At 58.9% G+C, this 98841-nt stretch carries 92 protein-coding genes and 2 tRNA genes; 65 read left to right on the top strand and 29 right to left on the bottom strand.

The features are described 5' to 3' along the window. Window positions 1–53: 53 nt before the first annotated feature. The 3 genes from RRB22_03870 to RRB22_03860 form a co-directional block, all read right to left on the bottom strand. Window positions 54–536, bottom strand: a complete 483-nt coding sequence (locus RRB22_03870) for a DUF494 family protein (GenBank protein ID MDT8383530.1) — start codon at window positions 534–536, stop codon at window positions 54–56. 68 nt (window positions 537–604) lie between these two features. Continuing rightward, on the bottom strand, window positions 605–1762 hold the full coding sequence (dprA, locus tag RRB22_03865; GenBank protein MDT8383529.1) for a DNA-processing protein DprA: 1158 nt from the start codon (window positions 1760–1762) through the stop codon (window positions 605–607). Between the two features lie 41 nt (window positions 1763–1803). After that, entirely contained in the window at window positions 1804–2874 is a 1071-nt protein-coding gene (locus tag RRB22_03860) for a LysM peptidoglycan-binding domain-containing protein (protein ID MDT8383528.1), read from the bottom strand. Between the two features lie 234 nt (window positions 2875–3108). On the opposite strand from RRB22_03860, the gene def reads away from it, so the two are divergent. The 8 genes from def to RRB22_03820 all read left to right on the top strand — a co-directional run bounded on the left by def (window position 3109) and on the right by RRB22_03820 (window position 13286). Further along, window positions 3109–3612 (top strand): peptide deformylase, encoded by a 504-nt coding sequence (gene def / locus RRB22_03855; protein MDT8383527.1) that lies wholly within the window; start codon window positions 3109–3111, stop codon window positions 3610–3612. Between the two features lie 75 nt (window positions 3613–3687). Next, window positions 3688–4626: a methionyl-tRNA formyltransferase gene (fmt, locus tag RRB22_03850; protein MDT8383526.1), complete on the top strand. Its 939-nt coding sequence runs from the start codon at window positions 3688–3690 to the stop codon at window positions 4624–4626. A gap of 83 nt (window positions 4627–4709) precedes the next feature. Next, on the top strand, window positions 4710–6023 hold the full coding sequence (gene rsmB, locus RRB22_03845; protein MDT8383525.1) for a 16S rRNA (cytosine(967)-C(5))-methyltransferase RsmB: 1314 nt from the start codon (window positions 4710–4712) through the stop codon (window positions 6021–6023). Further along, entirely contained in the window at window positions 6002–6616 is a 615-nt protein-coding gene (locus RRB22_03840; GenBank protein MDT8383524.1) for a DUF4390 domain-containing protein, read from the top strand. The genes rsmB and RRB22_03840 overlap by 22 nt, the downstream gene beginning before the upstream one ends. 27 nt (window positions 6617–6643) lie before the next feature. Continuing rightward, entirely contained in the window at window positions 6644–8863 is a 2220-nt protein-coding gene (locus RRB22_03835) for an ATP-binding protein (protein MDT8383523.1), read from the top strand. Between the two features lie 28 nt (window positions 8864–8891). Further along, on the top strand, window positions 8892–10259 hold the full coding sequence (locus RRB22_03830; GenBank protein MDT8383522.1) for a sigma-54 dependent transcriptional regulator: 1368 nt from the start codon (window positions 8892–8894) through the stop codon (window positions 10257–10259). 154 nt (window positions 10260–10413) lie between these two features. Continuing rightward, on the top strand, window positions 10414–11787 hold the full coding sequence (gene trkA, locus RRB22_03825) for a Trk system potassium transporter TrkA (GenBank protein MDT8383521.1): 1374 nt from the start codon (window positions 10414–10416) through the stop codon (window positions 11785–11787). Window positions 11788–11834: 47 nt separating this feature from the next. Further along, a complete protein-coding gene (locus RRB22_03820; GenBank protein ID MDT8383520.1) occupies window positions 11835–13286 on the top strand; it encodes a TrkH family potassium uptake protein in 1452 nt (483 codons plus the stop codon). Between the two features lie 22 nt (window positions 13287–13308). On the opposite strand, the gene RRB22_03815 is transcribed toward RRB22_03820, so the two are convergent. The 3 genes from RRB22_03815 to RRB22_03805 form a co-directional block, all read right to left on the bottom strand. Beyond that, window positions 13309–13623, bottom strand: coding sequence for a DUF3301 domain-containing protein (locus RRB22_03815; protein ID MDT8383519.1), 315 nt, complete (start codon window positions 13621–13623; stop codon window positions 13309–13311). A 156-nt stretch (window positions 13624–13779) separates the two neighbouring features. Then, window positions 13780–13983 carry a SlyX family protein gene (locus tag RRB22_03810; protein ID MDT8383518.1) on the bottom strand — a complete coding sequence of 68 codons (204 nt, stop codon included), beginning with the start codon at window positions 13981–13983 and terminating at the stop codon, window positions 13780–13782. A 47-nt stretch (window positions 13984–14030) separates the two neighbouring features. Next, the gene (locus RRB22_03805; protein MDT8383517.1) at window positions 14031–14984 is read right to left on the bottom strand and encodes a LysR substrate-binding domain-containing protein; all 954 of its coding nucleotides are present in this window, start codon (window positions 14982–14984) and stop codon (window positions 14031–14033) included. Window positions 14985–15258: 274 nt separating this feature from the next. On the opposite strand from RRB22_03805, the gene RRB22_03800 reads away from it, so the two are divergent. Beyond that, the gene (locus RRB22_03800) at window positions 15259–16122 is read left to right on the top strand and encodes a tetratricopeptide repeat protein (protein MDT8383516.1); all 864 of its coding nucleotides are present in this window, start codon (window positions 15259–15261) and stop codon (window positions 16120–16122) included. Window positions 16123–16274: 152 nt separating this feature from the next. On the opposite strand, the gene RRB22_03795 is transcribed toward RRB22_03800, so the two are convergent. Together RRB22_03795 and RRB22_03790 are read right to left on the bottom strand one after the other, a co-directional pair. Continuing rightward, window positions 16275–17129, bottom strand: a complete 855-nt coding sequence (locus RRB22_03795; GenBank protein ID MDT8383515.1) for an HDOD domain-containing protein — start codon at window positions 17127–17129, stop codon at window positions 16275–16277. Between the two features lie 47 nt (window positions 17130–17176). After that, window positions 17177–17605 (bottom strand): PilZ domain-containing protein, encoded by a 429-nt coding sequence (locus RRB22_03790; protein MDT8383514.1) that lies wholly within the window; start codon window positions 17603–17605, stop codon window positions 17177–17179. A 300-nt stretch (window positions 17606–17905) separates the two neighbouring features. Between RRB22_03790 and RRB22_03785 the strand changes: the two genes are divergently transcribed. Beyond that, the gene (locus RRB22_03785; protein ID MDT8383513.1) at window positions 17906–18979 is read left to right on the top strand and encodes a polysaccharide deacetylase family protein; all 1074 of its coding nucleotides are present in this window, start codon (window positions 17906–17908) and stop codon (window positions 18977–18979) included. Between the two features lie 34 nt (window positions 18980–19013). Here RRB22_03785 and RRB22_03780 read toward each other — a convergent pair whose 3' ends face one another. After that, window positions 19014–20033: a glucosaminidase domain-containing protein gene (locus RRB22_03780; protein MDT8383512.1), complete on the bottom strand. Its 1020-nt coding sequence runs from the start codon at window positions 20031–20033 to the stop codon at window positions 19014–19016. 419 nt (window positions 20034–20452) lie between these two features. On the opposite strand from RRB22_03780, the gene RRB22_03775 reads away from it, so the two are divergent. From RRB22_03775 to RRB22_03755, 5 genes are all read left to right on the top strand, one after another. Then, window positions 20453–21361 carry a YiiX/YebB-like N1pC/P60 family cysteine hydrolase gene (locus tag RRB22_03775; GenBank protein ID MDT8383511.1) on the top strand — a complete coding sequence of 303 codons (909 nt, stop codon included), beginning with the start codon at window positions 20453–20455 and terminating at the stop codon, window positions 21359–21361. Next, window positions 21361–23799 carry an acyl-CoA dehydrogenase gene (locus RRB22_03770; protein ID MDT8383510.1) on the top strand — a complete coding sequence of 813 codons (2439 nt, stop codon included), beginning with the start codon at window positions 21361–21363 and terminating at the stop codon, window positions 23797–23799. Before RRB22_03775 ends, RRB22_03770 begins: the two co-directional genes overlap by 1 nt. Before the next feature lie 91 nt (window positions 23800–23890). Then, window positions 23891–25219 (top strand): acetyl-CoA C-acetyltransferase, encoded by a 1329-nt coding sequence (locus tag RRB22_03765; protein MDT8383509.1) that lies wholly within the window; start codon window positions 23891–23893, stop codon window positions 25217–25219. A gap of 23 nt (window positions 25220–25242) precedes the next feature. Next, complete coding sequence (locus RRB22_03760) at window positions 25243–27297, top strand: 3-hydroxyacyl-CoA dehydrogenase NAD-binding domain-containing protein (GenBank protein ID MDT8383508.1); 2055 nt, start codon at window positions 25243–25245, stop codon at window positions 27295–27297. 78 nt (window positions 27298–27375) lie between these two features. Further along, a complete protein-coding gene (locus tag RRB22_03755; protein MDT8383507.1) occupies window positions 27376–29172 on the top strand; it encodes a long-chain fatty acid--CoA ligase in 1797 nt (598 codons plus the stop codon). Between the two features lie 34 nt (window positions 29173–29206). Here the strand turns inward: RRB22_03755 and RRB22_03750 are convergent, their stop codons facing one another. Then, a complete protein-coding gene (locus tag RRB22_03750) occupies window positions 29207–30433 on the bottom strand; it encodes an HDOD domain-containing protein (GenBank protein ID MDT8383506.1) in 1227 nt (408 codons plus the stop codon). 214 nt (window positions 30434–30647) lie between these two features. On the opposite strand from RRB22_03750, the gene RRB22_03745 reads away from it, so the two are divergent. From RRB22_03745 to RRB22_03725, 5 genes are all read left to right on the top strand, one after another. Continuing rightward, window positions 30648–31685 carry an NADP(H)-dependent aldo-keto reductase gene (locus tag RRB22_03745; protein ID MDT8383505.1) on the top strand — a complete coding sequence of 346 codons (1038 nt, stop codon included), beginning with the start codon at window positions 30648–30650 and terminating at the stop codon, window positions 31683–31685. A 44-nt stretch (window positions 31686–31729) separates the two neighbouring features. Next, complete coding sequence (locus RRB22_03740; GenBank protein MDT8383504.1) at window positions 31730–32386, top strand: hypothetical protein; 657 nt, start codon at window positions 31730–31732, stop codon at window positions 32384–32386. 9 nt (window positions 32387–32395) lie between these two features. Next, the gene (locus tag RRB22_03735; protein ID MDT8383503.1) at window positions 32396–35716 is read left to right on the top strand and encodes a hypothetical protein; all 3321 of its coding nucleotides are present in this window, start codon (window positions 32396–32398) and stop codon (window positions 35714–35716) included. Window positions 35717–35976: 260 nt separating this feature from the next. Continuing rightward, a complete protein-coding gene (locus tag RRB22_03730) occupies window positions 35977–37413 on the top strand; it encodes an HDOD domain-containing protein (GenBank protein MDT8383502.1) in 1437 nt (478 codons plus the stop codon). A gap of 63 nt (window positions 37414–37476) precedes the next feature. Continuing rightward, the gene (locus RRB22_03725) at window positions 37477–38571 is read left to right on the top strand and encodes a DUF484 family protein (protein MDT8383501.1); all 1095 of its coding nucleotides are present in this window, start codon (window positions 37477–37479) and stop codon (window positions 38569–38571) included. Between the two features lie 12 nt (window positions 38572–38583). Here the strand turns inward: RRB22_03725 and rhlB are convergent, their stop codons facing one another. Continuing rightward, entirely contained in the window at window positions 38584–39897 is a 1314-nt protein-coding gene (gene rhlB, locus RRB22_03720) for an ATP-dependent RNA helicase RhlB (GenBank protein ID MDT8383500.1), read from the bottom strand. A 172-nt stretch (window positions 39898–40069) separates the two neighbouring features. Here rhlB and trxA point away from each other — a divergent pair, with 172 nt between their 5' ends. The 3 genes from trxA to RRB22_03705 all read left to right on the top strand — a co-directional run bounded on the left by trxA (window position 40070) and on the right by RRB22_03705 (window position 42967). Then, window positions 40070–40396, top strand: a complete 327-nt coding sequence (trxA, locus tag RRB22_03715; protein MDT8383499.1) for a thioredoxin TrxA — start codon at window positions 40070–40072, stop codon at window positions 40394–40396. 498 nt (window positions 40397–40894) lie between these two features. Then, a complete protein-coding gene (gene rho / locus RRB22_03710; protein ID MDT8383498.1) occupies window positions 40895–42151 on the top strand; it encodes a transcription termination factor Rho in 1257 nt (418 codons plus the stop codon). Window positions 42152–42238: 87 nt separating this feature from the next. Beyond that, on the top strand, window positions 42239–42967 hold the full coding sequence (locus RRB22_03705) for an ankyrin repeat domain-containing protein (GenBank protein MDT8383497.1): 729 nt from the start codon (window positions 42239–42241) through the stop codon (window positions 42965–42967). 167 nt (window positions 42968–43134) lie between these two features. Here the strand turns inward: RRB22_03705 and RRB22_03700 are convergent, their stop codons facing one another. Together RRB22_03700 and RRB22_03695 are read right to left on the bottom strand one after the other, a co-directional pair. Continuing rightward, complete coding sequence (locus tag RRB22_03700) at window positions 43135–43827, bottom strand: cytochrome c3 family protein (GenBank protein ID MDT8383496.1); 693 nt, start codon at window positions 43825–43827, stop codon at window positions 43135–43137. Window positions 43828–43876: 49 nt separating this feature from the next. After that, window positions 43877–44446 (bottom strand): ankyrin repeat domain-containing protein, encoded by a 570-nt coding sequence (locus RRB22_03695; GenBank protein ID MDT8383495.1) that lies wholly within the window; start codon window positions 44444–44446, stop codon window positions 43877–43879. Between the two features lie 175 nt (window positions 44447–44621). On the opposite strand from RRB22_03695, the gene RRB22_03690 reads away from it, so the two are divergent. From RRB22_03690 to RRB22_03670, 5 genes are all read left to right on the top strand, one after another. Further along, window positions 44622–44996, top strand: coding sequence for a hypothetical protein (locus RRB22_03690; GenBank protein MDT8383494.1), 375 nt, complete (start codon window positions 44622–44624; stop codon window positions 44994–44996). 4 nt (window positions 44997–45000) lie between these two features. Further along, the gene (locus tag RRB22_03685) at window positions 45001–45921 is read left to right on the top strand and encodes a PfkB family carbohydrate kinase (GenBank protein MDT8383493.1); all 921 of its coding nucleotides are present in this window, start codon (window positions 45001–45003) and stop codon (window positions 45919–45921) included. Window positions 45922–46008: 87 nt separating this feature from the next. Next, window positions 46009–47106: a glycine oxidase ThiO gene (gene thiO, locus RRB22_03680; GenBank protein ID MDT8383492.1), complete on the top strand. Its 1098-nt coding sequence runs from the start codon at window positions 46009–46011 to the stop codon at window positions 47104–47106. An 84-nt stretch (window positions 47107–47190) separates the two neighbouring features. Continuing rightward, window positions 47191–47601, top strand: coding sequence for a Fur family transcriptional regulator (locus RRB22_03675; protein ID MDT8383491.1), 411 nt, complete (start codon window positions 47191–47193; stop codon window positions 47599–47601). A gap of 94 nt (window positions 47602–47695) precedes the next feature. Continuing rightward, a tRNA-Thr gene (locus RRB22_03670) sits at window positions 47696–47771 on the top strand. A gap of 102 nt (window positions 47772–47873) precedes the next feature. Here the strand turns inward: RRB22_03670 and RRB22_03665 are convergent. Both RRB22_03665 and RRB22_03660 read right to left on the bottom strand, forming a co-directional pair. After that, window positions 47874–50477 carry an Ig-like domain-containing protein gene (locus RRB22_03665; GenBank protein ID MDT8383490.1) on the bottom strand — a complete coding sequence of 868 codons (2604 nt, stop codon included), beginning with the start codon at window positions 50475–50477 and terminating at the stop codon, window positions 47874–47876. 262 nt (window positions 50478–50739) lie between these two features. Beyond that, complete coding sequence (locus tag RRB22_03660) at window positions 50740–51024, bottom strand: segregation and condensation protein A (GenBank protein MDT8383489.1); 285 nt, start codon at window positions 51022–51024, stop codon at window positions 50740–50742. A 294-nt stretch (window positions 51025–51318) separates the two neighbouring features. On the opposite strand from RRB22_03660, the gene RRB22_03655 reads away from it, so the two are divergent. The 4 genes from RRB22_03655 (at window position 51319) to RRB22_03640 (ending at window position 56309) form a co-directional block, all read left to right on the top strand. Further along, the gene (locus tag RRB22_03655; protein ID MDT8383488.1) at window positions 51319–53466 is read left to right on the top strand and encodes an FAD-dependent oxidoreductase; all 2148 of its coding nucleotides are present in this window, start codon (window positions 51319–51321) and stop codon (window positions 53464–53466) included. Continuing rightward, window positions 53466–53897 (top strand): YcgN family cysteine cluster protein, encoded by a 432-nt coding sequence (locus tag RRB22_03650; protein ID MDT8383487.1) that lies wholly within the window; start codon window positions 53466–53468, stop codon window positions 53895–53897. Before RRB22_03655 ends, RRB22_03650 begins: the two co-directional genes overlap by 1 nt. Before the next feature lie 121 nt (window positions 53898–54018). Beyond that, the gene (locus tag RRB22_03645; GenBank protein MDT8383486.1) at window positions 54019–55119 is read left to right on the top strand and encodes a DUF4931 domain-containing protein; all 1101 of its coding nucleotides are present in this window, start codon (window positions 54019–54021) and stop codon (window positions 55117–55119) included. Between the two features lie 182 nt (window positions 55120–55301). After that, complete coding sequence (locus tag RRB22_03640; protein MDT8383485.1) at window positions 55302–56309, top strand: MBL fold metallo-hydrolase; 1008 nt, start codon at window positions 55302–55304, stop codon at window positions 56307–56309. 92 nt (window positions 56310–56401) lie between these two features. On the opposite strand, the gene RRB22_03635 is transcribed toward RRB22_03640, so the two are convergent. The 4 genes from RRB22_03635 to nudE form a co-directional block, all read right to left on the bottom strand. Beyond that, window positions 56402–56989: a DNA-J related domain-containing protein gene (locus RRB22_03635; protein MDT8383484.1), complete on the bottom strand. Its 588-nt coding sequence runs from the start codon at window positions 56987–56989 to the stop codon at window positions 56402–56404. Window positions 56990–57036: 47 nt separating this feature from the next. Next, the gene (locus RRB22_03630) at window positions 57037–57717 is read right to left on the bottom strand and encodes an FKBP-type peptidyl-prolyl cis-trans isomerase (protein MDT8383483.1); all 681 of its coding nucleotides are present in this window, start codon (window positions 57715–57717) and stop codon (window positions 57037–57039) included. A 167-nt stretch (window positions 57718–57884) separates the two neighbouring features. Then, window positions 57885–58706 carry a 3'(2'),5'-bisphosphate nucleotidase CysQ gene (gene cysQ / locus RRB22_03625; protein ID MDT8383482.1) on the bottom strand — a complete coding sequence of 274 codons (822 nt, stop codon included), beginning with the start codon at window positions 58704–58706 and terminating at the stop codon, window positions 57885–57887. A 61-nt stretch (window positions 58707–58767) separates the two neighbouring features. Beyond that, window positions 58768–59352 carry an ADP compounds hydrolase NudE gene (gene nudE / locus RRB22_03620; protein MDT8383481.1) on the bottom strand — a complete coding sequence of 195 codons (585 nt, stop codon included), beginning with the start codon at window positions 59350–59352 and terminating at the stop codon, window positions 58768–58770. Window positions 59353–59720: 368 nt separating this feature from the next. Here nudE and RRB22_03615 point away from each other — a divergent pair, with 368 nt between their 5' ends. Next, window positions 59721–60116 carry an HU family DNA-binding protein gene (locus RRB22_03615; protein MDT8383480.1) on the top strand — a complete coding sequence of 132 codons (396 nt, stop codon included), beginning with the start codon at window positions 59721–59723 and terminating at the stop codon, window positions 60114–60116. Window positions 60117–60285: 169 nt separating this feature from the next. On the opposite strand, the gene tsaD is transcribed toward RRB22_03615, so the two are convergent. After that, a complete protein-coding gene (gene tsaD, locus RRB22_03610) occupies window positions 60286–61302 on the bottom strand; it encodes a tRNA (adenosine(37)-N6)-threonylcarbamoyltransferase complex transferase subunit TsaD (protein ID MDT8383479.1) in 1017 nt (338 codons plus the stop codon). A gap of 201 nt (window positions 61303–61503) precedes the next feature. Here tsaD and rpsU point away from each other — a divergent pair, with 201 nt between their 5' ends. From rpsU to RRB22_03570, 8 genes are all read left to right on the top strand, one after another. Continuing rightward, entirely contained in the window at window positions 61504–61719 is a 216-nt protein-coding gene (gene rpsU / locus RRB22_03605; GenBank protein ID MDT8383478.1) for a 30S ribosomal protein S21, read from the top strand. A 114-nt stretch (window positions 61720–61833) separates the two neighbouring features. Beyond that, the gene (locus RRB22_03600; protein ID MDT8383477.1) at window positions 61834–62289 is read left to right on the top strand and encodes a GatB/YqeY domain-containing protein; all 456 of its coding nucleotides are present in this window, start codon (window positions 61834–61836) and stop codon (window positions 62287–62289) included. Window positions 62290–62411: 122 nt separating this feature from the next. After that, window positions 62412–64175: a DNA primase gene (gene dnaG / locus RRB22_03595; GenBank protein ID MDT8383476.1), complete on the top strand. Its 1764-nt coding sequence runs from the start codon at window positions 62412–62414 to the stop codon at window positions 64173–64175. Between the two features lie 163 nt (window positions 64176–64338). Continuing rightward, window positions 64339–66255, top strand: a complete 1917-nt coding sequence (rpoD, locus tag RRB22_03590; protein ID MDT8383475.1) for an RNA polymerase sigma factor RpoD — start codon at window positions 64339–64341, stop codon at window positions 66253–66255. Window positions 66256–66361: 106 nt separating this feature from the next. Further along, a tRNA-Ile gene (locus tag RRB22_03585) sits at window positions 66362–66438 on the top strand. A gap of 353 nt (window positions 66439–66791) precedes the next feature. Beyond that, window positions 66792–67544, top strand: coding sequence for a hypothetical protein (locus RRB22_03580; protein MDT8383474.1), 753 nt, complete (start codon window positions 66792–66794; stop codon window positions 67542–67544). After that, window positions 67544–67843 (top strand): hypothetical protein, encoded by a 300-nt coding sequence (locus RRB22_03575; protein MDT8383473.1) that lies wholly within the window; start codon window positions 67544–67546, stop codon window positions 67841–67843. The genes RRB22_03580 and RRB22_03575 overlap by 1 nt, the downstream gene beginning before the upstream one ends. 16 nt (window positions 67844–67859) lie before the next feature. Continuing rightward, complete coding sequence (locus tag RRB22_03570; GenBank protein MDT8383472.1) at window positions 67860–68426, top strand: hypothetical protein; 567 nt, start codon at window positions 67860–67862, stop codon at window positions 68424–68426. A gap of 248 nt (window positions 68427–68674) precedes the next feature. Here the strand turns inward: RRB22_03570 and RRB22_03565 are convergent, their stop codons facing one another. After that, window positions 68675–69517, bottom strand: a complete 843-nt coding sequence (locus RRB22_03565; GenBank protein MDT8383471.1) for a LysR family transcriptional regulator — start codon at window positions 69515–69517, stop codon at window positions 68675–68677. A 351-nt stretch (window positions 69518–69868) separates the two neighbouring features. On the opposite strand from RRB22_03565, the gene RRB22_03560 reads away from it, so the two are divergent. The 4 genes from RRB22_03560 (at window position 69869) to RRB22_03545 (ending at window position 72951) form a co-directional block, all read left to right on the top strand. Then, entirely contained in the window at window positions 69869–70825 is a 957-nt protein-coding gene (locus RRB22_03560; GenBank protein ID MDT8383470.1) for a multicopper oxidase domain-containing protein, read from the top strand. A gap of 56 nt (window positions 70826–70881) precedes the next feature. Then, complete coding sequence (locus RRB22_03555) at window positions 70882–71538, top strand: c-type cytochrome (protein MDT8383469.1); 657 nt, start codon at window positions 70882–70884, stop codon at window positions 71536–71538. Then, window positions 71535–71900: a cytochrome c gene (locus RRB22_03550; GenBank protein MDT8383468.1), complete on the top strand. Its 366-nt coding sequence runs from the start codon at window positions 71535–71537 to the stop codon at window positions 71898–71900. Before RRB22_03555 ends, RRB22_03550 begins: the two co-directional genes overlap by 4 nt. A 148-nt stretch (window positions 71901–72048) precedes the next feature. Beyond that, on the top strand, window positions 72049–72951 hold the full coding sequence (locus RRB22_03545) for a multicopper oxidase domain-containing protein (protein MDT8383467.1): 903 nt from the start codon (window positions 72049–72051) through the stop codon (window positions 72949–72951). 111 nt (window positions 72952–73062) lie between these two features. Here the strand turns inward: RRB22_03545 and RRB22_03540 are convergent, their stop codons facing one another. Continuing rightward, window positions 73063–73395, bottom strand: coding sequence for a TusE/DsrC/DsvC family sulfur relay protein (locus RRB22_03540; protein ID MDT8383466.1), 333 nt, complete (start codon window positions 73393–73395; stop codon window positions 73063–73065). Between the two features lie 479 nt (window positions 73396–73874). Between RRB22_03540 and RRB22_03535 the strand changes: the two genes are divergently transcribed. Next, entirely contained in the window at window positions 73875–74612 is a 738-nt protein-coding gene (locus RRB22_03535) for a DsrE family protein (GenBank protein MDT8383465.1), read from the top strand. A gap of 193 nt (window positions 74613–74805) precedes the next feature. Here the strand turns inward: RRB22_03535 and RRB22_03530 are convergent, their stop codons facing one another. From RRB22_03530 to ubiD, 3 genes are all read right to left on the bottom strand, one after another. Then, complete coding sequence (locus tag RRB22_03530; protein MDT8383464.1) at window positions 74806–75678, bottom strand: hypothetical protein; 873 nt, start codon at window positions 75676–75678, stop codon at window positions 74806–74808. Between the two features lie 111 nt (window positions 75679–75789). Further along, entirely contained in the window at window positions 75790–76434 is a 645-nt protein-coding gene (locus RRB22_03525; GenBank protein MDT8383463.1) for a ParA family protein, read from the bottom strand. A 119-nt stretch (window positions 76435–76553) separates the two neighbouring features. After that, window positions 76554–78029, bottom strand: a complete 1476-nt coding sequence (gene ubiD, locus RRB22_03520; GenBank protein ID MDT8383462.1) for a 4-hydroxy-3-polyprenylbenzoate decarboxylase — start codon at window positions 78027–78029, stop codon at window positions 76554–76556. A 577-nt stretch (window positions 78030–78606) separates the two neighbouring features. On the opposite strand from ubiD, the gene RRB22_03515 reads away from it, so the two are divergent. From RRB22_03515 to RRB22_03505, 3 genes are all read left to right on the top strand, one after another. Next, window positions 78607–79197 carry a hypothetical protein gene (locus RRB22_03515; GenBank protein ID MDT8383461.1) on the top strand — a complete coding sequence of 197 codons (591 nt, stop codon included), beginning with the start codon at window positions 78607–78609 and terminating at the stop codon, window positions 79195–79197. Then, window positions 79194–79592 (top strand): carboxypeptidase-like regulatory domain-containing protein, encoded by a 399-nt coding sequence (locus RRB22_03510; GenBank protein ID MDT8383460.1) that lies wholly within the window; start codon window positions 79194–79196, stop codon window positions 79590–79592. Before RRB22_03515 ends, RRB22_03510 begins: the two co-directional genes overlap by 4 nt. Window positions 79593–79831: 239 nt before the next feature. Beyond that, window positions 79832–80386, top strand: a complete 555-nt coding sequence (locus RRB22_03505; protein MDT8383459.1) for a DedA family protein — start codon at window positions 79832–79834, stop codon at window positions 80384–80386. 222 nt (window positions 80387–80608) lie between these two features. On the opposite strand, the gene RRB22_03500 is transcribed toward RRB22_03505, so the two are convergent. Next, a complete protein-coding gene (locus RRB22_03500; GenBank protein ID MDT8383458.1) occupies window positions 80609–81544 on the bottom strand; it encodes a formate/nitrite transporter family protein in 936 nt (311 codons plus the stop codon). 459 nt (window positions 81545–82003) lie between these two features. Here RRB22_03500 and RRB22_03495 point away from each other — a divergent pair, with 459 nt between their 5' ends. From RRB22_03495 to sohB, 3 genes are all read left to right on the top strand, one after another. After that, window positions 82004–82198, top strand: a complete 195-nt coding sequence (locus RRB22_03495; protein MDT8383457.1) for a hypothetical protein — start codon at window positions 82004–82006, stop codon at window positions 82196–82198. A 310-nt stretch (window positions 82199–82508) separates the two neighbouring features. Further along, window positions 82509–82805 carry a DUF503 domain-containing protein gene (locus tag RRB22_03490; protein MDT8383456.1) on the top strand — a complete coding sequence of 99 codons (297 nt, stop codon included), beginning with the start codon at window positions 82509–82511 and terminating at the stop codon, window positions 82803–82805. A 103-nt stretch (window positions 82806–82908) separates the two neighbouring features. Next, a complete protein-coding gene (gene sohB / locus RRB22_03485) occupies window positions 82909–83910 on the top strand; it encodes a protease SohB (GenBank protein MDT8383455.1) in 1002 nt (333 codons plus the stop codon). Between the two features lie 42 nt (window positions 83911–83952). On the opposite strand, the gene RRB22_03480 is transcribed toward sohB, so the two are convergent. Both RRB22_03480 and RRB22_03475 read right to left on the bottom strand, forming a co-directional pair. Beyond that, the gene (locus RRB22_03480) at window positions 83953–84747 is read right to left on the bottom strand and encodes an RMD1 family protein (GenBank protein ID MDT8383454.1); all 795 of its coding nucleotides are present in this window, start codon (window positions 84745–84747) and stop codon (window positions 83953–83955) included. Between the two features lie 51 nt (window positions 84748–84798). Beyond that, the gene (locus RRB22_03475; protein MDT8383453.1) at window positions 84799–86262 is read right to left on the bottom strand and encodes a RimK family protein; all 1464 of its coding nucleotides are present in this window, start codon (window positions 86260–86262) and stop codon (window positions 84799–84801) included. Between the two features lie 140 nt (window positions 86263–86402). Between RRB22_03475 and RRB22_03470 the strand changes: the two genes are divergently transcribed. The 12 genes from RRB22_03470 (at window position 86403) to RRB22_03415 (ending at window position 97414) form a co-directional block, all read left to right on the top strand. After that, window positions 86403–87512, top strand: a complete 1110-nt coding sequence (locus RRB22_03470; protein ID MDT8383452.1) for a DUF2817 domain-containing protein — start codon at window positions 86403–86405, stop codon at window positions 87510–87512. Continuing rightward, window positions 87509–88648 (top strand): GNAT family N-acetyltransferase/peptidase C39 family protein, encoded by a 1140-nt coding sequence (locus tag RRB22_03465; GenBank protein ID MDT8383451.1) that lies wholly within the window; start codon window positions 87509–87511, stop codon window positions 88646–88648. The genes RRB22_03470 and RRB22_03465 overlap by 4 nt, the downstream gene beginning before the upstream one ends. A 118-nt stretch (window positions 88649–88766) precedes the next feature. Beyond that, on the top strand, window positions 88767–89387 hold the full coding sequence (locus RRB22_03460) for a methylthioribulose 1-phosphate dehydratase (GenBank protein ID MDT8383450.1): 621 nt from the start codon (window positions 88767–88769) through the stop codon (window positions 89385–89387). A 26-nt stretch (window positions 89388–89413) separates the two neighbouring features. Beyond that, a complete protein-coding gene (locus RRB22_03455) occupies window positions 89414–89974 on the top strand; it encodes an AraC family ligand binding domain-containing protein (protein ID MDT8383449.1) in 561 nt (186 codons plus the stop codon). A 26-nt stretch (window positions 89975–90000) separates the two neighbouring features. Then, window positions 90001–90690 (top strand): acireductone synthase, encoded by a 690-nt coding sequence (gene mtnC / locus RRB22_03450; protein ID MDT8383448.1) that lies wholly within the window; start codon window positions 90001–90003, stop codon window positions 90688–90690. Window positions 90691–91189: 499 nt separating this feature from the next. Beyond that, window positions 91190–91837, top strand: a complete 648-nt coding sequence (locus RRB22_03445) for a hypothetical protein (protein MDT8383447.1) — start codon at window positions 91190–91192, stop codon at window positions 91835–91837. Between the two features lie 96 nt (window positions 91838–91933). Continuing rightward, on the top strand, window positions 91934–92767 hold the full coding sequence (locus tag RRB22_03440; GenBank protein MDT8383446.1) for a hypothetical protein: 834 nt from the start codon (window positions 91934–91936) through the stop codon (window positions 92765–92767). 105 nt (window positions 92768–92872) lie between these two features. Then, window positions 92873–93514 (top strand): hypothetical protein, encoded by a 642-nt coding sequence (locus RRB22_03435; GenBank protein MDT8383445.1) that lies wholly within the window; start codon window positions 92873–92875, stop codon window positions 93512–93514. Window positions 93515–93615: 101 nt separating this feature from the next. Then, window positions 93616–93891: a hypothetical protein gene (locus tag RRB22_03430; GenBank protein ID MDT8383444.1), complete on the top strand. Its 276-nt coding sequence runs from the start codon at window positions 93616–93618 to the stop codon at window positions 93889–93891. Between the two features lie 139 nt (window positions 93892–94030). After that, on the top strand, window positions 94031–94729 hold the full coding sequence (locus RRB22_03425; protein MDT8383443.1) for a transposase: 699 nt from the start codon (window positions 94031–94033) through the stop codon (window positions 94727–94729). Between the two features lie 115 nt (window positions 94730–94844). Then, the gene (locus RRB22_03420) at window positions 94845–95534 is read left to right on the top strand and encodes a VIT family protein (protein ID MDT8383442.1); all 690 of its coding nucleotides are present in this window, start codon (window positions 94845–94847) and stop codon (window positions 95532–95534) included. 260 nt (window positions 95535–95794) lie between these two features. Beyond that, on the top strand, window positions 95795–97414 hold the full coding sequence (locus tag RRB22_03415) for a hypothetical protein (GenBank protein MDT8383441.1): 1620 nt from the start codon (window positions 95795–95797) through the stop codon (window positions 97412–97414). Window positions 97415–97483: 69 nt separating this feature from the next. Here the strand turns inward: RRB22_03415 and RRB22_03410 are convergent, their stop codons facing one another. After that, window positions 97484–97951 carry an Hsp20 family protein gene (locus RRB22_03410; GenBank protein MDT8383440.1) on the bottom strand — a complete coding sequence of 156 codons (468 nt, stop codon included), beginning with the start codon at window positions 97949–97951 and terminating at the stop codon, window positions 97484–97486. Window positions 97952–98242: 291 nt separating this feature from the next. On the opposite strand from RRB22_03410, the gene RRB22_03405 reads away from it, so the two are divergent. Beyond that, on the top strand, window positions 98243–98605 hold the full coding sequence (locus tag RRB22_03405) for a DUF2892 domain-containing protein (GenBank protein ID MDT8383439.1): 363 nt from the start codon (window positions 98243–98245) through the stop codon (window positions 98603–98605). Window positions 98606–98841: the final 236 nt, after the last annotated feature.

Raw genomic sequence — 98841 nt, 5'->3', positions numbered from 1 at the left:
GGCTCTCTTTATTACAGGCTCTCTTTATTACAGGCTCTCTTTATTACAGGCTCTCAGTGCAGGGGTTGCTGGAACTCCACCATCACCATGTTTTCCATCCAGGTGAAGGCCTCTTCCAGGCCGGGCTGATTAAACAGCACCATCAGCACTACCCACTTGACCTGATCCAGGTCAATCTCGTCGGATTCCAGCGCCATGATGCGGTCGATGACCAGCTCACGACTGGCACCGTTCAGGACACCCATCTGTTCCAGGAACATCAGAAAGCCACGGCACTCGACGTCCAGCTTTTCCTCTTCAAGGGGATTGTAGACCCGGATGGAGTGACTGGTGAGGGCGGGGCGTGCATTGAAACCGGCCTCTTGAAGGACGGCCAGGTCTTCTAGCCAGGTGAAGGCCTTGTTGATCTCGGTGCTGAGAAAGCCGGCCTCCATGAGCTGATGTTTGAGAGTTTCAGGATCCCCATTCATCGTGGCTTCATCATCCATGTAGTTCTCGAACAGATACATCAGTACGTCGAGTACGTCTTCTTTCATGGCTACCTACTATCTCGTTTGTGTGTTGTGTGACAGGACAGATCGGTTCAGATTTGTGCCTGTGCCAGCTACCCGACGCGACTGAATAAGCCACCGCTTGAGGTTACGATTCCCTGTAACTCTAGTGTCAACAGCATGGAGGAAACGGTCTCTGGCGTCAATCCGCTGCGCTCTACCAGGGTGTCTATAGATGTGGGTTCAAAACCCATATTTTCAAGTAAGGGAGGGTAAACAGGAGTGGTGTCGTTTTCGACACCAGGGTCGGCGATGGCGTTGGGGGACGCGTGGGCGGGAGAGGGCGCGATCAGGTGGAGAAGCTCATCGAGAATATCCGAAATCTGGCCGGTGAGTTTTGCGCCCTGCTGGATCAGGTAATGGCCGCCCTGGGAGAGTGGGTTGTAAATCGAGCCGGGGATGGCAAAGACCTCGCGGCCCTGCTCGGCGGCCAGGCGGGCGGTGATCAGTGAGCCGCTCTTGAGGGCGGCCTCCACCACCACGGTGCCCACGCTGAGCCCGCTGATGATGCGGTTGCGGCGGGGAAAATTGCTGGCGACGGGGGGTGTGCCTGGGGCGAATTCGCTGACGATAGCCCCCCGTTCGAGGATGTTGTGCGCCAGTTCGCGATGGCGGGCGGGATAGATACGGTCCAGCCCGGTGCCGGCAACGGCGATGGTGTGGCCGCCAGCATCCAGTGCACCCTGGTGGCAGGCGCCATCGATACCGAGTGCCAACCCGCTGGTGATGGTGAAGCCGTTATTGCTCAGGCTCTGGGCAAAGTCGTGGGCAATCTGCCGGCCGCCTGCGCTGGGGTTGCGGCTGCCGACCATGGCGAGCTGGGTCTGATTCAGCAGGTTCGGATCGCCGCGGACATAGAGCACCGGCGGCGGATCGGGAATCTCTTTCAGTAATGCGGGGTAACGTGGGTCGGTAAGGGAGAGGATGTGGCGCTCACGGCCGTCGGCCCAGGCCAGAATCTTGTCGACGGCATACCAGTCCGGTGATTGCAGATAGGCGCGCACCGCAGTAGGGAGTTTGGGCTCGGTAAGTCGGGCGCCGCGCGGGCCGAACAGCGTCGGCAGATCGGGAACCTGTTCAAGGATGCGAAGGAATCGAGTGGTGCCGATGCCGGGGGCCTGGAGCAGGGCCAGCCAGTGGCGGAGGTTGTCGCAGTGAGCGGGTTCAGGGTTCGGTAACGGTGCGTTGCCGATAAGGCGTGAATTGTGCAAACGGTGGCCCCTCCCTGGGCCAGGCGTAACAGACTGCTGGGTTAGGGATTACGCACTCCGTCATAGACCGCCATGTCGCGATCAGACTCCATTACCAGGGCATAGCTGATGCGGTCGAAGGTGCGATAGACCAGCACGATACCCGCGCGTTCGTCCGGCAGGGTTACCGTCTCGCCACGTTTTTTGCTGTTGTAGTCACGCACCTCTTTGCCCTGTTGAAAGACCGCCAGTACGTGGCCGACTTCGAGGCCGTCCTGATTGCCCTTATTCACGACCACGGTCTGAAATTGACCGATGCGGGAGACGCCATCGATGACGGAGATGATCTGTCCCTCGATGGGGGTTTCCGGCGGGCGAGGAATAAAGGCCTGGTCCAGGCCGCTGGCCTTTTTCGGCACCAGCCGATCGCCGATGATGGTTTCGCGGGTAGAGTCCTGTACCCGTAGTGTCGAAGGGTCGCCAAAATCCTCAACCTTGGCGTCGGCGACGTGCAGGGCCTCATAGCCCAGAATGTCGCCGGGTTTTGCGCCGGGGTTGCGATAGGCCTTGCCGATGCGCAGCACCACATAGGTCGAATTGGGGTCCTCGCCGGGAATCAGGCCGCGGGCGTAGATGCGGTCACCGGAGCCGGACATGATCCGGGTGTCCTTGCCGGAGATGATGTAACCCGCATTGTCGATTTCACGTTGACTCAAGACCCGGGGCTCACCCAGGAATTGTTGGATGGCATCCAGTGGAATGCTGGCGACCGGCGTGTCGACGCGGGTGGCGCGGATCTCGGGCGACATTTTTACGGTAGCCTGACCACGGCTGACGCGCAGGATGGGTTTGCCCTGGGCATCGTATTCGAGATAGACCACGTCACCGGGATAAATCAGGTGGGGATTTTTGATCTGCGGGTTGTAGCTCCAGACCTCGGGCCACTTCCAGGGGCTTTCCAGAAAGTGCGCCGAAATATCCCACAACGTATCGCCTTTGACGACCGTGTATTTGTCCGGATGATTGGCTTTTAGTTTAATGGTGTCGGCAAATACCGAACTGTTTCCCGTCATGGCGATGGCCAGAGCAAGGATGATCAAACCCAGATATTTTGGTAAAGATATCTCTTTCATCGACACGATGATCCCTCTGGTTGACGGTTTGCTCGAGTGTAGACGAATCATATGTCAGACTCCAGTGAAGCGTAATAGAATTAATAGGATAGAAGTCAATCTTCAGCCTGATTTGAAACGGCGATTATGTCTGTTTTTTAGGCATCTCCACTGACGTGCCTGGTGATACCGGATATAATATCGGCAGGTTTAATCATATCTTTTGCCCCGTGTCACAAATTTGAAAGAGATCACATGTCGATACTGAACATATTGCACTTCCCCGACCCCAGACTGCGCCAAAAGGCGGAGCTGGTCGCGGTGGTTGACGACGACGTTCGCCAGCTGGTCGATGATATGTTCGAGACCATGTACGACGCACCGGGTATCGGCCTGGCGGCGGTGCAGGTGAATGTGCTGAAACGGGTGATCACCATCGATATTTCCGAGGACAGGAGCGAGCCGCACTGTTTTATCAATCCCGAAATCGAGCAGCGTAGCGGGGCCGAGGAGATGGAGGAGGGCTGCCTGTCGGTGCCGGGGATTTACGACATGGTGTCGCGGGCGGACACGGTCACCGTGCGTTATCTGGATCGCAACGGCAAGCACACGCAGCTGGAGGCGCAGGGCCTGCTGGCGGTGTGCATACAGCATGAAATAGACCATCTCGACGGCAAACTGTTTGTGGACTACCTGTCGGAGCTAAAGCGCAAGCGTATCCGCAAAAAGATGGAGAAGCTGCGCCTGCACACCCTGTAAGCGCGTCAGCGAGCGGCCTCGCCGTTTCGCATCACGCGATGCAACTCTATGCACCAATCAAATGAAGGGATCCCCATGGCGTCTGGCCTGAAAATCATCTTTGCCGGTACGCCGGAATTTGCCGCCACGAGCCTGGCGGCCCTGCTGGACTCGGAACATGAGGTGCTGGCGGTTTATACCCAGCCGGATCGCCCCGCCGGGCGTGGCCGCAAACTCACCGCCAGTCCGGTGAAGGCGCTGGCGCAGGCGCATCAGCTGCCGGTCATGCAGCCGGTGAGCCTGCGCGACGCAGGCGTGCAGCAGGAGCTGGCCGACCGGGACGCCGATGTGCTGGTGGTGGTGGCCTACGGGCTGATACTGCCCAGGCCGGTGCTCGACGCGCCACGTCTGGGCTGCGTCAATGTGCATGCCTCCCTGCTGCCGCGCTGGCGGGGGGCGGCGCCAATCCAGCGGGCGATTCTGGCGGGGGACGAGGAGACGGGGATCACCATCATGCAGATGGACGAGGGGCTGGACACCGGCGCGATGCTGCACCGGGCCCGCTGTCCGATTGCGACCGCCGACACCGCCGAAACCCTGCACGACCGATTGGCGCAGCTGGGCGCAAAGGCCCTGCTCGACACCCTGGGTCGGCTCGCAGTGGGCGACACCGCGGCGGTGGCCCAGGACGAGGCGCGCGCCTGTTATGCCGAGAAGCTGCAAAAGTCGGAGGCACAAATCGACTGGCAGCAGTCTGCCCAACAGCTGTCGCGCACCGTGCGCGCCTTCAACCCCTGGCCGGTGGCCTTTACCCCGATGGGCGACAAAACCCTGCGCATCTGGCTGGCGCAGGCGTTGCCGGCCGATACCGACGCGATCCCCGGAACGGTGCTGGCCGAGTCGCGGGAGGGCATCGACGTGGCGACGGGGGATGGCATCCTGCGGGTGCAGCAACTGCAACTGCCCGGCGGCAAGGTGCTCAGTGCGGAGCAGTTTCTCAGCGCACACAGCATGCGGGGCAGCCGGCTCGGCTGAAGGCCCGGGGCGTGAGCGATAAAATACCGGCGGCCAGTGATGCCGTCGATCAGACCCAAGTCAGAAAACGAAACCGACCCGATATGAATGCCGCAAAACCGAACCCGCGAGCGATTGCCGCGCGCATCATCGCCCAGGTGATGGTCGATGGCCGCTCGCTGTCGCGCGCCCTGGAGGCGCTGCCGCCGGCCGCGACCGAGGACCGGGCGCTGATCCAGGAGGTGGCCTATGGCGTCCTGCGCGAGTACCACCGCCTGTCGCGGCTGGTGGCGGCCTTGCTGAAAAAACCCCTCAAGGAAAAGGATGGCGATGTGCAGGCGCTGCTGTTGCTGGGCCTGTATCAGTTGATGTCGATGCGGGTGCCGGATCATGCCGCCGTGTCAGAGACGGTGGCGGCCACCGCGGCGCTGAAAAAGCCCTGGGCGCGGGCGCTGGTGAATGGCGTGCTGAGGAGTTTTCAGCGCCAGGGTGAGGGGTTGCTGGCAGACGTCCAGCAGACAGAGGAGGGGCGGTGGTCGCATCCGCAGTGGCTGATCGATGCCCTGCGCCAGGCCTGGCCGGATGACTGGCAGGCGGTGTTGACGGCGAATAATCAGCGCCCTCCGATGAGCCTGCGGGTGAATCTGGGCGCGGCCGGAGCGGGTTCGACCGACGACTATCTGGCCGAGCTGGTGGCGCGCGGGATCGCGGCGCACGGATCGATGCTCACGCAGGGCGCCATTGTGCTCGGCGAGGCGCAGGATGTGACGCAGCTGCCGGGATTTGCAGAGGGGCGGGTCTCGGTGCAGGATGAGGCGGCCCAGCAGGCCGCCAGGCTGATGGCGCTGACGGAGGGGCAGCGGGTGCTGGACGTCTGCGCGGCACCCGGCGGCAAGACCGCGCACATGCTGGAGCTGGCCGAGGTGGAGATGGTGGCAGTGGATGTCGATGCCGAGCGCCTGACGCGCGTGCAGGAGAATCTGCGGCGGCTGGGGAAGTCGGCGCAGTGTGTGGTCGGTGATGCGCGCCAGCCGGAGGCGTGGTGGGACGGGCGGGCCTTTGACCGCATCTTGCTGGATGCGCCCTGTTCCGCCACGGGGGTGATCCGCCGTCACCCGGACATCAAGCTGCTGCGCCAGCCGGCCGACATCGACGGCCTGGTCGCCGTGCAGGCGCAGATCCTGGATGCGATCTGGCCCTTGCTGAAGCCGGGCGGTATGCTGCTGTATGCCACCTGTTCGGTGTTGCCGCAGGAGAATGCACAGCAGATCGCCGCCTTTCTTGCGCGGCAGCCCGCTGCGCGGCATAAGATGCTGACGGTGGAATGGGGGCGAGCAGTGGAATTCGGGCGACAGGTGTTGTCCGGCACAGCAGGTATGGACGGATTCTATTACGCATGTTTGGAGAAGAAATCTTAACGCCGGGCGGCATGCAGTCCCTGTGTGCAGGCCTGCGATCAAGGGCCAGATTGCTGCAATGGGCGCTGGTCGGATTGTGCCTGTCTGCGAACGCGATCGCTGCGGCGCCGGCGCATTTTGTGGTGCGCGACGCGAAAACGGTGTTGTCAGGCGAGATCTATCACCTGGAGGCAAGGCTCGAATACCAGCTTAGCGAAGTGGCGGTGGCCGCGCTGGAGAATGGTGTATCCCTGACCCTGGTACTGGATATCGAAGTGTATTCGCCAAGTCGTTATCTGTGGGACGACGTCATCGCCACTCTCGAACAACGATACGAGATTCAGTATCACGCCCTGTCCGAGCAGTATTTATTGCGCAATCTCAATAGCGGATCACAATTCATCTATTCATCGTTAGACGATGCGCTGGATGCGATGGGTAACATTAACCGCATACCCATTTTGGACGCGCATTTACTGGAGCAGAATCAGCGTTACAAGGTGAGGGTCCGGTCGCGCCTGGATCTGCCCAGCCTGCCAGTGCCGTTGCAGTTAAAGGCCTACGTATCGAGTGACTGGTGGTTAAGCAGTGGTTGGTATTCATGGGACCTGTGAATTGTGTTGAAAGGTATTTTGTAATCCATGGCTAGACTTCTGGTATGGCTGCGGCGGATGTCCACCAGCGTGGTGCCGGTAATCGTGATGGGCATTTTTATGCTCGGCTCTTTGTGGTTGCTCAGCGCGGCGATGGAAAATTCAGGCCAGTTCGGCCGCATGCACGTGGTGCTGGTGGTGGTAAATGTCATCGGCCTGGTGGTGCTGGTGGGCCTGATCGGGGTCGATGCCGTACGTCTGGTGCGTCAGTATCGCCGCGCGGCTACCGGCTCACGATTAACCGTTAGACTGGTGGCGATTTTTGTGGTGATGGCCATGGTGCCAGTGGTGATCGTGTTTTATTTTTCGCTGGGTTTTTTGCAGCGCGGTATCGATAGCTGGTTTGATGTACGCATCGAGCGCGCCATGGATGATGCGCTTGAACTGAGTCGTTCATCGCTGGATATGCGCATGCGCGACAGGCTGAACCAGACGCGCATGATGGCCGAGAGACTGCAGGGTGTGTCAGACACGATGGCATTGTTTAACCTGAACGAGCTGCGGGATGCGAGTCATGCCAGCGAGCTGATCCTGCTGACGGCGAACGGTCGGGTGATCGCCTCCTCCAGCACCAATGCCTCGATTATTCCGCAGAAACCGAATACCGCAACACTGTCCCAGGTGCGTGAGCAGGGTAACTACGTCGGTTTGGCGCCGATTGAGGGCCTGGGGCTGCATGTGCGGGTGGCGGTGCAGATTGATGCGCCCGGTATGACGGATGACCCGCGGGTATTGTTTTCGCTTTTCCCGATGGATGCGCGTGTCAGCGTGCTGGCAGACAGTGTGCAGTCCGCTTACGCGAAGTACAAGGAACTGGTGTATCTGCGCGACCCCTTAAAGCAGAGTTTCAGCTTTACCCTGGCGCTGGTGCTGCTGGTCACCCTGTTGTCGGCGGCATGGGCTGCCTTCTTCTTTGCCCGCCGCCTAGTCGCTCCCATCAGGATACTGGCGATTGGTACCCGCGCCGTGGCCTCGGGAAATTATCACAAGAAACTGCCCATTACCCGCAATGATGAGCTGGGTTCGCTGGTGCAGTCATTCGTCGACATGACGGACAAGGTCTCTGATGCCCAGCGCGATGCGGTGCGAAGCCAGCATCAGGCTGAGCGGGAACAGGCCTATCTGCGTGCGGTGCTGGGGCGTCTGTCGTCCGGCGTCATCACCCTGGACAAGAATCAGATGGTGCGGGCAGTGAATGTGGCGGCAAGCCAGGTGCTGGGAATAAACATGGATATGGCGATTGGTAAGACGTTATCCCAGCTGGAAAATGAAACCCCTGAAATCCAGGCCTTTCTAGCTGCTGTTTCAAGTTATGTTGAAAATGTGCCCGACGACTGGCGCCAGGAAGTGACGCTGATGGGTTCGTCGGGGCATAAAACCCTGACCTGTCAGGGGGCCAAGCTGCCCAGCACAAAAGGCATGCCCTCGGGTTATGTGATCGTGTTTGATGATGTGACGGCGATGATCCAGGCTCAACGGGATGCGGCCTGGGGCGAGGTGGCGCGCCGTCTGGCGCATGAAATAAAAAACCCGTTGACGCCAATCCAGTTGTCGGCGGAACGATTGCGACACAAATACCTTGCCAGGATGTCGCCGGAAGATGCAGAGGTGCTGGATCGCTCGACCCACACTATAGTGCAGCAGGTGCAGGCCATGAAGGAGATGGTGCAGGCCTTTTCCGACTATGCGCGCGCCCCCAACCTGCAGATGCAGACGATGGCCTTGTCCGTGCTGATAGGCGAGGTGCTGGATCTGTATGCCGGCGAAGAACAAAAGGTCGCGATAACATTCCAGCCCGGTGATGTCATTCCGCTGGTGGAAGTTGATGCGGGGCGTATACGTCAGCTGCTGCACAACCTCATTCGTAATGCCATCGAATCTCTGTCAGATACTGCGGACGCGAGAGTGGATCTGCAGCTAGAGAGAGTGACTATTGAGGGGGAGGACTGGGTGGTTTTATCCATCGAGGATAACGGTCCGGGTATTCCGGAAGATATGCTGGAGAAATTATTTGAGCCCTATGCGACGAGTAAACCGAAGGGCAGTGGCCTGGGCCTGGCTGTTGTGAAGCGTATTGTTGAAGAACACTCCGGTGTGCTGTATGCGGAAAATCGCGCGGATGGTGGTGCGCGACTCGTAGTTCGCCTGCCTGCCGTAAGGTCGGCTGAGGCCGCCTTGCCCTTGACCAGCGTGCAGGCCGGGCGATAATGATAGCTAACGGAAAGTGGTGTCTGCCATGAAGCCCTATGTAATGGTGGTCGATGATGAGCCGGATATCTGTGCCTCGGTAAAAGATATACTGGAAGATGAGGGTTACGCCGTTGCCGTCGCTGACAGTGGTGAGGCGGCGAGGCGTCTGGTGCGGCAGAGAGTGCCGGATCTTATCTTGCTCGATATCTGGATGCCCGGCATCGACGGCATCAGTCTGTTGAAAGAGCTAATGGAAGAGCTGGCGGTAAATGTGCCGGTGGTAATGATGTCGGGACATGGCAACGTGGAAACGGCGGTGGAGGCGACCCGCCTCGGCGCCAGGGATTTTATTGAAAAGCCATTGTCGCTGGCGAAATTATTGCACACCGTGGAGCAGGTGTTGGAGGAGGCGAAAAGTGACACGCCTCTGCGCCCAAGGCATGAGCCCGTGATGACGGTTGCGCCGGTTGGAAAAAGCGTAGAAATACAGTTATTGCGCGAGCATCTGGAAAAGCTCGCCCGCCATGATGACACGGTGTTGATACGTGGCGAGGCGGGCAGTGGCAAGGCCTTTTGCGCACGCTACATTCATGCGCGTAGCGCCCGCCATGCCGGTCCTTTTGTGGATGTCCACACCAAATTGCTGCGTGACGGGTGGTCCGCGGCATTGTTGCTGGGCCAGGAGGTCGCGGCGAATCACGGGCCGAAGATTATTCCGGGATTCCTTGATCAGGCACAGCAAGGAACCCTGTATCTGGATGACATTGCGGAACTGGATGCCGGTCTGCAGCAGAGCCTGCATGGCGCGCTGAGCACCGGACAATGGGTGCGGGTGAATGGTGACAAGGCGGTGCCGTTGAGCGTGCGCATTATTGCGGCGACACGTTATGACCTGGCACAGGAGATTCGCACCGGGCGATTTCGTGAAGACCTGTATCATCTTCTGAATATGGTGCCCGTGCATGTGCCGGCGCTACGTGATCACGTTGAGGATGTCACCGAGCTGCTGCAGTATTTTGTCAATCTGCTGGTCGACAAGGAGGGGCTGCCGTACCGGAATTTTACCGTGGCCGCACAAAATCGCTTGCGTCACTATGATTGGCCGGGCAATATCCGCGAGCTAGAGGGTTTGGTGAGGCGTCTGCTGGTGCTGGGCCCGGATGCTGATGTAGAGCTGGATGAGGTGGATGCGGCGATGGCCGAGTCAGCGCCGCTGCTCAGCAGTATGATGTTGTCGCAATTTGATCTGCCGTTGCGACAGGCGCGGGAGCAGTTTGAGAGGGCATATCTCGAATACCATTTGCAGCAGGTTGGTGGCAGTGTGGGCAAGGTGGCCAAGCTGGTTGGCATGGAACGGACCAATCTTTATCGCAAGCTGCGAGCGCTGGGTATCGATGCGCACCGAAGCAGCTGAGCCGGCACGCTTACAACATCAGTAACGCATCGGGAATAACCATCATTCATAATCTGTCAGAATCAATATTTCTAGCCAACTTCAATCATGCCTCGGCATGTGTCGCTATTTGAAGCCATCAAAATAACCGTTACATCATGACGATTGTCTATTAATGAAAATAATTATTTTAGGGGCGGGACAGGTCGGAACCTCGGTGGCGGAAGTGCTGGCGAATGAGTCCAGTGATATTACCGTGGTGGATATCGACGAGAAAAAGCTCGAGACACTGCGGGACCGGCTTGATATAGGCACCGTGGTGGGAGAGGCCGCGCATCCTGAAGTGCTGGCCCGAGCTGGCGCGGAAGATGCCGATATGATCCTGGCGGTGACCAATAGCGATGAGATCAACATGGTCGCCTGTCAGGTTGCCTACACCCTGTTTCACACCCCGACAAAAATTGCGCGCGTGCGCAGCGTGGGTTACCTGTCCCACCCCCAGCTGTTTACCCAGGATGCCTTCCCGGTGGATGTGTTGATCAGCCCTGAGCAACTGGTCACCGATTATGTGCAGCGCCTGATTGAACATCCGGGCGCACTACAGGTGCTGGATTTCGCCGGTGGCAAGGTGCAGCTGGTCGCCGTGCGCGCCTATTACGGCGGCCCACTGGTGGGTCAGGCCCTGAAGGCGCTGCGCGAGCACATGCCGGGTATTGATACCCGCGTCGCGGCCATATACCGGCGCGGACATGCCATCGCGCCGGGTGGCGATACCGTGATCGAGGCGGATGATGAGGTGTTTTTCATCGCCGCCAAACGCCACATCCGCGTGGTGATGAAAGAGCTGCGCAGGCTGGATCGTCCGGTGAAGCGGGTGATTATTGCCGGTGGGGGCAATATCGGCATGCGTCTGGCGAAGGCGCTCGAGAACAAATACCAGGTCAAGCTCATCGACCACAATCCCGAACGTTCCAAGCGCCTCTCTGAGGAGTTGGGAAAAACCATCGTGTTGCAGGGTGATGCGGCCGATGAAGAGCTGCTGCTCGATGAAAATATTGAGCACACCGATGTGTTCTGCGCGGTCACCAACGAAGATGAGGCGAATATCCTGTCGGCAATGCTGGCCAAGCGGCTCGGTGCGCAAAAGGTGATGGCGCTGATTAACCGCGCCGCCTATGTTGATCTTGTGCAAAGCGGCGTGATTGATATCGCCATTTCGCCGCAGCAGGCGACCATCGGCAGCCTGCTGGCGCACGTCAGGCGCGGCGATGTGACCGCTGTGCATTCATTGCGCCGTGGTGCGGCCGAGGCCATCGAGGCGGTCGCGCACGGTGATGCGCGCTCATCCAAGGTGGTGGGCCGCGCCATCGAGGATATAAAGCTGCCGCCGGGCACCAACATCGGCGCCATTGTGCGCGCGGATGAGGTCATTATTGCGCATCACGATACCGTGATTCAGGCGGAAGACCACATCATCCTGTTCGTGGTGGACAAGGAGCGGATCCCTGATGTTGAGCGGCTATTTCAGGTTGGGGTGACGTTTTTATGAAGCCTGCACCCTGGCTGCAACTTCGACCCGGCGGGCGCATGTAGTCAATGCAGTATCCAGTGATTCAACGCATTATTGGGCTGTTGCTGATGGTGTTTAGTTTTACCACCATGCCGCCTGTGGCCGTGGGCCTGTGGTACGGTGACGGCGCGACCTACCCCTTTATTGCCGCCTTTTTTATCACGCTCGCCGCCGGCCTGTTGATGTGGTTCCCGGTGCGCAGGATAAAAATGGAAATGCGGCTGCGTGGCGGGTTTATTGTGGTCGCGGTTTTCTGGCTGGTATTGGGAATCTCCGGCTCGATTCCGTTTATGTTGTCTGAAACCCCCCACCTGTCGCTGACGGATTCGGTATTTGAATCGTTCTCTGCCCTGACCACCACCGGTGCCACGGTCATCACCGGTATTGATCACCTGCCACACTCGATCCTGTTTTATCGCCAGCAGCTACAGTGGATGGGCGGCATGGGTATCATCGTTCTGGCGGTGGCCATCTTGCCTATGCTGGGCATCGGTGGCATGCAGCTGTACCGTGCCGAGACCCCCGGACCGATGAAGGACAACAAGCTGACGCCGCGCATCACCGAAACGGCAAAGGCCCTGTGGTATATCTATCTGGGCCTGACGGTAGCCTGCGCCCTGGCCTACTGGATGGCAGGCATGGATGTGTTTGACGCCATCGCCCACAGTTTTTCCACCATTGCCATTGGCGGCTTTTCCACCCATGACGCGAGCATCGGGTATTTTAACAGCGTGGCGATTGAACTGGTGGCGGTGGTGTTCATGTTGCTGGCAGGCATCAACTTTGCGCTGCATTTTCTGGCCTGGCGGGGGACAACCCTAAAGCCCTATTTTTATGACCAGGAGGTGCGCACCTATTTTTTCGTGCTGACGGTCAGCGCCAGCATCGCCAGCCTGTATCTCTATCAGAGCGGGACCTTTGACAGTCTGCCGGATGCCATCCATCACGGCATATTCCAGGCGGTCTCGATCGGTACCACCGCCGGATTTACCACATCGGATTATTACAACTGGCCGGGTTTTCTGCCGGTACTGTTACTGTTCACCAGTTTCATCGGTGGCTGTGCCGGCTCCACCGGCGGCGGGCTCAAGGTCATCCGGTTTCTGTTGCTGATCAAACAGGGGATGCGCGAGATCTCGCGGCTGATCCATCCCAACGCGACGATTCCGGTCAAGGTCGGTAACAAGTCCCTGTCAGAGCCGGTGGTGAATGCCGTGTGGGGATTCTTTGCCCTGTACGTGGCCTCCTTTGCGGTGATGCTGCTGCTGGTGATGATGACGGGGCTGGACCAGGTGACGGCCTTTTCGGCCGTGGCGGCCTCCATCAATAATCTCGGCCCAGGCCTGGGCGAGGTGGGCGCGCACTACGGTGACATCAACACACCGGCAAAATGGATTCTGTGTTTTGCGATGGTGCTGGGGCGGCTGGAAATTTTCACGGTGCTGGTGTTGTTGACGCCGGCGTTCTGGCGTAAGTAAATAGGCGCCGCTCGCCAGGCCGTCATTGCGGCGGCATGCGGTAGGCGTCCATCTCCACTTCGCGCACCCCCTGACCGAACATCACGATGCGGCCCTCATAGCGTTCGGCGCCATCACTGGTAAATTCAAAAAAATAGAGACGACAGAGCTGGATGCGTCCCCCCGCATTGCGGCGCAACCATTGACGCTTGCGCTCCACGCTGTCATCGAGAAACTGCACCGAGGCCTGCTGGCAGGCGCGCTTACCGGCGCTGCGGGCAAGCTCCTGGGTGCGGACCGAGTCCCACCAGTACCACAGGCCCAGGCCGAGCGATGCCAGCCAGAGGAAATCGCTCATCGCCGGCGGCAATCAATGGAGGTGTGTGGGGTCAATGTTTGCATGGTGTGTTCACCGCGGATCCTGAACACAGATCCGCATAGCGGGGTTGGGGTGAGAGGCAGTCTACCGCAGTTGTGCCGAATGTATTCAGGGGCCTATCAGGGGCCATCCGGTTTAATAGTGGGGCGGAGGCGTCTCATCGGCAGCGTCGGCGATGTGGCTGGTATTCATGTCACGTAGCTGGCGTTGCAGGTGGGCCAGCTCCGTGCGTAGCTGCTGGATCAGCCGGTGTTGCGCCAGCAGCACATCATTCATCTCCTCCATCGCCGCCTCCTGATGGGTGATGCGGATTTCCAGGTCGGTGATGCGATTTTCCATGATGGCTTTCCGTGGTCTGCTGTGGTGCGGGGGTTAGCCGACCAGGCCTATTCCGCTGAGGAATTATCGCCCTTGGTGGATTCCCAACGCAGAATACCCTCGACGGCGTCATCGCTGAGCTGGGGCGTGATCTGGGTGATGAACGAATAGACAAAGCCGCGCAGGTGTCGCCCACGGTGCACACAGATGCAGCTGGTACTCGGGCGGAACAGGTGTTCGGCCGACAGCACCGCAAGCTCTGTTTCACCGCTTTCCTCCAGTGCCGTTTCGGCGATCAGCCCCACGCCCATGCCGAGCTTGACGTATTTCTTGATGATGTCCGAATCGAGTGCGGTGAGCGCAATGTTGGTGAGCAGGCCGGCGTCGGTAAAGGCCTGGTTGATTGCATTCCGGCCGGCGACCTCGTGGTCATAGGTAATGAGGGGATACTTCGCCAGCGCTTCGAGGCTGAGCACCGGCTCCTGGGTCAGGGGGTGGTCGGGCGGCGTGATCACCGCCAGATGCCATTCGCGGTAGGGCAGCATCACCAGCTCGTTGGGCATATTGCGACTGACGGTGGTCACCGCCACGTCGGCGGTGCGGTTCAGCAGCATCTCGTGAATCTGCTGGGCATCGCCCTGGTGGATGCGCAGTTTCACATCGGGATATTTCTCGGAAAATCTGGCAATGACCTCGGGCAGGGCGTGGTAGGCCTGGGTATGGGTGGTGGCGATGGACAGGGTGCCCTTGGACTCATCGTTGAGCTGCTGGGCGACCTGACGGATATTTTCCGCCTCGGTGAGAATGCGCTCGGCCATGGCGATGATGGTCTCGCCGGCCGGGGTCACCCCGGTCAGGCGCTTACCGTGGCGTTCAAAGATCTGGGTATTGAGTTCCTCCTCCAGCAGCCGAATCTGGGTGCTGATCCCCGACTGGGCGGTGAATAGCCGTTCCGCCGCTGTAGTGACATTGAGCCCGCGCCGGGCGACTTCGCAGATATACCGTAGTTGTTGCAGCTTCACCGCAGCACCCCTTATACGATTATTAGAATAAATAGCATTCTTTATTATTTTTAATAATTAGCAAGCTGGCCTATCTTTTTACCACAAACCGCGTAAATGAGCACCTGTTTGCTGAATAGCTTGTACTGAAATATGAAAAGCAAATTAATACCGTGATCGTAATCACAAAAACAAAAGAGCCACCTTTAGCAATCAGCATAAACAGACGCAAAGACTCGCAACAGACATGAAACGAAACACACAATCATTAAACCGTCATTGCAGGAGAGCAACCATGACTTCCGCCATTCACAACACCGCCCAACATTCAGTCCGTCGTTCAGGCATTAACAGCGGCACATGCCCCAATAAACTGAATGTCTGGAAAAGCCTGTTTATTGGCCTGTCATTGGGCGCGGCGGCGATGTCGGTGCAGGCCGATGCCTATGAGGATGGCCTCATGGCCTACGCCATCGGTAATTATACCGAGGCCCAGCAGGCCTTCGCCCAGGCGGCGGATGCAGGGAATACCGGTGCCGAGCACATGTTGATGCGCCTGTTTTCAGAAAACAAGATTTATGCAAAAAATGTCGACCAGGAGACCCTGAAGTGGACGCGCAAGGCGGCAGAAAAGGGAGTAATGCAGGCACAATACGCCCTGGCCGATATCTATGCGGAAAAACAGGGTGATGCCAAGGCCGCCGTCGAGTGGTATCGCAAGGCTGCCGAACAGGGCCATGCCGAGGCCTACTACAAATTGGGCGGGCTGTATGAGCGCGGCGCCGAGGGTGTGAAGGCCGATGCGCAGGAAAGTGTGCGCCTGTATCAGATCGCCGCCTCCGAGATGGACGTGTTTGCGCAAAAGGGCAGTGCCGACGCCCAGCATGTGCTGGCCGGTATGTACCAACAGGGTCAGGGTGTGAAAAAGGACGTAGCGATGGCCCTGCGCTGGTGGGAAAAGGCCGCGCTACAGGGCCATGCGCTGGCGCAGCTGAGCCTGGGTCGTCTGTATGCCCAGGGCGAGGATGGCGTGCAGCGCGACACCCATCAGGCCACCTTCTGGCTGAATCTGGCGGCTGCCCAGGGTGAGCCGGGTGCCGTGGCCCTGCTGGATGAGATGCAGGCGGGCGAGCGTACGCGGATCGCGCTGGCGATGTGATGGCAGTCTCTTCCGAGTGAAGTCCGGGGCGAAATCGCACCACAGTTTTTAAACGACAGACTCAGGCAGGATTGAAAATGCCGCCCGTATCCCTACCCAGGGATACGGGCTTTTTCATGTGACTCAAGAATAAAGCCTGGTTTTAAAGGCCACTATTTCTCAAGGAAGAGTGCGCGGGCGCTACCAATCTGGGCCTGGGCACTGGCGATGGTGGGCTCGATGATGCTTTCGTCGAGGCCGGTGAGTTCCCAGGCAATGGCATGGATGCGTGGCGCATTACTCAGCTCGGTAGTGTTCAGTTCCGCCAGGGTGGCGATGCTATTGGCGATATGCACCACCGCCGTTTCCACCCGATGCTGTTGTGCGGCCTCGGGATTGTGGTGATAGGCGATGCATTCCTGGATGAGGGTCGGCAGAGACCAGCGATGCGCCAGTTCGCCGCCGACCTCGGCGTGGTCAAAACCGATGATGTCGCGCTCGGCCTCCTGGGACTCCAGTTCATTCGGGCCATCCAGACAGGCCTCAAGCACCTGACGCGACAGATCGGGCAGCAGATGATACATCACCAGCTGGCCAATATCGTGCAGCAGGCCGGCGACAAACACGGCCTCACGCTGGCGCTTGATGCACTCCATCGCCAGATGGCGCGCACAGAGCGCGCACAGGATGCTGTGTTCCCAGAAACTCTCCATGGAGACGAGATTGTTGGGGATGCCGTTAAAGGTCTTTACCGCCGCGGTGGCCAGTGACAGGTCACGCACCTGCTGGGTGCCGAGTACGGTGACGGCACGGCTGACCGTGTCGATCTGGGTAGAGAAACCGTAGAGGGGGCTGTTGGCCACGCGCAGCAGGCGAGCGGTCAGGGAGACATCCTGATTGATCACGCGGCTGATATCGTCCGCGGAGCTGGTGGGATCGTCGATGAGTTCATTGAGGCGCACACAGGCGGCGGGTAGGGACACGAGGTGCTCTACGTTGTCGAGAATGTTGTGCAGGTCTTCGCTCATTGACGGTGGTCCGATTATTGGTGCGTGTTGTTGGGAAATAGTTGCAGTTAGTCGTTATTAGCGTCAGCCTCGCCGGGAAATTCAGTGGCATATTTTTCGATCCACTCAATCGCGGCCTGTTCACCGGTCAGCTGTCGGCCCTCGTTTTCGAGCACGGCCTGTTTATAGTGTTCGATATGACAGATCTGGTCGACCATGCGTGCGCGAAAGCCATCGCCCTGGTCCAGAAACTGAACGCCAATCTCAAACTCATGCTGGTGAGGATGGCACCAGGTGACCCTGCCGATGGCCTGAAACACCGGCTGGGTGAGCGGGATTGTTACGCGGATGGTGGCGCCCGGCGGGAGGGCGATCCGGGTCTTGAAGGCAAGCCCGCCATGGCTGACATTTTTGAGGTAGTCGCTGCCCTCGGTCACCAGCTCCTCGAGCTGGAAGTCGATGGGGATGTCAGAACGGTGCCGTCTACAACTGCGCATGGTGTTGGTGCGTTTCCCTGTTGCTGCCCTATCCGAGACGGGACACAGTGAGTGTCAATGAATACGCCAAGAGTAGCGGTTTGCCCTGGTGGCCACAACCGTTCGCGGGCGAGACAGAGGTCGATGGTTTTGTGAGAGACTGGATCGCAGAATGTTATGGCCGCCGCGCGGTCGGCGGTTGATCCGGGCCTGTCGGAGCGGGGAATAATGTCGTGTGTTTGCCTGCCCGGGCGGCATGGGATGTTGACGATAATGCGGATGGTGATGCAGACGTTAATGCAGAGAGTAATGAGAGAAATAATGAAAACAGCAATGAGAAAGTACCTCGGCGGGATACTGCTTGCCGCGCTGCTGCCGCTGTTGGCGCCGGCTGCTCAGGCCGAGGAATCACAGGCCGTGGTGTTGATGTACCACCATTTTGGTGTGCAGGAACACCCCTCCACCAATGTGCGCCTGGCGCAGTTTGACGCCCATCTGGACTATCTGACCGAGGCGGGCTACGAGGTCTGGCCGCTCACCCGGGTGGTGGAATATGTGGTGGCCAGGCGGCCCTTCCCCGCGCGGGTGGTGGCGATCACCATTGATGATGCCTATAAGTCGGTGTACACCGAGGCCTATCCCCGGCTGAAAAAACGGGGCTGGCCGTTTACGGTGTTTGTCGCCACCGAGGGGGTGGATCGCGGATTCAAGGCCTATATGAACTGGCAGCAGATGCGGGAGATGCAGGCCCACGGCGCCCGGTTTGAAAATCACTCGGCCACCCATGACTATCTGGTGCGGTTGTTGCCCGAGGAGACGCAGCAGCAGTGGCGGGCGCGCCTGCGCGCGGATCTGGCGCGTGCGCAGCGCCGCATCGGTGAAGAGCTGGGGGAGACGCCCACGCTGTTCGCCTATCCCTACGGTGAATACAACACGGCCCTGGCAGCGCTGGTGCGCGAGATGGGGCTGGTCGCCTTCGGCCAGCAGTCTGGCCCCATCGGCCTGGGCGCGGATAGCCGCGCACTGCCGCGCTTCCCCATGGCCGAGGCTTTCGCGGCCCTGCCGGATTTCCGGCAAAAGGTGCAGAGCCTGGCCTTCCCCCTGTTGGAGGTCGAGCCGTGGGAGCCGCAGCTGGGCAGGCTGTCACTGGCGGAGACCAGTGCGCCGCGCCTGTCGATTCGGCTGGGCGAGAGTACGGCGCGGCTGGGGCAGCTGTCGTGTTTTGTCTCAGGACAGGGCCGGGTCGAGGTGCAATGGCGGGACCGCGCGGCGCGGCACTTTGAGCTGCAGGCCCCGCAGGCTCTGCCGCCGGGTCGCAGTCGCTACAACTGCACGGCCCCGTCTGACCAGCCGGGTCGCTATTACTGGTTCAGCCATCTGTGGTTAAATCCCTAGGAGGCTGCCGGGTCTGGGCGGGGAGAAAGGCGGGCTAGCCGCCGGCGTGGGAGCGATCGCTGTTCGCCGCCAGGGTCTGTGGCGGCTGGCCGAGGCTGGCGTCGGCGAGCAGGGCGAGGGAGGGGCTGTGGATAATGCGGCGAATCTCCTCGACATAGTCGTCGCCCCGTTGCGAATAGCGGTGCAGGTGAGTCGCCAGCGTGCCGGCCTGCAGGGCCTGCCCCGCCGCGCGGCTTGCGGCGCGGGCGGTACGAAATTCGTGATAGGCGTTGCCGGTGTTGAGATTGCGCATGTAGGCGCGCACCGAGGCCTGCAGGTCGGGGAAACTGGCGACCAGATGGGTGGCCTCATCCGCACGCTGCTCGGGCTCGAGGCCTTTGTCGTCGTCGAAGGTCCACTGGCCAAACAGGCTGTTGCCCTGCAACGCGAAGCGCGAACTCCCCCAGCCGGATTCGATGGCGGCCTGCGCCAGTGCCAGGGCCGGGGGGATGACATCCAGACGCCCCAGCAGGCGTTCACGCACGGCGGGCTGGCTGATGTCCCCGCGTACCCGGAAATGCTGTGCCAGCCCGGTGAGCCAGGCATACAGGGGGCTGTCGGCGGCGGGCAGGTTGCCGTTAAGCAACCAGGCGGCCAGGGCGCGCTGTTCGCGCAGGCGGCGATTTTCGATCAGCACAATGGGCAGCAGGGCGCGCAAAAACAGTTCGCGGCGCTGGTTGGGTGATTCAAGCTGGTCGAAATCCTCCGGCAGCCGGGTCAATAACAGCGGTGGCACACTGTGCTGGCCGCGCGGTGGCCATTCATAACGGCTGGCCTCAAACAGCTCTTGCAGGGAGGCAGCGCTCTCCGCGCGGACCTTTTGAGGGTGATGCTCCGGCGTCAGTCCGGCGGTGCGGGGGGCGGGCGACGGGGATTGTGTGGCCACCACGGTCGCGGTGATCATCACCAGGCAGAGCAGGCCGAGGCCCAGCAGCGGGAAGGAATGCGTATACAGTAGACGCCGATAGCGGCCGATGGTGTGGTCTGTCCGGTGAGATGTGGCGTCTGTGGTCACGATGGTTACCTGTTGCAAATTAGATCTCCCTCTGGCGATCATGACGGCCAGGTGGATGATAAGTGTGCGTATTTTACCCTATCCCAGGCCGGTTTCCGAACCTCATGCCCAGGGGTGCGGTGACTGGTGCGGTAATGGGTGTTGCAATAAAGGTTTGCGTGGATCGGCGGGCGCCCGACCATTATTTAGTGTTATGGATATCTGTAGACAGACGCCTAGAGAAAATGGCGTTTATGCCGCCATTAGTGGTGAGGCGCCACCGACTCACTGGCCTGATCAGCCGATGTAATGTGTGGCGCGGTAATCCATCTAAATTTAGGATAATGAGGGAAGGGTGGGGCGCGTCAATCAGGATGACCGGCAGCGGCGAATAGACATGACACAGGCAAAAACACCATTTTTCAGAGGCGACTAGCTGTATGAGGCCCTTTTACTGGCTCGCGAATCAGGCCATCGGCTGGCTGACCCATCAGCATGCGGCCACCGATGTGCCGCAATGTGACTTTGAGCGGCTCAGCTTCGAGATCCGGCCCTGTGATGTACTGCTGATCGAGGGGCGTTCGCGGGTCAGTGATGTGATCAAGACCATTACCCAGAGTCAGTGGACCCATTCCGCGCTGTACATCGGCCGCCTCCACGATATCGAGGACCCGGTCACGCGGGAACATCTCGGCTGGCTGTATGACGGCGACCCCAATGATCAGCTGGTGATCGAGCCGCTGCTGGGCAAGGGCACCATCATCAGCCCGCTCAAAGACTATGCCGGGGATCACGTACGTATCTGTCGTCCCACCGGGCTGACCCGGCCCGATGTGGGCAAGGTGGTGGCGTTCGCGGCCAAGCACCTGGGGCATGATTATGACGTGCGCCAGATGCTCGACCTGGCGCGGTTTCTGTTCCCCTACGGCATCCTGCCGCGGCGCTGGCGCTCCAGCCTGTTTGAACACAACATCGGCCTGCCCACGCGCACGATCTGCTCGACGATGATTGCCGCCGCGTTCAGCTCCATCCATTTCCCGATCCTGCCGGTGGCGCGGCGCACGGCCGATGGCACCATCAGGCTGTTTAAACGCAATACCCGGCTGTATGTGCCGCGCGACTTTGACACCTCGCCCTATTTTCAGATCATCAAGTATCCGATGCTGGGGCTGGATGATATCGCCGTTTATCGCCAGCTGCCGTGGGACACCGAGGGCGTCGTCTGCAACGACGAGACGGAGTGTTTTCTGCCGGGGGTGGATGGCGCCGCGCCGGTGCTGATGGAAAATCCCGGGCCGCGATCGGTTGATGGCCACGGTCCGAAAAACAAACCAGAAGGGGATCACTAATGTCCGTTATGTGGGCAGGGTTGTTGTTGGCGACACTGTGTCTGGCGTTGTATCTGCGCCTGCCACTGATCATTGGTACGGCCAGTCTGGGCGCACTACTGCTGGCCGCCGGCGCGTGGGGTGGGCTGGGCGGGCTGCAACAGAGTCTCTACTGGCTGTTATTCCTGAGCATCGCCGTACCGTTGAATCTGCCGGGGCTGCGTCGCCGACTGCTCAGTGACCGCGCCTTCACTCTGTTCAAAAAGATCATGCCTGCCATGTCGAACACTGAGCGCGAGGCACTGGAGGCCGGCAGCGTGTGGTGGGACGGGGAACTGTTTTCCGGCAAGCCCGACTGGGAAAAGCTGCTGGCCACGCCCGCGCCGAAGCTCAGCCCGGAGGAGCGCGCCTTCCTCGATGGCCCCACCGAAACTCTGTGTCAGATGATCGACGACTGGACCATCACCCAGCAAGACCGTGACCTGCCGCCCGAGGTGTGGGCCTATATCAAGCAGCAGGGATTTTTCGGCATGATCATCCCCAGGCACTACGGTGGGCTGGAATTCTCCGCCCTCGCCCATTCCTCGGTGGTGATGAAGATCTCCAGCCGATCGGTGTCGGCCGCAGTGACGGTGATGGTGCCGAACTCGCTGGGTCCGGCAGAGCTGTTGCTGCGTTACGGCACCGAGGCGCAGAAGGACCACTATCTGCCACGTCTGGCGCGCGGTGAAGACATCCCCTGTTTTGCGCTGACCTCGCCCGAGGCCGGTTCCGATGCCGCCTCGATGACCGACAGCGGCGTGGTGTGCCGGGGCGATTTCAATGGCGAGCGCGACGTGCTGGGTATCCGCCTGAACTGGGAGAAGCGCTACATTACCTTAGGGCCGGTGGCCACGGTGCTGGGCCTAGCCTTTAAGCTGTACGACCCGGCGCATCTGCTGGGCGAGAAGGAAGAGCTGGGCATCAGCTGCGCACTGATTCCGGTGGACACCCCCGGAGTGGAGATCGGCGCGCGCCACTTCCCGCTCAACCAGGCCTTTATGAACGGTCCGAATCGCGGCAGGGATGTGTTCATCCCCATGGACTGGCTGATCGGCGGCGCGCCGCGGGCCGGCCAGGGCTGGCGCATGTTGATGGAGTGTCTGGCCGCCGGCCGTTCGATTTCACTGCCGGCCCTGTCCACCGGCGCGGGCAAGCTGGCCTCGCGCGCCACCGGCGCCTATTCGCGGGTGCGCCGGCAATTCAAGACGCCCATCGGCCGTTTTGAGGGGGTGGAGGAGGTGCTGGCGCGCATTGCGGGCCTGACCTACATGATGGACGCGGCGCGCACCCTCACCGCCTCGGCGGTGGATCTGGGCGAGAGCCCGTCGGTGATCTCCGCGGTGGTGAAATATCATCTAACGGAAAGTATGCGTCAGGTGGTGAACGATGCGATGGATGTGCACGGCGGCAGTGGCATCTGCATGGGGCCGCGCAACCTGCTGGGCCGGGTGTATCAGTCCATCCCCATCGGTATCACCGTGGAGGGCGCCAATATTCTCACCCGCAGTCTGATTATTTTTGGCCAGGGCGCGATCCGTTGTCACCCCTTCGTGTTTCGCGAAATGCAGGCGGCGGCGCAGGATGATGGCGCAGCATTTGATGCCGCCCTGTGGGGCCATGTCGGTTTTGCGGCCAGTAACGGCGTGCGCAGTCTGTGGCTGGGGCTGAGCGGGGGGCGACTGGCGGCAGCGCCGGTGCGCGGACCCTCAAGGGGTTGCTATCAGCAGTTGACGCGGATGAGCGCGGCCTTCGCGTTGGTCGCGGACGCCGCTTTGTTGGTGTTAGGCGGCAGCCTCAAGCGACGCGAAAAATTATCCGGCCGGCTGGCCGATGTGCTGAGTTATCTGTACCTCGCCTCGGCGGCGCTGAAGCGCTTCGAGGATCAGGGCCGGCCGCAGGAGGATCTGCCCCTGTTGCAGTGGGTGTGTGATCACGCCCTGTATGAGATGCAACAGGGTCTCACTGGCCTGTTGCAGAATTTTCCCAGTCGGCCGGTGGCCTGGGTGTTGCGTCGACTGGTGTTCCCGCTGGGTAAACCCTATACCGGGCCCAGCGACATCCTCGGCCATCGCTGTGCGGATATCCTGTTGTCGCCCTCCGAGGCGCGCGACCGGTTGACCCGTGGCCTGTATGTGCCCACCGATGACAGTCAGGCCCTGGCGCGGCTGGAGCAGGCCCTGGTATTGCAGATCGCCCTTGAGCCGCTGGAGAAGCGGGTGCGGGCGGCGTTCAAGAGTGGTGAACTGACCTCGACCATCGAGGCCGAGCTGTGGCCGCAGGCAAGGGATAAAAAGGTGATCGACGCACAGGAGTTCGCGCAGTGGCAGCAGGCCGATGCGGCGCGTAGGGAGGCGGTGATGGTGGACGAGTTCGCCAAGGATGCGCTGAGCTGCCACCTGCAATCTGTTCCCGCATAACGGCAATTAGCATCAGTATACTTCTAGAAAATTATGGCGCGCCCTGAAACGGCGCAAAACACACAGTCTGGTGTAATCACAGGAGCCAATGATGGCCGATACAAAACAGTCCGGCGCAGGCAAAAAGGTCGTGCGTAAGGAAGTGCGCCCCGTGTATATCGTGGACGGTTCACGCACGCCGTTTCTGAAGGCGCGGGGCCGGCCGGGCGTGTTCAGCGCCGCCAACCTGGCGCTGGGCGCCGGTCGTCCCCTGCTGGCGCGGCAGCCGTTTGCGGCCGCCGATCTCGACGAGGTAATCATGGGCTGTGTGATGCCGGGGCCGGACGAGGCCAATATCGCGCGGATTCTGGCCCTGCGCCTGGGCTGCGACAAGCATGTGCCGGCCTGGACCGTGCAGCGCAACTGCGCCTCCGGCATGCAGGCGCTGGACTGCGCCGCGCAGAGCATCGCCCACGGCAGGGCCAACCTGGTGCTGGCGGGCGGCATCGAGTCCATGAGTCATGCCCCCGTGCTGCTGGCGGAAGCGATGGTGGCCTGGCTGGGCAGCTGGGCGAAGGCGCGCAGCATGGGCGCACGCATCAAGGTGCTGGCGCAATTGCGCCCGGCGCACCTGAAGCCGGTGATCGGACTGATCCGCGGGCTTACCGATCCGGTGGTGGGCCTGAACATGGGCCAGACGGCGGAGATTCTGGCGGCGCGCTTCGGCCTGTCGCGCGAGCAGATGGACCGGTTCGCGGTGCGTTCGCACCAGCGTCTGGCGGCGGCGCAGCAGGCCGGGCATCTGGCGGAAATCGAGACCCTGTACGATACCCGCGGCAATTTTTACAACGCGGACGATGGCCTGCGCGCGGACTCCTCGGTGGAAAACCTGTCGACACTCAAGCCGGTGTTTGACCGGCCGTTTGGCAAGGTGACGGCAGGCAACAGTGCGCAGATTACCGATGGCGCGGCGCTGCTGGTGCTGGCATCGGAGGCCGCCATCAACCAGTGGGGCCTGCCGGTGCTGGGGCGGATTGTGGACAGCGAATGGGCGGGGCTCGATCCGGCACAGATGGGGCTGGGCCCGGTGCATGCAATGACGCCGATTCTCAAGCGTCACAAGTTGGCGTTAGACGATATCGATTACTGGGAGATCAACGAGGCCTTTGCGGCCCAGGTGCTGGCCTGCCAGGCGGCCTGGACGGACAAAGACTATTGCCGTGACGAATTGCATATCCGTGGCGTGATGGGCGAGCTGGATGAGGCGCGGCTGAATGTGGATGGCGGCGGCGTGAGTCTGGGACACCCGGTGGGCGCCAGTGGCGCGCGCATCGTGCTGCATTTGCTGCATGTGCTGGAGCGAAACAACGCCCGGCGGGGGATGGCCAGCCTGTGTATCGGCGGCGGCCAGGGTGGTGCGATGCTGGTGGAACGGCCATGAGCGCGGCGGAGGGGACACAGGGCATGACGACAAAACACTACCGGCACTGGCGGCTGGAAACGGATCAGGACAACATCACCTGGCTGCACTGCGATAAGGCCGAGGTGAGCACCAATACCCTGAGCCGGGAGGTGGTCGATGAACTCGGTGAGGTGCTGGACGAGATCGAGGCCGGGCGCCCGAAGGGGCTGGTGATCCTGTCGGCCAAGGCGGGTGGTTTTATCGCCGGCGCGGACATCCAGGAATTTACCCGGATTGAAAACATGGAGCAGGCGCGTGAGGTGATCCGTCGCGGCCAGGGGGTCATCAACCGACTGGAGCGCCTGCGTTTTCCCACCGTGGCGCTGATCCATGGCTATTGCCTGGGCGGCGGCCTGGAGCTGGCCCTGGGCTGTGACTACCGTATTGCCGATGGGGCCGTCGGCACCAGGCTGGGTCTGCCCGAGGTGCGGCTGGGCATCCATCCCGGCTTCGGCGGCATCGCCCGCCTGCCGCCCCTGATCGGCGCGCCGGCCGCGATGGACCTGATGCTGACCGGCCGGGCCGTGTCCGCGTCGGCGGCCAAACGGCTCGGCATGATCGATTTCGCCCTGCCCAGCCGCCACCTGCACACGGCGGCGCGCAGCCTGATCCAGCAGCCGCCCAAAAAGGCCGCGGCGCGCGGCTGGAAGGCGGCCACCAATCATGTCCTGATCCGGCCGCTGTTGGCGGCGGTGTTGCGCCGCCAGGTGGCGGCCAAGGCCTCGCCTGCGCACTATCCCGCGCCCTACGCGATGATCGAGCTATGGGCCCGACACGCCGGCAATAAAAAGGCCATGCTGCAGGGCGAAGAGCTGTCACTGGCGCGGCTGGTGATAGGGGAGACCGCGCAGAATCTGATCCGGGTCTTTTTCCTGCAGGAGCGGCTCAAGTCGCTGGGAGACCGGCAATTGTTTACCCCGCGTCGCGTCCACGTGATCGGCGGCGGGGTGATGGGCGGCGATATCGCCGCGTGGTGCGCCCTGCGCGGCATGCAGGTGACGGTGCAGGACCGGCAGGAGGCGACCCTGGCGCGGGTGATCCAGCGGGCCGCGCAGCTGTATAAAAAGAAACTCAAAAAGCCGCGCCTGGTGCAGGAGGTGCTGGATCGTCTGACCCCGGACATCCGGGGGCTGAGTGTGGCCCAGGCCGACGTGGTGATCGAGGCCATCTTTGAGGACGTCGATGCCAAGCAGGCGCTGTATCGGGAGCTGGAACCCAAGATGAAGGCGGGCGCCCTGCTGGCGACCAACACCTCCAGCATCCCGCTGGAGGTGCTCAGCGACTGCCTGAGTGATCCGTCGCGCCTGGTGGGCATCCACTTTTTCAATCCGGTGGCAATGATGCAGCTGGTGGAGATCGTCACCGCCGCGCATACCGACCCCGCGGTGGCCGCCCGGGCCGCCGCCTTTACCCGGCACATCGACCGCCTGCCCCTGCCGGTGACATCGACCCCCGGCTTCCTCGTCAATCGGGTGTTGATGCCCTATCTGCTGGAGGCCGTGGTGCTGGAGTCCGAGGGCGTCAGCGCCGCGGTGATCGATCAGGTGGCGCTGGACTACGGGATGCCCATGGGGCCGATCGCACTGGCCGACAGCGTCGGTCTGGATATCTGCCTGGCGGTGGCGGAGACCCTCTCGCGCAGCCTCTACAAGGACCGGGCCGTGGAGGTGCCGGCCAAATTGCGCGCCATGGTGGCGAGCGGCAAGCTGGGCAAGAAATCCGGTCAGGGGTTCTATCGCTATCCGGCCAGCAAAAAGGGCAAGCCGGAGCTGCCCAAGGCCGCCCGAGGCGCCTATCGCCCGGCCGATATTGAGGATCGGCTGATGCTGCGCCTGATCAATGAGGCCCGTGCCTGTCTGCGCGAGGGCGTGGTGAGCGATGCGGACCTGCTGGATGCCGGGATCATCTTCGGCACCGGTTTCGCGCCGTTTCGTGGCGGACCGATGCACACTGTCGAGGCGCAGGGTGTGGAAAAACTGGCGGAGAAAATGCGTCATTTGCACAAAACCCACGGCGAGCGCTTTACCCCCGATGAAAGTTGGCAGGACCTTGGTTAGTATCGCGACTGTTGCAACATACAGCCCGTGCAACACAAACCCGGCAGCATAACCCGAACGGCAAGGAAAATCGGCAGCATGGCAAAAGGCACACTGGATATCATCCCCCTTGAGGTCGCCGGCAGTCTGCCGGGGCTGTTTCGTGAACGGGTGCGGCGCACCCCGGATGCCATCGCCTACCGTCATTTCGACCCCCTGCAGGGGCGCTGGGAAGACTACAGCTGGCAGGCGGCGGCGCGCCAGGTCGCCGCCATTCAGGTGGCGCTGCAGGGCGAGGGCCTGAGCGCCGGCGACCGGGTGGCGATCCTGTTGCGCAACTCCCCCCAGTGGGCCTTTTTCGAACAGGCGGCCCTGGGCCTGGGCCTGGTGGTGGTGCCGCTGTACACCAACGATCGCGCCGAGAACCTGTCCTACATCCTGCAGGACGCGGGTGTACGGCTGCTGCTGCTGGAGGGCGATGCTGACCTCCAGCAACTGTCCTCCATCGCGGCCCAGCTACAGGGGCTGGTGCGCATCGTCTCGGTGCAGGCCTGCGCGTCGGCCGCCGGCTATGCCCGCCGGGTGGCGTTGGGCGACTGGCAGGTGTTTGACCAGCAACCGACCTTACCCACCCCACCGGATATCGATAGCCTGGCGACCCTCGTCTACACCTCCGGCACCACCGGTCGCGCCAAGGGCGTGATGCTCAGTCATCGCAATATCCTGTTTAATGTCGCTGCGGCGCTACAGGTGTTTCCCATCTACCGGGAGGACCTGTTGCTGTCGTTTTTGCCCCTGTCGCACATGCTGGAACGCACCCTAGGCTATTACATCCCGATGATGGCCGGCAGCCGCGTGGCCTTTGCCCGCTCGGTGGAAAACCTGGCCGAGGACCTGCTGAGCCAGCGACCGACCATCCTGATTTCGGTGCCGCGGATCTATGAGCGGGTCTACAACAGGATCCAGGCCCAGGTGGCGGACAAGTCCGGGCTTGCCCGCGGCCTGTTTAACCGCGCGGTGGATGTCGGCTGGCGACGGTTTAGCGAGGGTGCGAGCGGGGGGCTGCGCTGGCCGATACTCAAGGCCCTGGTGGCCAACAAGGTGATGGCCAAACTGGGCGGGCGTCTGCGTCTGGCCATCTGCGGTGGCGCGCCCATCTCGGCGGAGGTGTCGCGCCTGTTTATCGGTCTGGGGCTGAACCTGATTCAGGGTTATGGCCTCACCGAGACCAGCCCCATCATCAGCGGCAATCCGGAACAGGACAACGACCCCGCCAGCGTGGGCGTACCCCTGCCGGGGATCGAGGTGCGGGTGGGTGAGCATGACGAGCTGCTGACCCGCAGCCCGTCGGTGATGCTGGGTTACTGGAATAACCCCTCCGCCACCCGGGCGGTGATCGACGATGAGGGCTGGTTCCACACCGGCGACAAGGGGCGGCTGGAGAATAACCACATCTACATCACCGGCCGGCTAAAGGAGATCATCGTCCTGTCTAACGGGGAAAAGGTACCCCCGGTGGATATGGAAATGGCAATCTGCCTGGACCCCCTGTTTGAGCAGGCCCTGGTGATCGGCGAGGGCAGGCCCTATCTGAGCGCCATCCTGGTGCTGGAACCGCAGGCCTGGAGGGAGGAACTCGCCGCCCAGGATCTTGACGGACAGGGCCTTGACGAACAGCAGGCCATCAGCGACCCGGCCGTGCAGCAGCGGATGCTGGAGCGTGTCGCCGCCCGCCTGACGGATTTTCCCGGTTATGCAAAGATCTGTGCGCTGTGCCTGTCGACCACGGCGTGGACGATAGAGGACGGCAGCATGACGCCGACCATGAAATTGCGGCGTGAGGCCATCATCGCGCAGCATCAGGCCGACATCGACAGGATGTACGCCGGGCATTAGCCCGCTGCCTCGCTTTAATTCCCCGCATCGCCGCCTAGCGCAGCTGTGAGCGTATGCCCCGACACCATTCCAGGGTGTCGATGTAGATGGCATTGATTTCGGCCGGGGTCAGGTGCGCGAATTTGATCATCTTCCAGTCGCCCTGTTCATGGGCGATGGCGCAATCCAGGGCCTCGCCCATCAACCCCGTGTGGGAGATCAGCGCCTGGTTGATCTCGTCGGCAAACGGCAGCGAGCCCAGGATGCTCTTCATGGACTTCGACATGATGACATCCAGCAGGGAAAACAGGCCGATGGTGAAGTAGGTGTCCGGATGGGCGCAGCCGGCCTTTTCGGCCAGCAGCTTGCAGAATCTGGCCCGCGACAGCGACATGTCGGTCAGCTCCTGTGGCACCGAATCGATGTTGGACAGGGCCACCAGCGAGACCCAGCTCTTGATCTCTTGCAGGCCCAGCAGCATCAAGGCCTGGTGCAGTGATTCCACCTTTTTGGAGAGGCCAAAATTGGCGGAGTTGATGAGGCGTAAAAACTTGAAGCTGATGCCGACGTCCTGGCCGATGATCTCCTCCAGCTCGCCAAACTCCACATTGGGGTCCTGGGTCTTGGCCAGGATCTGTAGCAGCAGGGTTTTGTTGAGGGGCAGGGTCGTGTATTTCACCACCTTCGGCTGGTTCAGAAAACTGCCCTGAAAATACTGCAAGCCGAGGCTTTTGCAAAACTCGAAATCCTCCTGGCTGTCGACCCGGTGGGCCAGTAGCAGTTTGCCGAAGGGCCTGAGCCGCTCGACGCGGCGCGCGAGTTCGTCCCGGCTGACGGTGCTGATGTCCAGTTTGATCAGCTCGCAGTGTTCGACCAGCGCTGCGGCTGTGCCGTCGTCGGCCAGGTCTTGCAGGGCGATGCTAAAGCCCTGGTCGCGCAAGTCGCTGAGCGCAGCCAGCAGGTCCGTGTCGATGCCTGAGCCCGCGGAGATCTCGAGGATGAACTTGTCCTTCGCAAAGGGGATGCTGTGCCGCTGTTTCAGAAAGGCGTGGGGGAGATTGATCAAGGCGGGCTTGTCGGCGACCAGCAGCTTCAGGCCGATCTCCATGAAGACATTGGCGACAATCTGCGACGAGGCGGGGTCGCTGTCGTCGATGCTGGAAAATTCCGCATCGCTGTTTCGAAATTGCAGCTCGTAGGCGAAGGTGCCCTCGTTTTCATCATAGATGGCCTGACGGGTGATCGAGATCTCAGGGGCGCTTGGCGATGGGTTCAAAAGCATGCTGGGCTCTCTGACGTGCCGAAGGGGGAACCGGGTTTCGGGAGTTATCGGCAAGTCAGGGGATTAACCTGAATCCGTGGCTTAACCGGACTGGGTGGTCAGGGCACGCAGCAGCGTGCTGAATTGTTGAGCGGGCCGCAGTGGCGGTATGATGGGTCTTATTTCCGGCAGTGCTGATACAAAGATATAAAGACGTATACAACGGGGTGAAGGGATGGAGTATCGAAAACTGGGTCGTACCGATATCGAGGTCAGTGCCATCTGTCTGGGCAGTATGACCTGGGGCGAGCAGAATACCGAGGCCGAGGCCCATGCGCAGCTGGATGCGGCGCTGGCGGCGGGGGTGAATTTTATCGACACCGCCGAGATGTATCCGGTGCCACCACGGGCCGAGACCTACACCCTCACCGAGCAGTATATCGGCCGCTGGCTGAGCCGCCGGGGCCGGCGTGACGAGGTGGTGCTGGCCAGCAAGGTGGCAGGCCGGGCCGACTGGCTGGAGTACATGCGTGACGGCCAGGTCTGCCTCGATCGGGCCAATATCGAGCAGGCCCTGCACGGCAGCCTGACGCGCCTGCAGACCGATTATCTCGACCTGTACCAGCTGCACTGGCCGGACCGCAATACCAATTATTTTGGCCAGCTGGGTTACCGCCATGCGCCGGACCACAGCGTGCCTATCGAAGAGACCCTGCGGGTGCTGGCGGATCTGGTGCAGGCGGGCAAGATTCGGCAGGTGGGCCTGTCCAACGAGACCCCCTGGGGCACCATGGAGTTTCTGCGGCTGTCCGAACAGTACGACCTGCCCCGCATGGTGAGCGTGCAGAATCCGTACAGTCTGCTCAATCGCAGCTTTGAGGTGGGCATGGCCGAGGTGGCGCATCGGGAAGACTGTGGTCTGCTGGCCTATTCACCGCTGGGGTTCGGGGTGCTGAGTGGCAAATACCTGCACGGGCAGCGCCCCGCCACGGCGCGCATCACCCTGTACGAGCGGTTTACGCGTTATTCCAATCCGCAGGTGGAGGCGGCCACCGAGGCCTATGTGGCGTTGGCGCGCGAGCACGGGCTGGATCCGGCGCAGATGGCCCTGGCCTACGTGACCAGTCGCCCCTTCGTGACCAGCACGATCATCGGCGCGACCAGCCTGGAACAGTTGCAGAGCAATCTGGCCAGCAGGGATCTCTCCCTGAGCGATGCCCTGCTGGCCGGTATCGAGGCGATACATCAACGGCATCCCAACCCGGCGCCGTAAGTCCGATAGCTTATCGGCACAAACCAGTAGCAGAGGGTAATGACATGAGCAGTGACAGGGGTAGTAAGGGGCGGTGGGCGCGAGCCTGGGTTTTGATCACGGGGGCGCTGTTGTTGACGGCCTGCGCCACCGTCAATAAACAGCATCCGCTGGTGCTGGAGGGGGTGGTGACGGAGGCGCAGATGGCGGAGGTGGCCAGGGTGTATTTCATCCGTCCCAAGCCCTATAAGAGCAAAGGGGTGTCCGATGCCCGGGTGCGCATCTCGTTCCAGAATGAGACCCTGCTCACCCAGGCGGAGGGCAATTACAGCCTGCTGTATATCAGGCCCGCCATGGGCCTGCTGAAGGTCCATTCGGAGACGATGTTCACGGATCAGGCCGTCCCGGTGGAGGTGTGGCGGGCTCGGGAATACAAGTTTATTGCCGGCAAGACCTATTTCGTCTACGTGCGTCAGCTCAATGAGGAATTCCGCGGGGTGTTTTATGAGCCGCAGCCCGTCAGCCTGGCCGAGGCCCAGCAGCTGATCCAGCCGGGGGACGGCTTTGTGGGGGGCACCCTCGCCACCGGCGCCGCCCGCAGCGCCCCCATCGATAGGCTCACCGAGGTCGATGCCCCGCCGGCGAGCGCCGTCAAAGAGCTGCTGCCCGCCCTGCCGGAGAATATCTACAAGCAGGAAAAATACCTGTACAAGGTGCGATAGCAGCACACGATGCGGCTTGTCAGGCCAATAACGGTGTCGCGGGCGAGGCGACTCGCCCCCGGCGGCGCGCTGTGGGCCGGGCTGGCGATAGCGGGTATTGCGCTGGTGCTGGGGGGCTGTGCGGTGCCGGCCGCGAGCGTCACGCCGGTCAGCGTGACACCGCGTATCGTGGCGACCGCGCCGCAAAACCTGCAACAGGGCAAGGCCGCCCGCCTCACACTGCCGACCGCTCAGTGGACACCGGACACCCAGCTGGCGCTGATGCCCGCCGGGCCCTATCGCACCCATCTGCTGACGCTGACCGCGCCGCCGGTGGCGATGCTGGCGGTGGGCACGGCAGCGGCGGGTCAGCGGGTGTTTCTCGCTACCGCCGACCGGCGGCTGTCCATTGTGGACTTTCCCGCCGCGGGGCTGTCGTTACCGAACGCATCACCGGACGCGTCACCGCACGCACGTTCTCCGGGCCTCTCTTCAGACAAGGATCTCTTGCACGGCGACCAGGCCCAGGTGCTGGCCCAGCTGGAGCTCGCCAGTCCCGTGACCCAGCTGGCCCACGCGCAGGATCGGCTGCTGCTGGCCCTGGCCGATGGTCAGCTGCAGTGGTGGGATATCGCCACACCGACCGCGCCGCGCCTGCTGGGCTCGCAGCCCCTGTCCGGTCGGCTGCTGGACCTGCAATGGGATGGAGAGACGGCCTATCTGTTGCTGGGCCAGGCGGCGGATGAGGTGCAACTACAGCGCTGGCTGTGGGCCGAGGCGACATCGCCCCGGCTGGACCGGCAGTGGGCATTGCCGGTCGCGGCCGATGCCTTTGCCGTGCGTGGGTCGTGGCTATGGACGGTCGGTCCGGCGGGCATCGCGGTGCTGGATATCGCCGCCGGGCAGGCCCTGCTCCGGGACACTCAGGCCACCTCGGGGCGTCCCGACGACGTGCAACTGCAGGGCCGGCTGGCGCTGGTGGCCGACGGTCGCGGCGGCCTGGTGCTGTTCGATATCGGTACCCCGGCACAATTGCAGTGGCGTGGCAGTTACAACAAGCACGGCGCGATCCAGGGCCTCGCGGTGGCGCCGCTGGACGCGACCGCTGGGCCGTCGCCCGGCAGCCTGACCCCCCGCGGCGACAGCGCCCTGCTGATGCTGCGCAGCGGCGGGGTGTTGCGCCTGGGCCTGGCCAATCCCGCCCTGCCCAGTAGCGGCGCGGCCTTTCGGGCGGATGCACCGATCGTGTTCGGCGCCCTGCACGGGGATGCCGCCCTGCTGGCGACCGAACACAGCCTGCAACGGGTGATGATGGTGGGCGATGGCCGGGGCGCGATCTCCTCCGAGGGGCTGAACCTGGGCGGCAGTCGCCGCGGTGCCTTTGCTGAGGGCGATGACGACCACATCCTCTACGTGGCCGACTGGTTCTCCGGCCTGCACCTGTACGACATCCGCAACCCGCGCCGGTTACGCCACCTCTCCAACTACCACACGCCGGGATCCAGCAAGGGCGTGGCGCTGCTGGGCCACTACGCCCTGGTGGGGGATGACGATCAGGGCCTGCAGATCATCGACGTCCAGGACCCGCTCCGCCCCCGCTGGACGGCCGAGCTGACCCCGGCGGAGATGGCCGGGCTGGGGCTGGCCTACACCATGAAGCGGGTGGGCAATACCCTGTATCTGGCCGACCATCGAGGCGGTTTTCACATCATCGACCTGACGGACATTCGCCAGCCGCGCCGCCTCGGCGGCTACGACACCCCGGGCAAGGCCTGGGATATCGAGGTGCAGGGCACGGTGGCCTTTGTCGCCGACGACCGCGCGGGGCTGTTGCTGTTTGACGTCAGCGACCCCGCCAGTCCCGCACCCTTTGCCCAGTTTAATCCCGGCGGCCAGGCCGAGGCGGTGGCCCTGCAGGACGGCCGTGCCTATGTCGCCTTTTTCGATCAGGGTCTGTACACCCTGGATGTCCGCGACCCCCGCCAGCCCCGGGTCATCGGCCACACACCGATCCCCGGCAACGCCCGCGGCCTGGAGCTGGGGGACGGCGTGCTGTACGTGGCCAGCTGGGAGGCCGGCCTGCAGGTGGTCGATACCCAAGGCCCGGCGGTGCCCCAGATCATCGGCCAGTTCGACACCGATGGCGCGGCCTGGGGGGTGAAGGTCCGGGGGGGGTACGCCTACGTGCTGGACTGGTGGGGCGGCATCAAGGTGGTGGATGTGCGCGACCCCGCGCGCCCGGCCTATGTGAGTCGCTACCACGCCCGCGATCGCCTGCAGCAGATGCGCAGCAGGGATACCTATCTCTATGCCGTCAGCGGTGCCGGGGGCCTGCAGGTCTATGACATCAAAAATCCGTTGAATCCCATCTGGGCCAAGGGGCTGGAGATTGCCGGCCACAGCCAGGATCTGTGGATCGGGGATGAGCGCCTCTATGTGGCGGCGGGTGCCGGCGGGGTGGCCATCGTGGATATCCTCGACCCCTTCTACAGTCGGCAGATTGGCCACATCGAGACCCCTGGCGAGGCCACTCGGGTGCGGGCCGGTAACGAGTATGCGTATATCGTCGACAGCCTGGCCGGCCTGCTGGTGGTGGATGTACGCGATCCGCAACGGCCGCGGGAGGTGGCGCGTTATGAGCTGTCGGTGCACGATCTGTGGCTGGACGGAGAGGATCTGTGGCTGGTGACCGAGCAGGGTCTGGCGCAGCACCGGCTGGCGGCGGATGGTCGACTCATGCCGGGCGCGGTGGTGCCGGGGGCGTTTGTCGGGGTGCGGGCGCAGGCTGGGCTGGTGGCGGCAAGCCACGCCTCGGGCCGGATCAGCCTGTGGCGGCGCCCGGCCGAAGACCGGCCGGATGTCCTGGTGGCGCTGGGGCAGTATGACAGCGCCGATGTCATCACCGGCCTGTGGCTGGACACCGATCGGCTGTATGTGGTGGGGCGTGAGACCGGCCTCAGCGTGGTAGACATCCGCCAGCCGCAGGCGCCGCGCCTGATCGCGGTCTATCCCCCCACCGGCAACCATACCCAGGTGAGCATCGCCCGCGGCGCGGCATTTCTGGCCGGTGAGGCCAGGCTCGCCTCGGTCAGCCTGCTGCCGGCGCTGGCGGTCGGCGCTGCGGCCGGGGGCGGGCTGGAAGTACAGCTGCCTGACGATCTGCCGCTGGGGGCCTACCACCTGTTGTCGGTCGGGCCGGACGGTCGGCACCAGCTGCGGCCGAAGGCGATTGAGGTCGGTTTTACCGCCCCCGGCCGGCGCCGTTTCTCGCTGGATACCTATCGACAGCTCATGACATCCCCCCTCAAGCCGCCCGTCGAGGCGACCACCGATATCCCCGCCGAACGCTGAAGGCCGGCCCGGCCGCTGAAGCTGGCCGCGGATTTTGCGAAGCGCGTCCCATTTTCGGATTTTTCGGTTGTGCCAATCACCTGTCAGGGGCTAGGATAGTGACGATTATCCCAATCTAATCAGTGGCTTAATGAAATGTGCCGGTGGTCGGCTGACAGGCGGCTAGAGGTTTTTCTGGTATTCATGGTTATACTTTTTTGAACATCTGTCGCTAATGGCGTAATGCCGGTAATTTTGGCCACTGTTTCAAGAGGATAGATATGTCGACCTCCATCACCGTACGCCGTTATCTCGATGCGCAGGACGTGCGCTATTCCATCATCAACTGCCCGGTTGACGAGCAGGGACGATGGAAGGGGGACATTGGTAAGGTATCGCCCTCCGCCGTCGCCCGGGCGATGATCCTGAAGGATATCAGCGGCCTGGTGATGGCCGTGTTGCCGGTGACCCACCGCCTGAAGCTGGACGCCCTGAACCAACAGCTGCACCGCAAGCTGCGCCCCGCCGATGAGGCCGATTATCGCGGTGTGTTTGCCGACTGCTCGCCGGGCATCCTGCCGGCACTGGGCGAGGCCTACAGTTTTGAGACGATCATCGATGATTCCCTGCTGAACCAGGACTATGTCTATATTGCCTCGGGCAACACCGGTGAGCTGGTACGGATCAGCGGCGAGGACTTTCAGCTGCTGCACAGCAATGCCTGGTACGGCAACACCTTTTCCCAGATCTCGGAGCAGCGGGTAGCGCCGTCGCCAGCGGACACCCTGGCCGCGACACCGGCGCCCCGCTCGCAGCCTGAGCGGGTGTCCGCAATTCAACCGGAGGTAGCGAAAATGCCGATTGCCACCATGCGTCAACGTGTCGAACGAATTACCGAACTGCCGGCGATGCCCTCCCTGGCGCAAAAGATCATTCAGCTCAATTCCAACCCCTACGCCCATGCCGAGGACCTGGCCAAGCTGGTGGAAAAGGATCCGAGCCTGACAGCGCAGATCGTCCGTTATGCGCAGTCGCCGTTTTACGCCTATCAGGGTCAGGTGGCCTCGGTACGCCAGGCCATCTCCCGGGTGCTGGGATATGACATGGTGATGAATATCTCCCTGGGCGTGGCGGCGGCACGGCCGTTCAAGATCGCCCCGGAGGGCCCGCTAGGCCTGAATGCCTTTTGGCGCAACGCGACCTACAGCGCCGCGCTGACTCAGGCGCTGTGCAATGTGATGCCGCGCGCGCAGCGCCTGCGTCCGGGCACGGCCTACCTCGCCGGGCTGTTGCACAATTTTGGTTTTCTGCTGCTGGGCCACCTGTTTCCTGAAGAGTTTGCGCGGCTGCAAAAGGCGGTCATCGATGAGCCCCAGGCGCCGGTGTTCGAGCTGGAGCAGCGCCTGATCGGCACCACCCACATGGAGATGGCCGTCTGGTTGATGGAGGCCTGGAACATGCCGCAGGAGATCCTGGTGGTACAGCGGGAACATCACAACCCGGACTATGTCGGACCGCATGCCCAGTATGTGCAGCTGGTGGCGCTGGCCGACCGGCTGCTGAAGGGGCTGGACATGGGGGATGCCGCAAGCGATGAACTGCCGGACGACCTGCTGGCCGCGGTAGGGATCGATGCGGGACAGGTGGCCAGGGTAATGGAGCGCGTGGTGGAGGGTCGCGAGGAACTCGACAGCATGGCGCGCCAGCTGGTCGCCTGATCTATACCGCCGCGCCTGCCGCCGACCATCGCGCGGCCAACCAGAGGTTAATGCCAGCTTGTCATGACTGACGATCTGTATCACGAAAATCAAATCCTCCGCCGCAGACTACGGGCCTTTCTCAGCCAGGCCCGCGAAAACGAGCAAAAACAGCGCCGCTTCCACGAACAGGAATTACGCCTGATCAGCACGCCCTCGCTGACCGAGCTGGTGCAGCGGGTGCTGTTTAATTATCGCACCGCCTTCGGGCTGGATGTGGTGAGCCTGGTGCTGCACGACCCCGAATATGAGATCCAGCGTATCTTTGAAGACGACGGCGTGCGCCTGGGCGAGGTGGAGCAGCTGCTCTTCCAGCACGATCTGGACGCGCTGGACACCCTGTTTGGCATTTCGGCAGAACCCCGACTGGGCAGATTTGTGTCGCGCGAGCACGGCTTTCTGTTTGCCGGGGGAACGACGACGGTGCGCAGCGTCGCCCTGTTGCCCCTGGTGCGTTACGGCAATCTGATTGGCAGCCTCAACCTCGGCAGTGAGCAGGAGACGCGTTATGTCGAGGGTGCGGCGACGGATTTCCTGCAACGCCTGGCGACTGTGGTGGCGATCTGCCTGGAAAACGCCACCAATCATGAGCGCCTCAAGCGCGTCGGACTGAGCGACTCCCTGACCGGGGTCAACAACCGCCGTTTCTTCGATCAACGATTACTGGAAGAGGTCGGACGGGCGCGACGCGCACAGGAGCCGCTGACCTGTCTGTTCATGGATGTGGATCACTTCAAACGGGTCAATGACGAGCACGGCCATCAGACCGGGGATCAGGTGCTGCGCGTGGTGGCGGGACTGATACGCGAACAGCTGCGTGGCAGCGATGTGCTGGGCCGGTACGGCGGTGAGGAATTTGCCGCCCTGCTGGTCAATGCCAGCGGCGAGGCGGCGATGGAGATTGCCGAACGCATTCGTGCCGTGATTGCGGGGCACGCCTTTACAACCGTGGACGGAAAATCGCTGGCGGCGACCATCTCGATCGGTGTCGCCACCCTGCTGGACAGGGGCCAGGAGGCCTCGCTGGCCGTGCTGGCCAACGATCTGGTGGACCGTGCCGACCAGGGGGTATACGCCGCCAAGCACCAGGGGCGTAATCAGGTGGTGTTGTTGAGTTGAGAGTCTCGGCTTTCAGCCGGGGCGGCGCGGCTTGTTGCCCGAGCCTCGATGTCCCGGGGACTTGTTGCCTGAGCCCCCGCGATGTCCGCCCCGTTGGCCGGATGCGCCGTGATGGCCGGGCTTGCGCTCGACACGCACCGGCGGCTTCAGCTCGGTGGCCAGCAGCTCGGTGGTGATCTTGCCGCGGGGGATCTCGTACCCAAGGTAGTCCTGGATGTCGGACAGTGAAAAGGCATAATCCTCGCAGGCAAAACTGATGGCGTCACCGCTGGCGCCGGCCCGTGCGGTGCGGCCGATACGGTGCACGTAATCTTCGCTGTCCTGCGGCAGGTCGTAGTTGATGACGTGGCTGACGGCCGGAATGTGCAGTCCGCGGGCGGCCACGTCGGTGGCCACCATGATCGCCAGTTCGCCCTTCTGAAACTCATCGAGCAGGCGCAGGCGTTTGTTCTGCGGCACATCACCGGAGAGCAGGGCGGCCTTGAAACCGTTACTTTCCAGAAAACCCCAGACCTTTTCCGCCGCGCGCTTGGTGTTGACGAAGATGATGGTGCGGGTGGGATCCATGTGTCGCAGCAGGCCGATGAGCAGGGGGATCTTTTCGTCATTGGACGGACCGTAGACGACCTCCTCGACCCGGTCGGCCGTGACCTTGTCGGTTTCGACCCGCACCGTAATCGGGTTATTCATATGCTCGTAGGCCAGCTCGGTGACGCGCAATGGCAGGGTGGCGGAGAAGCACATATTGAGCCGCTCGGTGGGTGGCGGCATACGGCGTAGCATATAACGGATGTCCTTGATGAAGCCGAGGTCGAACATGCGGTCTGCCTCGTCCAGCACCATGGCCTGGATGGCCTTGAGGTCATAGACACCCTGCTTGAAATAGTCGATAAGACGGCCGGGTGTGCCAATCAGGATATCGACACCCTCTTCGATACTGCTGCGTTGCTGCTCATAACCCGTACCACCATAGACGGCCTGTATCTGCAGCCCGCAACCCTCGGCCAGCGGCAGGGCGTCCTTGTGGATTTGCACTGCGAGCTCGCGGGTGGGGGCGATGATGATGGCGCGCGGTTGATTTTTTTTGCGCTGCGGATCAGCGGGCAGGGTCTGTAAACGATGCAGGATGGCGAGCAGAAATGCGGCGGTCTTGCCGGTGCCGGTCTGTGCCTGACCGAGGATATCCTTGCCCTCTAGTGCCAGCGGCAGGGTTTGTGCTTGTATGGGGGTGCAGTGGGAAAAGCCGGCGGAGGCAATGCCCTGTAACAGGGGTTCGGCGAGCTTCAGGTCAGAAAAGGCAACATCGGATGTGTGAGTATTGGTCATGATGCAAAAGAATAACAGGAATGTGACGATATTGTGCTTGAATTCTATGGTCGATTAGGCTGAAATGAGCAACATGCCGTCCCAGATGTTCGGACGAGCAAAGCGTGTCCCGGCAGGTCTGTAACGCAGATGCTAAATTTCCCCCGATTTATTACCCCATGGAGGTCTATCAGTGAGTGGAGACATCGTTTACCTCACAGACGATTCTTTTGAAGATGAAGTCGTGAAAGCAGAAGGCCCGGTGTTGGTCGATTATTGGGCTGACTGGTGTGGCCCGTGCAAAATGATCGCGCCCATCCTTGATGAGATTGCCGAAGAATATAAGGGCAAGATAAAGGTCGCCAAGCTCAATATCGATGAAAATCCCGGTACGCCACCCAAATTTGGCATTCGCGGTATTCCGACGTTGATGTTGTTCAAGGGTGGAAATGTTGAGGCGACCAAGGTGGGTGCCGTATCCAAGTCTCAGCTAACGGCTTTCATTGATAGTAATATATAAGCCAGTTGTTGATGCTGTCGCGTGTGACAGATCAATAACGGGAGAACTGGGGTAGCTGGTTCGTGAAGTGATGGTTGGTGCCGATCTCCATAGCCCCCGCATTTTTGGCGATGGGCTGGACGGCGCCGATACTTCGTGCTAGCTTTACCGCCAATAAGAATTGCATTTGAGCCGCTGTCCGGCTGTCTTCTATATTCAGTCGTCTGCTTTAAGCCCATTTAAACGGTTTATTTCAAGACAAATTTCACAAAAGATTCAGGCAGCGATTCAAAACAATCGAATATCTGTGGCCTTAGATCGCTCTCGCCAGCTGCATCCATTGCCCTAAATTTGCGCCCTATTCTTACCCTAATAGCACCCTAAGAGCACCCTTTTAGACTACCCAGTTTTTTACAGAATAATCATACCCGAACATGACAGGTCGGTTCCTGGCCGGCCTGAACAACCCCCCAACTTTTTCCCGATAACCCCCCATAATTTCAACTGATCGCAGAGCCTATGAACCTAACAGAACTGAAACAAAAATCCGCATCCGAGCTGACCGAGCTCGCCCACACCACTGGCGTAGAGGGCATGGCCCGGGCGCGTAAACAGGACATCATCTTCGCCCTGCTCAAGGCGCATGCGAAAGGCGGTGAAGACATATACGGCGATGGCGTGCTGGAGATCCTGCAGGATGGTTTTGGTTTCCTGAGATCGTCGGACAGTTCCTATCTTGCCGGGCCGGATGACATCTATGTGTCGCCGAGCCAGATTCGACGTTTTAGCCTGCGCACCGGCGATACGATCTCCGGCAAGATTCGTCCCCCCAAGGAAGGCGAGCGTTATTTTGCCTTGCTCAAGGTCAGCGAGATCAATTTTGACCGCCCCGAGAATGCGAAAAACAAGGTGCCGTTTGAAAATCTGACGCCGCTGTTTGCCAACGAGCGCCTGACCCTGGAGCTGGGCAATGGCAGTACGGAAGATCTGACGGCACGGGTTATCGATATGGTTTCTCCGGTGGGTAAAGGCCAGCGTGGGCTGATCGTCTCCCCGCCCAAATCGGGCAAAACCATGATGCTGCAATACATCGCCCAGAGCATTGCCGCCAATCACCCTGAATGTATCCTGATTGTGTTGCTGATCGACGAACGCCCGGAAGAAGTGACGGAGATGGCGCGTTCGGTGCGCGGTGAAGTGGTGTCCAGTACCTTTGATGAGCCGGCGAGCCGCCATGTACAGGTTGCGGAAATGGTGATCGAAAAGGCCAAGCGTCTGGTGGAACACAAGAAGGATGTGGTGATTCTGCTGGATTCGATCACTCGCCTGGCGCGCGCCTACAACACCGTGATTCCCTCTTCAGGCAAGGTGCTGACGGGGGGTGTGGATGCCAATGCCCTGCATCGCCCGAAACGTTTCTTCGGTGCCGCGCGAAACATCGAAGAAGGCGGTAGCCTGACTATTCTGGCGACCGCTCTGGTGGATACGGGGTCGCGCATGGACGATGTCATCTATGAGGAATTCAAGGGTACCGGCAACATGGAGGCGCATCTGGACCGCCGTATCGCCGAAAAACGCATCTATCCCGCGATTGATATCAATCGCTCCGGGACTCGTCGTGAGGAGCGCCTCACCAATCCGGAAGAACTGCAAAAGATCTGGATTTTGCGCAAGCTGTTGCATCCCATGGATGAAATAGCGGCGATCGAATTCCTGTTAGACCGACTAAAGGACACCAAGGTCAACGCCGAATTCTACGACTCAATGAAACGCTAACCCGTGCTGGATTGATTTTATTCCCTGTTTTTCCCCCAATGTTTGTAAAGGCAGACCATGAATAAGCGGTGGCTAAAGCGCGCAGCAATGTGCGTCCTGGCATGCGGCGTCGTATTGCTTGGTGCCTGTTCGCGCGAATACCCCACGGAGCTGATGAATGCCGCGAAAGACGGTAATCTGAAGGCGGTGCAGGATGTTGTACAGCGAGGCGCCGATGTTGGTGAACGTAGCAACAAGGGCAAACGTGCGCTGATGTTTGCTGCCTCTGAAGGCCATCTGGATGTAGCGCAATGGTTGGTCGAGCAGGGCGCGGATGTCAATGTGGCCGACAATTACGGCACCACGGCGCTGATCGTGGCCGCCACGGCGGGTCATCACGCGGTAGTGAAACTGTTGCTGGAGCACGGTGCGAATATCCATGTGCGTGACGACAGCGGCGGCGCGGCGCTGGTGAATGCCGTTTATTTCGGCCACACCGAAACAGTGCAATTGCTGTTAGACGCCCTGAGCCGAAACGAAACCCCGCCGCTGGACAAGCGTGATGGTGAAGAACTGTTGATGCTGGCCTCAGGTCTGGGCCATGTGGAGATTGTTCGGCTGATGGTGGCGGCGGGTATTGATGCCAATGGTCGGGGGCTTAAGCGGCGCACGCCGCTGATGGCCGCTGCCGCATTCGATCGTGCGGAGGTCGCCAGAATCCTGTTGGCGCAGGGCGCCGATCCTCAGGCGCAAGATGACGATGGCAATACGGCCCTGATGGTTGCGCGGGACAAAGGCAGCGCCAAGGTAACGGCCTTGCTGGCGGCGTCCCGCTAAGAGGCTGTCGGATTCAGGATGAATTGGCTGCGGAAGTGGGAGAGCGGCCCAAATTTCCCACTCCCTCGCTTCAATCCACCTAAACCCGACAGCCTCCTAGCGCCCTTCAGATAGAGGGCCCAGCATGTCCTGGCCCATGTTCCCAATGGCGAAACCGAGACCTGGCATCAGGGTGCCGGGGGACGGACGCCCATAAATTCGTTCCAGCGTGCCGGCGTGCCTTCATGGGGTACGCTGTGGCAACGCTCACAGGTCCAGAGCGCGAAGGCCACCTTGTCGTGGCAGCGGCCGCAATATTCACCGGCCAGGACGCCATCCATGGAGATGTCATTGGCCCCCTTCTGTTGAATGAAGATGTCGGGATGACAGTTTGAACAGGCCAGCCATTTTGTATGCGCGAGGTGGGGGAATTTGACCCACGGCATCTGGCCGGTGTCCTTGAACATGATATCCATGTCCAGCACGGCCATCTGACTCTCTCCCCTGAGATCGGCGCGGGGTTCAATGATGCCGAGATCCATTGCCTTGACCCAGTCAACACCGCCGCGACGATCCAGCGGGAAGGCGCTCAGCGCCTCTGCCGGCTCTTGTAAGGCGCTGATGGCGGCATTTTCCGGGTCGTGGATACCGTCCGTGGCGAGGGCCTCGGTTTTGACCTCATTGGCAAAAAAGCGGTTGTCACGCCAGCGCTTACCCTCGCCCACCCCGCCTTCCACCACATACGTGGCGCTGCGGGTGGAGGTGGCCGGCGCGGGTGTGCAGGCGCTCAGCCACTGCACCGTGACCAGTGAGACGAGCAGCGCAGTGTAAAATCCAAATCCGCGTTTCAACCACGAATTCAGGTTAAAGCCTTTAGGCATTCGTCCTCCCTTACTCATATATCGTCAGCGTCCAGTGATGGCGACGTCGCTATTGTTTCGCGCCGGCGGCCTTTAGTACATCCAGGACCTCGTTATAGCCTTCGTTGCGGGCGATGACGATGGCGGTGCGGCCATCCTTTGCCTTGGCGTTGACGTCAGCCCCTGCGGCAATCAATGTTTTTATGCTGTTGAGGTGGCCACGGTTGGCGGCCCACATCAGTGCGGTCCAGCCGTTGTTGTCGGCGAGTTCAGGATCGGCCTTGCGGGCCAGAAGCAGTTCGGTGGACTCATCCTGGCCCTTTGACGCGGCGCGCATCAGCGCCGTCCAGCCGTCATTATCGCGGGCGTTGATGTCGGCGCCGGCATCCAGCAACAGGGCCAGGGTGGCGGTCTGGTTCTGCCTGGCGGCATGCATCAGCGCCGTCCAGCCATACTTGTTGCGCTCATCCACCGCGGCACCCTCGGCCAGTGCCGTTTCCACCGCGACGGGGTCGTTGGCAAGGGTGTGTTGCATGAGCTCGGTGTTGCCGTCACAGGCGGCGAACAGACCGAAGCTAGCGCACAGCAGCAGGAGCCGTCCGAGCGCTGAATATCTATGGTGTGTGCGTGTCTTGATCATTGCGGCAGTGATACGTCGTTGTCCGTCAGGGAGATGGCCCAAGTCTACTCCCCTGGGAACGCTAAAAGTGTATCAAGTCGCTTGCCGTGGGCATAGGCTGGAAGGCCGTGAATAGGCAAGACCCCATCGCTCGGTTACTATGCGCCTTTAAATGAGCGGCAGGATATAAAGGCGTATGGCTTCGATTGCATGTCCACATTGTGGTGAAAACACGTTCAGCTGGTGGGATCGATATCTCACCGGGAAATGGGCCGTATTGCGGTGTGCAAACTGTGATGGCCGCGTCTGTGCCCAGCCGGTTGTGCTGGCGGTACTATATTTTTTATATGTCTGGGATGTGGTGCTGTTCGGTTATCTCGCCTACCTGGATTCACTCTGGTATCTGTTGGTGATGCTGGTGGGCTGGCTGATTCTGGACTATTTCTCGGTCTACGTGCCGTTTTCCGCCCTGCGGGCGGGGCGGGTGAGACGCGAGCCCGGCGCCCCGGCTGCTGCAGTCGACACCCAGACCGATCAGCAGGGTATCGATCCCGCGAGTAAAGACGCCTGAGAGCATGGCGCGGATCCTGACGGTTGGTATCGCAACACTCGATATCATCAACGCGGTCGATGGTTTTCCGCCAGAGGATGCCGAGGTCCGGGCCACGGCACAGGAGATGCGCCGGGGTGGAAATGCCAGCAATACGGCGGTGGTCCTGTCCCAGCTGGGACATGAGTGCGCCTTCGCCGGTAGCCTGGCGGATGATGCCAGCAGCGAGGTGATCCGCGCCGAGCTGAAGGCCTACCGGATTGATATGGGCGCGGTGGCGACCGTGGCGGGCGGGAGGGTGCCCGTCTCGTACGTGACACTCAATCAGCAAAATGGCTCGCGCACCATCGTGCACTATCGCGAGCTGCCCGAATACCGCTTCGCGGACTTCGCCCGCATCGACCTGCACAATTTTGACTGGCTGCATTTTGAGGGGCGTAATGTGCCGGAGACGCGCGTCATGCTCGACCACGCCCGACAGCAGCGGCCGACGCTGCCCATCTCGGTCGAATTCGAAAAGCCGCGGCCGGAGATCGAGAGCCTGTGCGCCGGTGCAGACCTGCTACTCTATTCTCGTGGCTATGTGCAGAAAAGCAGGGTGCAGCAAGGCAGGACGCAGCAGGGTGCGGAGGCTCTAACCGATCCGGTGGCCTTTCTGCGCGAGCAGCATCGGCGCTGGCCGGGCAGCGAGCACACCTGTACCTGGGGTGCGGATGGTGCCTGGGGGATTGATCGCCATGGCGGAATCACGCACAGCCCGGCCCCGCAATTGTCGAGTGTTGTGGACACCCTGGGGGCGGGCGATACCTTTAACGCGGGCATGATTCACGGCAGGCTGAGCGGCGGGGGACTGTCGCAGGCACTGGCCGAGGCCTGCCAGCTGGCGGCTGAGAAGTGTGCCCGGCAGGGCCTGCATGGACTGCGCCTGGGCGGCAGTTCGCAGTGATCGTCGCCGAGTGGCCTGGCGCGTAAACCCGAACGCAACAAGACCCATCAACCCGGAAGCAAAAATGCAGGCGCTGAGCAGAAGATCATGACGGACTTTTTAATTGTCGGCGGTGGCCTCATCGGCCTGCTCAGCGCACGCGCGCTCAGTCGGACGGGGGCGAAGGTGACGCTCATCGAGCGGGCCCAGCTGGGCAAGGAATCCTCGTGGGCGGGCGGCGGCATCCTTTCGCCCCTGTATCCCTGGCGCTACGCCCGGCCGGTGAACGAGCTGGCGACATGGAGTCAGGCCCGTTATCCGGCCCTGGCGAATGAGCTTGAGCGCGATACGGGGATCGATACGGAGTGGACCCGGAGCGGCCTGCTGGTGCTGGACGAGGATCAGCGCGAACCGGGGATGGCCTGGGCGGCGGCGCAACAGGTCACGGCGCAGGCGGTCGATGGGCCGCAGATCCGGGGGCTGGAGCCGGCGCTGCGAGCAGGGCACGCCGCCGGCCTGTGGATGCCCGAGGTGGCGCAGATACGCAATCCCTTCCTGGTCCAGGCCCTGCGTCAGGATCTCCTCAAGCGTGGGGTGCGGGTGGCGGAAGACACCGAGGTCACGCACCTGCTGACCAAAAAGGGGCGCATCAACGGCGTGCGCACCGAATATAACGAAGTGCTGGCGGACCGCGTCATCATCGCCTGCGGCGCCTGGAGCGCCACCCTGCTCAAGGATCTGGGGCAGGAGGTGCCGGTGATGCCGGTGCGCGGGCAGATGATCCTGTTTCGCGGGTCGCCGGGCCTGCTCAACCATGTGGTCCTGCATCAGGGACACTACCTGATCCCGCGCCGTGATGGCCGCATACTGGCCGGCAGCACGATGGAAGAGGTGGGCTTCGACAAGACCGTCACCGTCGAGGCGCGCAATGACCTGATTGCGGTGGCCTGCGCCCTGGTGCCTGAGCTGGCGGAGGTACCGGTGGAGCGCCATTGGGCCGGCCTGCGCCCGGGCTCCCCCAGCGGCATCCCGTTTATCAGCGCCCACCCGAAGGTAGACGGCCTCTACATCAATGCCGGGCATTTTCGCAATGGGGTGGTCATGGGGCTGGCCTCGGCCGAACTGCTGGCGGACATTGTGCTGGAGCGCACGCCGATCCTGGATCCGACACCCTATCAGCTGGCCGCCTGCGCCAGCACGGTATAGGCCGGGCCGCCGGCGCGACATTGCACACTGTGTATTTGCGGCGATATACTGGCCGCGTGGTAGAAACAGCCTGGGCACGAACCAATGAATCAGACAGTCCCCTCCGTCGACGACCTATTTCAGCAGTGTGGCATCGCACCCACCCAGCAGCGTCGCCAGATTGCAGAAATCCTGTTTGACCGGCCGCAACACGTCTCTGCCGAGCAGGTGCTGGAGCGGGTGAATCAGTCCGGCAGCGTGGCCTCCAAGGCGACGGTGTACAACACCCTGGGCCTGTTCGCCCGCAAGGGGCTGATTCGCGAGGTGATCGTCGACCCCAGCCGGGTGTTTTATGATTCCAATCCCAGCGTGCATCACCACTTTTTCAATGTCGATACCGGTCAGCTGGAAGACATCGATGCCCAGCACCTGATGCTGCAGGCGCTGCCGCCCCCGCCTGCGGGGACCGTCCTGGAGGGGGTCGATATCATCGTGCGGGTGCGTTTAACCCCATAAAGCCGCGCGGCACAGTTGTCCTTAGCCGCACCCCTCTTTATACTCGCGCCAGCCTGGCGATCCAGCGCTTCGTCTTAATCCCACGCCATACCACGCCGATGTAGCTCAGTTGGTAGAGCAACTGATTCGTAATCAGTAGGTCGGAGGTTCGACTCCTCTCATCGGCACCATTTATTTTTTCACGATCCTCACCACCCACTCATCCACCCGCTAGGCCGCCCGTGGCGGGCGACTGTGTGCGGGACTAGGGGTGCAGGATTATAGGTGCAGGATCAGGGGCGGATAAACTTGAGCTTGAATTGGATCCCGGTGACCAGGTCGGTGAGAGAGTAGTGTCCTTCTATACCATTAGCGGTGATGTCGGTGGTCAGGGTATAGATGATGCCCATTTTCAGTCCGCCGCTGAGCTGGTTGCCGCTGAGGTCAGAGGCCTTGGTGGTGGTGAAGAGGACGGCGCCGTCGTTAAACAGCTCAAATTTGTCCAGTCGAAAATCCCGATTGGACAGGTTGAACATGAAAAACCCGAAACGGGTGTCCTTCGGCAGCAGCGGGCCGCTACCGGCCGGGGCATCGTCAAAGGCGGCGCCGGCAATGACCTCGAACAGATTCGCGGTGCTGTAGAGGGTGGTGGTGTTGCGCAGGGCGGGGTCAATACTGGCCTCGATCTGTAGCAGGCCGGTCTCCGTGGCGGTGAGGCGGGTGCTGGCGATGCCGTCGGTGGTGCCCAGGACCACCGGGCTGCCCAGGGGGCTGCCCGTCTGACTGACCTGTAGCGTGACCTCGGTGCCGTCGGCAACACTGCTGGTGGGGTCGGCGGCCCGTACCCGCACCTCGATGGCGCTGGGATCGATGTCGTTATTGAGCAGGGCGTTGGGCGTGGCGAGCACCACCAGGGACACCGGTCGTTGGGGGGTGTCACTGATGGTCAGGTCAAACGCGGCGCTGAGGCCGCCGAAATGGGCGCTGATGACAGCGTCGCCGCTGACCCCGATGCCGGCTAGCACCCGGCCGCGATCGGCGGCCTGGTTGCTGACCGTGGCCAGGCCCGGTCGATCGGAGCTCCAGATCACCTGCGCGTCGAGCGCCTGGCTGCTGCTGTCATCAAAATCGGCCCAGGCGGTGAGCTGCTGGGCCTCGGCGCTGTCCAGACTGTCGCTGGCGGCAGTGATGCGCAGCCCGCTGAGGCTGGCATTGCTGATGCTGATGGTGCTCTGTGCCTGCATCTCATACAGGTTGGCGGTCACCAGGACATCGCCGCTGCCGCCCAGAGCCGTCAACTGCCCCTGCTGGCCCGCACTGTTGTCGGCGCGCAGCCGGGTGCTGTCCGCCGGGATCGCCGTGTCCCAGCTGACCTGCTGGGTGACATCCCATTCCTTATCGTCGGTATCGAGGGCGAAGGCCTGCAGCTGGGTTTGGGTGCCGATGGCCAGGGTCGAGCTGGGGGGATCGATCCGCAGACTGTCCAGGGTGGCAGCGTTGACGGTCACCAGGCTGTATCCGGTCACCGCTCCCAGCCGGGCGCTGATGCGGGCGCTGCCCGGCTGCAGGGTGCTGAGTGTCCCCGCATCGATGGCGGCGATGGTGGGCCGCTCGGACTCCCAGCTCACCTGGCCATCGAGGTCCTGCACCGAGCCATCGGAAAAATTGCCCTCGGCACGCAGGGTCTGTTGGATGCTCAGCGGCAGCGACAGCTCCGCTGGCAGCACCGTGATGGAGAGCAGCTTTGCCGAACTGACCACCAGACTGGCCTCGCCGCTGACGCCGTCCAGGCTGGCGGTGATGGTGGTGTTACCCGCCGCCAGGGCGAGGGTCTGGCCCTGCTCGTCGACCACATTGCTGGCCAGGGCCACACCGGCGTCGGCGCTAACCCAGCTGGCCGCGCTGGTGATATCCCGAATGCTGTCGTCGGAGTAGCGACCGGTAGCCCGAAAATCCTGCCGGGTGCCGACGGCCAGATACGCACTGGGCGGGGAGATCTCGATGCTGACCAGGGTGGCGGCGGTGACGCGCTGATCCAGGGTGCCGCTGACTGTACCGCCGGTCGTCACCAGGCTGGCCGTTATGGTCACCTCGCCGATGGCCAGGGCGGTGGCCAGGCCGCGACTGCCGCTGGCAGTGCTGATGGCCAGGATATTGGGTGCGCTGCTCGTCCAGTCCACCTGTTCGGTAATATCCTGCAGCCGGTTATCGCTGAAATGGCCCAGGGCGAGCAGCGGCTGTGAGTGGGCCAGAGGCAGGCTGCCGGACGCGGCGCTGACCTCGATGCTTTCCAATACGGCATCGCTCACGGTGAGGGTCTGGCTGCCGGTAATGCCCGCCAGCGTGGCGCGGACCGTGGTGCTGCCGATGGCTTGCGGCTGTGCCCGCCCCGCGACATCGATCACCACAATACTGCTGTCGTCACTCTCCCAGCTGACCTGCTGGGTGAGCACCTGATTGCTGCCGTCGCTGTACAGTCCCCGCGCGGACAGGTCGAGGGTGGTGCCCTGGGGCAGCACCGGGGCCTCGGGGGTGATGAGCAGCTGAATCAGTTCCGCCGCCTTGACGTCGAGCTCTATCTGGGCGCTGACACTGCCCAGGCTGGCATCAATAGTCACCGTGCCGGCATCGACGGCGGCGATCTTCCCGCTGTCGTCGATGGTGGCGATAGTAGTGTCGCTGGACTGCCAGCTGACCTCCCCATTCAACACCCGGGTAGTGTTGTCGCTGTAGATGCCGGTAGCGGTAAGTGAGAGCGCGGTACCCTTGGCGAGGGAGGGTTGGCTGGGGGTGATGTCAATGCGGGTGAGGCTGGAGGGGAGCGATGTCGGGGAGCTGGAACCACCGTCACCGCCGCCGCCACCGCCACTACAGGCGGCGAGTAGTAGCACAAGCATTATCGCCAGTGACTGTAAACTGTGGCATCTGAAAAATCGCATGTCCGTCAACTCCCTTTTACGGCACCGGCGGTGAGCCATCTGCCTACCTATTCAATATAGTCTATGCCGCAGCGATGTATCATTCGCCAGGCCAAAGTACCGGTAAGGTTATCGTTTTCGTGAACGTCAGCAGTGGTTAGGCCCGCCCGGAGCCTGGCGGACCTGGAAGGGGCTGCTGGCCCCGGGAGTGTGCGAAAAGGGGTGGGTGAACGGGTGGCTCTCAGGACTTGTCGGCGGGCTTGCGGGGATCGAACTGGACCACAACGCGGTCGCTGGGCTCGTCGATGAAGCGGGGCTTTTGGGGGGTGACATTGCCGCCCTGGGCATTGAGCTCGGCCTCGCGGGAGACAATGAGGTCCAGACAGGCGCGCATGTCGTTGATGGTGCTGTCGGACAGGGGGTGGCGCATGCCGGGGGCGGTGTGGGTATCCTTGGCGATATTGGTGAGCACCTTCTTCACCATCGAGAGGATGCGGGATTCGGTGCTGTGGTCGGGTTGGTTCATGGCTGCCTCGGGGGGTCGTCAGGTTGTTGTGGAAAATCGCTGTGGCAAATCACTGTGGCGAAGCGTATGCGCCGTACGCTGGCGCAATACTGCCGCGCGGTTAAGGGTGTGTCATAGTAATGCAAGAGTATTGCAACAGCGTGTGGCGATAGACAATAGACAAATAGATGAGGTTTCGATTGTACGCCATCCGCTGCGCGAATAGGTCCACACCCCTGCCAGGTGTAACGCGGGCAAGTGTGCCGAGACTGCATGGCGGAAGAACAAATAAATGATGTCAATCAAGGAATCCCCATGAAGTCGTTGTTGAGCCCCCGCCTGTGGCTGATCCTGCTGGTGCTGATCCTGGCCGGGGCCTTTTTCGGCCTGGGTCTCGATCAGTACCTGAGCCTGGACTATCTCCAATCCCGGCATCAGTCCTTGCTGGACTTCTATGCCGACAACCGGCTGATGACCCTGCTCGCCTACTTTCTTATCTATGTGGCGGTGACCGCCCTGTCGCTGCCGGGCGCCACGGTGATGACCCTGGCCGGTGGCGCGGTGTTCGGGCTGGCCACCGGGCTGGTGGTCATCTCCTTTGCCAGCACCATCGGCGCCACCCTGGCCTTTCTGGTGTCACGCTTTGTGTTGCGCGATTTTGTGCAGCAGCGGTTTGGCGACAAACTGAAGGCGATCAATGCCGGGGTGCAGCGCGAAGGGGGCTTTTACCTGTTCACCCTGCGCCTCATCCCCCTGTTTCCCTTTTTTATGATCAACCTGGTGATGGGCCTGACGCCGATGAAGGCATGGCGGTTTTATCTCATCAGCCAGCTCGGCATGTTGCCGGGCACCATTGTCTATGTGAACGCGGGCAGTCAGCTGGGTGCGCTGGCATCGCCGGCGGACATCCTGTCGCCGGGGCTGATCCTGTCCTTTGCCCTGCTGGGCCTCTTCCCCCTGCTGGCCAAAAAGGGGGTGGCCTTTATCACGTCGCGGCGCGCGCTCAGGGCCTATCCCAAACCCCGGCGGTTTGACTACAACATCGCGGTGATCGGCGGCGGCTCGGCGGGGCTGGTGTCGGCCTATATTGCGGCAGCGGTGAAGGCCAGGGTGGTGCTGATCGAGAAACAGCACATGGGGGGTGATTGCCTGAACACCGGCTGTGTACCCAGCAAGGCGCTGATCCGCTCCGCCAGGATGCTGCACTATGCCAAACGGGCCCGGGACTATGGCTTTCAGCAGGCCACGGTGGAATTCGATTTCGCCGAGGTGATGGAACGGGTGCAGCGGGTCATCCGGCAGATCGAACCGCATGACTCGGTGGCCCGCTACCAGGGGCTCGGTGTGGAGGTGATCCAGGCCGAGGCAAAGATTGTGTCGCCCTACGCGGTGGAGGTCGACGGCAGGACCGTGACCGCAAAAAATATCATTATCGCCACCGGGGCGCGTCCGACGGTGCCACCCATCGAGGGACTGGAGACGGTCGGTTATCTCACCTCGGACACGGTGTGGGGCCTGCGCCAACGGCCGCGGCGCCTGCTGGTGCTGGGCGGCGGCCCCATCGGCTGCGAGCTGGCGCAGAGCTTTCAGCGGCTGGGCAGTGAGGTGGTGCTGGTGCAGCGCGGTGACCAGCTGCTGCCCCGGGAGGATAGTGAGGTGGCGCAACTGGTGGAGGAGTGTTTTCGGCAAGACGGCGTGCAGGTGCTCACCGGCCATGCCGCCCGGCGTGCGGAGATGGTGGCGGGCCAGCGGGTGCTGGTGTGCGAGCATCAGGGCGTCGAGGTGCGCATCGAGTTTGATCAGCTGCTGATCGCCCTGGGGCGCAAGGCCAATGTGCAGGGTTTCGGGCTGGAGGCGCTGGGGATAAGGCTGGCCCCCGGTGGTACCATCGAGGCGGATGAATTTCTGCGCACCAATTATCCGAACATCTTTGTGTGTGGCGATGTGACCGGCCCCTATCAGTTCACCCATACCGCGGCGCATCAGGCCTGGTATGCCGCGGTGAATGCCCTGTTCCAGCCGCTGAGGCGTTTTCGGGTGGACTATTCGGTGATTCCCTGGGCCACCTTTACCGACCCCGAGGTGGCGCGGGTGGGGCTGAACGAGCTGGAGGCGCGGGAGAGGGGCATCGCCTATGAGGTGAGCACCTACGGTATCGATGATCTGGATCGGGCCATCGCCGACGGCGAGGCGCAGGGGCTGGTGAAGGTGCTGACCGTGCCGGGCAAGGACCGGATCCTGGGGGTGACCATTGTGGGCAGCCATGCCGGCGAGCTGATCGCCGAATTCGTGATGGCGATGAAACACGGCCTGGGCCTGAACAAGATCCTCGGCACCATCCATATCTATCCCACTCTGGCGGAGGCGAACAAATATGTCGCCGGCGTCTGGCGGCGGCAGCACCAGCCGCAGGCCCTGTTGCGCTGGGTGGCGCGGTTTCATGCCTGGCGGCGCGGCGACTGATGTCGCGATTCTGGGAACAGACTCCGCTGGCGGAGATGGATGCGGCGCAGTGGGAGTCGCTGTGTGACGGCTGTGGAAAGTGCTGTCTGCACAAGCTGGAAGATGAAGACAGCGGCGAGGTGTATGTGTGCAATGTCGCCTGCCGCTTGCTGGATATCGAGGCGTGCCGTTGTAGTGACTATGCCGCCCGCCAGCGACGGGTGCCGGCCTGCACCGTGCTCACGCCGGAGCGTATCGCGGAATTTCAATGGCTGCCGGAGACCTGCGCCTATCGCCTGCTGGCGGAGGGCCAGCCCCTGTTTGATTGGCACCCGCTGATCAGTCACGATCCGCAGTCGGTGCACGCGGCGGGCATCTCGGTACGGGGGCAGGTGGTGAGCGAAACCGAGGTCGAGGACCTGCAGCAGCATCTCACCGACTGGGTGCTGTAGCCGTTGCAGGTCGTTTTGATCGTCTGTCGATTTATGCCGGAATCAAAATGTTTTAGCCGCTCACCGCCGCGACTGGTGTAAGTTTGCAAAGGTAAGTTGGGAAAATCACAGGAGTCGCCACGTGTCACAGTCACCATCCAGTGCAGCAACAGAGCCGGAACAGGTCCTCCGGGAGATCCGCATCAATCCGGTGGTACCCAGCGAATCCGTGCTGGTGGCCACCGCCCGCGGCCTGCGTCCCAAACAGGCGGAGCAGCGGGCGCCGCGCGATACCCGCGCCCACGTGGAAACCTGCCCCTTCTGTTCGGGCAATGAGCACATGACGCCACCGCAGATCGCCACCTACCCGCAGCACGGGGACTGGCAGGTGCGCATCGTGGAGAACCTCTATCCGGTGCTGGGAGACGACCGGCCGAGCGCGGATTTCTCGTTTGGCCTGCAGCAGACTATTGATGGTTATGGGCGGCATGAGGTGATTATCGACCACCACAATCACGGCATCAGTCTGCACGAGATGAGCGAGCAGCATCTGGCGATGTTGTTCGGCGCCTATCGCGACCGCATGGCGCAGTTATATGCCGCCGATGAGCGACTGCGTTATGTGCTGGTGTTCAAGAATTTCGGCCCGGCCGCCGGCGGCAGCATCCCTCACACCCACAGCCAGATCATTGCCATGCCGGTGGTGCCGGAGAATGTGCAGGCCGAGGTGCTGGGCAGCGAACAGTATTATCAAAAGCATCACCGCTGCATCTTCTGCTCATTGATCGATGAGGCGCTGACCTTCGAAGCGACCATTTATGATCGCGAGTCCGGCAAGGTGCGCCGTCGGCTGGATGTGGGTCAGTATGTGATTGAGCGGGGTGAACGTTTTATCGCCATCAAGCCCTTTGCCAGCCGTTATGAATGGGAGGTGCATATTCTGCCCATCCATCATCAGGCCGATTTCCAGGCGATCAGCGAGACCGACCTGCTGGAGCTGGGTGGCATCATGCGCCGCACCATGGCGCGTCTGGACGCCGTGCTGGGCGGCGCGCAGTACAATTATTTTCTGCACACCCGGCCGCATCATGCGCCAGACTCGGTGAACAACAGTTATCACTGGCATCTGGAAATCTGTCCGCGCACCAGCATCCCCACCGGCTTCGAGCTGGGCGCCGGTCTGTGCGTCAACACGGTGAGCCCGGAAGTGGCGGCCAGCCAGCTGCGCGATGTAAAACTCTAGCGGAAATATCTTCTCCATCCGTAACATTTCCCGCCGGATCGACACTGTACGACCAGCGCGATTGTTGCGGCGCACATGAAACAACGCAAAACCATCGTGTAATTGATCGCAACATGTTTGAATGGGTGCGACTGTCGGACATTCGTGCGACAGGTAACTATTACAGGGAAAAGGAGATAAAAATGCAGCAGATTAAAAGGATGCTGAAGGCGCAGGTCGTGGGCACGGGTTTACTGGTCGCCGTGTTGGCCAGTCCGGCGTTTGCGGATAAAAAGGACCACAAACGTCTGGCGGTGGACAGGGTGAAGGGGGATCTGTCGGTGATGGTGTTGGGTTCCGGTGGCCCGTTCGCCTCCGCCGGTCGGGCTGCCGCGAGTTATCTGATCTTTACCGACGGCCGACCGCGCATATTGATGGACGTGGGTGGCGGCGCATTCAAGAGCCTTGCGGAGAGCGGCGTCAATGTGAAGGATCTCGATCGGGTGCTGCTGACGCATCTGCACATTGATCATACCGGGGATCTCTCATCGGTGATCAAGACCGTCTACTTTCATACCGCCGGCGCAGGCGCTACCCGGGATGCACCGATTCACATCTGGGGCCCTGCCAGCAGCAACGGCGGCTTCCCCGATACCACAGCCTATGTGGATGGCCATTACGCCCTGCCCAATGGCACCGAGCGTTACCTGAATGGTTTCACCGGTGTCATCAACGCGGGTACGTTCAGTTATATGGGCCACGATCTGGGCTCCGACTGGGCGAGCGGTGTGTCGGAGCTGGTGCTGGATGAGGGCGGCCTGACCGTGACCGCGATGCCGGTAAAACACGCCACGGTGCCTGCGGTGGCCTACCGCATTGAATACAAGGGCAAGAGCATTGTGTATTCGGGCGACACCAATTCAGAGTCCGGCAATATGGCGGCCATCGCCAGCAATGCGGACCTGCTGATCTATGATACGGCTATCATGGATAGCCACCCGAACCCGGCGATGTTGCAGCTGCACACCACCCCGTCACGCATGGGCCAGGTCGCCGCCGAGGCCATGGCCAAAAAACTGGTGTTGTCGCACATCACGCCCAATACGGAAAACAGCCTGCAGGAAGTGAAGAGGCTGGTGCGTGCCCAGGGTTATCAGGGAGAGATCAAGGTCGCCAGCGATCTGAGGGTGTTTAATCTCGGTCACGATTGAACCGCGACAGCAAGGTAAAAAAACGGGGAGCCACCTGAACAGTGGCTCCCCGTTTTGTTTTGCGGCGCTTTTTACGCCACGTATTGCAGCACTTATCGCGAACGTGCATCCCGCGCCAGGATATCCATGGCGACATTGATGGCCTGCAGGCGCGCCTCGTCACCACCGCGATCGGGGTGGTGTTGCATGGCCAGGCGTCGGTGCTGGGTCTTGATGGCCGGCCAGTCCACCGGGTCTTCCAGCTCAAGGGTGGCGAGGGCCTGACGGCGATCGTCGTCGCCGACGAAGCGCGCCCAGAATTGCGTGAGTAATTTTTCTACATCGCCGGCCTGTGTGATGTTCAGATGGTTCAGATCCAGATAGTAGTCGCGCAGGGGATCGTGTTCGGCAAGCTGGGCCGCGCCTGCGGTCTTAAAGGGAAGCAGCCGGATGCCAAGCGTGTGGATATCGAGCCGCGCTATCCGTGATTCCCATAGCTGGTCGCGCAAACGGTAGAGGGCGTGGAATAACAGAAAATGGGTCTGAAACAGGGAGAGGGGATCGCGCAGCTGGTCGCGGCTAAAGTCCGCCCCGTGCTCGGCCTCAAGGGCCATGATCAGCTCATATTCGCTGAGCCCGGCGGGATGAGCGCGCAGCAGCCGGTGTAATAGGTCGAGTCGTTTTTGCAAATCGTCAGACAGGCACTATCAAGACGGCAGCTGCGCAGTCATGCACCAATAAGCGTTGTTTAATTGTTGACGCTGATCAGTTCGATCTCGAAGATCAGGGTCTCGTTGGGGCCGATGGCGCTGCCGGAACCGCGCTCACCGTAGGCCAGTTCTGCGGGGATAAAGACCTGCCATTTGTCACCCTCATGCATCAGCGGCAACACCTCTTTCCAGCCGGGAATCACCTGGTTGACGTTGAAGGTGGCTGGGCTATTGCGACGATAGGAGCTGTCGAACTCGGTGCCATCGATGAGTGTGCCGCGATAATGGGCGGTGATGGAGGTTTCGGCGCCGGGCTGTTTGCCCTTGCCGGAAAGCAGGACCTTGTATTGCAGGCCGCTGTCACGGGTAATCACGCCTTCCTTCTGTTTGTTGGCGGCGAGAAAGGCCTGGCCATCGGATTTGGCCTTTTCACCCTTGCTGGCGCGTTCGGCCAGCAGTTCTTGCTGGGCGGATTCCATGGCGGTGCGCATTTCGTCCAGGCTGAGTTGTGGCTCCTTGTCGGCCAATACATCGTTGATGGCGTCGGCCATCATTTTGGTATCTATTTCCAGATTGTCGCGTTTAAAGCCCTGACCGACCTGGAAGCCGATGGCATAGCTGAACTTTTCCTTATCGGTGCTGGGTTTTGCGGCGATAGCGGCGCCGGCCTGCAGGGCGAAAACGGCAGCAAGGCCGCTAAGCATGAGTAGTTTTTTCACGATGGTTTCCTTGGGTTGAGTAAGTGGGTTGAGTAAGTGGATCGAGTGAATGGTTCAGATGAAAACGTTGAATCTGGCGTCAAGTGTATCTGTCTCTGTCAGCAGAGAGAAGTTCCCCGGCGGGCCGGCTGGATCCGCCTCAGCACAGCATGCAAAGCAGGGCACCTTTAAAGAAAGCGCCGCCAGTCGTATTCGGGGTCACCAATGACCAGAAAGTGCGGGTTCAGCAGTGAGTCCTTGGTATTGTAGCGTAAGGGCTCGCCATCGGTTTTGATGATGCAACCGCCTGCCTCTTCGACGATGCACTGTGCCGCAGCGGTATCCCATTCGGACGTCGGGCCGAGGCGGGGGTAGAGGTCGGCACTGCCTTCGGCGACCAGACAGGACTTCAGCGAGCTGCCCATGCTGATGATCTCATAGTCGCCGAGCCGTTGCAGAAAGGCCTCCAGTGAATCGCCGCGATGCGAGCGACTGCCGGCAATGATGGTGCTGGCTGGTGTCTTGGGCCGCGTATGGATGGCGGTGGCAGGGGTGTCCACGCTGTGCGTGGCATGACCCAGCACCATTTTGAAGACGCCGGCACCGCGAGCGGCATAATAGGTAGCGCCCGTCACCGGCGTATAGATGACGCCGAGCACCGATTCATGTTTGTCGATAAGTGCGATGTTAACGGTGAACTCGCCATTACGTTTGACGAATTCACGGGTGCCATCCAGGGGATCGACCAGCCAATAGCGTTGCCATTGGGCGCGTTCGGCAAAGGGGATGTGGGCGGACTCTTCGGAGAGAATGGGTATCTCCGGCGTCAGCTTGCTCAGGCCTTCCACGATGGTGTGATGTGCGGCCATGTCGGCCGCCGTCAGTGGTGATGCATCGGATTTGTGCTCGACATCGAATTCGGTGTCGTAAACTTCCATGATGCGGTGCCCGGCCTGTACCGCCAAATCGATAACAGGTTTGATGAGTGTTTGGTCTGCGGTACTGGGCACAGGTACTTCCTTTATATTCCAAATTGATCGTTACGGGTTAGGCATTGCTGGTGACGGCGGGTCAGGCCCCGGCGCGTTGCGCCAGGTGTTCACGTACCATAAACAAGGCGGCAATACTGCGCGCTTCCGTACACTCTTCGTGGGCAAACAGCTCGGTCAGTCTGTCCATCCGCCAGGGTACCACTTCGATGGCCTCGGGTTCGTCCCCGGCATGTCTCTCGGCGTAGAGGTCTTCTGCCAGCACGATATGGGTTGCATGGCTGAGATACCCCGGAGCCACCGTCAGGCTGGTGAGATGATGCAGTTTGTTCGCGCCGTGCCCGATTTCTTCCATGATCTCGCGGTTCGCGGCGTCCAGCAAGGTCTCGTTGGCTTCAATACGGCCTTTCGGCAGGGCCAGTTCATAACGGTGGACGCCGGTGGCGTATTCGCGGATTAGCAAGACGGTGTTCTGGTCAAGCAGTGGCACGATCAGCACCGCGCCATTTTCGGAGCCGATCAGGCGCTCGTGGCGGACCTCGGTGCCATTGCTGAAGCGCAGCTCGCGGCGTTCGATGCGGAACATATCGGTGCGCGCAACAATCTCGGAATGCAGGATTTCTGGCAGTGACTGATGGGGAGATTTCGGCGTTGGGTCTTTGCCCATGGCGACATTGATCCTTTGTTTTTTCTAGACGGCGCAAAAAACAAATCCATCGGATGAGGTTTCAGGCTGAAATACACCTATATAGTAGCGTGTTGATAATGCGATAGCACGAAAAAAGTCCATTCTATGGGTTCTGCGATATTGCGAAAGCTTTCAAAAGAGTCTATAAAACAAGGCAAATCGGCGCGAACCGATTGAGTGGGTGCGACATGTCGTGCAGCTGCTGCAAATCGGTGGTGAGTTGGCTTTGGATTTAGGTGATAAAACAGCGTTTAAAAACGCATTTATAGTTTCAGTTTTGCTGTTTGCAGGCTGTCTGCAGTAACTAAGGGCTGGCAACAAAACATACATCAACGGGAGAACGCCACATGGCATTGAAGAAGGCAGTAAAAAAGAAAACCGCAAAGAAGAAAGTGGCTGTAAAAAAGGCTGCGCCGGTTAAAACCATCAAGGTGGTGAAAGAGCCAATGACGAAGACCGCATTGTTCGCCAGTATTGCGGAAACAACCACGCTCTCCAAAAAGGATGTTGCCAATGTGTTTGATGCCTTGGCCGACATTATTAATGGCCACATCAAGAAGGGCGCAGCTGGCACCTTCACCCTGCCGGGCTTGATGAAGGTGAAAACCGTGCGCAAGCCGGCAACCAAGAAGCGCAAGGGTGTGAACCCCTTTACCGGTGAAGACACCATCTTCCAGGCCAAGCCTGCCCGCACCGTGGTCAAGGTGTTGCCGCTGAAGAAGATGAAAGATATGACCGCCTAGTGGTGCCGGGCCGGCAGATTTAGCCGGCCGGTTTGCAACGGCGTTAGATCGGAAAGAGCGGGGGTCATTGGCCTCCGCTTTTTTATGCGCGCGATGTTTTGCGATCGGCGGCGCTGCCAGCGGGTGAAGGGCAGGATTAAGATGGGGTGTAGAGAGGCGATTTGGGGCGCTAAACCGGCATCAGTTCATCGATAGGCCAGCGTGGCCTGGCGCCAAAGTGGTTGCCCTGGGCCTGCCCTGCCGCCAGACGCAGAGAGCCTGCGAAGGCGATCATGGCACCGTTGTCGGTGCAAAAGGCGGGGCGCGGATAGTAGATCTCGAAGCCTTCCTGTTGTGACAGTGTCGATAGGCGCGCGCGTAATGTCTGGTTGGCGCTGACCCCACCCGCCATTACCAGTCGGGTAAGCCCGGTGTGTTGCAGGGCGCGCTTGCATTTGATCGCCATGGTATCGGCCACGGCGTCCTCGAAGGCGCGGGCGATGTCGGCACGGGTCTGCGGCAGATCCGTCGCTGGTTCGCTGTGGTCGCGCAGAGTGGTGATGGCAAAAGTCTTTAGTCCGCTGAAACTGAAGTCGAGACCGGGCCGATTGGTCATGGGGCGAGGGAACTGGAAGCGTTCAGGGTTGCCCTGTTGGGCCAGCTTTGCCAGCGCCGGGCCGCCGGGATAGTCCAGGCCGAGCAGCTTGGCGGTCTTGTCGAAGGCCTCGCCCGCGGCATCGTCGAGGGTTTCACCGATAATTCTGTAACGGCCGATGCCGTTAACCTCTACTAATAGGGTGTGGCCGCCGGATACCAGCAAGGCAACAAAGGGGAATGCCGGAGGATGGTCTTCCAGCAGCGGCGCCAGCAGGTGCCCCTCCATGTGATGGACGGCCACGGCCGGGACATTCCAGGCCCAGGCGAGGCTGCGACCGATGGCGGCGCCAACCAGCAGTGCGCCCACCAAGCCGGGACCGGCGGTGTAGGCGACTCCGGTGATGGCCTTTTTGTCGCAATTGGCCTCGTCCAGCACCTGCTGGATGAGCGGCAGGGTCTTGCGAACGTGATCGCGCGAGGCCAGTTCCGGGACCACGCCGCCGTAATCGGCGTGCAGTTCGATCTGGCTGTAGAGCGCGTCGGCGAGCAGGCCGGCCTCGTCATCATAGAGGGCGACGCCGGTCTCGTCGCAGGAGGTTTCGATGCCCAGGGTGAGGCGTGAAGGTCGATTTGCCACTTTATCGCTCATTTAGTGAAAATTTTTGTCCCGATATTTTGCATTTTCGGGCGTGAATGACTAGAATTCCCGGCTCCCTGTCCTGGCGTGGCCGTGGCGGGGAAGTGTTGTTGTATGAAATCGGGTGATGCGCATAGTGTATCACTACCTAAAAGTTAGAGGATTGGAAGACCAATGCCGAATGTTCGTGTAAGAGAAAATGAGCCTTTTGATATCGCTCTGCGCCGGTTCAAGCGTTCCTGCGAGAAGGCCGGTGTACTCACCGAAGTGCGTCGTCGTGAATTTTACGAAAAGCCTACCCAGGCACGCCAGCGTAAGATGGCTGCAGCCGTCAAGCGCCAGTTGAAAAAGACATCGCGCGATATCCAGCGTCGCAAACGCCTCTACTAAGATCTCCTTGTTGCCCCCGCGCGGTCGGGTATCGCGCCGGGCTCCAGCATCCTTTCCTTAGTGTTTCATCCGCGGCTTCCCGGCCGTCGGTTTATCGACTGCGTAGGTATGTGCATGGCTGATTCAATGCTCAAGCAACAATTGACCGACGACATGAAGACGGCGATGCGCGCGAAAGATAAGCCTCGCCTCGGCGTTATCCGTCTGGCGCTGGCGGCGATCAAGCAGCGCGAGGTGGATGAGCGCATCGAACTGGATGACGCGCAGGTGCTGGCGGTGCTCGACAAAATGGTCAAGCAGCGTCGAGACTCGGTCAGGCAGTTCGAAGATGCCGGCCGCCAGGAGCTGGCGGATCAGGAAACCTTCGAGATCGGTGTGTTGCAGGGCTATCTGCCGACCGCGCTGAGCGCAGCTGAACTCGACGCGCTGATCACCGCCGCCATCGAAACGACCGGTGCCGCAGCCATGAACGAGATGGGCAAGGTGATGGGCGTACTGCGGCCACAGGTGCAGGGCCGTGCCGATATGGCCGAGGTCAGTCAGCGCATCAAATCTCTGTTGGCTGGCTAAACGCGCCGACACGCTCCGTCTGAATTCTGCCCGGCAGGCCCCTAATCTGCATCCCAATTTCACGACTATGCTTTCGGCGTTGATCTTTTCTCCAGCGCCCGATTTCTTGTATCGTTGAGCCCATGGCCGGCCGTATCCCCACTTCTTTTATTGACGAACTTCTGGTGCGCGTCGATATCGTCGACGTCATCGACAGCCGGGTGCAGCTCAAAAAGACCGGCCGCGAATACCAGGCCTGCTGTCCGTTTCATAACGAAAAAACCCCCTCCTTTACCGTCAGTCCCGACAAGCAGTTTTATCACTGTTTTGGCTGCGGCGCGCATGGCTCGGCCCTGGGTTTTCTCATGGAATACGAACACATGGGATTCGTGGAGGCCATCGAAGAGCTGGCTGCCGGGGCGGGTATGCAGGTGCCGCGTGAGGCCGGCCAGGTCAGTGAAGAGCGTGGCCATCAGGACCTTTACGGCGTGATGGAACAGGCGGCGGGCTATTATTGCCAGCAACTCAAGCAGCATGCCGAGGCGGCACGCGCCACGGATTATCTGAAAGGGCGCGGTCTGACCGGCGAGGTGGCCGCCGCCTTTGAGCTGGGATTTGCGCCGCCGGGTTGGGACAATCTGGGCGCGTACCTGCTCGGCAAGGGGGTGACGGAGGCGCAGCTGTTGCAATCCGGTCTGGTGGTGAAAAAGGATCGCGGCGGGCACTACGACCGCTTTCGTGATCGCATCATGTTCCCGATCCGCGACCGGCGGGGCCGCGTGATCGCCTTCGGCGGACGCCAGCTGGGCAACGAAGAGGGCCCCAAATACCTCAACTCGGCAGAGTCACCGATCTTTCACAAGGGGCGCGAGCTTTACGGGCTGTATCAGGCGCGCAAGGCCGAGCGCCAGCTGACCCATGTGGTGGTGGTGGAAGGTTATATGGACGTGGTCGCGCTGGGGCAGTTTGGCGTGCTCAATGCCGTGGCCACCCTGGGCACGGCGACAACGCGGGATCATCTGGAACGGCTGTTTCGGGTGGTGTCCAGGATTGTGTTCTGTTTTGATGGCGACCGCGCCGGACGACAGGCCGCGTGGCGCGCACTGGAAAATGCCCTGCCGGTGCTGAGCGAGGGCCGGCAGGTCAGTTTCATGTTTTTGCCCGACGGTGAAGACCCGGACACCCTGGTGCGCAAAGAGCAGCGGGCGGGGTTTGAGGCGCGTGTCGCCAGCGCCACGAGTTTCTCGGATTATTTTTTTGGCGAATTGGTCGAAGCGGTCGATATATCCACCATTGATGGCCGGGCACAGCTGGTCACGCTGGCCCGGCCCTTGCTGGAAAAGCTACCGGAAGGCATGTTTCGGCACATGATGGCGACACGTTTGGCGGAGATCGCCAAAATCGACCCCTCCGCCCTGGTCGGTCTGACGGTGGCGGTGCGCACACCGGCGCGCCCCCGGTCGCGGGTAGTGTCGGCCCGGGGCAGTTCACCGTCGACGTTGCGACAGGCGATCCAATACCTGCTGCATCGGCCGGGCCTGGCGGTACAGATCGACGACTGGTCGGCGCTCGAGGGCCTGGATCAGCCCGGTCTGCCAATATTACGCCAGCTGGTTGAATTGTTGCGGCAGAACCCACAACTAAGCTGTGGGGGAATTGTCGAACACTGGCGTGCACAGGGCCAGCATGAAGAGGCGGGACAGCTCGCCAGACTCGCCGCGCAACCCATGATGGTGCCGGACGAGGGTCTGGAGACCGAGTTCCGGGCGGTGGTGGATAAACTGGCAGTGTTGCGTGACGAGCAGCGGTGGGAGTATCTGTTATCCCGGCTGCAGATGGGTACGGCAACGGACGCCGAGAAAGATGAATATTCTGAGTTGAGTTCCAGGGGCAGTCGCAAGGCATAAAGGCCTGCATGCGCGGTTGGGTGATCGGAGCGTTCCGATTGCCCGCGCCAGCCACACAGATTCCCTGATATTGGCGGCCTAAATCGGTCGCCAACCCCTGGTGGGTTTTGATATACTACCCGGCTATTTTTCGGTCGGGTTTGAGGGCAGGTGTTACATGTCTATGAATGCAGAGCAACAATCGCAGCTAAAACTGCTGATCGCCAAGGGTAAAGAACAGGGCTTCCTGACCTATCGGGAGGTGAACGATCACCTGCCCAGCGGTATCGTCGAGGCAGACCAGATCGAAGATATCGTCAGCATGATTAACGACATGGGTATCGTGGTACACGAGGTCGCCCCGGACAAGGACAGCATTGTCCTGTCGGAAGACAATGTCTCCACCGATGAAGATGCCGCCGAAGAGGCCGCCGCCGCGCTGGCCACGGTCGATAGCGATTTTGGTCGCACCACGGATCCCGTGCGCATGTATATGCGCGAGATGGGAACCGTTGAACTGCTGACCCGCGAAGGCGAGATTGTGATCGCCAAACGCATTGAAGACGGCATCAACCAGGTAATGATTGCCTTGTCACATTACCCAGGTACGGTGCGTACGGTGCTGGACGCCTACCAGGCCGTTGAAGATGGTACATCGCGCCTCACGGATCTGGTTTCCGGTTTTGTGACGGAAGGCGATGACATCCCTGTCCCCCCGCCAGGGCCAAGAAGCCCTGAGGCAATCCCGGTTGTGGTTGACGACAAAGACGAGAAAAAAGACGTCGATGCGGATGCCGATACGGACGAAGACGACACAGAGACAGAAGCTGAGGCAGAAGTTGTCGATACCGGCCCGGATCCTGAAGAGGCGAAGGAGCGCTTTGACTCCATCAGAAAACTGTTTAGTCGTTACTGGAAAACGGCCGAGAAACATGGCCGTGACGACGAGCGCTGCGTAAAGATCTATGCCCAGCTGGTGGACGAAATTGCGCAGTTAAAACTGGTTAACAAGATTTCGGATGTGCTGATCTCCAACATACGCGAGGTAGTGCAGAATGTGCGCGCCAATGAGCGCGTGATCATGGATATCTGTGTCGGCAAGGCGCTCATGCCGCGTAAGGATTTCATTACCTCCTTCCCGGATAATGAAACGGATCTGGATTGGCTACCCCGCCAGATTGCCAGCAAGGCCAGTTATTCGGCCGTGCTGGAAGAGTCTGCCGATGAGATTCTGCGCGCCCAAAACAAATTGATCGCGATTCAGAATGAGTCCGGTATCAGCATCGGCGAGATCAAAGAGATCAACCGCAAGATGTCCATCGGTGAGGCCAAGGCCCGCCGCGCCAAGAAGGAAATGGTGGAGGCCAACCTGCGCCTGGTGATCTCCATCGCCAAAAAATACACCAACCGTGGTCTGCAATTCCTCGATCTGATTCAGGAAGGCAACATCGGTTTGATGAAGGCGGTCGACAAGTTCGAGTATCGCCGGGGTTATAAATTCTCCACCTACGCCACATGGTGGATTCGTCAGGCCATCACGCGTTCCATTGCCGATCAGGCGCGCACCATCCGTATCCCCGTGCACATGATTGAAACCATCAACAAGCTCAATCGTATCGCCCGGCAGATGCTGCAGGAAATGGGTCGTGAACCCACTCCCGAAGAATTGTCGATCCGCATGGAAATGCCGGAAGACAAGGTGCGCAAGGTGTTGAAGATCGCCAAGGAACCTATCTCGATGGAAACCCCCATCGGTGACGACGAAGACTCGCGCCTGGGTGACTTTATCGAAGATGCCAACCTGAGTTCGCCAGTGAATGCGGCCACCTTTGAAGGCCTGCGCGAGGCCACTCTGGATGTGTTGGACAGCCTCACCGCACGCGAAGCCAAGGTGCTGCGCATGCGCTTTGGTATCGACATGAACACCGACCACACCCTCGAGGAAGTGGGCAAACAGTTTGATGTAACGCGTGAGCGTATTCGTCAGATCGAAGCCAAGGCCCTACGCAAACTTCGCCATCCCAGTCGGTCGGATAATCTGCGTAGCTTTATCGATTCGGAGATACCCGAGCCCTCGTCTTCCTCGTCAAGCTCTTCCTAAACAGCCTGCTTCGCCACCTCTGGGTTTCTTTATCAGGGGTGGCGAAACACAAACCCCCTGGGTTATGTTCCTGAATTCGGGAATGGTGCTAAAATGTTACCCGTTTGGGCCTGTAGCTCAGTTGGTTAGAGCAGGGGACTCATAATCCCTTGGTCCTCCGTTCAAGTCGGAGCAGGCCCACCATATAAATCAATGGCTTATAATTATTTCGTTGGCCAAATATATAAGTGTAGACACTATGTAGGCGCTGTAGCCTGCGTGGATAATTTACATAAAATAGATTAAGGTTTGACTTTCTTATTAGCTTCATAGCTTCAGTAGGCTAAAAGTTCTCATTCTGTCAATTCTATTTCAGCATAGGAATTTTCATGTGTATATCCATGTTGGAAAAGGGGAGTTTACGGCTAATGAAATGGCGTCAATGTGGGTGTCATTTGCTGTAGTTGTGAAATTCATGAGTGGCGAAATAGTAATGTATCGCCCCTCCTTATTTGCGCGAATACATCTTTATACGCTTTATTTAGGGTGACTTGGGTATGAATTTAGGTAGCGCAATTGTTGTTCAAAGTAGAGTCTCAGTACTTTTTGAACCAGTACAGGGGATACGAAAGAATATTTTTGCCATTGAAGAATCATTAAATAATCAATTTCTAGCTCCGAACCTTATACCCGTACCAGATGATGCTCCGGGAGAAATTCCAAGAATCGAGTTGCGTTCAAAAAATGGTCATTCCATGATGCAATTTTCACAAATTCGGGCGGATTTAACTACTCAATATGATGGTAATTTTAATGCCGATCATCACGCTTGCTTTTCCTACATAAAAGAGAAGGGTTCTCTTTTGTCAGGTGCGATAAATGTTTTTCAGCCAGATGTAGCCGTTACTGCACTTTCGATAACCGTTCGCTGGCCTGCTAAAGATGATGTTAATGAATCTATAAAAAGCATGAAGGGGATGTTTTTAACCGACTGCATGAGTGTGGATGATCTTGAAGATTTTCGGATTAATAAAACAACTTGGGTGAGAAATGATTATTTCCTGCTAACAACGGTTAATAATTATCGGGTGTTTGCCGCTAGTACTCCTATAGAGACTCCGCATCCCTCCTTGGCTAATTTAGAGTTGAAAGAGCATGGTCTTGAGATGGAACTTGAGATTAACGATAAGCGAACATTTAATTTAACTGCGGCTAGAAGTAAAGGGCTTGTTCAGTTAGATCGTTTTGTAGACTTCTTAGCCGATAGGATTTCTTCACCGCCATGCCTTAATGTAAAGGAGCCCAAATAATGATAAAAAATGGATTAATTGTAGTTGCAGGTGTAGGTACTGCGTTAGCGTCACTAACAGGTTTGGATAATTCTTATTACGCAAAGTCCCCAACTAAAGTTAATGCGCAACGGCATGTTGAGATGAACGGGGCAAGCACAGGATCTAAAGCCTATTCATATAGTGGTCGAGAAAATAACTATATTTACGTTCAAACAACCGTCTTTGATCTTGCGAAAGATATTTTGGGCGTAAGTCGTGATTTTTCAGTGGAAGAATCGGAAGGTTATGGCAAATTTGTGGAACAGTTTTTCTCATAATTAACGGTTATTAATTATGCCAGAAGATGGGCTTTTCAAAGAACTCTATCAAGAAGCATTTCCAAGTGTTAGCCCCTCGCTTCGTGCAAAGTTTAGCTCCTTTTTAGCATCAGATGCTTTAGACCATAAATGGATGTATTCTGCGAATCTTCGTGATGTCCCCAGTCAGGGAGATGTTTGTTACGCTGTGCCTGCTTTCTTCTTTAGTGACGGCGATGTTCGTAAAAGTCCACCCTGCCCATTTATTTTGCTGCAGCATACATGCGATATGTCAGTGGATGGTGAAGCGCTAAGAAATAAGAATTATGTGTTTGCCCCTTTATTTCCGCTTGAGATGGTAGAAAAATATTTACATTCTGATGCGATTAAAAAGAATTTTATAACGCATAAAATTTGTTTAATTTCTATACCTGGCCTTGATTCCTCGCATGTTGTCGATCTTAATATGATTGGGAGTATTGGATCTGATTGGCTTCATGCCTCAATAGAATCAGGTGATATTAAGCGCTTGGCATCTTTAAGCGATTCTGGTTTCTATTTTTTATTAGCAAAGCTTACGGCTCATTTATTACGCGCGCATTAGGGCGCTGATTAGACGTTTGTTTTTCTGTTGTACAGTTATTGACAGAACTCCAAATTGTACATTAAGAAGGTATACCTCTGATCCCAAAGAAGACTGGTTCACCACGATTGGGCATGTTTATTGTTTGGTGTTATTCACCGTGGTTATTTTTCGACAATAGCTGAGCCAGCGATGAATCAATCATGTTTTGGTTCGGCTTTCCTGGGTCGCCCATCACAGCATCGGCAGACGTCATCGGCCATGTTTGCCTACACCCGTTTGGCCTGTTCCCGAAGTCCTTCCAGCGCCTGTTCGATAACCGGGCTTTCGCTGTCGCGTGGATAGACCATGTAGGCGGGCTGGATATATTCAGGGGCGTGGTTGACACGGTAGAGCTGGCCGCTGGCGATAAAGGGCGTGGCCATGCGGGCGGGCAGGAAACAGCTGCCGCCGTTGGCGAGGATCAGCTGAATGCCGAGCCAGCCGATGTTGGCGATCTGCGGGGGGCGTTCAAAGTCCGGGTAGCTCTGTGCATGCCGGGCATAAAAATCGGGCCCCCATTCGACATACACATAGTCGTCACCCGGTTCAGTATCGTCGGGGCGGGTGCTGACGAAGATCAGGGTCTCATCGAAGATGTGTTCGACGATCAGTCCGGGGCTGTGGCTGGGGGTGTACATCAGGCCAATATCCAGCGTGCCTTCAATCAGTCGGCGCATCAGGTCTTCTTCAAATCCGATCTCGCTACGGATCACTACATCGGTGGCCCGTTGCCGCATCCAGCCCACCCATTGGGGCAGGATACCTTCCCATAGGGCGATGCGTCCGCCGATGCGAATGCTGGCACGGTAGCGATCGGGCAGCCCCACCTCATCACGGGCCTGGTCAGCGGTGAGCACCAGGCGCTTGGCATGGCCAAGAAAACGACGGCCGGCGGGGGTCAGGCTGGCGCCGTTGCGGTTGCGCGTAAACAGGCGCGCACCGAGCTCCTCCTCCAGTCGGCGGATGCGCGCGCTGATGGTGGACTGGGTGAGATACAACTGTTTGGCGGCCTCGAGGAAGCTGCCGTGGGCAGTGATCGCCAGAAAGGTGCGGGCCTGTTCGATGTCCATGGGTTTTTAGTATCGACAATTCCGATAGCAAGTAGCAAATAATTTCGTTTGACCGTTGTATATCGCGATCCTATAGTTATCTACACGCAATTACCACAGGTTTAGAAGATGTATGGTGAATACGTCTTTTTTTTGGACCATAAAGATGTATTTGTTATACACCTACTAATTCGGTCGTGCGTTCCGGCGATAAGCAATAAGCAGAAATCAACAGGGGAGGGGAGACAGGCAATGAGTTGTAACCACAAGAACACTGAACCTCGATGGTCTAGCGCCCTTTTTGGGGGCGGGCTGTTGGTGGCCCTGACTCTGCTGGCCGGCCATGCCCTGGCGACTGAGCGGGAATTCGATATGACCATCGAGGAGGTCACGGTGAAGGTGGCTCCCAGTCTGGATTACAAGGTATTCGGTTTTAACGGGCAGGTTCCGGGTCCGCTGATTCATGTCCAGGAGGGTGACGATGTGATCGTCAATGTCATGAACAACACCTCGATGCCGCACACCATCCATTGGCATGGCATTCATCAGAAGGGTAGCTGGCGCAGTGATGGGGTTCCCGGTGTGACACAAAAGCAGATCGAGGCGGGTGAGAGTTATGTCTATCGCTTCAAGGCCGAGCGTATAGGGACGCTTTGGTATCACTGCCATGTCAACGTCAACGAACACGTGGGCGTGCGTGGCATGTGGGGTCCGTTGATCGTGGATCCCAAAAATCCACTGCCCATTGAGAAGCGGGTGACCAAGGATGTGATCATGATGATGAGTACCTGGGAATCATCGGTCGCTGACAAGTATGGTGAGGGTGGTACGCCCATGGATGTGGCGGATTATTTTTCCGTCAATGGAAAATCATTTCCCTTGACGCAACCGCTACGCATCAAGAAAGGCGACGTAGTAAGAATACGCTTCTTCGGTGCCGGCGGTGCGGTCCATTCAATGCACAGTCATGGTCATGACATGCTGGTCACTCATAAGGACGGCCTGCCCCTTGATAATCCTTACTATGCCGACACGGTTTTGCTGGGGCCGGGTGAGCGGTATGACGTCATCATAGAGGCCGACAATCCGGGCCGCTTCATCTTTCATGATCATGTTGATGCCCATGTGACCGCGGGCGGCAAGCACCCTGGTGGACCCATCACCATTATCGAATATGACGGGGTGGAAATGGATGACTGGTATGTCTGGAAAGACAAACAGTACGACCCGAATTTTTTCTACAGCGAGTCGCTGAAAAAAGGTTACGGCATGTTTGATCATTCCGGTTTCAAGGGAAAGGCCGCTTCACGCGGGTTGCGTGGGAGGTAGAAATGATGAGAAGAATAAAGGCGCCGCACATTATTTATATGCTTGGGATATCGCTGATGGCAGCGTTCAGCTCTACGGTGCTGGCGGCGAATGGTGAAGCGATACTGCGCGACCGTTGTATACAGTGTCACGCGCTTGATGAGGGGGGTCCGGAAAATCTACAGGCATTGTGGGCCCAGAAGGGGCCGAATCTTTCCTATGCCGGTAATAAATACAAGCAGGCGTGGATGGAACAGTGGTTAACGGCGCCGGTGCGCATACGCCCTGCAGGAATGTTTTACGGCAACCACATCAAGCCGGGATCGGAACGGGATCAGATTGATACCACTACCCTGGTCGATCATGTGTCACTTGGCGCGGACGAGGCCAAAGCGGTGGCGGAGGCCCTGATGAAATACACGGCGAAAGCTGAACTTATCGAAGCGGGCGCCTATAAGCCGGGCACGATTTCGCTGAGCATGGGCGACATGATGTTCATTAAATTCCGCGGCTGTTCAAGTTGCCATAGGATCGAGCCAGGCTATGGTGGCGTCAGCGGGCCGGAGGTGTATACCGCCGCCCTGCGCCTGCAGGAAGACTACATGATCAGCTTTCTGAAAGACCCCCAGGCATGGTCGCCATTAACCTTTATGCCCCAATTTCACCTGAAGGAAAAAGACCTGCAGAAGTTTGTGCACTATTTTCGTGCGCTGGCCGGGGAGAAAAAACAATGACCGACTGTATTCATCGGGGGATAAAAATAACAGCAGCCCTGCTGTGTGGCTTGTTGCTGTCGGTGTCGGTAACGCAGGCCGCGGAGCGCGGAGAGGATATCTACAAGACCTATTGCTGGCAATGTCATGGTATGCAGGGCGACGGTATGGGAATCAATGTCCCGGATATGTCGGTACAGCCGCGGGACCATACGGACAGTAAAGAAATGTCTGCCCGTTCAGATGAGGAACTGTTTAAGGCCATCAAAGAAGGCGGGCGTTCCATCGGTAAATCCTTGCTGATGCCGGCCTGGGAGGGTGTGTTAAGTGATGATGAGATTCATGAATTAGTGCGTTATCTCAGAGAGCTGTGCAAATGCTAAAGAAACATTTTGCAGTCTTTGTTGGGCGGGCGCTAGTGGAGATTCCTTAGAGGGGGATCAGTTGTTGATATTAACTGGAGGATTAGTAATGAACAGAACATTAGTTGATAAAGTAATGACCGGAAGTGTGATCGCCGTAGCTGCTGCTATGATGATAAACACCCAGGTGGCGCTGGCCAAGACCGTTAAGGTAAAAATGGTGGCGAAGGAAACCACGGTCGAGATCGATAACAAGGGCACCAAATATCCTGCCTGGACCTTCGATGGCGCCATTCCGGGAAAACTGGTGCGCGTGACGGAAGGCGACGTTGTTGACTTCGAGCTGGTTAACCCGAAAAGCAATAAAGAATCCCACTCCATGGATTTTCATGCGGCCGAGGTTGATGTGCTGGGTGAGTTTGCACCGGTAAAGCCGGGTGAAACGAAGCATTTTACATTCACCGCCAAGCGTGCCGGTGTATGGATGTATCACTGCGGCGCCAGTGTGATGGCGCAGCATATCGCGCGCGGTATGTATGGTGTGATCATCGTCGATCCAAAAGAAGGGTATAGCGATAAATTTCCCAAACCGGATCGCGAGTACGTGCTGGTGCAGGGCCAGTATTTTCCCGATGCGGATAACTACAAGGCGATGATTAACAATGAAGGCTGGGCCGGCTCACTGATCAATGGCAAGATGTTCCATTACGATCCGGTGCACGATCCAGATGCATCCAAGGTGTTGCAGTCCAAGCCGGGTGAACGGGTGCGGGTCTATTTTGTTAATGCCAATATCAATGAGCCGGTGGCGTTCCATCCTATCGCCGGTATCTGGGATCGGGTTTATATCAACGGCAATCCCGACAATACGCTGAAGGACATCGCTACCTACAATGTCGCGGTATCCGAGGCGAGCACCTTTGACATTGTGTCGCCCGCAGACAAGCCCACCAACAACGCGATTGTGGATCACACCATGAAGGCGGCCCTGCGCGGTGCCATCACGGTGTTAATGAATAAGCCCGATGCCGATGCTGACGCCGGTAAGGGCGACAATATCCTGATTCGTTAGTGCGGTAAGTAGCGCTTTAAATATTATGGTCCCTGGGGCATCCATCGTGGTGCCCCTTTTTTGTGACCTGCTATAGGCCCTGCTATATGTCCTGTGATGCGGCAAACGGCCTCAGCCAGTGCTCCAGCCGCGCGGCCGCTGCATGCCGGCAATCTTGCAGGACTGTTTGACATAGCCGTAGGGGAACAGCTGGAAGAGGTGTTGCTTGGCGGCCTTTTTGTCAAAGCCGTGGATCTCAACCAGGTGTTTGATCACATGCCGCACATCGGGCGCGACGGTGTGTTCCTGCCAGTAGTTGCGCATGAAGCAGAGGATGGGCCAGTACTCGTCTGTCAGTTCCAGCTGCTCCTCGGCGGCCAGTTTGCGGGCCAGGTTTTCGTTCCAGTCATCGGGATTGACGATATAGCCTTCGTTATCACGTGCGGCCTGGATATCGGTTTGCATGGCATGATCTCCTCTATATAAGTAGTTGCTACTACTATAGCGCCCGTTTTTGATCGATGTAAAACGACATTTATTGGTGGTTAATATCGAGGATATCGATATAAATGGCGGCCAGGAGACTGCATCGCCAGATTCGGGCCGGTTCCGCGGACCAGGTGGGATCACTGCTGCGGATTTAACGGGCAGGAGGGGTTGTGGAGGTTTAGACTCATTATAAGACTTAATTATATTGACAGACTAATTTCTGATATGTACTGTATCCTGCTGGTTTATGTGCACAACCAGTGTTTTGGTTGTGCAAGGCCTTACCAGGGTCCGGTGGTTTGGATCTCTGGGCAAGGTGCCTGAGTGTTGCGAGCCGAGGCCGCCCTATCTGGCATGGCTTTTGTGCGCTAAACCAATCTTTATCAACCCATGGAGTTCGGACTACAGCAGCGGACTGTGGCTGGAAGCCAATAGAAAAAACGTAGAGGGAAGTTATGTCAATCAATCTTAAAAAATTCACCCGGTCTGTCCTGCTGGCCGGGCTTGTGTTCGGTGCAGCCACCGCGGTTGCGGAAACATTCAGCCCTGCCGTCGATAACGTCGAACCCTGTCCCGTCAACGCCGCCTATCCGGGGAAGATGTCCCTGGACGGTTCGGTGATGTTGGGTGATGTGCCGACCGACATGGTGATTGATGCGGAATTTGGCGCGGGTGCGCAGGCCATCACCCAGTGCCTGAAAGAGCGTAAAAAGGCAAAGCTGGTGGTGCGCGTGGATGATACCTTCCGCCGGGATGCCTTTGGTGCGGCCAGGTTCAATGCGGCAACCTATCTTTCCGATATCGATAAGATGATCAACCAGTACGAAAATACCCACGCGATGAAGATTGGTACCGATGTCGATATCCGCGTGGTGTTCAGTGGTACCGGCGCGATACTGGCCACCAAGGCACACCCGGTGTTTGCCGGCGCCGCGATGCGCTTTAATGCGGCCAACGCCGCGGCGATTGCCGCCGGTACGGTTCAGGCGATGCCGGTTAGCCCCGTAAATCCTTACCTCAGCAAAATCCAGCAAGGGATGGATGCAGGCATCATTTTCTATCTTTGTCAGGAGGCCTCACGCTCTCTGGGTATCACTATGAACAACAAGGTCGAAGGCATCAATTTTGTGCCTGCCGCCCATGCCGCCACCGCTGATTTTATTCAGGATGGCTACGCCATCATTCTGCCCTAGGCAGCTTCGGTGTAAGCAATAGTACCGGGCCCCGGTGTCATGGTCTGGCTGTTTCAGCCAGTTCATGAGGCCGGGGCCTTTCTATTGGCCGATAACATAACTATATTTAGTTTGAGAATGTGTGGGCGCAAGGTACACACCTGGGCATGAGTGCGGTTGGCCAGGGATGCCCGTGGCCAGTGGGGAGAAACCGTTATGGGTCGGTCGTTTCCGCGGGGCGGGTCTCCAGGCTGGCCTGCAGTGCCAGTTGATTGTGGATTTCATGTTGCTTGTTGCGCAGGTATTCGTCGCGGCTGAGTTCCACCAGTTGCGCGGGGTATCTGGAGATGTGCGCATACCAGCGCACCAGCTGCGCCGTGGGCTGATATTCCTGCGGGGACTTTGCCGCCTCCACCACCGACTGAATCGCGAAGATGTAGCGCATCACGTTACGCTCGATAACCCCCTGCAGGCCCTGGATATAGATCGGCTCGCCTTTGTCATCGGTGCCGGTAATGGTAAATCCCACCTTGCTGCGCCCCAGGGTGCTGAGATAGGTCTGCATAGCGAGCCTGGCCACCAGGCCGAAGCGATAGCGGTAGGTAAAGTGTATGAAGCTGCGCTGCCCATCAATGGGCACCGCCTCGAAACCGATCTGATAAGCAGAGGTGCCCAGCGGCCCATCCGCGGCGCTCAGGCGCAGCTGCAGGTGCGCGGCGGTGCTCGCCAGCGTTGCAAAGGTGTATTGCACGGGGTGGGCCTGCTCGGGGGGTTGGTAGTGTTTGCGGCCCACAAAAAACCGGATCTGCTCCTGCTGATGGGTGCAGGTCTTGATATTGACGTGGAGGATGGCGAGCTCGCACCACTGTCGGGGCGTGGTGAGTGTCTGCTTCAGCGTCGCAAAGGGGGTGTCCAGCACGGCATACACCTCGCCGTGGGCGAAGTCTTTGCCGGTGGTGCTGTTGAGGAGGATGGGCGATGCAAACACACTGGCGGTCAGATCGGATTTCAGGCGCGGGTATTTTTCGGCCAGGGTTCCCGTATCCAGGCGTGTAGTGGCGTTGTCGGCAGGGAGCGCGGCAGGCACGAGCCAGCAGATACCAAGCAGCAGTGTGATGAAGGGTCGCAATCGATTTCAGTCGCCGAGGGTGAATGGCACGTTGTTAGTGTGCCAGTGCAGAGCAGCGGCGCGTGGTTCTCAGGCCTGCGGCAGGCTGCGTTTGCTGCGCAGCCATTTCAGCAGGGGTTCCCACTGCTCACGATCCTGCGCCACGCTGGAGGGCGCCATCTCAAAGATGCCCAGGCCGCGTTCCTCCGCGTGAATATAGTGCTGGGTATCGCGCAGGGTGGCGACAAAGGGGATCTTCAGGCTGCTGAGAAATTTTTCCAGCTTGTGATAGACGAGGGTGTTCTCCCGCACCCGATTGGCCACCACGGCCAGTTTGGTCTGCTTGCGGGAAACCTTGCCCACCAGCAGCAACTCGTGGATAAAGTGCGCCGCGGCGCGGATGTCGATGGGCGAGGGCAGCACCGGAATGATCAGGGTCTCGGCCTTGCGCACCATGGCGGTGAGCTCCGTGCCGCGCAGCCCGGCGGGTACGTCGTAGATCACCACATCGATATTGCGCGGCACCTTGGCGCCGGCCGCGGTGCCGTCGATGCCGATGATCTCGGGGGCATCGGCGGGGCGGGCCGCCAGCCATTCCAGGCTGGAGCGCTGTGGATCAAAGTCCACGATGGCGACCGCCTTTTCCTCCTCCCAGGCATAATAACTGGCGAGGTTGCTGGCAATGGTGCTTTTCCCGCAACCGCCCTTGGCGTTTAACAGCATAATGGTGCGCATGGTCGCTCCTTCTGAAATGCCCCGTGTTGAATGTGTCGTGCGAATCAGCGTGTCGCAGAAGGCCCATTATAGGGGCCTGGCGGAGATATTTCTGCGCACCGTGTTCTAAGGTTGCAGGCCTAGCCCGGGCCGTCGATTTCCAGTGATTCCCACAGCATATCGACTTTTTGCCTAATTTCTTCAGACATTTCAATGGGTTTCCCCCACTCCCGGTGAGTCTCACCCGGCCACTTATTGGTGGCGTCAAAGCCCATCTTCGAGCCCAGCCCGCTGACCGGTGAGGCGAAATCCAGGTAATCGATGGGCGTGTGCTCGATGATGGTGGTGTCCCGGGCCGGGTCCATGCGCGTGGTCATGGCCCAGATCACGTCCTCCCAGTTACGGATATTCACATCCTCATCGCAGACCACCACAAACTTGGTGTACATGAACTGGCGCAAAAAGGACCACACCCCCAGCATCACCCGCTTGGCATGGCCGGGATACTGTTTCTTCATGCTCACACAGGCCCAGCGGTAGGAGCAGCCCTCTGGCGGCAGGTAAAAGTCCACAATCTCCGGAAACTGCTTCTGCAGGATGGGCACGAACACCTCGTTCAGCGCCACGCCCAGAATGGCCGGCTCGTCCGGCGGCCGCCCGGTATAGGTGCTGTGGTAGATGGGGTTGTGGCGGTGGGTGATGCGCTCGATAGTGAACACCGGGAAGCTATCCACCTCGTTGTAATAGCCAGTGTGGTCGCCAAACGGGCCCTCCTCGGCCACCACGCCCTGCTCCAGATAACCCTCCAGCACGAACTCCGCCGAGGCCGGCACCTGTAGATCGCTGCCCAGGCACTTCACCACCTCGGTCTTCGAGCCGCGCAGCAGGCCGGCAAAACCATATTCGGAGAGGGCGTCGGGCACCGGGGTCACCGCCGCCAGAATCGTCGCTGGGTCGGCGCCCAGGGCCACCGCGAGGGGGAAGCGCTCGCCGGGGCGCTGCTCGCACCAGTCCCGAAAATCCAGCGCCCCGCCCCGGTGGGCCAGCCAGCGCATGATCACCTGGTTGCGGCCGATCACCTGCTGGCGGTAGATGCCGAGATTCTGCCGCTCCTTGTGCGGCCCCCGGGTCACAACCAGACCCCAGGTGATCAGCGGCCCGGCATCCCCCGGCCAGCAGGTCTGGATGGGCAGGTCGGCCAGATCCACCGCATCACCTTCTACTATTACCTCCTGACAGGGGGCCTTCTTCACCACCCGGGGCGCCATGTTCAGCACCTGGCGGAACACCGGCATCTTCTCCCAGGCATCCTTCATACCCTTGGGCGGCTCCGGTTCCTTCAGAAAGGCCAGCAGCTTGCCCACCTCACGCAGCGCCGCCACCGACTCCTCGCCCATGCCCATCGCCACCCGTTCCGGGGTGCCGAACAGATTGCCCAGCACCGGAATATCCGAGCCCCGGGGGTTTTCAAACAGCAGCGCCGGGCCGCCCGCCCGCAGCGTCCGGTCGCAGATCTCCGTCATCTCCAGCACGGGATCCACCTCCTGACGGATGCGCTTGAGCAAACCGCGCTTTTCCAGTTTGGCAATAAAGTCGCGAAGGTCTTGATATTTCATAGTCTTGGAATTCGTCTGGCTGTAGGGTCAGGATCGTCATCGGCGTGGCCGGGCCCGGTAGGCCGGGGGCACCCGCCTGGACACTGCGACGATTAATGCCTGGCAAGCATACCAGAAAGTGGCCATAGCGCCTGCGGATCCGGGGTAGGGGCAGGTGGGGGACGGACCGCTAAAGGCCGCCGAGAGAGAGTGGGCTGGTTGAATAGAATGTCAGTGAATTCCTACAAGCATAGGCATCGTTATAAAAGGCAGTAGCAGGTAGTAGGGTTGATTGTAGTTAGGCGGTATTGCAGCAAAGGAGGGTGGCGAGGAGGCGAGATGCCGTTGGCTGTGGGGTGAAAAAATTCAATAAGCTACTGCAAGAAAATAAATGACGACGGTGCAACGTGCTGCAGAAGATGCGCGCCAGAAAACAAATACAGGCGCCGAAATATCGAAATTTCATTGGCCGCTAGCCACCAATGCCGGCTGTGCTAATCTTAGCAACAATGAAGAAGGCTACGGTTGCCGGCCATCGGTTCGGTTGGCTGGTATGGCAGTATTAACGGGATTTACATCCAACAAAGGGAGCTTGTGTATGGGTACCTATGATTACGCCATTGGCGGCGCGATTCTGTGCGGGATCATCATGGTGTTAGGTGGCATCGTGTTGTTGTACAAGGGCGCGATCAGGCTTGAGGTGGCCGCCCAGGATCCGGCGCTGACCGTCGAGATGTTTCAGAAGGAACTCAAGTTTACCACCCGTGTCCCGGCGCTGGGATTGTTTATCATCGGCCTGTGTTTTGTGGTGCTGGCCATCTATTTTGGTCAGGACGTCGCGGCGACGGCGATCGAGGTGCGCGGTAAGACCGAAGGGGTGGATGAGCAGGTGACGATTCGGCTGCAATCCCAGTGGCCGATCGATGCGCATCAGGGACAGGTGCATCAGGTGGTGCGGCCGCAGCTGGATGTGCTCTGGGTGGTGGTGAGTGCGCCGGGTTACAAACCCCATTACATCTCTTTTTCCCGCGATGAATTAAGGCACGGTGTCGATTTTGGCAGTGTGAAGCTGACCCGTGCCACGCCGAGGGTGGAGGCCAGTGCCGCACGCATTGCCGAGCTGCCGCCGGGGGTGGCGGCGCCGCCACTGGCATCGGGCGGCAGCTTTGGTCGCGGAGGTCCATTATGAAGAACGCCATTATGAAGAATACCGCTGTGCAGAGCAGTGTTATGAATGACGCCGTGACGAAGCACACCTTGATAAAGCCACGGCTTCACCTGCTGTTGCTGTTACTGGCGCTGTTGCTGCTGGCACAGGCTGCCTGGGCACAGGGGGTCAGTGTCCACGGCGTCGTCTCCGATGCCGCGGGCCAGCCGGTGCCGGGTATCGTCGTCTCGTTGTTTCATCCCGCCAATGGCCGCAGTGCGCCGGCCTATAGCGATGGTCAGGGTCGCTACATCCTCTATGCGGTGCCCCCACTGCAGGCGCCCTATTACATAGAGGCGTATTGGGGCGAGCGGCTGATCTACCGTGCGCCGATCCAGGTGCAGGAAGAGCGGGAATGGCACATCAGGCTTGATTGATCGCGGCGCGTCACAGCAGTAACAGCAGTAATAACCACAGAGGTCGGTCTCAGACGAGACGGGCCTTTTTGTTGGGCGCATGCAGGGCCAATGTCTCAAGCAGTTAGGGAAGCCAGCAACCATGCCGGTTTGATAGTCTGACTCCGTCAGGTCGCCAGATTTTGTACTAAGCTTAAAATACTCGTTCGACATTGTTCCGACATTGTTCCGACATCGCCGAGAAGGGCGGGATGATGCCCATGGAAAACCTGCTCGCAGACTACGGCTACCTCGCCATCCTGATTGGCACCTTCCTTGAAGGCGAGACGGTGCTAGTGCTCGGCGCCGTCGCCGCACAGCTGGGTTACCTGGAGCTTGCCGGGGTGATGGCAGCGGGCTTCACCGGCACCGTGGCCGGAGATCAGTTGTATTTCTTCCTGGGCAGGCGCCACGGGCAATCCGCCCTGAGACGCTACCCGCGCTGGCAGGGCCGCGCGGACAGGGTGTTCAGCCTGTTACAGCGCTACGGCGCATGGGTGATTGTGGGCTATCGCTTTCTCTACGGCTTGCGGACCGTGGCGGCATTTGTGATCGGCACGAGCCCCATAGGCACGGCGAAATTCATTGTGTTCAGTCTCGCCGGCGCCCTGGTCTGGACGCTGACCGTGGCCAGCGCCGGCTATCTGTTCGGCCAGGCGATCGAGTTGGTGATCGGTGATATCAAGCGCTATGAGCTTGCGCTGCTGGGTACTATTGCCGCGATCGCCACCCTGGTGTGGCTGATCTATCTGTATCGTGGGTGGCGCCAGCGCTAAGCGGGGCCGTGTAACAAAAAACGTCATGCTGGTGGACCGGAATGGTCGCCAGTCCAGGTTGGTTAACGGAAAAGAGAGTGAAGGAGTGTGCCACAGGATGTTGGCGCAAAAATCTACGCATATATCATGGATCTGATGTCCAATACGGGAAAGAAGTTGTAATCGCGGATGTACTGTGGGCTGATCAAAGCCCAACGGACAACGGATCAGTAAGTGATGCGTTTAGTGCTCTTCCAGCTCCTGCGTTTTACGAATGTGGCCATAGTTGAGGATGGCGACAAATATGCTTCCCCCGATCAGGTTGCCCAAGACCGCAAGACCGATAAAGCGAGCTGTCTGTTGTAGGCTGAACTGGTCAGATATGAAGTATGCGGTGAACATCTCAACCGAGCCGGCGATGGAATGGTGTAGACCTCCCATCCCAATAAGAAACGTAACAATATAGATGCAGACGATCTGGCTGAGCGTCGCTTGGGTTGACATTATCAGCCAACCGCCCAGTGCCATCAGCCAGCCTGCCAGTGTGCCGCTGATGATCAAATCCAGGGTGGCGGGGCTGACAAGATGATGGGCCACGATAATGTAACCGGCCTTGGCCTGAATGATATTGTCGGCAAAGGTGAGCAGGCCGGCAATAAAGGCTGCGCCGATAAGATTTCCGATGAGCACAATGATCCACAGGCGTAACAAAGACCGAAAGGGCGCCTTGCGATCGAGTACCGGATAGACCGCTGTGGCGGTATGTTCGGTAAACAGTTGTGTGCCGCTGATGATGCAAATAATAAAGCCCAGCGGATAAACCAGGGCGGTGGCCAACCGAACCAGGGTGGGTTGGTCGACATCCGCCATGCCGCTAGCGACAACACCCACAACCATGGCGGTAAATCCCAGAATCATGCCGGCGGCAACCGATGACAGCGTCAGTGATACCGTGTGTCGATGCAGCTGCTCCAGGCCTTCATTAATACTTTGTTGCAGCGTGTCATCCGGGTGGCGGATGGACTGGTCGGTGCGCTTGACGATGACTGGGATATAATGCTGGTCCTCGCTTTCCCTTTCAAGGCTGCGCTCGGTGGTGATTGATTCCGGATCATGATTGCCAGGATGGTGATTGGCCGCGACATCACTGGCTGGTTGGCTGTCTTTTTTGTCGTTCATTAAATTCGGCCCATATGTTTTCGGATTCAGATAGATAGACAACAATAATTGCAAAGCGCCCAGTCTGCAATGCACGACCAGGGAATCGGATTTAAGCCACGCGTCAATAATGTCCCTGATAACAGGACATGATCAAGCAGAGATCATGCTGGTCGCGACGGCGGATTTATTTTGCTGATTCGTCAATACCTGCCTGATTTTGCGCTAGGCTTAAGATATATAGCAGTGATGATTAAGGGCAGGATGATGCCAAATAAACCCTGATTGCGAAGTAGGGTTACCTTGTCATTCTTGTCGGCACGAGCCCCATAGGTGCGGTGAGGTTTGTTACCTTCAGCGGTGTCGGCGCTAAGCGGGTTCGTGTCACAAAAACGACATGTTATGGCCATCAAACCGTCATGCTGCCGGATCAGAATGGACGCCAGTACAGGCTGGCTAACGGAAAAAAGGAGAAGGCAGATGCGATTTTTTATCAAGGAGTGGGCCAATAAAACGGCGACCCTGATGGCAGAAAACGGCACCGTGCTCTGGACGTTTTCAAGCGTAGAGGATGCAGAGGTGGTAGCCAGACAATGGCAGAGTGTGCAGGGCGTAAATATGATCTATCGCCTGGATTCCATCACGTCTTCGGACATATATCGTGATGTGGCCTAGGGCTAATCGCGCACCTCGGGACGTTCATGCCGCCGAAATGGCATAAGCAAGAGTAAGGAATTACGTATTGTTAGTTGTATGTTGTTAAAGGGGAAGCGGATCCCCCCTCCCTTCCCTTTCCCTCCCCCCCCCTCTCTCTTCCCTCCTCCTCTCACAATCCGGCCGCCACTCACGGCGGCCGCCCATCTTGCCATGCATAAAATCCGCGGGCATAGTGTTGGCTGTCATCGCGGCCACGCACTGCGGCTCGGCATTGGTCGGTTTGCAGGGCTGTCGGCAAGGCGGCATCGGAGCGGGACGGGCATACCTCATGAAAGATCACGCTGTCTTTATCGTGCTGCTGACCATCGAGCTGGCGATCCCCTATGCCCAGTCCTTGAAGGACAAGCGCAGCGCGGTGCGGGGCCTCACCGATCGTATCCGCAGTAAATTCAATGCCTCGGTGGCCGAGGTAGGGTATCAGGACAAATGGCAGCGCTGTGTTGTGGCAGTCTGCCTGGTCGGCGGCGACCGGCGCTATCTGGAATCACATGCCGCCCGCGTACGCGCGGTCTGCGAACAGGCGACGGATGTCGAGATCGTCGGGATCGAGCAACAATGGCTGTGATCCGCGATGCAGTGCGAGCAGGCAGGAACGGTATCGCCTGCTATCGGGACAATCATGATCAACCATATTCAACCATATTCAACAACAGGACGGACAACAGCCAGTGACAGACTTCTTTTTTAACTACGGATTATTCCTGGCGAAGACGCTCACCATCGTGCTGGCGATCGCCGTGGTGGTGTTATTTATTGTGTTTCTGAGCGGTCGGCGGCAGGGTGACAGAACCGATTCCATGGAAGTCAGGAAGCTGAATAACAAGTATGACGATCTGGCGATGCTGATGAACGCCAGCATGTTGCACAAGGACGGCTTCAAGAAATACCTGAAATGTGAAAAGGAAAAACTGAAAGGGCTGGTAAAGGACATCAAACACGGCGAGCGGAAGAAGCGCATCTATGTATTGAGTTTTTATGGTGATATCCGGGCCTCGGCCGTCGCCTCGCTGCGTGAGGAGATTACCGCAGTGCTGACGGTGGCGACTGAAAATGATGAGGTGTTTGTACGTCTCGAAAGCGGTGGCGGCGTGGTGCATGGCTATGGGCTGGGGGCCTCGCAGCTGATGCGTATCCGGGATAAAAACATTCCGCTTACGGTGTCGGTGGACAAGGTGGCCGCCAGCGGCGGCTACATGATGGCCTGCGTGGGCAACCGGATTCTGGCCGCGCCGTTTGCGATCATCGGTTCCATCGGGGTGATTGCCCAGGTGCCCAATTTTAACAAGGTGCTGAAAAAGCACGACATCGAATACGATCAGTTCACGGCGGGAGAGTTCAAGCGCACGGTGACAATGTTCGGTGAGAATACCGATGAGGCGAAGGCCAAGTTTCATGAGGAGATCGAGGACATTCATGCCCTGTTTAAGGAATTTATTGTCCGCCATCGGCCTGAGGTCGATATCGTCAAGGTGTCGACCGGGGAAAGCTGGCCGGGTACGCGGGCCATGGAACACCGGCTGGTCGACGAGCTGAAGACCAGTGACGACTATCTGCTGGAGAGCAGCAAGGTCGCCGACATCTACGAGATCACCTATAAGCGCAAGCGGTCACTGGCCGGGAAAATCGGTTTTCGGGTACAGCAGCTGGTGGACAGGATCCAGTACGGTTGAGCAAAGGCCATCCAGTCTAACGGTAAGTAGAAGTGCTCGCTGCTACAGCCAGCCAAATACATCATGCACCAGAAACACCACGATCTCGAAGGCGATCAGCCAGATGATGATCCATTCCAGCAATGACGAGTGTTTGTGTTTCTGTTCATCGGCCATCATCTCCAGCAGCTCGTGGATGGTCTCCAGTTTCTTGCTTAACACCTCCACGCGCGGCCTGACCTCAAGATAGTCTGCAATCATACTGTGGTAGGTATCAAGCTCCGGGTATTCCCAGAAAATGTCCGGTACATCCAGCAGGTCGTAGTTGAGCATGATGTCGCTCTTGGCGATAAACAGCCGACCGCGCAACTTCGCCAGTTGCTTGCGCGACAGGTGTGAGGCGCCGGTTTCGGCGATGTTCCTGGGGATGTAGACCGTGTCGTTGATGGTCTGCTGCACCTGGTGCTCGAATTGTGCGAGCTTGGTGGACTGGGCGATCACGTGCGAGACGGCCAGCCGCGTGGTAACCGCATCGTCGCTCAGAAGAATGTGGTCATTTTTGATCAGCGGCTTTTCGGCGCCGGTCTCGTAGCTGAATTCGTCATCCATCACGATGCCCAGCGGCTCATGCGCATAGCCGCGAAGCTTCAGAATGAATTCATTGCGCTGCTCGAGACTGAAACGCCAGAACACCAGCACGCCGTATTCAAAGATGAATACCTCGCCCTGCTGCTGCGTGACGTGGAATACGTTGCGGTAGGCGGCGTAGCGCTGATCCGCAAGATACCCGCTCCGCAAGGCCGGAAAATCGAACCGTGCGCAATAACAGAGGGTGTAGACGGTTGCCTCGGTATCCATGGTGAATTCCTTCCTGTCCTGACTGAAATCGACGCGTCGTTGCCCAGCCGGTTAACGGCCGCGTGATTCCATGCGCCGCAGGAATTCGGCCATGATCTCAAGGTACAGCTGATCGCCCAGGTACTTGTCCTCCACCTCGGACTCAATGCTGGGATTGTCATTCACCTCGATCACCACCACGCGATCGGCGGACTGTTTGATGTCGACGCCGTAGAAGCCATTACCGATCAGGCGCGCCGCCTTGACGGCCACATCCAGCACCTGTTTGGGCGCCTCGAAGGTGGGGAGGGTGTCATAACCGCCCGACTGGGTGGTCGCGCCATGCTGGTAGATTTGCCAGTGATCGCGCACCATATAATAGCGGCAGGCGTACAGCGGCTTGTTGTTGAGTACGCCGATGCGCCAGTCATATTCCGTATAGAGAAATTCCTGGGCAATCAGCAGGGCGGAATTCTTCAGCAGCAGGCGCGCGCCCTCCTCGAGTTCCTCCAGGTTGCTTACCTTGATGATGCCACGTGAGAATGAGCCATCCGGAATCTTGAGCACCACGGGAAAGCCGATTTCGTCGACCAGTTTCTGCAACGATTTCTTATCGGGCTGGTTAAGGATCACCGATTTCGGGGTCGGTATCTTGTGCGTGCGCAGCAGGTCCGCCAGGTAGATTTTATTGGTGCAGCGCAGGATCGAGGTGGAATCGTCGATCACCACCATCCCTTCCGCCTCGGCCTTCTTGGCGAACTTGTAGGTGTGATGATCCACCGAGGTCGTCTCGCGGATAAACAGTCCGTCGTACTCGGGCAGGCGGATGTAATCCTTTTTGGTAATCAGTTCGGTGGCAATGCCCAGCTTGTTGGCGGCCTTCTCGAAGAGCTTCAGGGCCTGCGCGTCACTGGGTGGCATGGCCTCGTCGGGATTCACCAGAATCGCCAGGTCAAAGCGATAGGCCTTGCGCGCCTTCTGCTTGCGCCACATCTTGCGACTGAAGCTTTCAAAGGCATTGGCGAAGGCCTCCTGTTCCGCCGGTTCGGACAGCGACTTGAGGGAGATGGCCTTGACCTTATCCATCTTCCAGCCCTTTTTATACTGCAGGGTGATTTCCATCAGCGGGCAGGGAAACTTCTCGTACAGATACTGTGCCAGTTTGGCCAGGCCCTTGTCCTGGGTCTGGCCAAACCAGCAGTGGAAGCTCAGCGTGTCTGTGCCGGGAGCAATCTCGAGTTTCCTGAGGTGTTCCTCCGCATATTCAATTTGCAGTGAGGCGAGGTCCTTGCGCCCCAGGTCGCTGATGGTGGCGACCGAGGGAAACACGTGGTGGCCGCGCGCCTCGGCGAGCAGGGAGCAATAGTAACCGGCGCTCAGGTAGCGATAGCTGCGACACAGGTTGATCACGCGGACGCGTTTGTCGTCCTGGTCGGTGCTGATTTGCAGATAATCGTCGAAGGTGATCACGTCCTGGCTGGGGTAATAGGGCTGCCAGTCGCTCAGGTTTTCAACTACCACATAAAATGCGGTCATGCAGGGTGCTCACAATAATAGTAGAGGGGTACAGGTGCGGCTATTTTTAGTCCTAAAATTAGCTTAGCACAATAAGAATATTCACTTGGTAGGCGGATTTTCGCGGAGTATGATCCATTTTTTTAAAAGGCCCTCCGAATATGTTGAAGCTGATGTCGGCACAGGATCTGAGTTGCTTTAGCGCCAGCTACACTGCGGCGCGCAAAGGCTTCTTTTCCCGCTATAAACGCCTGGCGCCGGCGCTGGTGCGCTCCTTGCACAGCCACCCTCATGTGTTGAGCGGCCCGCAGCAGGAGGCGCTCGGTTGCGATGTCCTGCTGCTCGGCCAGAGCGAGACGCCGCAACAGCTGCTGGTGCTGATTTCCGGCACCCATGGGGTGGAAGGTTTTGCCGGCTCGGCGATCCAGTGCGACTGCCTGCCGCTGTTGGAGCCGGTGCTGACCGCCAACCCCTCGCTGGGCGTGATGATCATCCACGCACTCAATCCCTGGGGCTTTGCCTGGCTGCGACGTTATGACCACGAGGGCATCGACCTCAACCGCAATTTCGTGGACTTCGACGCGGCCCTGCCGGATAACCCTGACTATGAGCGCCTGCACCACCGACTGCTGGCCGGCGATACCCTGAGCGCCGACAGCCTGCACGCCCTGTGGCAGGGGATGGAGCCGGCCGCCTTCATCGAGGCCGTCACCCGCGGCCAGTACCGGCACAGTGACGGCCTGTTCTTCGGCGGCAGTGGGCCGAGCTGGTCGCGTCGGCTGCTGGAAAAGACCACCCGCAACGCGGTGTTTGACAGCGCCCGGCGCATCGCCATGATCGACCTGCATACCGGACTGGGGCCTTATGGTTATGGCGAGGTGATCAACGACCATCCGGTGCACAGCGCCGGGTATCGCTGGGCCGAAGACTGGTATGGGGACAACGCCCAGTCCACCGTGCTCGGCGACTCGGTGTCCAGCCTCAAGCAGGGCCTGCTGGACTATCACTGGCATCGGGTGATGGGCGAGCGCGGCTGCTTCGTCACCCTGGAGTTCGGTACCTATGCGATAAGCCGTCTGCTCACCAGCCTGATCAACGAACAGCTGCTGCATAACGCGAATCAGCAACACGACGGCGCACGGGACATCGAGCATGCCCAGGTGCAGGCGCTGAAGCAGTTTTTTTATCCCGCCGAGACCTCCTGGCAGCAACAGGTATTGTTTCGCGGCCGACAGGTCATCTCCCTGGCGCTGCAAGGGCTGATGCGATGAATGCAAAATGCCATGTCCGTGTTGCAACAGCGGAAGACCTGGAGCCGCTGCTGGCCATCGAAAAGCGCTGCTTTGCCACCGACCGACTTTCAAGGCGCAGCTTCCAGCACTTCATCCGCCCCGGCCCGCATGAGCTGCTGGTGATCGAGCGCGACGACGATGGCCGCAAGCTGCTGGGCTATGTGCTGTTGCTGTATCGCGCCGGCACCAATCTGGCGCGGCTGTATTCCATCGCGGTCGCGCCGGACGCACAGGGCAAGGGCCTGTCGAAACAGCTGTTGCGCGCCGGCGAGGCGTCGGCCCAGCTGCGCCTCTGCGCCTTCATGCGGCTGGAGGTGAACGTGCACAATACGCCGGCCATCTCCCTGTACAAGGCCGATGGCTACCGCAGCATCGGCACCATCCGCGACTATTACGAGAATGGCGATGATGCCATCCGCATGGAGAAGCGCCTGCACTATCTGAACTACCCGCAGCGCGGCCACGTCCTGCCCAGGCCCTATTACCAGCAGACCACGGATTTCACCTGCGGGCCGGCATCACTGATGATGGCGATGAAAACCCTGCAACCGGATTACCCCATGTCGCGGCACGAAGAGTTGCAGATCTGGCGCGAGGCCACCACCATCTTCATGACCTCGGGGCATGGTGGCTGCTCGCCCCATGGTCTGGCACTGAGCGCCTGGCAGCGTGGCTTCGATGTCACCCTGTACACCAATCAGGCGGCCGCGCCGTTTCTCGACGGGGTGCGTGACGAAAACAAAAAGTCCGTGATCCAGTTTGCGCACGAGGACTTTCTGCAACAGATCATGCACACCGACATCCAGCTCAAGATCCGCGCCCTGGAGACCGACGAGCTGGACCGCATCCTGCAAAAGGGCCTGCCCATCCTCGCCCTCATCAGCACCTGGCGACTCAACCGCAACAAGGCCCCGCACTGGGTCTATGTGGCCGGTTCGGATGACAACTATGTCTACATCAATGATTCCGATGTCGGCGATGAGCCGTACGCCACCCAGACCGACTATATCCAGGTGCCCATCGACCGGCTCGCGTTCCGAGACATGGCGCGCTTCGGCCAGAAGCGCCTGCGCTGCCTGCTGGTGATCAGCGGCCCGCGTGATACGGCGAAATAACACCGCCTTGTCCTGAAAGCTCAGGCGCGCGGCTAAGATTGTTCTTTGCCGCCGGCTTTCTTTATCATCCGTTATCATCACTAAATGAACACCGTCGTGACGGCACAGGAGCCCCGTTGTGAAAAATGATTTTGAGCGCAGCGCGCAGGCGCTGATCGAGGCCGGCCGGCAGCTGTACGCGCAGCACATGGTGCCCGCCACCAGCGGCAACATCTCGGCGCGGCTGGCGGACGGCAACCTGGCGATCACCGTGTCCGGGGTGCACAAGGGCCACCTGAGCCAGGGGGACATCATGCAGGTCGATGCGCAGGGCCGCTCGCTGGATGGGCGTCGCCCCTCCGCCGAGACCCTGCTGCATGTGCACATCTATCGTCGCTTTGCCCAGGCGCAGGTGGTATTGCACCCGCACTCGGTGAATGCCACGGTGCTGTCGCGCCTGTGTGACCACGAGCTGGTGTTGCAGGACTATGAAATCCTCAAGGCCTTTCCCGGTATCGACAGCCACCAGAGCACGGTGCGCATCCCCGTGTTCGATAACGACCAGGACATCGCCCGCCTGGCCGAAAAAGTGGATGCCCGTCTCGCCGAGCTGGAGCACGCGCCGGGCTATCTGATTCGCGGCCACGGTTTTTACACCTGGGGCGACAGCATGCAGGACGCGCTGCGCCACGTGGAGGCCTTTGAGTTTCTGTTTGACTGTGAGCTGCGCCTGCGCGCGCACGCAACCGTCCGCCAATGAACGATCCGCAAAAGGGGATAAGCAAGATGAGTGTATTGCAAATTTATGACGAGGCCGGCCAGCCGGTGTCGGCGCCGATCAGCGATCTGGACAGCATCGTCGCCCAGCTGGCCGAACACGGCGTGCAGTTTGAACGCTGGCAGGCCACGGAAAAACTGGCCGATGACGCCCAGCAGGAGGCAGTGCTCACCGCCTACCAGGGCGCCATCGACCGCCTGAACCAGCAGTACGGCTTTCGCTCGGTGGACGTGGTGGCGCTACGGCCCGACAATCCGCAAAAGGCCGAGTTCCGGCAGAAATTCCTGGCCGAGCACCGCCATGGAGATTTCGAGCTACGATTCTTTGTCGACGGCAGCGGCCTGTTCTATTTACACCTCAACGACCGGGTGTACCTGATGCTGTGTGAAAAGGGCGACCTGATCAGCGTACCGGCCAACACCCCGCACTGGTTTGACATGGGCCAGAACCCTAACTTCAAATGTATCCGCCTGTTTACCACCGAAGACGGCTGGCTGGGTGACTTCACCGGCAGCGACATCGCCAGCCGCTTCCCGGACATGGACCGCTTTGTGGCCGGCCTGTCCTGAGCATGCAGCTGCCGATGCAACTGTCCATGATCAAGGCCGTGGTCACCGATATCGAAGGCACCACCTCGTCGCTGTCGTTTGTCAAGGATGTGCTGTTTCCCTACGCACGCGAACATATCGGCGACTATCTCCGCCGCCATGCCGAACAGGACACCATCCTGCCGCTACTCGATGACGTGCGCCGGGAAGTCGGCGAGGCGCTGGATCTGGAAGGCATCATCGCCCAACTGCAACAATGGATCGACCAGGACCGCAAGATCCCCGCACTCAAAACCCTGCAGGGACTGCTGTGGGAAACGGGCTACCGGCAGGGCGATTTCCAGGGACACCTCTATGCAGACGCCAAACAGCAACTGCAACAGTGGCAGGCGCAGGGCATTCGCCTGTACGTCTATTCATCGGGTTCGGTGTACGCGCAAAAGCTGCTGTTCGCCCACACCCCCTATGGCGACCTGACACCTTTGTTTAGCGGTTACTTTGACACTAAGGTCGGCGCCAAAACCGACCCCGCCTCCTACCAAAATATCGTTACCGCCATCGGCGCCACGGCAAACGAGATCCTGTTCCTGTCAGACATCGGCGCAGAACTGGACGCCGCCCGCAGCGCCGGCATGCAGACCGTCTGGCTGGTGCGGGACCAGACCACGGACAAAGCCGCCGCCCACCCGCAGGTGCAAAGCTTCAACGACATCACGCTGGGCGCGCAGCGGGCATAATCTCCCCCGCAATCTGCATAAGATGGATGGGATCAATTTTTCAATATGTTTTCCCCACGTCCGGGCGATCAGATGCGTTTGCAGCGGATGAGCCTACGCAATCATGGCAAATAAAATAATATAAAATTACCTTAATTAAAGTGAGACTTTGTGTTAGCTTGCCAGGACAGTCAAATCGATTTAGACAGAATCCTGTGTAAAGAGGTGTTAGACAGATATCAGTATAAGTAACTGTTGGGCGTCATGATTCAGACCTATATCGAAAATAAGTTCCCTGGTGAAAATCCGAATCGTGTAGCGTGGCGTCACGAGGTTGTGCGAGCCTGTACCTCATTCGTTGAATCAGGGCTAGCTGATCCAAAGTTTGTTAGCGAACTCGTTTCTGGAGAAGAGCACAAGTTGTGGTCGTGCTTATCCGAAGCCCTGATTGCTCAACGGCTGAGCGACAAGAAGTTTCCAGCACGCCCTAAATCTAGGTATCGGCCCGGACTTTCTTGTTATGGATGGTGAACGAAAGGTATGGATTGAGGTGGTTTGTCCAGTACCTGTGCAGCTCCCAGACGAATGGCTGAATATTCAACTTAATACTGTAGTGAGCTTTCCACATGAGGAAATTCTTCTTCGCTGGACTAGTGCTATCAAGGTGAAGGCCGAACGACTTCTTGGTAGCGATAAACGCCCCGAGGGTTACTTAGCATCTGGTATTGTCGCCAAAGAAGATGCGTACATTATCGCTGTAAATAGTTGTCGTTTGCGGCATGGACCGTTTCCTTCGCTTATGGGGATCAGTCAGTTCCCATTTGCTGCTGAGGCAGCGTTCGGTTTTGGTCCATTTCAGATAACCATCAATAAGGAGGCGCTTGAAGCTGTCGAGACAAGTTACCAACATCGCCCCTTTGTGAAAAATCGCAATGGTGCCGATGTTCCAGCTCACACATTCCTAGATCCCGCATTTGAGCAAATCTCAGCGATATGGGCGGTTGATTTGAACGGCTATTCCGCGTTTGGTGGTAGCGAGCCCATGTACGTTGTACATAATCCGAACGCTATATGTCCTGTTTCGAAGGGATTTCTCCCATCGTTACACGACTATGTAACGAGACTAGAGGGTGATAATTTTGTTCTTGATCGCCCTGGGGAGGGATAATAATGAAAACCCGCCCATCAAGGCGCACCAGCCGACGACAGGCCATGATGGGGCCTGTCGTCGGCTGAGCTTAGTTGTTAGGCGCAGATAACGAACATGGATTTAAATTCTTTAGAAAGGGAAACAATAGGGCTTTGCATTTGCCTTGAGGCAGTAAACGATATAGTTAATCATGTGTTGCTCGATGTTTGGGAAAGTTCTCAATCACCTGGCGTGTCAATGGTGTATTTTAAGGATAGAATCCACCGCTCCCTTTTCGTAATTCGATTCTTAGATTTTGCTAAAGAAGCAGGAGATAGTAAGTTAACTGGCATTTCTGGTTCATGTATTAATGTTTTAAATGAGGCTTGTAGTAGCAAACGTTTTAATATTGATAATAGCGTAGAAGAACTAGAAAGATCTTTAGTTGAATTGCAGAGCTGGCTTGAGTTAAAAACTCCATTAAAACTTTGGCTGCCTACCCTGAACTTAGAGGCCAAATTGGAAGTATCGAGAATAGAGTTTTTAAAAATATCGGGAAATCACTCAAAACATAATATTTCAAGATTAACTGGGGTTTCTAAAGGAATTCATAAAATATTATCTGAACACAACTATAATTTTCCTCTTGAGCTTATTCCGCTTGCTTTGGAAGACTTTCGAGAGCATCTAGATGAGAATTACTTTATATATTATGGAACTTGGATGGCCGAGCTGTTAAACAATGTACGTTGGGGGTTACAGAGATATCTAAAGCCAATATATCATTCATGTTTAAGGAAAGGAGAAGATGGCATTTCCTATAAATATGAATACCCTGAAGGCTTTGAAAGCGAGGTATCTAAACAGTGGTTTTGGCGTTTAATGAATCATGTGCGAACTGGACCATATGTCAAACATTTTTCCTCACCAATTGAGCTTAAGGATAAAAGCTCTTTGGAGAGGGGGTAGCGCCAATCATGCCCAATAAATGCATCAGATCGTTCGCTTTCGCTCACTGGGACCTCGGGTGTGCTACGCATCCATCGCCCCTTATGCAAAACGTTAGGCACATCAATGGATAGTGATCATACAATAATTCATATCGGAAATTATCCAATTAAAGTTTGGCATAACGATCCGTTAGTAGATGGTTATGAATACTATGGTGAATTATCCACAGGCCAGAGAACACCAAAGGAATATAGGTGCAATTTAAGTTACTTTAGTGGGGTAAGCTGCATAGATCTCCCTGATCGACTACATCTTTGGATTACTCACAACGGGAGTGAGTTTAAACGCGTAAATTTTGTAAGGATCACCAAGCTGTCCAACCAGTGTAAGTTAGTAATAACTCTAAATATAGATTATGCACGCTGGGAACTGGAAGAATCTGTGAGTAGTTTTGTATTTAGATTTGTCGATTTCATAAAAAATGAACTTAACGTGGAAATAACAGCAGATAAAACAGATGTTGGTTATTGTATTGATGTGCCATTTTACGGTAGTAAAGTTGATGATATTTACAATTGGTATTCGACTTGTGAGCATACGGTAGAGAAATTTTATCAAAAATGCTTGGTTTCACCGACAGGTAATAATTCTGAATCAGTCAAGTATGGTGAGGATAGACTTCATTGGTGGGTTAGGTATGTATTTGTTCCATTAATTGGCAGCGGTACTATTGCAGCGGTGTTAGCAAAATATATTTTTCAATAAATGCCTAACAAAATAATTAAGTCATTCGCTTCGCTCATTGGGGCGCGCCAAAAGCGGCGCGCCCATTGTTAATAACGTTATGTGTGTAAGAAAACTAAATTATGAGCTTAACATCCTCTGACATCGAGATAAAACTTCGGAATTGTGTTTTCGAGACGGAACGTTTGAAGCTTCAACTTGAGAAAAAGAATCTTAAAATCCAAGAACAATCCGCGAAGTATCAGCGTGCTGTACTGAAAATGGAAAAGCAACTTGCGGCCAAAGACAAAAGAATTAAAGAACTTGAGGAATTGCTGGCCAAAGAAAAATCTAAAATGGACGATCTTTGGGCAGGTGTTGCGAGGGTTGGTGGTATCCATAAAAAATCTCCAGATTAATAATAGGGGACAGACTGGAATGGCACTTAGTTAAGCATAAGTTACTAATTTAAAAGAAAGAGTTAAAGGGGTCAGAGCCCTTTAAGAAAAAAGCAATTGGTGGTATGTTCTACTGAATTCCTTCACGCAGGAGGGCGCGATGCCACGCAAGCCAAGATTTTTCCTTCCCAACATCCCCGTTCACATTGTTCAGCGGGGGCATAGCCGAGAGCCGGTGTTTTTTGAAAATAGCGATTATCGGGCCTACCTAAACTGGTTGAAAGAGGCGGCTGACCGGTATCACTGCGCCATTCATGCGTATGTCTTAATGGGCAATCATATCCATATACTAGCCACACCCAACGACAAGGATGGCATAAGTCGGATGATGCAGTATGTAGGCAGGCGTTATGTGCCTTATGTTAATCATGCTTATGGCACCAGCGGTAGCATCTGGGAGGGACGATTTAAGGCCTCGCTCGTCAGTGATGACCAGTATTTGCTTGCTTGCATGCGCTATATAGAATTAAATCCCGTCCGGGCGGATATGGTGAGATCGCCGGCCAACTACCGTTGGAGCAGTTACAGCTGTAATGCCCAGGGGAAGGATGACAGCATGATAACCCGGCATGCATTGTATACCAGCCTCGGCAAGACTCAGGCCAGTCGTTGTGAAGCCTACAAGACGTTATTTAAGGCCCACCTTGATGAAAGCCAGTTAAAGGACATCCGCGCGGCATGGCAGACGGGTACGCCGCTGGGGAATGATCATTTCAGGGAAAAGATCGAACGTAAATTAAAGACAAAGGTGGGTCAGAGCAGACGAGGTCGGCCAGATGGCCCGCTTAAAGGGCTCTGACCCCTTAAGCTTTGCTTAAGCTCTGACCCCTTAAGCTGACACCTTAAGGCTGCTGACCCCTTAAGGCTGCGGCTTGGCTTGTCATTAACTTCGATTGTAGTCAAAGGGAAATCATATGAGTCATAAAGAAATTCACAGATCACATCGGGTAGGATGGTTGCGCGCAGCCGTGCTCGGAGCAAACGACGGAATAGTTTCAACTGCAAGTCTTATTATTGGTGTTGCAGCTGCAAACACTGCTCATGAAGGAATTCTTTTAGCCGGTGTTGCTGGCTTGGTCGCAGGCGCTATGTCTATGGCTGCTGGCGAGTACGTATCCGTCAGTTCCCAGTCTGATGCTGAGAATGCAGATCTAGCGCTTGAGAAAAAATCATTAGAAGAAGATCGTGATTATGAAAAAAATGAACTAGCCGCAATATATGAAGGAAGAGGTGTTGAGCCATTGCTGGCACAGCTAGTAGCTGAACAGCTTATGGCGCATGACGCCCTTGGCGCGCACGCTAGAGATGAAATAGGCATCTTAGAGAATGGGAATGCGCGGCCTGTTCAAGCCGCGCTTTCTTCAGCGGGTACTTTTACAGTTGGTGCCGCACTTCCATTGCTGGTTGCATGGGCTGTACCAGGTAATTTACTTATTTTTCTTGTCGCAGTGTTTTCGCTGGTTTTTCTTGCTTTTCTTGGCAGTATTGCGGCGCGTGCAGGTGGCGCATCAATAACTATCGGTGCTATCAGAGTTACATTCTGGGGTGCGCTCGCAATGGCACTGACGGCAGGAGTAGGTCGAATTTTTGGTGTTGTTGCATAATGTGGCATTTAGTAAGAGCTCGCGCATCTTCATGTTCGGCTAACCGGTCCGTTAGACTGTTAAAGGCTAAAACGCAGACCCCTTAGGCAGGGCTGAACGGATGGCTACAAAATAATGGCGCCAGATGGATTCGGGGGATGCAGTACGGGAACACAAAAAGTGCTTGTGAATGGCGCCGCGTGGGCACAAAATTCGTACCCTACCTGGCTGATCTTTTGCGCGCGCATGCGGCATAATCGCCATTCTATCGGACTGGCGACATGTTGCGACTCACTGAAATCAAACTGCCCCTCGATCACGCCGCAGACGCGCTGCGCGCGGTGATCCTGCGTACCCTGGATATACCGGCGCCGGAGCTGCTGGGATTTCGCGTGCGCCGGCGCGGCCACGACGCGCGTAAGCCGGGCATCATCGCCTTTGTCTACACGCTGGATGTCGAGGTGCGCGACGAGGGCGCAGTGCTGAAGAAGTTTCAGGGCAGAACGCATATCAATCCGGCGCCGGACGAGACCTATCGTTATCCGCTGCATGCCGCCACGCCGCCGGCCACGCGCCCGGTGGTGATCGGCAGCGGGCCGTGTGGCGTGTTCGCCGGCCTGTCGCTGGCGCGCATGGGACTGCGGCCGCTGATTCTGGAGCGCGGCCGCAGCGTGCGGCAACGCACCAAAGATGTCTGGGGTTTCTGGCGCGAACGCCATTTCAATCCGCTGTCGAACGTGCAGTTTGGCGAGGGCGGGGCCGGGACCTTTTCGGACGGCAAGCTGTACTCCGGCATCAAGGATCGCGGCCACCATATCCACCGCATTCTGCAGGATTTCGTGGACTGCGGCGCGCCCGAGGAGATCCTCTACATTAGCAAGCCGCACATCGGGACCCTGCGCCTGGTGAAGGTGGTGGAGCAGCTGCGCCAGCAGATCATCGCGGCCGGTGGCGAGTTTCGTTTCGAGGCGCAGGTGGCGGACGTGGTGGTCGAAAATAGTGCCGTGCGCGGCGTGGTGCTGGCCAGTGGCGAACAGATCGACACGGAGCATGTGGTGCTCGCGGTCGGGCACAGCGCGCGCGACACCTTCGCGATGCTGCATGACAAGGGCGTGCGTATCGACGCCAAGCCGTTCTCGATCGGTTTTCGCATCGAGCATCCGCAACACCTGATCGACGTCGCGCGGCTCGGATGCCACGCCGGTAATCCGCAACTCGGCGCGGCCGACTACAAGCTGGTGCATCACTGCCAGAACGGACGCTCGGTGTACAGCTTCTGCATGTGTCCGGGCGGCCAGGTGGTGGCGGCGACCTCGGAGCAAGGCTGCGTGGTGACCAACGGCATGAGCCACTACTCGCGCGCCGAGCACAACGCCAATGCCGGCATCGTGGTCGGCATCACGCCGGCCGACTTCGGCAGTGATCACCCGCTGGCCGGCATCGCCCTGCAGCGCGAGATAGAGGCGCGCGCCTTTGCGCTGGGCGGCGGCAACTACAATGCCCCGGCACAGCGCGTCGGTGATTTTCTGGCGGCGCGTCCGTCCAGCGGGCCGGGCAGCGTGTCGCCGTCCTACACGCCCGGTGTCACCTGGACCGCGCTGGATGCATGCCTCCCGGACTACGCCATCAGCGCGCTGCGTGAGGCGTTGCCCAAATTCGACCAGACCATCAAGGGCTTTGCCATGCCGGATGCGGTGCTCACCGGCGTCGAGACGCGCACCTCCTCGCCGATTCGCATGCCGCGTGACGAGCGCAGCCTCGAAAGCCTGAATACCCGGGGGCTCTATCCGGCCGGTGAAGGCGCTGGTTACGCCGGTGGCATCTTGTCCGCAGCCGTGGACGGCATGAAGGTGGCCGAAGCGGTGGCGCGCAACCTAACTATAAATAATCATAAAAGATAAAGTCTCGCTATGGGCAGCGGCGTATCCCGCTGCCCACAGTCATCCTGCGAGACGCGGCCCGCGTCGGGGCTAGGCCGTCTGCTCGGTCTCCGGCTGGTGCTCGAGGACCTTGTCCGGGGTCTCTATTTCTATCTTGCGTGGCTGCATCTCCGGGGGAATCTCCCGCTGCAGGCGGATGGTCAGCAGGCCGTTGCGCAGCTCGGCGCCGCTGACCTCGATGTGTTCGGCCAGATTGAACTTGCGTTCAAACGGTCGCAGCGCAAAGCCCTGATGCAGCAGCTTGTCGCTGTGTTGCGTGGCCGCCTTTTTACCGCTGATCGTGAGCACCCCTTTCTCTATCTGGATGTCGATCTCCTGCTGGCTGAAGCCCGCCACGGCGAGGCTGATGCTATAGCGGTTTTCCTCGGTCATCTCGATGTTGTACGGGGGATAGGCGGCCGGGGCCGGATCGGTGCTGCGTGTGGAATCCAGCATCGAGGCCAGGCGGTCAAAGCCGATGCTGCTGCGGTATAGGGGGGATAAATCGATCGTGATCATAACATACCTCCAGGTTTATCAGTGATACGTAATTGTCCTGTTTTCATGCATATTGTAACTATCGGTGAGCCGGCATGACGGCTATTGCGTTCAACAAAATAGTGTCGCCCGTGACGTTTTCAAGAGAAAAAAATGAAAAATTTTTTGCGTCGGGGGGTGAAAAAATCCGGGAACTTTTTTTGATTAAGCTCGGTCTTTGAGAGTGACGACAGGGACGTGTCCTGTCGATCATGTGCAGTAATATATGGCTTATTTGTGGACATATTTGTGGACATAATCAAAGGAGGAAACATGAACACAAGAGTCGAACTTGCCAATGACGCCATTAATTTTGTCGCCGAAAACATGCGCCCACAGGAATCCGTACTGCGCCTGCTGGCCTCAGGCTTTGTGGTGCTGCTGCCGTTTTCTGATCCGGCCCTGTCGGTCAAGCTCCTGCCGGTGGTGGCAGCGGTGTATCTGTTCGTGACCGCCATCCTGCGCTGGGACCCGCTGTATGCCGTCATCCGCTGGGTGCAGTGGCAGCAAGCTGCGCAGCCGCAGGCCGTGAGGACCTCCGAGGGCGCGATGGTTGAAAACCTGAATCGCCGCAGCAACACCTCGGCCGCCAACGATCGCTCCACCTCGGGAGATGATTTCAGAAAGGCCGGCTGATGGCCTGGGTAGCGGGCTTTGTACCCAAAGTCTCAGGGCTGGCGGATACGTCAGCAAAGGGCACAGTCGAAAGGCTGTGCCCTTTTTTGTGGGGCTAGGAGCCTGTCGGACTATGGGAATCGTAGCGAGCATGGTGGGAAATCGAGTCCATTTTTTCGATCATTTGAGGAGAATAGTGGGTCTATTTAACGACCAATCCGCCGGGAGCGGATTGGGACCGCGCAAGCGACCCCGAA

It is taken from the genome of Gammaproteobacteria bacterium, from assembly GCA_032250735.1.
Classification (GTDB): domain Bacteria; phylum Pseudomonadota; class Gammaproteobacteria; order SZUA-152; family SZUA-152; genus SZUA-152.
This window is presented reverse-complemented; position numbering and strand designations above follow the sequence as displayed.

Excerpts from the sequence above, each read along its gene's own strand:
- RRB22_03750 (MDT8383506.1), bottom strand. The coding sequence starts at position 30,433 with ATGCTTTTGAACCCATCGCCAAGCGCCCCTGAGATCTCGATCACCCGT.
- RRB22_03820 (MDT8383520.1), top strand. The coding sequence starts at position 11,835 with ATGCAGTATCCAGTGATTCAACGCATTATTGGGCTGTTGCTGATGGTG.
- RRB22_03705 (MDT8383497.1), top strand. The coding sequence starts at position 42,239 with ATGTGCGTCCTGGCATGCGGCGTCGTATTGCTTGGTGCCTGTTCGCGC.
- dnaG (MDT8383476.1), top strand. The coding sequence starts at position 62,412 with ATGGCCGGCCGTATCCCCACTTCTTTTATTGACGAACTTCTGGTGCGC.
- RRB22_03560 (MDT8383470.1), top strand. The coding sequence starts at position 69,869 with ATGACCATCGAGGAGGTCACGGTGAAGGTGGCTCCCAGTCTGGATTAC.
- RRB22_03815 (MDT8383519.1), bottom strand. The coding sequence starts at position 13,623 with ATGAGCGATTTCCTCTGGCTGGCATCGCTCGGCCTGGGCCTGTGGTAC.
- RRB22_03660 (MDT8383489.1), bottom strand. The coding sequence starts at position 51,024 with ATGAACCAACCCGACCACAGCACCGAATCCCGCATCCTCTCGATGGTG.
- rpoD (MDT8383475.1), top strand. The coding sequence starts at position 64,339 with ATGAATGCAGAGCAACAATCGCAGCTAAAACTGCTGATCGCCAAGGGT.
- RRB22_03860 (MDT8383528.1), bottom strand. The coding sequence starts at position 2,874 with ATGAAAGAGATATCTTTACCAAAATATCTGGGTTTGATCATCCTTGCT.
- RRB22_03650 (MDT8383487.1), top strand. The coding sequence starts at position 53,466 with ATGTCGCGATTCTGGGAACAGACTCCGCTGGCGGAGATGGATGCGGCG.
- RRB22_03455 (MDT8383449.1), top strand. The coding sequence starts at position 89,414 with ATGAGTGTATTGCAAATTTATGACGAGGCCGGCCAGCCGGTGTCGGCG.
- RRB22_03740 (MDT8383504.1), top strand. The coding sequence starts at position 31,730 with ATGAGCAGTGACAGGGGTAGTAAGGGGCGGTGGGCGCGAGCCTGGGTT.
- RRB22_03700 (MDT8383496.1), bottom strand. The coding sequence starts at position 43,827 with ATGCCTAAAGGCTTTAACCTGAATTCGTGGTTGAAACGCGGATTTGGA.
- RRB22_03785 (MDT8383513.1), top strand. The coding sequence starts at position 17,906 with ATGAAAACAGCAATGAGAAAGTACCTCGGCGGGATACTGCTTGCCGCG.
- RRB22_03495 (MDT8383457.1), top strand. The coding sequence starts at position 82,004 with ATGCGATTTTTTATCAAGGAGTGGGCCAATAAAACGGCGACCCTGATG.
- ubiD (MDT8383462.1), bottom strand. The coding sequence starts at position 78,029 with ATGAAATATCAAGACCTTCGCGACTTTATTGCCAAACTGGAAAAGCGC.
- rpsU (MDT8383478.1), top strand. The coding sequence starts at position 61,504 with ATGCCGAATGTTCGTGTAAGAGAAAATGAGCCTTTTGATATCGCTCTG.
- RRB22_03730 (MDT8383502.1), top strand. The coding sequence starts at position 35,977 with ATGTCGACCTCCATCACCGTACGCCGTTATCTCGATGCGCAGGACGTG.
- RRB22_03735 (MDT8383503.1), top strand. The coding sequence starts at position 32,396 with ATGCGGCTTGTCAGGCCAATAACGGTGTCGCGGGCGAGGCGACTCGCC.
- RRB22_03515 (MDT8383461.1), top strand. The coding sequence starts at position 78,607 with ATGGGTACCTATGATTACGCCATTGGCGGCGCGATTCTGTGCGGGATC.
- RRB22_03490 (MDT8383456.1), top strand. The coding sequence starts at position 82,509 with ATGAAAGATCACGCTGTCTTTATCGTGCTGCTGACCATCGAGCTGGCG.
- RRB22_03430 (MDT8383444.1), top strand. The coding sequence starts at position 93,616 with ATGAGCTTAACATCCTCTGACATCGAGATAAAACTTCGGAATTGTGTT.
- RRB22_03755 (MDT8383507.1), top strand. The coding sequence starts at position 27,376 with ATGGCAAAAGGCACACTGGATATCATCCCCCTTGAGGTCGCCGGCAGT.
- thiO (MDT8383492.1), top strand. The coding sequence starts at position 46,009 with ATGACGGACTTTTTAATTGTCGGCGGTGGCCTCATCGGCCTGCTCAGC.
- RRB22_03745 (MDT8383505.1), top strand. The coding sequence starts at position 30,648 with ATGGAGTATCGAAAACTGGGTCGTACCGATATCGAGGTCAGTGCCATC.
- RRB22_03765 (MDT8383509.1), top strand. The coding sequence starts at position 23,891 with ATGGCCGATACAAAACAGTCCGGCGCAGGCAAAAAGGTCGTGCGTAAG.
- RRB22_03535 (MDT8383465.1), top strand. The coding sequence starts at position 73,875 with ATGTCAATCAATCTTAAAAAATTCACCCGGTCTGTCCTGCTGGCCGGG.
- RRB22_03675 (MDT8383491.1), top strand. The coding sequence starts at position 47,191 with ATGAATCAGACAGTCCCCTCCGTCGACGACCTATTTCAGCAGTGTGGC.
- RRB22_03615 (MDT8383480.1), top strand. The coding sequence starts at position 59,721 with ATGGCATTGAAGAAGGCAGTAAAAAAGAAAACCGCAAAGAAGAAAGTG.
- RRB22_03600 (MDT8383477.1), top strand. The coding sequence starts at position 61,834 with ATGGCTGATTCAATGCTCAAGCAACAATTGACCGACGACATGAAGACG.
- RRB22_03775 (MDT8383511.1), top strand. The coding sequence starts at position 20,453 with ATGAGGCCCTTTTACTGGCTCGCGAATCAGGCCATCGGCTGGCTGACC.
- RRB22_03800 (MDT8383516.1), top strand. The coding sequence starts at position 15,259 with ATGACTTCCGCCATTCACAACACCGCCCAACATTCAGTCCGTCGTTCA.
- RRB22_03725 (MDT8383501.1), top strand. The coding sequence starts at position 37,477 with ATGACTGACGATCTGTATCACGAAAATCAAATCCTCCGCCGCAGACTA.
- RRB22_03570 (MDT8383472.1), top strand. The coding sequence starts at position 67,860 with ATGCCAGAAGATGGGCTTTTCAAAGAACTCTATCAAGAAGCATTTCCA.
- RRB22_03480 (MDT8383454.1), bottom strand. The coding sequence starts at position 84,747 with ATGGATACCGAGGCAACCGTCTACACCCTCTGTTATTGCGCACGGTTC.
- RRB22_03790 (MDT8383514.1), bottom strand. The coding sequence starts at position 17,605 with ATGCGCAGTTGTAGACGGCACCGTTCTGACATCCCCATCGACTTCCAG.
- RRB22_03655 (MDT8383488.1), top strand. The coding sequence starts at position 51,319 with ATGAAGTCGTTGTTGAGCCCCCGCCTGTGGCTGATCCTGCTGGTGCTG.
- RRB22_03525 (MDT8383463.1), bottom strand. The coding sequence starts at position 76,434 with ATGCGCACCATTATGCTGTTAAACGCCAAGGGCGGTTGCGGGAAAAGC.
- def (MDT8383527.1), top strand. The coding sequence starts at position 3,109 with ATGTCGATACTGAACATATTGCACTTCCCCGACCCCAGACTGCGCCAA.
- RRB22_03580 (MDT8383474.1), top strand. The coding sequence starts at position 66,792 with ATGAATTTAGGTAGCGCAATTGTTGTTCAAAGTAGAGTCTCAGTACTT.
- RRB22_03565 (MDT8383471.1), bottom strand. The coding sequence starts at position 69,517 with ATGGACATCGAACAGGCCCGCACCTTTCTGGCGATCACTGCCCACGGC.
- rhlB (MDT8383500.1), bottom strand. The coding sequence starts at position 39,897 with ATGACCAATACTCACACATCCGATGTTGCCTTTTCTGACCTGAAGCTC.
- RRB22_03540 (MDT8383466.1), bottom strand. The coding sequence starts at position 73,395 with ATGCAAACCGATATCCAGGCCGCACGTGATAACGAAGGCTATATCGTC.
- RRB22_03500 (MDT8383458.1), bottom strand. The coding sequence starts at position 81,544 with ATGAACGACAAAAAAGACAGCCAACCAGCCAGTGATGTCGCGGCCAAT.
- RRB22_03415 (MDT8383441.1), top strand. The coding sequence starts at position 95,795 with ATGTTGCGACTCACTGAAATCAAACTGCCCCTCGATCACGCCGCAGAC.
- RRB22_03575 (MDT8383473.1), top strand. The coding sequence starts at position 67,544 with ATGATAAAAAATGGATTAATTGTAGTTGCAGGTGTAGGTACTGCGTTA.
- RRB22_03550 (MDT8383468.1), top strand. The coding sequence starts at position 71,535 with ATGACCGACTGTATTCATCGGGGGATAAAAATAACAGCAGCCCTGCTG.
- RRB22_03440 (MDT8383446.1), top strand. The coding sequence starts at position 91,934 with ATGGATTTAAATTCTTTAGAAAGGGAAACAATAGGGCTTTGCATTTGC.
- RRB22_03640 (MDT8383485.1), top strand. The coding sequence starts at position 55,302 with ATGCAGCAGATTAAAAGGATGCTGAAGGCGCAGGTCGTGGGCACGGGT.
- RRB22_03510 (MDT8383460.1), top strand. The coding sequence starts at position 79,194 with ATGAAGAACGCCATTATGAAGAATACCGCTGTGCAGAGCAGTGTTATG.
- RRB22_03665 (MDT8383490.1), bottom strand. The coding sequence starts at position 50,477 with ATGCTTGTGCTACTACTCGCCGCCTGTAGTGGCGGTGGCGGCGGCGGT.
- RRB22_03545 (MDT8383467.1), top strand. The coding sequence starts at position 72,049 with ATGATGATAAACACCCAGGTGGCGCTGGCCAAGACCGTTAAGGTAAAA.
- RRB22_03465 (MDT8383451.1), top strand. The coding sequence starts at position 87,509 with ATGAATGCAAAATGCCATGTCCGTGTTGCAACAGCGGAAGACCTGGAG.
- RRB22_03405 (MDT8383439.1), top strand. The coding sequence starts at position 98,243 with ATGAACACAAGAGTCGAACTTGCCAATGACGCCATTAATTTTGTCGCC.
- rho (MDT8383498.1), top strand. The coding sequence starts at position 40,895 with ATGAACCTAACAGAACTGAAACAAAAATCCGCATCCGAGCTGACCGAG.
- nudE (MDT8383481.1), bottom strand. The coding sequence starts at position 59,352 with ATGGGCAAAGACCCAACGCCGAAATCTCCCCATCAGTCACTGCCAGAA.
- RRB22_03760 (MDT8383508.1), top strand. The coding sequence starts at position 25,243 with ATGACGACAAAACACTACCGGCACTGGCGGCTGGAAACGGATCAGGAC.
- RRB22_03505 (MDT8383459.1), top strand. The coding sequence starts at position 79,832 with ATGGAAAACCTGCTCGCAGACTACGGCTACCTCGCCATCCTGATTGGC.
- RRB22_03690 (MDT8383494.1), top strand. The coding sequence starts at position 44,622 with ATGGCTTCGATTGCATGTCCACATTGTGGTGAAAACACGTTCAGCTGG.
- RRB22_03555 (MDT8383469.1), top strand. The coding sequence starts at position 70,882 with ATGGCAGCGTTCAGCTCTACGGTGCTGGCGGCGAATGGTGAAGCGATA.
- RRB22_03835 (MDT8383523.1), top strand. The coding sequence starts at position 6,644 with ATGGCTAGACTTCTGGTATGGCTGCGGCGGATGTCCACCAGCGTGGTG.
- rsmB (MDT8383525.1), top strand. The coding sequence starts at position 4,710 with ATGAATGCCGCAAAACCGAACCCGCGAGCGATTGCCGCGCGCATCATC.
- RRB22_03870 (MDT8383530.1), bottom strand. The coding sequence starts at position 536 with ATGAAAGAAGACGTACTCGACGTACTGATGTATCTGTTCGAGAACTAC.
- RRB22_03685 (MDT8383493.1), top strand. The coding sequence starts at position 45,001 with ATGGCGCGGATCCTGACGGTTGGTATCGCAACACTCGATATCATCAAC.
- RRB22_03475 (MDT8383453.1), bottom strand. The coding sequence starts at position 86,262 with ATGACCGCATTTTATGTGGTAGTTGAAAACCTGAGCGACTGGCAGCCC.
- RRB22_03840 (MDT8383524.1), top strand. The coding sequence starts at position 6,002 with ATGTTTGGAGAAGAAATCTTAACGCCGGGCGGCATGCAGTCCCTGTGT.
- RRB22_03695 (MDT8383495.1), bottom strand. The coding sequence starts at position 44,446 with ATGATCAAGACACGCACACACCATAGATATTCAGCGCTCGGACGGCTC.
- RRB22_03420 (MDT8383442.1), top strand. The coding sequence starts at position 94,845 with ATGAGTCATAAAGAAATTCACAGATCACATCGGGTAGGATGGTTGCGC.
- RRB22_03770 (MDT8383510.1), top strand. The coding sequence starts at position 21,361 with ATGTCCGTTATGTGGGCAGGGTTGTTGTTGGCGACACTGTGTCTGGCG.
- fmt (MDT8383526.1), top strand. The coding sequence starts at position 3,688 with ATGGCGTCTGGCCTGAAAATCATCTTTGCCGGTACGCCGGAATTTGCC.
- trkA (MDT8383521.1), top strand. The coding sequence starts at position 10,414 with ATGAAAATAATTATTTTAGGGGCGGGACAGGTCGGAACCTCGGTGGCG.
- RRB22_03445 (MDT8383447.1), top strand. The coding sequence starts at position 91,190 with ATGGATGGTGAACGAAAGGTATGGATTGAGGTGGTTTGTCCAGTACCT.
- RRB22_03425 (MDT8383443.1), top strand. The coding sequence starts at position 94,031 with ATGCCACGCAAGCCAAGATTTTTCCTTCCCAACATCCCCGTTCACATT.
- RRB22_03435 (MDT8383445.1), top strand. The coding sequence starts at position 92,873 with ATGGATAGTGATCATACAATAATTCATATCGGAAATTATCCAATTAAA.
- RRB22_03830 (MDT8383522.1), top strand. The coding sequence starts at position 8,892 with ATGAAGCCCTATGTAATGGTGGTCGATGATGAGCCGGATATCTGTGCC.
- RRB22_03470 (MDT8383452.1), top strand. The coding sequence starts at position 86,403 with ATGTTGAAGCTGATGTCGGCACAGGATCTGAGTTGCTTTAGCGCCAGC.
- RRB22_03410 (MDT8383440.1), bottom strand. The coding sequence starts at position 97,951 with ATGATCACGATCGATTTATCCCCCCTATACCGCAGCAGCATCGGCTTT.
- RRB22_03810 (MDT8383518.1), bottom strand. The coding sequence starts at position 13,983 with ATGGAAAATCGCATCACCGACCTGGAAATCCGCATCACCCATCAGGAG.
- RRB22_03795 (MDT8383515.1), bottom strand. The coding sequence starts at position 17,129 with ATGAGCGAAGACCTGCACAACATTCTCGACAACGTAGAGCACCTCGTG.
- mtnC (MDT8383448.1), top strand. The coding sequence starts at position 90,001 with ATGATCAAGGCCGTGGTCACCGATATCGAAGGCACCACCTCGTCGCTG.